Raw genomic sequence first — 115343 nt, forward strand, 5'->3', positions numbered from 1 at the left:
GTGCGATGCAACAACGATGCAATCGACGCCGTTATGTTTGGCGAAATCGACAATGGCATGACCCGCATGGCCGGACACAACCTTGATTTCAATGTTGGCTTCTCCAGCCAGCGCTTCTTTCATGCGTGCCGCCAGTTCCTTTACATTGTCTTCCAACTGCCCTTCCGGCAGGTACTGGGCGACATAGGCGGGCACCTCTTCCATCACATGGAGTGCGGTGATTTTCGCACCTTTTGCTGAAAGCGCCTTGGCAATTTCCAAAGCTTCATTGGTATCCCGATCATGATCCAGAGCGATTGGCACGAGGACATTCTTGTACATCTTGGTGCTCCTTTGTTTATGTGTTCAGTTTCTCCTTAACATTATGAGTCGCTGGCGAGTCGCTCTATGACACAGGTCAAACGGCTAGGGCTGCGCCAAATCGGCCGGCGTTCCTTGACAATAAAGGACAAGCGGGCTAATTCCGCCCCAACTCCGGGAGTCGAATAGCTTCCGGTCCCATGGCTTATGCCGGGATCGCCCTCTGTCAGCGCGTTGCGCCCACAGGGGCGCTTTTGGTTTGAAGTTTGGAATTGCGCAGCCCGCCCCTTATCTATGGGGCAAATGAAACGGCAAAGGAGCCGAGATATGTTCGAGAGCCTGTCAGATCGCCTATCCGGTGTCTTTGACCGCCTGACGAAACAGGGTGCGCTGTCCGAGGATGACGTAAAAACCGCGCTGCGCGAAGTGCGTGTGGCTTTGCTTGAGGCGGACGTCTCGCTGGCCGTTGCGCGTGATTTCGTCAAGAAAGTTCAGGAACAGGCCACCGGTCAGGCCGTCACCAAGTCAGTAACGCCCGGCCAGCAGGTCGTGAAAATCGTACATGACGCGCTGGTCGAGGTTCTGACCGGTGAAGGCGAGCCCGGCGCGCTGAAAATCGACACCCCCCCTGCCCCGATCCTGATGGTCGGCCTGCAGGGCGGCGGTAAGACGACCACGACCGCCAAACTGGCCAAACGTCTGCAAGAAAAAGACGGCAAGCGCGTGCTTATGGCGTCACTTGACGTTTATCGGCCCGCCGCCATGGATCAGTTGGCGATCCTCGGCACGCAAATCGGTGTCGATACATTGCCGATCGTTCCGGGCCAAAAACCCGTCGACATTGCGAAACGCGCCAAACAGCAAGCGACCATGGGTGGCTATGACGTCTATATGCTCGATACAGCTGGCCGTTTGCATATCGACGAAGTCCTGATGGACGAGGTCGAGCAGGTCTCGAAAGTTGTCACCCCGCGCGAAACCCTTCTGGTCGTTGACGGCCTGACCGGGCAGGTCGCCGTCGAGGTCGCGCAAGAGTTTGATGACAAGGTCGGCATCTCTGGCGTGGTTCTGACCCGTATGGATGGTGATGGTCGCGGTGGTGCGGCGCTGTCCATGCGTGCTGTCACCGGCAAGCCGATCAAGTATGTCGGCCTTGGCGAAAAGATGGACGCGCTGGAAACCTTCGAACCTGAGCGGATCGCCGGTCGTATCCTTGGCATGGGCGACATCGTTTCGCTGGTCGAAAAAGCCCAGGAAACCATCGAGGCCGAACAGGCCGAGCGCATGATGAAGCGCTTCCAGAAAGGTCAGTTCAACATGAACGACCTGAAGATGCAGCTGGAACAGATGATCAAGATGGGTGGCATGCAGGGTGTCATGGGGATGATGCCGGGCATGGGCAAGATGGCCAAACAGGCCGAGGCCGCCGGCATGGATGACAAGGTTCTGAAACGCCAGATCGCCCTGATCCAGTCCATGACCAAACGCGAACGCGCCAACCCCCAGCTTCTGCAGGCCAGCCGCAAGAAACGGATCGCCAAAGGGGCTGGGCTGGAAGTGTCCGAGCTGAACAAGCTTCTGAAAATGCAGCGCCAGATGGGCGACATGATGAAGAAGATGGGCAAGATGGGCAAAGGCAAGATGCTGAAACAAGCCATGTCTGGCATGTTCGGCAAAGGCGGCGGAATGCCCCCCGGCATGGACCCGTCGTCGATGGACCCGAAAGCGCTTGAGCAAGCGGCCAAAGCCATGGGCGGCAAGTTGCCCGGACTTGGTGGCGCGGGACTGCCCTCCGGCCTGTCTGGTTTCGGGAAGAAAAAGTAACATGATATCGCCCGTCACCCTTCCCTGCCCCGGCGCCCATATCGCCGAAGCTGCCCGCAAGGCACTTCCCGTTCTGCGCACAGAGCGGCTGGTGCTACGCGCGCCGGTGCTGGACGATTTCGCGGTGTTCCAACGGCTGTTCTCGCTGCCCTCAGCGAAGTTCATGGGACAGACACCGGGTGACGAGGATATCTGGGCACAGTTCACCAACTATGCCGCCGGATGGGTCCTGCGTGGTGACGGCATGTTTACCGTGTGTCACGACGACACCATCGTGGGCTTTGTCTTCGCCGGTGTCGAACCCGGCGACCAAGCGATTGAGCTTGGCTTTTTCATCGCGCCCGAAGCCCAACGTCAGGGCTTTGCATTCGAAGCTGCCAATGCCGCCTTGGCGCATCTGCGCAGCATCGGGCCAGATATGATCGTCAGCTATGTCGATCCCGCCAACACCGCCAGTCAGGCACTGGTCGCGAAGCTTGGTGGTCAACAGACCGGTACATTGGATGGGTCGCTGGTCTTCTCTTATGCGCTGGACGGCGATGGCAGCCCGGAGGCGTATTCATGACGCTTTCGCTCAACATTCCTGTTCTGACAACAGATCGCTTGGTTATGCGCGCGCCTTGTGAAGCCGACTTCACCGCCGAGGCGGATTTCTATACATCAGACGCGTCCAAGTTCGTTGGCGGACCGATGCCAGCCCACCGCACTTGGCGGTTGCTGGCAACCATTCTGGGCCATTGGGTGATGCGCGGATACGGTTTTTGGGCGCTCGACGACAAGGCGACAGGCACGTATCAGGGCCGCGTCGGCTTGTGGTTCCCGCATGGTTGGTCCGAGCGAGAGATCGGGTGGACCCTGATGCCAAATGCGATTGGCAAGGGCTACGCGACCGAGGCTGCAGCTGCAGCCCGGGCACATGCTTACGGCGCGCTTGGCTGGGACACGGCAATCTCGCAGATCGATCCGGAAAACGAAGCCTCGAAAGCCGTCGCGCGCCGTTTGGATGCACGTTTCGAGGCCATGTATGAAGACCCGGAATACGGTCCGACTGAAATCTGGCGACACCCAGCCCCGGAGGATTGCCAATGACCGACGCCGTCACCCTCGCCGATGAACTTTTGAAAGAACATCGCCAGTCGATAGACCGGCTGGATGCGATCCTGGTCTATACGCTGGGCGAACGCTTCAAGCACACGCAGGCGGTCGGCAAGCTGAAGGCCGAACATGACCTGCCGCCCTCTGACCCGGCGCGCGAGGCCAAACAAATCGAACGTCTGGAAGACCTGGCACGCCTTGCCGATCTGGACCCCGAATTCGCCAAAGAATTCCTGAACTTCATCATTGATGAGGTGATCAGGCATCACAAGAAACACCAAGAATGATTGGGGCCAGGCCCCGCTCAAATAGCTAGTAAAAAGGAAAACTCTCATGGCTATGAAAATTCGTCTCGCCCGTGGCGGCTCGAAAAAACGTCCCTTCTACCGCGTTGTCGCAACAGACTCGCGCATGCCGCGCGATGGTCGCTTCATCGAAAAGCTGGGCACCTATAACCCGCTGCTGCCGAAAGATTCGGAAGAGCGTGTAAAGCTGGACATGGAACGCGTTCAGTACTGGCTGGACCAAGGCGCGCAGCCGTCTGACCGTGTGTCGCGCTTCCTTGAAGCTGCTGGCGTTCTGGAGAAGAAAGAGCGCGCGAACCTGAAAAAAGGTGCGCCCGGCAAGAAAGCCCAAGACCGCGTACAGGAAAAGGCTGACAAAGCCGCTGCCGCTGCTGAAGCTGCTGCTGCCCCTGCCGAAGCCCCAGCTGAAGAGGCACCCGCCGAAGAAGCAACTGCTGAATAATTATTTCCAAGCAGGAGCGGATCTGACATGCACACCTTTTCCAAGGCGTTTCAGTCGGATCTTGAAGATCTGATGCGTTGGCGGCGCGATGTGCGCCGCTTTCGCCCAGACCCAGTGGACGAGGCGCTCCTGCAGGAGTGCCTCGACGCGTTTTTGCTGGCCCCTTCTGTGGGGTTGTCAGAACCGTGGCGGGTGATCCGCGTGGACAGCGCGCAGGCGCGCGCTGCGGCGTTGGCCAATTTCAGCACTGCCAACAATGAAGCGTTGCGCGGGTATTCCGGTGACAAGGCCCAGCTTTATGCCGGGTTGAAGCTGTCCGGGATGCAAGATGCCCCGATCCAATTGGCCGTATTCAGCGACGAAGCGACAGACAAAGGCGCCCAGCTGGGCGCAGGCACCATGCCCGAGATGCGACGCTATTCGGTCGTGTCGGCCATCATGTTGTTCTGGCTGGCGGCGCGCGCACGCGGACTTGGCTTGGGTTGGGTGTCGATCCTTGACCCGGACCAGCTTTGTCGCGACCTTGACGTACCGAAAGATTGGCAGCTGGTTGGGTATTTCTGTTTGGGGTGGCCAGAAACGGTCGATGACAGCCCCGAACTGGAACAATCCGGGTGGGAAGCCCGGCGCGGCGCACTTCTGGTCGAACGCCGCTGAGGATAAGCTAGGAAAGGTGTGTCATGGGTTTGCTTTTTCGTCCCTTTCGGTTGATCCTGATTGTTGGCGCTGGCTTTCTTGCCGGGTTGCTGTTTGAACGAAACTCGATGATCGACCGCTGCCTTGATCGTGGCGGTGCTGTGGATCAGGGCATTTGCGTAGGTGGGAAATGAGCGACGATCGAATTTGCGTGGGCGCAATTGCAGGTGCCTTTGGCGTTAAAGGCGAGTTGCGGGTCAAAAGCTTTTGCGCCGACCCCGAAGCGATCGGCACCTATGGCCCGCTATGGTCTGAAGATGGCAGCCGCCAGTTTACGCTGATCCTTGATCGCGCGATCAAAAACGGGTTCGCCGCCACCATCGACGGGGTTAGGACGAAAGAGGACGCCGACGCTTTGAAAGGCGTGCGCCTGTTTGCCGACCGTGACGCCTTGCCCAGCCTACCCGATGACGAGTATTATCACGCCGACCTTATCGGGCTTGAAGTGCTCGACACTGGTGGCCGCGTATTAGGCCGGGTGTCTGCGGTGCACAATCACGGCGCGGGCGATGTGCTTGAAGTGCAGGGGCCGGGTTTGAAAACCAACGCATTGCTGCCCTTCACCCTCGAGGCTGTGCCGACCGTCGATCTGGGCGCTGGTCGCGTTGTTGCGGACCCGCCCGAAGGGATTTTTCCCGAATGACGCATGTCATTGTCCATGCCGGCTTTCACAAGACCGGCACGACCAGCATGCAGAATTTCTTGAGCCAGAACCGTGCAGCCCTGTCGCCCTATTTCGACTATTACGGCCAACAGGATTTCCTGAACGCAGGCGCGGCAGCGCGGCTTTATGCCCAACGCCCGTTTCCCCACCGCCTGCACAGGTTTCGCAAGGCTTTTCGCAGGTTTCTTTCGTCGATCCCCGACCACAAGTTGATCGTGTTGTCGCGGGAGAGTTTTTCGGGCGGGATGCCGGGGCACCGAAAGCTGGGCGGCAGGATGATCACCTCGTATCATCAGGCTGCTTTGAAACTGGCCCGCGTTATTATCGCTGAGCTGCGCCGCCGGTTCGGGCGTGAGGTCGAGATCACGTTTTTCTATACCACGCGCAACCGCGAGGACTGGATCAAATCGGTGCATGGACACCTGCTGCGCTCGATCGACCTGACAGATGACCTTGACGCGTTTGCGGCGCGCTTCCCAGCCTTGATCGGACCGATACAAGAAGCCCAACGCATGTCGGGCGCTTTGTCCCCGGTCCCAGTCGTGACCGCCGCGTTGGAGGATTTCGCCAGCACCGCGCACGGGACCGCCGAGGCGATCTTGGATATGGCGGGCGTTCCAGGGCAAGTGCGTGACAAGCTGGACCCGGCCCCACATTCCAACCAAGGGCAGCCCGACCATCTGCGCGACGCGTTTCTGGGCTTGAACCGGATGACCCTGTCCAAGCCCGAGCGAAAAGCCCGAAAAATCCAGCTTCTAAGCCCGCGCCAAACGCATCGCTGACTTTTCAGCCCTGCTGAAACCCGCTAAGTGAGGCCGCATGAGTGACAAATCCGACCCCAATGCGCCCAGCGATGCAGCTGCGCCGGCATCTCGTGCGATGAAGTCGCATGGGAAGCTTTCCGTTTCGGCATCTCTGAAACCGCGCCAACTGATGACCAATACACCGCGCTATGCCGGAGCTTGGACAGCGAAGGTCATCACATTGTTTCCCGCCGCCTTTCCCGGCGTGCTGGGCGAAAGCCTGACCGGCCGGGCGCTGAAGGACGGGTTGTGGGCGCTCGATCCGATTGACCTGCGCCCTTTTGGCGAAGGCAAACACCGCAACGTGGACGACACACCGGCAGGGGGCGGCGCAGGTATGGTCCTGCGCGCCGATATTCTGTCACGTGCAATCGACACCGCGCAATCTGACGCGCCGAAGGATCGGGCAAAATGGCCGATCATCTATATGTCGCCGCGCGGCAAGCCGCTCACCCAGTCCATGGCCCACCGATTTGCAGCCTGCGACGGTATAACCATCCTGTGCGGTCGCTTTGAGGGCGTCGATGAACGCGTGCTGGAAGAATACGAGATTGAAGAGGTCAGCCTTGGCGATTTCGTCCTGACCGGCGGCGAGATCGCCGCGCAGGCTATGCTCGACGCGACTGTGCGTCTTTTGCCCGGTGTATTGGGCAACGAGGCGTCGATAGAAGACGAGAGTTTCTCGGCCGGATTGCTGGAACATCCGCAATATACACGCCCCGCCGTTTGGCGTGGGCGGGCGATCCCTGACGTTCTGACATCGGGCCATCACGGCAAAGTCGCGACGTGGCGACGCGAGATGAGCGAGCAAATCACCCGGCAACGCCGCCCTGATTTGTGGGAATCAGTTCAGAAAAAACGCTCTGAACACGGCGCTGACTGACGTTTTTCGACAAGGCTGAATTGGGGCAATATTGTGGCTTTGTTTCGAAAAGTGCAACTTTCCGAAAACTAGTCGGTAACTGTTTCCTGTTTTCTTGAAAACTGACCACTTACACCCTTCTGGCCTCGCTATTTCTGGGGAACCGAGAAAGGTGAATTTGTGTCAATTCTGCGGCGTGCAACCTTTACTTAACGATTTAACGAACACCCATTTACGTGAGATACCGCAGACTAACCGCGCCCATCTTACTTTGTCTCTTTTCGCGATAACCAGTTTTGAATTCTGCAAACGCAACACGGCAAAAAAAGGTGAATGACATGGAACTTCTGATGACCGCTAAACAAAACCGCATCAACGCACTGAACGCCTTGGCACTTAAGAAACGCGCAGTGACCACCCCACGCCCGTCGACTGGCCTCAAGCGACGCATCCCTATGTTCCGTTCTGCCCGCAACGAAATTTCGGCACCCCTCGTCCTCGTCTAACGGACGCCACTCACGAACGCCGAAAAAAGGAAACTGCGCCATTTAAAGGCGCAGTTTCCGTCCGTTCAGAGACCCCCTCTGAAATCACCCAAACCCCTTGATCCGCAGACCCATTGGGCCTATACACCGCCCGTCTGCCACTCATCCGAGTCGCGCGGGCGTTTTTCTTTTGGGCGAGTGCGTTCTTCTGCACATCAGACCCCACCAGAAAATACACAAAGAAACGACGGACGACCTCCTGCGGGCGCAAATGCGAACCCGATGAAGACAAGGAGCTCTTGGACGGCACCAAACTTTGCGGAAAAACCGCAAGCAAATAAGGAGCGTTTCAGATGAACCTGATCGCAGAGCTTGAGGCGGAACAAGTTGCCGCCCTGGGAAATAAAATTCCCGATTTCAAAGCCGGTGACACGATCCGTGTCGGCTTCAAGGTGACCGAGGGTTCGCGCACCCGTGTGCAGAACTACGAAGGTGTGTGCATCAGCCGTAAAAACGGCACAGGCATTGCCGGGTCGTTCACCGTTCGCAAGATTTCTTTCGGTGAAGGCGTGGAGCGTGTGTTCCCCCTGCATTCGACCAATATCGACAGCATCGAAGTGGTCCGTCGCGGCCGCGTGCGTCGTGCCAAACTGTATTACCTGCGTTCGCGTCGCGGGAAATCGGCCCGTATCGCTGAAGACAGCACATATAAGCCCAAGAAAGCCTGAGGAGCGTCATTATGAAAAAGGAAATCCATCCCGATTACCATATGATCGACGTCAAAATGACCGACGGCACGATCTTCCAGATGAAATCGACCTGGGGCAAAGAAGGCGACACCATGTCGCTGGACATCGATCCCACCGTGCACCCCGCATGGAATGGCGGCAGCTCGCGTCTTCTGGACACTGGCGGTCGTGTGTCGAAGTTCAAATCGAAATACGAAGGCTTCGGCTTCTAAGACACGCCTCTTTCCAAACAGGAAAACGCCGTCCCGCTGGGGCGGCGTTTTTCGTTGTGCCATCCGATCCCCATACCCTAGTCTCAAGGCCGCGCATTGCAATTGAGGCACGATATGCTGACCAAATTTGGCCCAGGCATCTGGCTGGCCGACGGTCCTGCTGTTACTGCAGCGGCCGGGTTTCATTATCCCACCCGAATGGCAGTCATGAAACTGTCCGGCGGTGATTTGTTCATCTGGTCACCTGTGGCACTGACCGGTCAGCTCAGGCAGGATATTCACGCGCTGGGACCAGGCCGTCATCTGGTCGCGCCCAATTGCCTGCACCACGTCTTTCTTGAGGAGTGGAGCCGCGCCTTTCCCAACGCAAAAATCTACGCACCGCCTGGATTGCGAGAAAAGCGACCGGACATAAACTTTCACAGTGATTTGGCTGATGCCCCGGATCGGGCATGGGCCGAGGATATTGATCAGGTGATGATGAAAGGGAATGCAATCACGACCGAGATTGTGTTCTTCCATCGCCCAAGTGGGACGGTTTTGTTCACAGACCTTTTGCAGCACCTGCCAAAGGGCTGGTATTCCGGTTGGCGCGCACTTGTTGCCCGTCTGGATTTGATGCTGGAAGCAGAACCGGCGGTCCCACGAAAATTCCGCCTCGCATGCCGGGACAAAGCTGCTGCGCGACGGTCGATTGCACGGGTTCAGGCTTGGCCTGCAGGGGCCGTGGTGATGGCGCACGGTGCGCCCGTGATCGAAAACGCAGCGGATTTCCTGCACAGGGCCTTTCATTGGCTCACCAAGCACAAAGCCTAGCCGCTGCAAGCCATCTACGCGCGGCCTCTTCGACCGGCTCGTCGGTGCTCAAAAACCACCACAAAATCGGTCTTTACTTCAATTCGCGCGACCTCTTCCCCCCAGCACCCTTCGTATTTATAGTCGCCGCATAGAAGAAGCTGCACAACAGTCGGGGATACAGGCGTGGCGCATATTATCGTGGTCGGAAACGAAAAGGGCGGGGCTGGGAAATCCACCGTGTCGATGCATGTGGCAACAGCGCTGTCGCGGCTGGGTCATAAGGTCGGCGTGCTGGACCTTGACCTGCGTCAGAAGACATTTGGGCGCTTTATTGAAAACCGCAAAGCCACCATGGCACGCGCGGGGGTCGAGCTTGCGACGCCTGAATACCATGACCTGCCCGAAGTTGACCCTGCCAGCCTGCGACCCGGTGAAAACCCCTATGACAGACGTTTGTCGATGGCTGTGGCCGCTCTTGAAGCAGACCGCGATTTCATCATCATCGACTGCCCCGGTTCGCACACCCGGCTGAGCCAGGTTGCGCATTCGCTGGCCGACACTTTGATCACCCCGCTGAATGACAGCTTCGTCGATTTCGATTTGCTGGCGCATATCGACCCGGAATCCAGCAAGGTCAAAGGCCCGTCGGTTTACTCCGAGATGGTGTGGAATGCGCGCCAGCTGCGTGCCAAAGCAGGGTTGAAGCCGATTGACTGGGTCGTCGTGCGCAATCGCTTGGGTGCTCAGATGATGCACAACAAGAAGAAAATGGGCGACGCGGTCGATGATCTGTCCAAACGGATCGGTTTTCGCGTGGCGCCGGGCTTCAACGAGCGGGTTATTTTCCGTGAGCTCTTCCCGCGCGGCCTGACCCTTCTTGATCTGCGCGATATTGGCGTTGTCGGACAGATGAATATCTCGAACGTCGCGGCTCGTCAGGAATTGCGCGAGTTAATGAAGGCGCTGAACCTGCCCGGCGTCGAGGTGAAAATCTAACACCGCCCACAGCGCTTTCCCTCTTCCCGCCAGCCCAGCCGGCGTCTAACCTCGCGACCATGTTGCGTTTTGTCCTGACCCGCGCTGTGTCGCTTGGCCTGAGCCTCGTTGTCGCCTCACTGGTGATCTTCGCGATGATCGAGGTGATCCCAGGCGATCCGGCCTCGTTCATGCTGGGGCTGAACGCGCAACCTGAAACCGTGGCTGCCCTGCGCCATGAACTGGGGTTGGACGGGTCGCTACCCGCGCGATACCTCGGCTGGATCGGCGGTTTGATCACCGGCGATTTCGGTATCTCCTACACCTATCGCGTGCCGGTAAGCGAACTTGTATTGGAACGGCTTCAGGTGTCGCTGCCACTGGCGCTTTTGGCCCTGTGCCTGTCGACGATAATTGCAATCCCCATTGGTATGTTCGCGGCCACCCGTCGCGGTGATCCTTCCGATTATGCCATCATGGGGGCCACGCAATTGGGGATCGCGGTGCCTAATTTCTGGTTCGCGATGATTTTGGTCATGATATTCGCGGTTCAATTGCGCTGGTTCTCGGCAGGTGGATTTCCAGGATGGGACGCTGGCATCGGCCCAGCCCTGAAAGCTCTGATCCTGCCCGCAGTTGCACTGGCCCTGCCACAAGCGTCCATCTTGGCACGTGTGATGCGGTCATCGCTGCTGGACGTACTGCATCAGGACTATATGCGCACGGCGCGCGCCAAGGGGCTCACCGCCGCGCAGGCCACACGGCGCCATGCTTTGCGCAACGCGCTTATCCCGGTTCTGACGATCATCGGCCTTCAGTTCAGCTTCCTGTTGGCCGGCGCGATCATTATCGAGAACGTCTTCTTCCTGCCCGGCCTTGGCCGGTTGATTTTTCAGGCGATCACCCAGCGTGATCTCGTCGTCGTGGAAAGCGTCGTGATGCTTTTGGTCTTTGCCGTGATCCTTGTCACCTTCCTGGTCGACATTGCATATGCACTGGTCGATCCACGGCTGAGGCGACGCGCATGACCCGCTTGCCTGCCCAGCTTTGGATCGGCGCTCTTCTGAGCCTCACCCTGCTTGCCACGGCGTTGTTGTCCTTCCTATGGACGCCGCATGATGTGTCCACATTGAGCATCGCCACGAAGCTGCGCCCGCCGTCAGTGGACTACCTTCTGGGCACCGATCATTTCGGCCGCGACCTTCTTTCGATGCTGATGGAAGGGGGTCGCATTTCCATTGCCGTGGCGGTGCTGGCGGTGGGGATCGGCATGATTGCCGGCGTGCCGCTGGGCCTTCTGGCCGCCGCCAATCGGGGCGGCTGGCTGGACGAGGTGATCATGCGCGGCAACGACCTGATCTTCGCCTTCCCATCGCTGGTCATTGCAATTCTGATCACCGCGACCTTCGGCCCGTCCGCCACCAACGCGATCATCGCAATCGGCATTTTCAATATCCCGGTCTTCGCCCGCGTCGCCCGAGGCGGCGCGCTGACCGTCTGGACGCAGGAATACATCATGGCCGCGCGCGTTGCTGGTAAGGGAAAGACCCGCATCAGTGTTGAACACATCCTGCCCAACGTCGCCAACCTGCTGATCGTTCAGGGCACCATCCAGTTTTCGCTGGGTATTCTGGCAGAAGCCGGGCTGAGCTATGTGGGCCTTGGCGCGCAACCCCCGACCGCAAGTTGGGGGCGGATGCTGGCGGACGCGCAGACCATGATCTATTCCCACCCGCGCCTTGCCATCGCGCCCGGGCTGGCGATTGTCATGATGGTTTTGGGCCTGAACCTGATGGGCGACGGGCTGCGCGACTTGCTTGATCCCCGCATCAGAAGGGCGCGCGCATGATCCGCATCGAAAACCTGGCCCTGACCATCCATGGCGCCCCGATCTTGCAGGATGTTGATCTGACGATTGCGCCCGGTCAGGTGGTCGGGCTGGTGGGCGAAAGCGGGTCGGGCAAGTCTATGACGGCGCTGGCCTTGATGGGGCTGCTGCCGCGCGGCGCTGATGCGACAGGTCAGATCTGGCTGGATGACACCGACCTAACGACACTGTCCGAAGCGGCGTTGTGCGACATTCGCGGGCGCCGCATATCGATGATCTTTCAGGAACCGATGACGGCGCTGAATCCGGTCAAGACGATCGGCGATCAGGTGGCCGAAACCCTGCTGATCCATGGCTGCGCCAACCGAGACGACGCCCAGCGCATGGCTGCCGAAAAACTGGCGCGCGTCGGTTTACCTCAGGACCGGTTTCCTTTGGATCGGTATCCGCATGAATTGTCCGGGGGGCAGCGGCAAAGGGTTTGTATCGCCATGGCCATCGCTCTGCATCCCGATCTGTTGATCGCCGATGAGCCAACCACTGCATTGGATGTGACCACACAGGCGCAAATCCTTGACCTCCTGAAAGAGCTGGTCGCTGAAGAAGATATGGGGCTACTTTTGATCACCCATGATCTGGCGGTGGTGGCGGGTATGGCAGACCACGTGGCCGTCATGCGCAAGGGCGTGATTGTCGAACAGGGTCCGACTGAAACCCTGTTTCGTACGATGTCGCACCCTTACACCCGTCAGTTGTTGGAGGCGTCTGGGCATATACCTGCGGATCAGTCGACGCCAACAGATGCCCCCTTGCTTGAAGTGCGAGGGGCGGTGCGAGACTATCCACTGCCCCGCACGCAACTCTTTGGCCCTGCCCCGCTTTTTCGCGCCGTCGATGGGGTCAGCTTCACGCTCAGGAACGGTGAAAGCCTTGGGTTGGTGGGCGAAAGTGGCTGCGGAAAATCCACGTTGTCACGGGCCATCTTGGGGTTGGAGCCGTTGCAGGGCGGTGAAATCCTGCTCAATGGCACGCCCATCGCACCGGATATGCCGCCTTCCCGGCGCGCCGGGTTGCAGGTGGTGTTTCAAGACCCCTATGGCAGTTTCAACCCCCGCTGGATGGTAGAGCGCTTGGTGGCAGAGCCGTTTCATCTTCTGGGTGGGCGGCCCGACAACTGGCGCGACCGTGTCCGGGACGCGCTGGCCGAGGTGGGGTTGGAGGCCAACACCATGACCCGCTATCCGCACGAGTTTTCCGGCGGACAGCGCCAGCGTATCGCGATCGCACGTGCCCTGATCCTGCGCCCAGAGTTGATCATACTGGACGAAGCGGTATCCGCGCTGGACGTATCAATCCGCGCCGATATTCTGGACTTGCTGACGGAATTGAAGGCACGGCACGGTCTGGCGTATCTCTTTATCAGTCACGACCTGGGCGTTGTGCGGTCCATCACGGATCGGGTGCTGGTGATGCAGGCCGGACAGATCGTTGAAGAAGGTGCGACAGACGATGTTTTTGCTGCCCCTCACCACGCTTATACACAAACGCTGATCAACGCGGCGCCGGTCATACCGCCCGCGTGGAAGGACGCATAAGATGAAAGAACTATGGTTCGATCCGACCGAAATCCTGATCGGCGGGGGATGGCAGAAAACAGATGCCACATTGCCCGTCGAAGATCCCTCTACGGGTCAGGCCTTTGCTCATATCGCACGCGGCGGTGCCTCAGAAATTGATGGGGCCGTCTGTGCTGCGCAAGGGGCGCTGGACAGCGACTGGGGACGCCTGACCGCCACCGAGCGCGGACGCATCCTGACCCGGATTGGGCAGTTGGTGGAAACCCGCATCGACGATCTGGCAGCGCTCGAGGCGCGCGACGTCGGCAAACCCCTTACACAGGCGCGCAATGACGCTGTGGCGCTGGCGCGATACATGGAGTTTTATGGAGGCGCCGCCGACAAGGTGATGGGTGAGACGATTCCATATCTGGATGGCTACACGGTCTATACGCTGCGCGAACCGCATGGCGTGACGGGCCATATCGTGCCGTGGAACTATCCGATGCAAATCATCGGACGGTCGGTCGGCGCGGCGCTCGCGATGGGCAATGCCTGCGTCCTTAAACCGGCGGAAGAGGCTTGCCTGACCGCCCTCGCCTTTGCGCGACTGGCCGAAGAGGCCGGGTTGCCGAAGGGGGCACTGAACGTGGTCACCGGGCTGGGTGAAGAAGCGGGTGCGGCCCTGTCCGCCCACCCCGGTGTCCAACATATCAGCTTCACCGGATCGGTGCCGGTCGGCGGGTTGGTGCAATCAGCCGCAGCGCGGAATGTGGTGCCGGTGACGCTGGAACTTGGTGGAAAGTCCCCTCAACTGGTGTTTGATGACGCCGATCTGGACGCCGCCCTGCCATTTCTTGTCGGCGCATGTATTCAGAATGCCGGTCAAACCTGCTCGGCCAGTTCGCGGGTGCTCGTGCAGCGCGGCGTCTATGACGAGGTGGTCGCGCGGATGGGCGCAGCTTACGACGCCTTGAAGGTCGGTCCTGCAACAGCCGATCTTAATGTCGGCCCGCTGATCTCGGCCCGTCAGAAACAAATCGTCGAAGGGTTCCTGTCCAAAGGGGGCGACCTGCGCGTCGCCGGGCGTGGGCAGGTCACAGACGCGCCTAAGGGCGGGCATTACGTCGCGCCGACTCTTTTCGCCGATGTGCCCCCGGATCATCCGCTGGCACGCGACGAGGTGTTTGGCCCGGTGCAGGTCATTATTCCATTTGACGACGAGGGTGACGCCACCAAGATCGCAAACTCCACCGACTACGGGCTGGTCGCCAGCATCTGGACCGCTGATGGCGCCCGCCAAATGCGGCTGGCCAAACGGCTACGCGCGGGGCAAGTGTTCATCAATAATTACGGCGCGGGTGGCGGTGTGGAACTGCCCTTCGGCGGAGTCGGAAAATCCGGTCACGGACGCGAAAAAGGGTTCGAGGCGCTGTACGGCTTCTCGCAACTGAAAACCATTGCCGCAAAGCACGGCTAAGGCATGGGTGCGCGGCTGAAAATACCTAACCGGCAAGCCCGCCATTTATGGCTGTGGACCAACGCCTTGGCCGACACACCTACGGGTGCATTGGATCTTCAGGCGATCATCTGGCGGCTCGGGTTTGTGCAGATCGACACGATCCGCAATGTGACGCGCGCCCATAATCACATCTTGTGGAGCCGCAATCAGAACGTCCGCGAAGGGATGATCTGGAAGCAGCTCGCACAGCGCGAAGTCTTTGAACATTTCACCCATGACGCCAGTCTGATCGACAAGCGCGTCCTACCCTATTGGCGGCGGCAATTTGATCGGCTTGGCGAACAGGTTGGGCGATTTGAATGGTATCAGTCCGGGCTCGCAAAGGCCCAAATTGCGGACATACGCAAGCGTATTGAAACTGAAGGTGCGCTGTCGACGCACGCCTTTGACACAAAGGCCGAAAGTCGCGAAATGTGGGCCCGCCCGCCGCACAAAAAAGCGCTCGATCAGATGTGGTACGCGGGCGAACTGGCCACCTGCCACCGCGAAAATTTCGTGAAGTATTATGATCTGGGCGAACGGGTTTTCCCGGTGCATGACCCAGCCGAGGATGCACATGCGTTGAACTGGCTCTGTGATCAAGCCATCGACAGGCTGTCCTTTGGCTCAACCGGAGAAATTGGCCGCTTTTGGGACGCGATGAGCGCTGCCGAGGCGAAGGATTGGTGCGGCTCTGCCCAGCTGGTCCCGGTCGAGATTGAGGCCGCCGACAAAGGCGTCTATCCGGCACTGGCCCACCCGGATATCGAAGCACGACTAGCCGCCCTGCCAACCCCAACCACGCGGTTGCGCATCCTGAATCCGTTCGATCCGTCGATCCGCGACCGCGCCCGGCTTGAACGCCTGTTCGGCTTCGACTACCGCAACGAAATGTTCGTGCCCAAGTCCAAGCGGCGTTGGGGCTATTATGTCTACCCGCTGCTGGAAGGGGATCGGTTTGTTGGACGGATCGAACTCAAGGCGGATCGCAAGGCGGGAACGCTGAGCGTGATCGGCTTCTGGCCCGAGCCCGGTCTGCGATGGGGCGCGGCACGACACACCAAACTGGACGCCGAGCTGCAACGCTTTGCGCGGTTCGCGGCACTTGATCAGGTGCGCTGGCAAGCCGCACGGGGCTGACTTGCGCCGCTGTCCAAATCGGCGCAAGCTCGTGGCAACAACCTAGGGGGGATTTATGCGGCTTCAGGGTAAAACAGCCCTCGTGACCGGCGGGGCGTCAGGCTTCGGGGCAGGCATCGCTCGCAAATTCGCGATCGAGGGCGCGCGCGTGATGGTCGCCGACCTGAACGATGATCTTGCCCGCGATGTGGCCGCAGAGGTGAACGGCACGGCGCATCATGTGGATGTTTCCAGCGGCGACAGCGTGGCCCAGATGGCGCGCGCAGCGCATGAGCTTTGGGGCCATGTGGACATCATCGTGAACAACGCAGGCATCACCCATCTTCCCAAACCGATGGAGGAGGTGGACGAGGGCGAATTCGACCGCGTCTTCGCGGTGAATGCCAAATCGGTTTACCTGATGGCACGTTATTTTGTGCCGTCCATGAAAGCGGCGCACACAGGCGCGATCCTGAATGTTGCGTCGACAGCCGGGCTGAGCCCGCGCCCGAACCTGAACTGGTACAACGCCTCGAAAGGCTGGATGATCACAGCCACCAAGGCGATGGCGGTCGAGCTTGCGCCACATGGCGTCCGCGTTAACGCCATTTGCCCCGTGGCGGGCGAAACGCCACTTCTTTCCAGTTTCATGGGTGAAGATACGCCAGAGATACGCGCCAAGTTCCTGTCCACGATCCCACTGGGTCGGTTCTCAACCCCCGAGGACATGGGGAATGCCGCCTGCTTCCTGTGCTCGGACGAGGCGTCGATGGTGACAGGTGTCGCGATGGAAGTCGACGGCGGGCGGTGTATCTGATGCGCCCCGGACCCAAAAACCTGATCACCGATGTGGCCGGCCTGCGGGTCGGGAACGCGCAGGATGATGTGATCAAAACCGGCGCAACCGTGCTGGTCGGGGATGCACCGTTCACGGCGGGCGTTCACATCATGGGCGGTGCGCCGGGAACGCGCGAAACCGCCCTGCTGGCGCCGGACAAGCTGGTTCAGCAAGTCGATGCGCTGGTTCTGTCGGGCGGATCTGCCTTCGGGCTGGACGCCGCGTCTGGCGTGGCAGATGCCTTGCGCACGCAGGGGCGCGGGTTTCAGGTGGGCGACCAGCGGGTGCCGATTGTGCCGGGCGCGATCCTGTTTGACCTGCTGAATGGCGGTGACAAGGGGTGGGCCGAAAACCCCTACAAGGCACTTGGCCGGGTAGCGCTAGATGCCGCCAGTGAAGATTTCGATCTTGGTTCGTTTGGCGCAGGCACCGGAGCCACCGTTGACGGGTTGAAGGGTGGTCTCGGGTCAGCCTCGCTGGTGCTGGACAATGGGATCACGATCGGGGCTTTGGTCGCGGTAAACGCGCTGGGGGCGGTCACGATAGGGGACGGCCCTTCGTTCTGGGCGGCCCCCTGGGAGATGGGAGGCGAATTCGGCGATCGTGGCATGGGCAAACATGACCCCTGCGCCGAACCGCGCCCCGAAGCCCGGTTGGGCGAAAACACCACCATCGCCATCATCGCGACCGACGCCAACCTGACACAAGCGCAGGCCACCCGACTGGCCAATGCTGCTCATGACGGCATGGCGCGCGCGATCCATCCCAGCCACACCCCTTTCGATGGTGATCTGGTGTTTGCAGCGGCCACCGGCGTCAAATCCCTACCCGATCCGGGGTTTGATGCGCTCAGGCTAGGCCACGCGGCAGCCACCTGTCTGGCCCGTGCCATCGCCCGTGGGGTCTACGCCGCCACGTCCGCAGAACAGGACACCCTGCCCACATGGGCCGAGAAATTTTCTTGAGGAGGATCTTATGAAACTCATGTTCAAAACCATCGCCGCTGTCGCGCTTCTAGCGCCAACTCTGGCCCACGCCGATGAGGTGACCGAGACACTGCAAAGCGCGCTCAAAGCCTATGAAGAAGGCGACATCACTTACACGTTGGAAGAACTGGAATACGCCAAGCAATTGCTGAAGGCGATGAAAACCGCCGATCTGGCCAAATTCCTGCCCGAAGCCCCCGAGGGCTGGACACGCGAAGTCTCGACCGAGATGAGCGCAGGTCTTTCCATGATGGGCGGCGGCGCGGGGGCCGAGGCGACCTATGCCGATGGATCCGAGGAGTTCTCGATCACCATCATGGCCAACAACCCGATGGTGGGCGCGCTTGCGGGGATGCTGTCCAACGCTGGCTTGATGGGCATGAAGCTTGAGCGGGTTGGGCGGATGAAATACCTCAATCAAGACGGCGAGCTTTCAGGCATCGTTGATGGCCGCATTCTGATTCAGGCCGAAGGGGCCGACATCGCAGTGATGATCCCGGTGCTCGAAACCATCGACCATCGTGCGCTTGAAGATTTCGGACGCTAAAGGTCAATCTAAAAGGGTCGCCACCATATCGCTTTCCGGGTCAGCCAGTGGCTCGATCACGTCGAAATGGTGGCGGTCTGGCGCAATGATCAAATCAGCCTCGGGCCATGCCAGCACCAGATCGCGAGCCTGACCCAGAAATGCGGGGCGTTCATCGGCCCCAACCCAGACGGTGGTCGGAATGCCCGCCCGCGCGTCGGTCAGCACCGGGCTTTCAGCCAGCGCCTCGGCTTCATCAATCTTGAGCGTGTCGTTCATCGCCGTTTGCATCAGCGGGCGAAGATCACCAAGTGGCGATATTGGCATGATCCGGGCGATCCGGTCACGGCAGGCCAGCGGCACATCAAGGCAGTTCATCCGTGCCACCAGATGCCCGCCAGCCGAATGACCCGCCAAATAAACCGGTCCGTCTACCTGATCCGCAGCAGTGTCGATGGCCTTCGCTACCAAGCGTGTGATCTCGGATATCCGCGCGCCCGGTGCCAACGGATACGACGGCAACGCCACCGCAAATCCCTGCGCGACCGCGCCTGCTGCCAGATGGGTCCAGTCGCGACGTCCAAAGGCCTTCCAATAGCCCCCATGGACGAACACAGCGAGTCCCCTCGGTGCCCCCTCTGGCAGCACCAAATCCAACGCATTCGAAGCATCTTCTCCATATAGCACATCCAATCGAAGATTCTTGTGCGCTGATCGAAAGTCGCTCGCCATTTTTTCCCATTTGGCCGGAAATTCGTAACCATTCGGGATGAAATCCGCATTCGCATAGGCTATGTCGAAATTCATATTGGATATCCTGTGTGAGGTTCGGGCCGTGCCCGCAAAATACAGAAGCTATGGGAGATTAAAATGTCCGCAAACGCAACCGAGCTGAAGAGCTTGCTAAAAGACCCGTCCTTGGTCGAAACCCGCGCTTATGTGAACGGTGAATGGGTCGATGCAAAAGACGGCGCGACCTTCAACGTGTCCAACCCGGCGCGCGGTGACGTGATTGCGAAAGTGGCCGATCTGTCGCGGGCCGAAGTCGCACACGCCATTGAATGCGCCGACAAAGCTGGCCGCGAATGGGCCAAACGCACCGCGAAGGACCGCGCCAACATCATGCGCAAATGGTTCAACCTGATGATGGAAAACCAGGGCGACCTGGCGACCATCCTGACAGCTGAAATGGGCAAGCCGCTGGCCGAATCCATGGGCGAGATTGCCTATGGGGCCAGCTTCATTGAATGGTTCGGTGAAGAAGCGAAACGTATCTATGGCGAAACCATCCCCGGTCACCAGCCTGACAAGCGCCTGATGGTGATCCGCCAGCCGATTGGGGTTGTCGCCTCGATCACACCGTGGAACTTCCCCAACGCGATGATCACCCGCAAATGCGGCCCGGCTGTGGCCGCTGGCTGTGGCTTCGTGGGTCGCCCGGCTGCTGAAACGCCGCTTTCTGCCACGGCGCTGGCCGTTCTTGCCCATCGTGCTGGCGTGCCCGCCGGTGTGTTCAACATCGTGCCCAGCTCGCGTAGCTCGGACATTGGCAAAGAGTTCTGCGAAAACCCCTTGGTGCGCAAACTGACTTTCACAGGCTCGACCAATGTTGGCCGCATTCTGCTGCGTCAGGCCGCGGATCAGGTGCTGAAATGCTCGATGGAGCTGGGCGGCAACGCACCGTTCATCGTGTTTGACGACGCCGATCTGGATGCCGCCGTGGAAGGCGCCATCGCCTGCAAATTCCGCAACAACGGCCAGACCTGCGTCTGTGCGAACCGCATCTATGTGCAGGAAGGCGTCTATGACGATTTCGCCGCACGTTTTGCCAAAGCTGTGTCCGCCCTGCCCGTCGGCGATGGCCTGAACGAAGGCATCGCCCTTGGTCCGTTGATCTCTGACGCCGCAGTTCAAAAAGTGCGCGAACATGTGGCGGACGCAACATCGAAAGGTGGCGAAGTGATCCTTGGCGGTAAGGAGCATGAAAAGGGCGGGCTGTTCTTCGAACCCACCATCATCAAGAACGCCACACGTGACATGGAAGTCGCCACCGACGAGACTTTCGGCCCGATGGCGCCGCTGTTCATGTTCAAAGATGAAGACGACGTGATTGCACAGGCCAATGACACGATCTTTGGTCTGGCATCCTATTTCTATGCCAACAACCTGAGCCGCGTCTACAAAGTGGCGGAGGCACTGGAATACGGCATCGTCGGCGTGAACACCGGCATCATCTCGACCGAAACCGCCCCGTTTGGCGGCGTGAAACAGTCGGGCCTTGGCCGCGAAGGCTCCCGCCACGGGATCGAGGATTTTCTTGAGATGAAGTATATCTGCATGTCGGTCTAACCGCGCAAGATACCTTAAGTCTAAAGGCGGCAGGGCAACCTGCCGCTTTTTTTGTTTTCCACACCAAGGATTGACCTTCGGGCTGCGTCTTACTCTATGTGAAGATGATGATGGAACAAGACGAAGAACTGGCCCAAGCGGCGGCGACCGGGGACAGGGCTGCCTTTGCGGCCCTCTTGTCGCGCCACTATGATCGGCTGTTTGCCTTCACGTTTCGTCTGACGGGCCACCGGGCCGAGGCCGAGGATCTGACGCAGGACATCTGCGCCGCTCTGCCTGCGAAACTTGCGAGTTTCAAAGGCGAAGCGCGGTTCACAACGTGGCTTTACCGGGTCGCTGTAAACGCCACCCATGACCACCGCCGACGCGCCGTAACCCGTGCGAAGGCTGCCGACGGCTGGGGCGACTGGGAAGTGAACAGGCGCGCGGCAATCCGTGAGGAAGCCGAGGCGCAGGATTGGTTAGGCCAAGCCATGACCGCCTTGCCCGATGAATTGCGCGATACCGTCGCGCTGGTTTTGGGTGAAGAATTGACACAGGCGCAAGCGGGCGAGGTTTTGGGCCTGTCAGAAGGCACAATCGCCTGGCGCATGTCCGAAGTGAAAAAACGCCTGCGTGCGATGCGGGCAGAGGAGGACGCGATATGAGCGACGATCTTGACGATCTGAAGGCCGCCTTGCGCGCGACCCCGCCTGCGCCAGAACCCTCGAGGAAAGAGGCCGATCTGGCGCTTGCCATGAAAAATTTCGATGACCTCCAAGGATCGCGGTCTGACGCGCGTCCTACCTCTGACACTCCAAAGTTTGGGGTGATTGGAAAAGGAGTTTCGAAAATGTTGAATGCTTTGAATACGCGCGGCGGATTGGCCGCGACAACGGCAATGGTCGCCGTTGGGTTTGCAGTGCTGGTGGTGATGCCGAACGTGGACGAGGTCGCGTTGCCAGACGTGACAATGATGCCAACGCCAACAGTCGATGACGTAGTGCGCGAGGAAGAAATCGCTGCAGCGCCAGCCCCTGCGACGTTGGGCAAAACCGCCCCACAATCGGTGCGTCCTCGGTCGGACATGACTGCGGAGCTGCGCGCACAATCCGGGCAGACCGCACCGGCCGTCGTTGCAGAGCCATTGATGGAGGCCGACGCGTCAACCTTTGCCGACGGTGAAAGCTACGTCATCCGAGGCGAAATGCCCGCCGTTCTGCCGACGCCAACAGAGGTTAACGGCGAAGAATATGCCAACGAAGCCGCCTCGCCCCTGAAAATCACCTCTGAGGAACCAGTGTCGACCTTCTCGATCGACGTGGATACGGCAAGCTATGCCGTTGTGCGGCGTGATCTGAAGTCAGGCTATCTGCCGAACCCGGACGCGGTGCGGATCGAGGAGATGGTGAATTACTTCCCCTACACCTACCCCGCCCCCGATGGCCCGCACCCGTTCGCCCCGACCGTCACGACGATGCAAACCCCGTGGAATGCGGGCACGCAACTGGTGCAGATCGGCATTCAGGGCGAAATGGTCGACGACCGCCCGCCCCTGAATCTCGTCTTTCTAGTCGACACGTCCGGGTCGATGTCAGACCCCGACAAGCTTCCGCTTCTGAAGCAAAGCTTGCGGCTGATGCTGTCCGAACTGCGCCCGGAAGATGAAGTTGCGATCGTCGCTTATGCGGGCAGCGCGGGAGAGGTGCTGGAACCCACCAAGGCTGCGGATCGCGCCACCATTCTGGCCGCTTTGGATCGATTGGATGCAGGCGGGTCAACCGCCGGGGCCGAAGGCATCGAACTTGCCTATCAAGTCGCCGAACGGATGTTTGACGACGGCGAAGTGGGTCGGGTTCTATTGGCCACAGATGGGGATTTCAATGTCGGCATTCACGACCCAGATCAGCTGAAAGATTACATTGCCAAGAAGCGCGACACCGGCACCTATCTGTCGATCTTGGGCTTTGGGCGCGGCAATCTGGATGACGTAACCATGCAGGCGCTGGCGCAGAATGGTAACGGGCAAGCCGCTTATATCGACACACTGGGCGAGGCACGAAAAGTGCTGGTCGACCAGCTGTCCGGTGCGCTCTATCCCCTTGCCGATGATGTAAAAATCCAAGTTGAGTTCAATCCGGCCCAGATCGCGGAATACCGATTGATCGGTTATGAAACCCGCGCCCTGAAACGCGAGGATTTCAACAACGACAAAGTCGACGCCGGTGAGATTGGTGCTGGTCACCAAGTCACCGCGATCTATGAGGTCACGCCGGTTGGGTCGGACGCCGTCTTGACCGACGCGCTGCGCTATGCGCCCGCGCCGGAGGTAGACGGTTCAGGCGAGCTTGGCTTCCTGAAGCTGCGTTATAAGCGTCCGGGCGAAGACATCAGTACCCTGATCGAAACCCCAATCATCGCGGGTGCTGTTGACGCAGGCCCAGAGCAACGGTTTGCCGCCGCCATTGCAGGTTTCGGGCAACTTTTGCGCCAAGACAAATACCTTGGTGACTGGACATACTCCGACGCCATTGCTTTGGCCAATCAAACGAAAGGTGACGACCCTTACGGCTATCGCGCCGAAGCGGTCACGCTGATGCGTCTGGCCGAAAGCCTGTCCAACTAACACGGGTTGACCACCCTTTCCCCCATCCCTATCTTCCCTGTCGCTGCCCCTGCCGGGGTGGCGACATTCTCAGGGCGGGGCGAAATTCCCCACCGGCGGTAAAGGGGCGTAATGCCTCAAGCCCGCGAGCGCTTTGTGTTTCTAATGAAACACTTGGGTCAGCAGATCCGGTGAAACTCCGGAGCCGACGGTTAAAGTCCGGATGGAAGAGGATGGTCAAAGGCGCTCGGGGTTCCCGCGCGCCTTGTCCTTCTGCCTTGGGTCAACGCGTAAGGAAGAAAGGACACTACGCAATGGCTCATCAATCGACACTGACCACGCCTGTAAAGGCGGCGGGTCTTATGGTTCTGGCAGGCGCAAGTTTCGCTGTCGTGAACACGGCCCTTCAAGGGGCCACAATGAAAATTGGGGCCTCCGCGCCCTCGGTCACCTTCTGGCAATACCTGATCGCACTGGGCTTCTATTTGCCGTGGGTGTTTCGACATCGTACTGCGGTGATGAAAACCGGGCAGGTCTGGCTGCATATCCTGCGCGTCGTTTTGGCAGCCGGAGGCGTACAACTTTGGACACTGGGGTTGGCACATGTGCCGATCTGGCAAGCCATCGCGCTGATCCTGTTGTCACCCTTCTTCGTGACACTCGGCGCCGGGCTGATCCTGCGCGAAACCGTGTCAATCCACCGCTGGGGCGCAGTTATTTTGGGGATCCTTGGTGGCGCGATTATTCTGGAGCCGTGGTCAGACCGGTTCGAGCTTGTCGCCCTGCTGCCTGTCGGTGCCGCTGCCTTGTGGGCAGCCAGTTCGGTGGTGACGAAATTCCTGACCCGCGCTGACGGTCCGGAAACCGTCACGATCTATCTGTTGGTTCTGCTAAGCCCGATCAACGCGGCTTTGGCGTTGGGATCCGGCTTTGCCATACCAACTGGCGCAATCTGGTTGGTCGTTGCGGCTGGTCTTTTGACTGCCTTGGCCCAGCACGTTCTAGTGCGCGCCTATTCGCTGGCAGACGCGGCCTTCCTGCAACCCTTTGACCACCTGAAACTGGTGTTCAACGTGGTGCTGGGCTTCGTTGTATTCGGCTTCTTGCCGACCGGGTCGATGTGGTTGGGAACGGCGATCATCCTTGCCGCCAGCTTCTTTCTGTTGGAGCAGGAGCGTCGCCAGACGGCATAAATACAAAAGCGCGGAGGTTGCCCTCCGCGCCCATTTCATAAGGGGATCAAGCCAAGGTTAGGCTTCGATCGCCTTGTGTTCCACGTCTTTGGACTGAGCAATCTCGATCCGACGGGGTTTCAGCGCTTCGGGCACCTCGCGCACAAGGTCGATATGCAACATGCCGTGCTCATGAGCTGCGCCGGTTACGCGAACATGATCAGCCAGATGGAAGCGACGCTCGAACGCGCGGGTGGCGATGCCACGGTGCAGATAGGTCCGCTCTTCTTCATCAGCCTTCTTGGCGGTGATGAAAAGCGCATTCTCGCGAACTTCTACTGACAAGTCGCTTTCGGCAAACCCTGCCACAGCGACGGATATCCGCCAGCCGTCATCGGCGATCTTTTCAATGTTATAGGGTGGATAGCTTTCGCGGCTCACGTCATTGGTCAAAACCCGATCCATCAGGTCGGCGATCTGGTCAAATCCGACAGTGGCACGGTAAAGGGGTGAAAGGTCAAAATTACGCATGGTGTCCTCCTAGAAGCGACTATTGTTGGGCCTTCCCAAACGGGGACAGGCGAGTTCCGGGCCCGCCCATGCGGCACCCGTGTCACAAATTTATGGTGGATTTTTCACCCTTCAAGGGGTCAGGGGCGCAGAAATCTAGCGCCTGTGTCGTTTTCCTGATCGACGCCAATGCGTCGTGATCCAAAGTTGGTGTCCCCTATAACACCAGTGCCGGCCCGCAAAGCGCGCTTCACTTCGGCAACACGCTCGTACAATTCAGCGCCATAAGCGATCTTGTTGCGCTGGCCGCGCGTTCCAGCAGACACCAGCGAGACGATGCGCACACGACGCGCGCTGTCATCAAACACCGGTGCGCCGGACGACCCGAAGGTGACGTTGCAATCAAATGCCAGCAATCCAGCTTGTCGCCCCAACACGTCGCAAACCGCTTGTCGGGACAAGGCTGCATCGCGCCCTTGGCCGTAACTGACCACCGACACCTGTCGTTTTGCCTGCGGCAGACGTGACACAACAAACGGCGCCGCGACTGCGGCGGGGATCGGGGTGTCAAGTTTCACCAATCCAACATCATTGCGAATATTCACCGCGGTCATTCGTTGGTCCGGGTCATAACCGGGATGCATGACAGCTTGAGTAATAGTGCGCGATGCAATCGCGCGCCCATCCCGCAAGCCAGCACGAAACTGAAGCCCTTTGACATTGCCTGCGCGGGCGACACCGCGAAGGCAATGGGCGGCGGTCAGGACAAGATCCGTGGCAATCAGCACGCCCGTGCAATAGCCCTGCTCTCCGAAATCCAATCGCCCGACGGCTTCATATCCGAACAGGTCTTCACGTTGCGTTAGCCGCCGCAGGCCAGTGGAGTCTTCGGCCGTCGCGGTCGGAAGAGTGACCAACATCATCGCGGTGCATGTGATGACGCAACGCAGGAGGTGTTTCAGGGACGCAGGAATTTCGCGCCTCCTGGTCCCGCCGCGCCGGACCCAAATGTGCTGACCGGCGGCCGTGATACCGGCTCGACCCGTGTGAACACGCCGTCACCGTTGGCAAGCATCTGCATCAGGTCTGCGAGAGGTTTCTCAAGATTTGTACCAAGCGACACGGGAATGTCGCGCACCATCGCCTTGGCGGAAATCACCGAAACGATGGCGGGTTTGCCGTCCTGCACAACAAATACCGGCGCGCCGGACGATCCAAAATCGACGGAACAACTCATCACCAAAGCGCCGCTTTGGCGGGCCAGCACCTGACACATCTCCTGCAGGGCCGGGCTTTCTGAACGATCATGGGCATACGAGACGACACCCACCTCGGCCCCCTTCTTCGGTCGCGAATAGACCGCAAAGGGTTTGACTGAGCTCTTGCGTATCGGTTGGTCCAACTCCAGCACAGCCAGATCATTGACCACCCGCGCCGCCCTGTCATCGGCAGTAAATGTATAATCCGGATGCACCACCACGCGCCGCACTCCGCGATATGCCGACGCGCGGCCATTACGCCATCCAGCCAGAAACTGAATGTCTTCGGGGTGGGCCCGCTCTCCGGTCGCCTTGCTAAACAAACAATGAGCTGCGGTCAGCACCAGATTGTCAGCGATCATCGCACCTGTGCACAATCCACCCGGGCCAATATTCAAACGCCCCACGCCTTCCCATCCACGACTGTCATCGCCCGTCATCAAGGTGCGAAGGGGTGACGGGTCGGATGCGACCAGTGGACTGGCGAGCCAAAGGCCCACCGCCATCATAGCAATTAATTTCTTCATTTTCCTGCCTCTGGTGGGGCGGTTCCTCCACCCTCTAACCATATGTTTAGGGCGAAATTGTGGGGAGGAAAAAGGAAAAATGCCGCCATCAGGTCAATTTACGCGGCTGTGGCCCTCCGGTTGCCCAATCCAGCAATTCGACGGTGTGAACGACCGGCACTGATGTGCCGGACCCGATCTGCATCATGCAGCCGATATTTCCAGCCGCGATGATCTGAGGCGTTTTGGCTTCCAGATTGGCAACCTTGCGACGTTTGAGCTCTTGCGAAATCTCGGGTTGCATCAGGTTATATGTTCCGGCAGAGCCGCAACACAGATGGGCGTCGACCGGCTCGACGACTTCGAACCCTGCCCGTTTCAACAGGGTTTTGGGGTGCGTCTTGACCTGTTGCCCATGTTGCAGGCTGCAGGCCGAATGATAGGCGACACGCTTGTTCATCTGCGCCTCGGGCAGGTCCAGCGTCATCAAAAGCTCGCTGACATCCATCGCCAGCCCCGACACTGTCGCAGCATCTTCGGCCAACGCGTCATTGCGGAACATGTGCCCGTAATCTTTAACGGTTGTCCCACAACCCGAGGTGTTGATCACGATGGCGTCCAGCCCGTCGCGGTTTTTCTCGCGCATCCATGCGTTGATATTGGCACCAGCCTGGGCGTGGCTTTCATGCTCTTTGCCCATGTGATGAGTCAACGCGCCGCAACACCCCATGCCCTTGGCCACAACAACCTCGCACCCCAACCGGGTCAGCAGACGGATGGTTGCATCATTGATGTCCGTGTCCAACGCCTTCTGTGCGCAACCGGTCAACAAGGCCACCCGCTTCTTGCGCACGCCCTTGGCTGGGAAGGTCTGAGGTTTGTCATTCTGACTTGGCTTGGGCAGTTTCGGCGGCGCCATTTCCAGCATCGCTTCAAGCCGCGGGTCAGGCATGAATTTGCGCAGCGGACGGCCCAGACGTGCCGCCTGCATCGCCAGCCGGAACCGCCCCGGATAAGGAATGATCTGCGCCAACGTCCAGCGCAACATCCGGTCAAACAATGGCCGCTTATAGGTCTTTTCGATATGGGCGCGGGCATGGTCGATCAGATGCATGTAATGCACGCCTGACGGACAGGTCGACATGCAAGCAAGGCAAGACAGGCACTTGTCCACATGCTCGACCGTTTTCTTGTCGGCGGCGCGTCCAGCCTCAAGCATGTCCTTGATCAGATAGATGCGACCCCGTGGGCTGTCCAGTTCATCGCCCAACACCTGATAGCTGGGACAGGTCGCCGTGCAAAATCCGCAGTGAACACACGAGCGCAAAATCTCGTTTGCGCGCTTGATCGCGGGGTCTTTCAACTGCTCGTCGGTGAAATGCGTTTGCATGTCAGGCTCCCATCAGGCCGGGGTTCAGAATGCCGCGCGGGTCAAATCTCGCGCGCAGGCCTTGGGTCAGGTTCGCGATGGGCGCCGGTTCCGGGTGGAACACTGGCACGGACGCGCGGGTTGCGGCACTGGCCCGCACCAAAGTGGCATGGCCTCCAATATGGCTCAGGTCCTCGCGGATCATCTGTGCGCCTGCGTCGCCTTCGTCCGCCACGCGCAACCAAACCAAGCCGCCGCCCCAGTCAAATATCGCGTCGGGCGACAAGGCACCCAGTTCCCGGACAAGGGCCGGACCGTCTGATGGTTTCACGGAAATACGCCAGACCGCTCCGTCTTTCCCCGCAAAGGGCTTAACGTCGCGCAGATCGGACCAAAGGGCCGCAGATGCAGCACCTTCGACCACATCGAACCCCTTCAAAACACTGTCTTGCAGCGCTTTGGCCCGATAGGCGACAGATTGTTCCAAACCCTCTAACCGGATCATTGTCTGCCCGTTCATCTGGGCCGCGCCGGTCACGTCAAAGGGAGATCCAAGGGCTGCGGCCATAGAAGCCACGGCGGTTGCGGCTGATTGGCCTTCACAGACCAGCGTCGCTTCTGTTTCCGGAATGGCGAGGACCTTCAGGCTTACCTCGGTCAGGATGCCCAGCATGCCCCAGCTTCCGGTCATCAGCTTCACCAGATCATAGCCGGTCACGTTCTTCATCACGCGCCCGCCATTTTTCAAAACGTGCCCTTGCCCATCCACGAAGCGGACGCCAAGACAGAAATCGCGGGCCGCGCCAACCTGAATGCGGCGCGGGCCAGAGGCATTCGTGGCGATCACGCCGCCAATAGTCGACGCACCATTTGTGCCTAACAGCGCGCGCATGTCGCCGGGCTCAAACGCCAGCCGCTGACCTTCGGACGCCAAAAGGGTTTCGATCTCGGCCAAAGACGTGCCAGCGCGGGCAACCATCGTCAGCGCCCCGGGCTCGTAAAGGGACACGCCGTTCAGACCGGTCGTCGATACGTCAGCCCCGTCAACCGGGGCGCCGATGTCGCGGGTGCCGCCACCACGCACCCGCAGGGGGCCGTTCGCCGCGGCAATGAATTCGGCAAGCTCTGCTTCTGTAGCCGGGGTCATGACGCGCGCCTTGTTTCCGTAGTGGACAAAGGAAAGACTTTCGCCGGGTTCAAAAGCCAGTTCGGATCGAACACGTCTTTCACCGCCAACTGGATCTCCAGATCACTTTGGTTGTATTGTGAAATCATTAGGTCTCTTTTTTCCACCCCAACGCCATGTTCACCGGTCAGACAGCCGCCCACCTCAACGCACAGCTTCAGAATATCCGCGCCGAACGCTTCGCATTTCTCAAGGTCGCCGGGTTTGTTGGCATCAAACAGGATCAGTGGGTGCATGTTTCCGTCACCCGCGTGAAAGACGTTGCCCACGTCCAGCCCATAGTCTTTCGACATCTCGCCGATGCGCCGCAGCACCAAGGGCAGCTCAGACACCGGGATCGTGCCGTCCAGACACATGTAATCGTTGATCTGCCCCATTGCACCGAAGGCCGACTTTCGTCCCAGCCAGATTTTCGCGCTTTCCTCGGCCGAAGTACTTTCGCGTATCTCAACCGGATTGTGGGCCCGCGCAATCTTGACGATGCGCGACAATTGATCGTCGATCTCGGCGTCCGAGCCTTCGACCTCGATGATCAACAGCGCCTCGCAATCAGGGTATCCCGCACCTGCAAACGCTTCAGTCGCGCGGATGCAAGGGCGATCCATGAACTCGATCGCAACGGGCAGGATGCCGGATTTGATGATGTCAGAAACACACGCGCCTGCGACTTCGTTTGAATCAAAACCCACAAGCACGGGGCGCGCGCCTTCGGGTTTGGCAAGAATGCGCAAGGTCGCTTCGGTCACGACGCCCAACTGACCTTCCGAGCCGCAGATCAGACCCAAAAGGTCCAACCCGCCCGCATCCAGATGGCTGCCGCCGATCTCGACCACCTCGCCGTCAGCCATGACCATGGTCACGCCCATCAGGTTGTTGGTGGTAACGCCGTATTTCAGGCAATGCGCCCCGCCCGAATTCATCGCGATGTTGCCAGCAATCGCACAGGCCAGTTGCGAGGATGGGTCGGGCGCATAAAAGAACCCCTCTTCCTCGACCGCGCCGGTGACCGATAAATTAGTGCGGCCCGACTGCACGCGAATGATCCGGTTGGCGTAGTCGGTTTCGATTACATCATTAAGACGGGCCACCCCAAGGATCACGCTGTCGGCGGTCGGAAGCGCGCCGCCTGCCAGCGATGTGCCTGCCCCGCGCGGCACAACTGGCACGCCTTCTTCGTGACAGACACGCATGACGGCCGAGACTTCCGCCGTGGTCGCAGGCAATACCGCGCAAAGTGGCGGGCATTTGTAGGCCGTCAGCGCGTCGCATTCATAAACGCGCGTCTCGAACGGGTCGTGCACCACCGCACCCTTTGGCAACACCGATTGCAGGCGTTTTACGATCTGGTCCTTGCGTGCAAGGATCGCGGCATCGGGGGTTGGCATTTGCATCGGAATCCCTCCAGATTCTACAATTGGTAAAAAGATATTACCAATTTTCCCGTTTGGCAACCGAAAGGAATACGCATAGCGTGCGCCCATGTCCCTGACTGAACGCCTTTCCTTATTTTCGCTGTTGGACGGCGTGGCCGTGTGCTTGATCATTCTGGGCTGGGCCATGATTGGCTGGTTGATCGAGAACGCGTCATCCGCAAAGCCCGCTGTCTCTGGCATCGTCGCGCAATACAGGCGCGACTGGATGGAACAGTTTGTCACGCGAGAGCCCAGAATTTTTGACAGCGCCATTTTGTCGACACTGCGACAGGGGGCCAGCTTTTTTGCATCAGCTTCGATGATCGCGATTGGCGGCGGCATGGCGTTGCTGGGCAACACGGAACGTCTGCGGGGTGTCGCGCAAGACCTGACGCTCAGCAGCGCGCCCGAACTGGTGTGGGAGGTCAAGATCCTGCTGGTCGTGCTGTTTCTGGCCAATGCTTTTCTGAAATTTGTCTGGTCACACCGGCTGTTTGGCTATTGCGCGGTTGTCATGGCCTCTGTGCCCAATGATCCCAGCGATCCAACGGCCCTGCCCCGCGCACGCAAGGCGGGCGAGATCAACATCACCGCCGCCCGCAGCTTCAACAGAGGCCTGCGTTCGGTCTATTTTGCATTGGGTTCGCTTGCGTGGTTGCTGGGGCCGGTCAGCCTGATCGTCGCGACCTTCTTGACGGTATCAGTGTTGTGGCGGCGCGAATTTGCGTCTCATTCGCGAACGGTGTTGTTGCGCAGCGACAGCGATTAATTCCGCACCTAAGGCGCCTTTGACGCGCGGACACCTCCGCGTCCCTCAACCAGCCATGCCGCGATCAAAGTCAGCGCGGCAAGCGCCAGCATTAGCCATGGCGGGGCTAGGGGGATGACCCGGATCGCTTGGGTCACATAGGCCTCACGCGGCGTATAACCAATCCACCCGCGCCCATGTGCAATTTGACCCGCCCGCACCGGACGCAAACCTGGCACGCCGCCTTCAATGCGCGTCACGGTGCCCCGCGTGGCAGCCCCCAACGGCATCAGCATTTTTGCATCCGCAATCGGCTGTTCGAACTCTCGCAGGGCAGCAAGCCCGCGCACGACAACGGTTGTCAGGTCATCCTGCGTCACACGATAAAGCCCCTGGTCCGAGGCCTCCAATTCGCCATCAAACACGCCCGGCGCCTTTTCAACCAGTGTCAAAACCGTCTCGGTCCCATCGGGGCTGGTCACGGTCACGTCAGCCACGCTGTCACTCATGGTGCGGCGCTCAATTCCGAGGCCGGTTTCGGTGGCGGTGGCCAACAGCGCCTCTTCCTCAAGTTCAGGTTCGCGCATCAGCCAATGGGCCAGGCGGCGTAACAATTCAAGCTGCGGCCCACCCCCCTCGTAACCCCGCGCCCAAAGCCATGCGTGGTCCGAACCCAACAGCGCCACGCGCCCGTCGTCCACGCGATCGACAGTCAAAAGCGCGCTGTCTTCGGGACCATTCAGGATTGTGTGCCCGCCAGTTGGTTCAAGCTCGACCCGGTGCAGCCAAGACCCCCACCCACCTTCGGGCGCAAACGCCTCCAGATCGCGGGTTACAGGGTGGCGCGCGCCCGCGTCGCTCACCAGCGGTCGAAAGGCTTCTTCGACCAAGCGACCCGTCGGATAAGCGGGCAGGATGCCCGACAGGCCGGACCGCGCGATGCTTTCAGCCCCTGCCAACGCTGGCCCAGCCGCAATCAAAACGGCCCCGCCCCGTTGAACATAGGCCCGCACGCTTTCCAAGTAACCGCCGGGCAAAATTCCCCTCAGCTGATAACGGTCAAAAATGATCAGGTCGAATTCGTCGATCTTGTCCACGAACAGCTCCTGCGTCGGAAAGGCGATCAGGCTGAGCTCGTTCACCGGCACACCGTCCTGTTTCTCCGGCGGGCGCAGGATGGTGAAATGCACAAGGTCCACCGCACTGTCAGATTTGAGCAGGTTGCGCCACGTCCGAGTGCCGGGATGCGGCGTGCCGGACACAAGCAGCACGCGCAAACGGTCGCGCACGCCGTTCACTTCGATCACGGCGGCGTTGTTGCGGTCGGTCAGTTCCCCTTCTGTCGTGGGCAAGGTCACGTGGATCAGATTGCGCCCCGCATGGGTCAGGGTAAAGCGCAGGTCCACCTCAGACCCAACTTCGGCGATCAGGGGGACGGGCGTCCCGCCATCGCGCGACACGGACAGCTCGACCAGATCGGTGACCGGTGCGGACGCGCCCAGCGCATCAACCCGAAGGCGGATCTCGGTCTCCTCGCCCAGAATTGCAAATGCTGGGGCTTGTGTGACGGACAGCCGCAAGTCCCAATCTGCCGCCCAGCCGGTCAGCAAGGTCTGGAATGGCGCGGGCAGGTCAGGTGTAAATTCCGGGTCGTGAACCACGCCGTCGGTGATCGCGACCACGCCTGCAACCCTATCGCGCGGCAGGTCGGCAAGCGACGCTGCCATAGCACGCATCAAATACGTGCCGTCGGGTGCCGCCGGATCCGTAAACTCAGACAATCGGCGCACCGACAGTTCAAGCCCTGCGCGGGCGTCGACCTGTGCGGTCAACGCGGCAAGCGCCGCTTCGTTCTGATCTGCGCGATCTGACAGGCTTTGAGAAGCACTGTCATCCAGTACAACCAGTAAAATATCGGAAAGCGGGTCGCGTTCCTCTTGCTGAAGCGAGGGGCCAGCCAACGCAATCACAATCGCCAGCGCGGCCAAGGCCCGCAGCGCCCAACCTGCAAGGCCGCGCCAAAGCGCCACCAGCAGTGCGCTGGTTGCCAAAGCAGCGAGACCGCCGATCACCGGCCACGCAAGGCCGGGGGTGAATATCAGGTCAGCCGCATTCATTCGCCCAGCCTTTCCAAAAGCGCGGGCACATGCACCTGATCGGATTTGTAGTTGCCGGTCAGCACATGCATCACAAGGTTGATACCGAACCGCACCGCCATCTCGCGCTGCCGCTCACCGGCCTGACCCCGTCCCACCGGAAACATCGCCGCGCCATCAGAACGGACCGCCCACGCGCCGGACCAATCGTTGCCACCGATGATCACCGGGCTGACACCGTCATTCAGGTTGCGAAATGGCATCCCTTCGGCCCGCTCAGCATTAGGGGGAGCGGCTTCAACCCACGCAGGGCCACGAGCGCGACCCGGAAACTCCTCTAACAGATAAAAGGCGCGGGTTAAGACATGATCAAGGGGAACAGGCTCTAAGGGTGGCAACCCCAGCGGCAGCGCAATTGCGCGCAACCGCTGAGCCGCAGCACTTTCGCCGCCAAAACCCGCGTCGCGTGTGTCGAAAAGGATGAAACCGCCCGCCGCAAGATAGCCTTTCAGCCGTGCATATGCCGCGGGGCTGGGTTGGCGGGCCGTTTCCGTAATAGGCCAGTACAGAAAGGGATAGACCGACAAGTCGTCGTTTTCGATATCAAGTCCAACTGGCGGCGCTGGCTCGACCGATGTGCGGGTGAAAAGCTGGTCTGACAGCCCCATCAACCCGGCATTTGCCACCTCATCCGTCGCCCGATCTCCGGTCAGGACATGCGCCAGCGTCACCGTGCTGGCCGCTGCTATGATGTCATCTGGTGTGGCCGCGTCCTGCGCCGCGCCGTCAAGTGGCGCACACAGCATCGCGAGCGCAATCACAGCGCCAACTTGGCCAACGCGCTTGACGGATCGCCCACCCCAAAGCCTGCCAGAAATCAGGAGGCTTGCCAGAATATCCAGTAAGCCTAGCAGCAATGCCCCGGCCAACAGATAGGGTGCAAGAGACCGGGTCGCACTGCGATCCTGCCATCTTGGCACGATACGGGCGGGCCAGATCGCAGGCGACATCTGCGCGTCAGCGGCCAGCGTGTTGACGGCCAACACCCGATCCCCATCCACGTACAAACCCGGCGGCACCTCAGCGCGCGCGCCGTTCAGCAAAGCAGGTCCCTCAACGCCAGCCCGCGCGCCAGCAGAGGCTAGCCGACCGAACGGATCCAGCAGGTGTTCGGCCACCCATTGCGTCCCCTCAAGGGTCTCGGCTTTCACCTGCCCCGGGCGCGTCGACACCGCGAGCCGTTCCAACATTTGGACAAACAGGCCTGACAGGGCCAGCGAAGACCATTCCGCATTGGCCGAGATATGGAACAAGACCACCTGGCCATCGCCCAGCGTTTTTCGTGTGACCAGCGGCGTGCCATCCGCCAGCGACGCCATGGTGCGTTGGGCCAGATCGGGTCCGGGTTCGGCCAGAATTTGCGCGCGCACTAGCACATCTTCGGGCACGCGCAGCCCAAAGAAAGGCGAGGTTTCAGGGAATGGTGCCAACGCGCGCGGGGCACCCCAGCTCATCGCGCCGCCAACCACCCGTCCGCCCGATCGCAGGCGCACGGGAAGCAGGATATCTTCCACCCCGCGCCCGGTGTCGGCAGCTGCCAGTCGCGGTCCGGCGAACCGCAAAAGAAGCCCGCCCTTTGCCACCCAAGCGGCCAGTGCTTTCTGATCGGGCTCGGCAATACTTGGCACGTCGGGCAGGATCAAAACCTCTGGTCCAGCTTCGACCAGTGTCGTGATCGCCTCGCTTTCGATCACTTCGGCGGACGGCACCAATGCTTCGCGCAGGTAATGCAGCGGTGACAGCAGCTCCAGTCCTTCACGCGATTGCGTGCCGGTCAAAAGCGCCACACGCCGACGGCGCAAACTGTCATCAGCCAGCGTCACCGACCCGGCGGCGCGCTGATCTGCCAGCTGAAACCGTGTGATACGGTTGCGCAGTTCAGGCGGCAACGCCATTTGCGCTTCGGCGCGCGCGGATCCTGCCGCAAATGTCAGGGGGGATGTGACAAGCACCCGCTCGACCCCGGTCGGATCGGGACCGACACCCTGCACCACAAGCTCGGACGCTGATGCCGCCCCGCTGCGCAGCGCTTGCAACACCAGTGCGCCATCCTTGGCTTCGGCAGGTAACAGGCCAAAACGAGGGGCCGAGGGCTGCAAAACATCCACTGTGCCCTTTGCCTCAAACGCAGCCAGAAGATCGCTGCGCCCTTTGCGGGCCAATCCATCGGAAAGCCAAACCGTGTCGGTCGATTGCAGGTTTGCAACCCATGCGGATGCCGCTGCATACGGCCCGTCCCATGGCACTGGCGAGAGGCTCGGCAAGCGCGCACGCCAATCCCCGGCACTGAGCCATTGTGGCGCAAGGCTAGCGGCCTCGGTCACTTCATGCGACAGGGTGATTGCAACTGTGCGACCTGCCTGTGCGGCATCATCAAGCTGATCTGCGATGGCCGCGATCCGCTGCGGCCAGTCAGACGCCGCTGCCCAGTGCGCGTCAACAAACACAAGCAAAGGACCGCGCCCGGCCTGACGGTCATCCGGGTTCAAAACCGGTCCCGCAAATCCGAGGATCAGCGTCGCAACCGCCAATAAGCGCAACACCAGCAGCCACCACGGTGTGCGATCACTTTCCGCATCACGATCCTCAAGCCCCAAAAGCAGCGTGACCGCGGGAAAACGTCGGCGAATTGGCGCGGGCGGCACGGCGCGAAGCAGCCACCACAGAACCGGCAGGGCCGCAAGGGCTGCCAGCAGCCAAGGGGTCGTGAACGCGATGGGAAGACCCAATATCATCTGTGCCCCTCGATCGCGTGGTAAAGCCACAGAAGGGCTGCGCTATCAGCTTCGCCGCTGTGGTGAGTGTGGAACTGCCAGCCGGTGCGCCGCGCCAGATCGGATAATTCGGCCTTGCGAGTTTTCAGTCGGTCCAGATACCTGTCACGTAAATCATGCGCCTCGCGGGTGTCATGTTCCAGCCGGCCGCTCATGTCTTCGAAAATCATCCGACCGTGGAACGGAAACCCTTCTTCCACCGGATCTAGCATCTGAAACAGAACACCCGTGACGCCGCGGTCGGCTGCTTGTGTTACCGCGCGTGCGACCGCGGCCGTATCGCCCAAAAAGTCGGACAGGAAGACCGCGCGGGACCGACCGGGCAGATCCGAAAAGCCTGTGGTTTGCGGCTCCATTAACTCTGACGCCATGCGCGATAAAGCCAGCTCGCCCCGTCCGGCTGGGGCCGCACTGTTGGCAAGGCCGACCCGTTCCCCGCCACGCACCAGCAGCGTCGCCAGCGCCATCGCGATCAAGCGCGCCAATGCGCCCTTCTCGGGCACATCTGACGAGGACGAAAACTCCATCGACGGCGACGGGTCAACCCAAAACAGAACGCTTTGCGCCGCCTGCCATTCCTTTTCCTGCACATAGTGGTGATCCGACCGGGCAGACCGGCGCCAATCGATACGGTGTGCGGGATCACCGGGTTGGGCCGGGCGAAACTGCCAAAACGCATCCCCCTGCCCCGGCCTGCGGCGCCCATGCTCCCCCAACTCGACGCTTGCCGCCAAATGGCGCGCTTGCGCCAGAAGCGGCGGCAGTCGCTCGGCCAGAGCTTCCGCACGGGTGCGCAATGTTGGGTTGGGGGTCACGCCGCAGCCGCAGGTCTTGTGGTCTGCTCCACCACAACATCAATGACATCGGCCAGATTGTGACCCGCAGCCCGCGCCCCATAACTCAGCGCCATACGATGGCTAAGCACCGGACGCGCCAGGGCCCGCACGTCGTCGATACCGGGTGCCAGCCGACCGTCGATCAGCGCACGCGCCCGCGTCAACAGCATCAAGGCTTGCGCGGCCCGCGGTCCCGGCCCCCAACTGACCGTGTCGCGCACGATCTGCGGGGCGGTATCATCGTCAGGACGGCTGGCCCGAACAAGATCAAGTATCGCATTGACCACACCATCCCCCACCGGCATCCGCCGCAAAAGCTTCTGTGCCGCGATCAAGTCTGCGCCGGTAAAAACCGGCTCGGCTTGCGCGTCTTCGGTGCCCGTCGTGGCCAGCAGGATGTCTCGCTCCGCGTCCCGGTCAGGGTATTCCACATCAATTTGCAGCAAAAACCGGTCCAGCTGTGCCTCGGGCAACGGATAGGTGCCTTCCTGCTCCAATGGGTTTTGCGTGGCCAATACGTGAAACGGCGCTCCCAGATCATGGGTTTGCCCGGCGACTGACACCTGATGTTCTTGCATGGCTTGCAAAAGCGCGGATTGGGTGCGGGGGCTGGCACGGTTAATTTCATCTGCCAACAGCAATTGGCAAAAGATCGGACCTTTCAGGAACCGGAATGACCGCGCGCCATCCGCGCTTTCTTCCAACACCTCTGCCCCCAGAATATCCGATGGCATCAGGTCCGGCGTGAACTGAATGCGCCCTTCGCGCAGCCCCATCACGGTGGACAGGGTTTCCACAAGCCGAGTCTTTCCCAAGCCCGGCAGGCCGATCAACAGCGCATGCCCGCCCGCCAGCAGTGCCGACAGGGTCAGGTCAACCACTTGATCTTGGCCGATGATCCGGCGTGCAATTACCTCTTTTGCGCGGGCGAGCGTGCCCCCAAGGGCTTCAATCTCATCCAAAAGGGCTTCGTTGGTCATGGATATTCCTCCGCTCCGCTATTACATTTCATTAAAGGCCAAACGCGTCGGGGGAACAAATGACAAAAGCGCCAAGTGACGGGAAATCGCCGGAAAAAGCTGTTGTCGGCGGAAACATGACCGAGGCATTGGCCGCAGCTGCACGTAAAGCAGGCAAGAAAGGCCCGCCACCCGTGCATCTGTGGAACCCACCGTTCTGCGGGGATCTGGACATGCGGATCGCACGGGACGGGACTTGGTTTTACCTTGGAACCCCAATAGGGCGACACGAGTTGGTGAAGCTGTTTTCGTCGATCATTCGCAAGGACGGCGACGATTATTTCCTTGTCACCCCGGTCGAGAAGGTCGGGATCACGGTTGATGACGCGCCCTTCGTCGCGATCGATTTTGAGGCCACTGGTGTTGGCCGCGATCAGGTGCTGACCTTTGTGACCCATGTGGGTGATGAAACTATCGCTGGCCCAGCGGCCCCGATCCGTGTGGTGCGCGACCCCGAAACCGGAGAGCCGTCCCCCTATGTGCTGGTGCGCACAAACCTTGAAGCGCTGATTGACCGCAAGAGCTTCTATCGCCTGATAGAGCTTGGCGCCCATGAAGATCAGGATGGCGAAAGCTGGTTCGGTCTGTGGTCGGGCGGCACGTTTTTCCCGATCATCCCGTCCGTTGAACTGGATGTTTAGCAGACGATCAGGATGCGCCCCACGTATCCTTGAGCTTGTATCCCTCGGGCCACGGATCTGACGGGTCCAACATGTGTTGGTGCGTGCCAGTGATCCAGCCGCGCCCAGATACGGAAGGAACGATGGCGGGCTTGGCGCCGACCTTGGCGCAGCGCACAACTTTTCCCGTGAACTCAGATCCAATAATGGATGTGGCCACAAGGCTGTCACCCAGCGCCATTTCCCCGCGCGCCACCAACACCGCCATACGCGCGGACAGCGCCGTGCCTGTGGGGGATCGGTCGACCTTGCCCGGTTGAATAGCCACAGCAGCCCGCGCCCTGAGCGCACCGTTCTTTCGCGCAAGTGGCCCTGCGAAAAGGCAAAACGAGATGTGATCCCAATCGGCATTCTCTGGGTGGGTAAATCCCAGCTGTTCATTCGCGGCATTGGTGATTTTAACGCCCAGGCGCGCAATATCCGCGGCTTCGTCTTCGCGGATTTCAAAGCCCAGTTTCTGCGCGTCCACGATAACAAAGCTATCGCCGCCATAGGCCGTGTCGACGACAAGCGAGCCCACCCCGTCAATGTGCAGTTTCACGTCCAGTTCGTCCGCGAAGCTGGCGACGTTCTCGACTGTAATGCGTTCAGCTTTTCCGTCTTTGCAGTCGGCACGCACCCGCACCAGCCCACCCGGTGCCTCAAGCACCATCTCGGTCACAGGCTCTGTCATCGGGATGATCCCGCTGTCCAGCAGCACGGTCGCCACACAGATGGAGTTTGACCCGGACATCGGCGGCGTGTCCTCGGGCTCCATGATGATGAAGGCTGCATCGGCCTCTGGATGCTTGGGCGGGACCAGCAAATTCACGTGCCGAAAGACGCCACCGCGCGGTTCGTTCAGCACGAAATTTCGCAAGGTCTGGTCCCTGGCGATGAAGCGGCTTTGTTCCCAGATCGTGTCCCCGGGTGGTGGGGTAACGCCACCAACAATCACATCGCCGACCTCGCCTTCCGCGTGGCAGGATACGACGTGTATGGTTTTTGTGCTGCGCATCTTGGACCCTTTCCCAGGCATTGATCCCACCACTGTTCTTGCTGTTCTGTCATCACACAAGCAGAATTCACCTCGCCGTGCCGGATGCGATGGGCTATGGGAGGCCATGACCAGCACTGACTCATTCGAAATCTTCCTTGTCGCCCCGCCGGGTCTGGAACCCGTCTTGGCCGAAGAAGCCCGCGCCGCAGGGTTTTCGACACCAACGGCCAGCCCCGGCGGCGTCACGACGCGCGGCGGCTGGGACGAGGTTTGGCGGGCCAACCTGACCCTGCGCGGGGCCACCCGTGTGTTGGTGCGCTTGGGCAGTTTTCGGGCGTTTCATCTGGCACAGCTGGACAAACGCGCCCGCAAGTTTCCATGGGGGGACTTCCTGCGCAAAGATATGCCTGTGCGGGTCGAAGCCGTGTGCAAACGGTCGAAGATTTATCACCACAAAGCCGCCGCCGAGCGGGTCGAAAAGGCCATCGCACTGGAACTTGGTGCGACCATCTCGAAAGAGGCCGCCCTGGTTTTGAAAGTGCGGATCGACGACAATCTTGTGACGATCAGTCTGGATACGTCGGGCGAAAGCCTGCACAAGCGCGGCTACAAGACGGCCACGGGTAAGGCGCCGATGCGCGAAACGCTCGCGGCACTTTTTCTGAAGGCGGCAGGCTATGACGGTCAAGACCCCGTGCTGGACCCGATGTGTGGATCGGGCACATTCGTGATCGAAGCCGCTGAAATGGCCGTAGGGCTTCTGCCCGGACGTGCGCGCCGCTTTGCGTTTGAGAGTTTGGCGAGCTTTGACCCCGACGCTTTCGCAGCGATGAAAGCAACAACGGGTGTAGAGGTTCCGTCAGACCGACCCCGGTTCTTTGGATCTGACCGAAACGCAGGCGCAATCGCCAACAGCCAGCAAAACGCCGAAGCGGCTGGCATTGCGTCGCTGACCCAATTCACTGAAGGGTCGATCAGCGACCTTCAACGCCCAGATGCGCCCGCTGGTCTGGTCATCGTGAACCCGCCTTATGGGGGACGGATTGGCAACAAGAAGCTGCTGTTCGCGCTATATGGAACGCTGGGCAAGGTGTTGTTGGAGCGGTTCTCGGGGTGGCGCGTCGGGATCATCACCAGCGACGGTGGATTGGCTAAGGCGACAGGCCTGCCCTTCTTGCCGCCGGGGCCGCCGATCGATCATGGCGGCACCAAAGTGAAGCTTTATCAGACCGCTAAACTGCCATAACGCAAAAGAAAAAGGCCGGACGCTTCGCCCGGCCTTTGTTGACCATGTGGGTAGGATCAAAGACCCCATTTGGCGGCGGTTTCCGTAAAGAACCCTTGTTCTTTCTTCACCTTCACCCAGCTGTTTACATAATTGATCCAAACCTGATCGGCTTGCGGCAACAACATCGCAATCGGGGTCGGCGCGCGCGGAGCATCCACCGAGACAGCAGTCACTTGCGGGAATTTCTCGGTCAGTGTCGCGCCTTCGATATTCGACGTTATGAACACATCGGCACGTCCTGCCAGCACTTCCTGATAGCCGCGTGCGGGCGCTTCGACCACTTTGATATCGGCATCCGGGAACCAGTCGCGGACCATCTTCTCAAACGATGTTCCAAGGGTCGTTGCGACTTTCACGTCGGGTTTATTGATCGCATCCCAGCCATCATAGTTCGCAACCTTGTCTGAGGTCGTAAAGGGCAGGATCTGAACCGAGATATACGGCTCTGAATACCCCGCCACTTTCATTCGCGACGGCGAGATGGAGGCAGAGCCCGTCATGTGATACTTGCCAGCCACAATCCCGTTCACCAGCGTTTTCCAGTCGGTCGGGACGAACTCAAGCTCGACTTCGAGGTCTTTGGCCAATTCGGTCATAATGTCGATATCAAAGCCACGATAGCCGTCGGTCGCCGGGTCCTTCATCGACATCGGGTTCCAGTCGCCCGTCGTGCCCACTTTCAGGACGCCACCCGAAAGAATATCATTCAGGGCCGATTGGGCCTGCGCCCCGCCTGCCAGCATCGTCATCGCCAGCAGCCCGGCCCCCAGAGTTCTCAGAAAGTTCATCGCGCGGTGTCCTTTTGGTGGTTATAAATTTCTCAGTTTATCCATATACCATACGTTTAGCGGCGGCACTTGGACTTGCCGCTCACAATCAGTTGAACAGATCGCGGGCGAAAGAACAAGTGAAGAACATTGATCAGACCAAGCCCGCGATCACGATGGACGCCGTCAGCAAGTGGTATGATGATTTTCAGGTGTTGCGGGATATCTCGCTGACCGTTGACCATGGTGAGAAGCTTGTGATCTGTGGACCATCCGGGTCTGGAAAATCCACGGTTGTCCGCCTGCTAGCGGGACTGGAGACACACCAAAAAGGCTCTATCCGTGTCTATAATCAGCCCGTCGATGCCCAAGGGCGGGGCGATATTGGAATGGTTTTTCAACAGTTTAATCTATTCCCGCACCTTAGCGTTCTGGACAATCTGACGCTTGGCCCGATGCGCGCCCTCGGTCTTTCGCGAAGCGACGCCCGCGACCGTGCCATGGGGTATTTGGAACGGGTGCGTATCCCCGAACAGGCGGATAAGCGACCCGGTCAACTGTCGGGCGGGCAACAACAGCGCGTCGCCATCGCCCGGTCGCTGTGCATGGAACCCAAACTGATGCTGTTTGACGAACCGACATCGGCGCTGGACCCGGAAATGATCGCCGAGGTGCTGGACGTGATGGAGGATCTGGCTCGCGACGGCATGACGATGATCTGCGTGACCCATGAAATGGGCTTTGCCCGTCGCGTGGCGGACCGCATCGCCTTTATGGACGCTGGCGAGGTTGTCGAGATTGGCACGCCAGAGGCTGTGTTTACGGCCCCGAAGTCGACCCGTTTTGCCCAGTTCCTTGACAAAATTCTGAAGCATTAAAGGGTGTGACGATGACCAATTTCCGCCTCTCCCTTGCGCTCTTTTCCCTGTGTGCACTGGCAGCCTGTTCGGCCCCGCCAGGCACGTGGGGCTGGTATGTGATTGACCCGTCCACACAGGCCGGTTGGACCAATGTGAAATTCCTGTTGCGTGGGTTTTCATCAACCATCCAAATCTCGGTGTTGGCGGCAATTGCGTCGATCATCATCGGTCTGCTTGTCGCCCTGCCCGCTTTTGCCAAAAGCCGCTGGTTGCGCCTGCCCAACCGTATCTATGTCGAATTCATCCGCGCGATTCCCCTGCTGCCAATGCTGTTTTGGGTGTTCTATGGCTTGCCGGTCGTCTTGCGTTCGATGGGTATCAGTTTGAACATCGACCCGTTCTGGGGCGCGGTGATCACTCTGGCGCTGTCCGACAGCGCCTTCACTGCCGAGATTTTCCGGTCAGGTATTCAAGCTGTCCCGCGTGGGCAGGCCGAGGCCGCCCAGACCATCGGTCTGACCCGCGCGCAGGCGATGCGCTATGTCATCCTGCCACAAGCGGTGCGGCGCATCTTGCCGCCACTGGCCAACCAATTCATCTATATTGTGAAAATGTCCGCCTTCGCGTCCGTGATCGGGATGGAGGAATTGACCCGTCGCGCCAACGAACTGGTCGTCACCGAATACAGGCCGCTGGAAATCTATACGCTGCTGATCCTTGAGTATCTGGTGCTGGTCCTGATCATCTCAGCCGGGGTGCGGTGGCTGGAACGCAAGATGAATGCGGATGAAAGCCGATAAGCGACCAACGGGTCGCTAGTTCAGGTCTTCCAACAGGCGCTTGTGTTTCTTGGCTTCGGCAATCGCGCCAGCCAACGTTTCAACCCCGCGCGAATGCAGCATAGCTAGCATTTTGCACAGAACTTCGGCTGTGGCGTGCGCGTCCCCCAAGGCGGTGTGCCGCAGTTCTGGCGGGATGGTCACGCCCAACCGGTCACATAACGCATCCAGCGTGTGAACCTCGGTGGTGCCAAACAACACCGCCGACAGCAGCACCGTATCTAGGATGGGATTGGTCCAATCAACGCCACAGGCTTCGGCATGGCGGCGCAGAAACGCCATGTCGAACGGTGCGTTATGCGCCACCAGTACCGAACCGCGTGCGAAATTATGCAGGTGTTTTCCAGCCACCTTGATTGTCGGTTGACCGGTCACCATGGCATCGCTGACGCCATGCACTTTGGTAGACGCAGGCGGGATTTTCATCTCCGGGTCAACCAGTTGATTGATCGTCTCGCCGGGAACAATTTTTTCTTTCACCACCCGCACTGCGCCAATCTGTACCACCTCGTCCTTATGCGGCAAAAGACCGGTCGTCTCGGTGTCGAACACGACGTATGTCAGGTCTTTCAGGCGCATATCCATGAGGTTTTCGGTGGCCTGCCCCTCCATCAAATCGAAATCGAAGACCACAGGTCGGCTTTGGTCGGGGGCAATGTTGGCGTGCGCCTCGTCGATGATCACAAGATAGCCTTCACCAGGACCGAGCGGTTTCAGGCGGGCGTCAAACTCCAACCCGTTTGCAGCGGCGAGATCGGTGAAGCTCTGCTCAAGCCCCGACGAGACCATCTTTTCATAGGCCGCAAGGAACGGGCCTTTTTGAAAATAGTCAAAGATTGAGGCATTCAAACGCGCCGGGCAGACCTGCGACAGCACCCCTGCCGCCTGCGTATCATAAAGCACGATCTGGTGGGCCGGGTTGACCAACACCATCGCGACCGGGATCTCGGATAATAGCGCCGTCAGCCGGGCCTTGTCTGCGGTTAACCGCGCCGTCTCAGAGGCCACGATGCTGGCCTGATCCATGGTCGATCTCATCAACTGTTCCGAGACCGCTTCCGCCGCCGGGGCAAGATCGCCAAGATAACGCGCGGCGTGTTTATCAACGCCGCCCGTGCCGGCATGGGCCCGGGTCCTTAGCCCGCTGGCCAACCGTTCGATCGGGCGGGCTACATTTTCATCAAACAAGAACCAGACCCCAGCACAAAGCGCCATTAGTCCGAAACCAGACAGAACGGCTGCAAACACAAAACCGGACTCGATGCCCGCGCTGCTGGCGCGCGCATAGCCGATCAACAATGCCGCCATCACCAAACCCACCCCGGAAACAGCCAACAGCACGAAAAACAGAAAAATTCGCAGGCGTAACGACAGGGTGGTCAGGATTTTCATGATGTCACCTCAAGTTTGCAGATCGCAGAAAGGATGGGGTCATCGGCGGGCACCTTTACCCAGTCGATGCCCGAGATCTCGCCCGAGGTGTCAAGCTCTACCGCGTCGATCAGGGGCGCGCGCTTGCCCGCGGCACAATCGCCAAGAACAACCATCTTCTCTGGCGCGGACCAACGCCCCATGAACAGCAGTTCGACCATGCGCAGATCGGGCTGAGCCTGATGGGTGCGCAAGGACTGCTCATCAAGGGCGGCGAAACGCTCCACAAATGGCACGGCATAGGTCCAGGGGCGATACATCGAGTTGTTCTCGACCTCCATCACTACGGTCATGCCTTCGGGCAAAATATTCTTCGTTCGGTCATACCAAGCATATTCATTGGCAACGGTCGTGCTAACCATCGCAAGTGCCGCACCAACCGGCATCGCCCATTTAGGTAGCCTTCCACCGGATATCTTGTTCAAAATCAGAACAATACCAGCCCCGGCAAAGGCTGAAACCAAAGTGGCGACCATCTCGTAAAACATTCAGTTTCCTTCCCTTGCGCGCGCGGGCCATTAGCCCAGCATGCCACGCCCGTGCCCAATGGCACTTTGCATTGACTTCACCACAACAAACGCGTCGCGCAGGTGGCTTCGTTCGAATTCAGACAGATCGGACGGCGGCAGATAATTGTCAGGTGCCAGACCAGCTTTCACTTGCTCGGCCTGATGTTCAAGACGCGTTTCCGCAATAAGGTCATAGGCGTCCAGCAGGTCTTGCCCGCCAGACCGGCTCAGCCCGCCAGCATGAATCGCGGCAACAAGCCGCGCCCGCGTATTCACTTCGCTGAGTTTCCCCTGCAACGCATAGACGCGGCCCATATCAACGATTGGCACGACGCCGTTGTGTTTCATATCCAGATGGTTCTTGTGCTCGCCTGACCTGATGGTCGCAAAGCCCCGCAGCAGCCCCAGCGGCGGCGTGTGCTTCAGGCCGTTTGACACCATATGTGCCACGAAAATTGAGTTCTTGGCGGCCAGCGCAAGCGTGTCGGTCTGCAGGTTTCCAAACAACCGCGCATCCCCCGCGATGGCGCGCAGGTCGAACATGACCGAAGCCAGCATCTGCGCTTCAGGCACGGGCTTGGCGATCCAGCCGTCGAAATATTTGCGCCACACCGAAACCGGCTGGCACCAGCGCGGGTTCGTGGCCATCATATCGCCGGGGCAATAGACATAGCCGCACACATCCAGACCGTCGCAGACGAATTTGGCCAGCTTGGCAAAGTATCCTTCCCGGTCTTCGTCCGTTACGTCGTCGGACAGGATCAGGCAATTATCCTGATCTGACACGCCGGTCTGTTCCTGCCGACCCTGACTGCCACAGGCGAGCCAGAGATAGGGCACCGGGGCTGGTCCGAGCTTCTCTTCTGCCAGCGCGACAAGTCGACGGGTCGCTGTATCTGCGATGTCGGTGATCAAACGGGTCACCACCTGATGCGGGCTGCCACCCGCCACAAGTTGCACCAGAAGTTGCGGGATGCGCGCAGTCACCGCACGCATTTCCTGCGCGTCAGCAGCTTGCGCAATCTCGCGCACCAGTTCTGCCGAGCTGACGGCCTGAAACCGGGTCAGGTCCGTCTGACTGACGATGCCGACCAACCTGTCGCCTTCGACGATGGGCACATGGCCAATGCGTTTTTCCATCATCACATGCAACACGTCCGACCCGATGGCAGACGGCGCAAGCGTGATGGGGTTGGGGGTCATCACCTCCGCGACCGGTGTGTCGACCGACAATGCAGCGGCCAGAACTTTACCCGACATATCACGCGTGGTCAGAATGCCGACCAGTGTGTCGCCTTCCGTCATGCACAGCGAAGACACTCGATGATCACGCATCAGGATCGCGGCGTCGCGTACTGTAGTGTCCGGCGCACAGGTGATCGGCTTGCGCGCCATAAAGGTATCAACCTGCGTCGTCGCAAGGCTTTGCTGCTTCTGTTTGCTGGGCTTGTCTGCGCGCGAGCGGTCAAAGAACCGGCGCACCGGGTCATGCTCGGCGACCAAGGCGCGGAAGGCCTTGGCGGGCAGGATCAACAGCATGGCATCCGTCGTTGCGCGGGCCGATGTGACGGCATTGCCGCTCCGCAACAGCCCGCGCTCTCCGAATGAATTGCGAACGCCCAATTGGCTGACGGTGACCTCGTTTTCGTCTGTGACCTCGACCTCGCCTGCGTGAATGATGAAGATACCAGGCAGTTTGGTGCCCAGCGCATAAATGACGTCGCCCGCTGAGACAGCGCGCGGTTCGATCTGCGCCGAAAGCGCAGCAAGCGTATCTTGCCCCAACACGTCATAAGGGTGGACGGATTGCAGAAAGCGGAGGATTTGATCCTGGGTCAACGGCATTCAATTGCGCCTTTGCTGAAAAGAAATGTCCCGCCCGGTTTGCACCGGACGGGACAGAATTGGAAGGGGGCGGGGCGTCGCACGGACCACCCGCCCAAGCCTTTTACTTGCTCTGTGCCGCACCGGCGCCGCGAGGAACGCGAACCGATTCAACCAGCTCCTGAATATGCGCAGGCGTTGGCTTGGTCATACCCGACACAACATAGGCAACTGCGAAGTTGATCGCAGCACCGATCGCGCCGAACGAAGTCGACTTGACCGTGCCCAGCAGCGGATCAGCATCCGTGAAGCTGTTGGTGTCAGGGATGAAGAACCAACCCTTGTGCAGGAAGATGTAGATCAGCGTAACGGTCAGACCCGCCAGCATACCCGCGACCGCACCGGTGTTGTTCACCTTGGTCGAGAAGATCCCCATCATCAGTGCCGGGAAGATCGACGCAGCAGCCAGACCGAAGGCCAAGGCCACCGTTTGCGCCGCAAAGCCTGGAGGATTTAGACCCAGATAGGTAGCCACTGCGATCGCCACGGCCATTGCGACACGTGCCGACATCAGCTCGCCTTTTTCCGAGATCTGCGGGTTAAGGGCACCTTTGATCAAGTCGTGGGATACAGCCGACGAGATCGCCAAAAGCAGACCAGCAGCGGTAGACAGCGCGGCGGCAAGACCACCAGCAGCGACCAGACCGATCACCCAACCAGGCAGGTTGGCAATCTCGGGGTTGGCAAGAACCAGGATGTCACGGTTGAAGTTGGTCAGCTCGTTTCCGGCCCAACCTTTTTCTGCCGCGATGGCCTGAAGATCGGCGTTGCCATCGTTATAGTACTGGATCGCACCGTCGCCGTTCTTGTCTTCCCAGCCCAGAAGGCCAGTTTTCTGCCATGTGGCCATCCAGTCGTAACGCTCGTCGTTTTCGATCTGTTCGACCGTCACAGCGCCACCGTCGATGCCGCCATTGGGCCACATCATTTCCGAGATGTTCAAACGTGCCATGGCACCAACAGCAGGAGCTGTAAGATACAGCAGCGCGATGAACACCAGCGCCCAGCCAGCAGACCAACGTGCGTCAGACACTTTGGGAACGGTGAAGAAGCGCATGATCACGTGCGGCAGACCAGCCGTACCGATCATCAGCGACAGGGTGAACAGCACCATGTTGAACGTGTCTGCATGGTGTGCTGTATACTCGTTGAAGCCCAGCTCGCGCACAATCGCGTCCAGTTTGGCCAATAGAGGCTCACCAGAAGCAGCGTGATCACCGAACAAGCCAAGGGCCGGGATCGGGTTGCCAGTCAGCTGCAGCGAGATGAAGATGGCCGGAATCGTATAGGCCATGATCAACACGACATACTGAGCCACCTGTGTATAGGTCACGCCCTTCATGCCGCCGAAAACGGCGTATGCAAACACAACCGCCGCACCAATCAGAAGGCCGGTGGTGTTGTCCACTTCAAGGAAGCGACCAAACGCAACGCCAACACCGGTCATCTGACCGATAACATAAGTGGTCGAGGCAACGATCAGACAGACAACGGCCACGATACGGGCAGTTTGGCTGTAGAAGCGATCACCGATGAATTCCGACACGGTGTATTTACCGAACTTACGCAGATAAGGCGCAAGCAGCAGGGCCAGCAAAACATAGCCGCCGGTCCAACCCATCAGGAAGGTCGAATTGTCGTAGCCGGTGAAGGCGATAAGGCCCGCCATCGAAATGAACGAAGCCGCTGACATCCAGTCAGCTGCCGTCGCCATACCGTTGGTGACCGGGTGAACACCACGCCCAGCGGCGTAGAATTCTGATGTCGAGCCCGCACGGGCCCAAATAGCAATGCCGATGTACAGCGCGAAGCTCGCGCCAACAAACAGCAGGTTGATCGTAAACTGATCCATGTGTCTCTCCCTTACTCTTCGTCGACGCCGTGTTCACGGTCGAGCTTGTTCATGCGCCAGGCATAGTTGAAAATCAGAATCAGGAAGACGATGATCGACCCCTGCTGAGCAAACCAGAAGCCCAGATCCGTTCCGCCTACGGCAATGCCTGACAGCATTGGGCGCAGCAGGATGCCGAACCCGAATGATACGAGAGCCCAGATAACCAGGCTGATCAAAATGATGCGCACATTGGCTGACCAATATGCTGAGTTGGATGAGTTTTCGGCCATGAAGCCACCTCCCTAACGTTCCACTGACAGGGCGCTCATGCGACCCCGCCTGTCCCTTTCTTATGCAATCGCGTCCTCAACGAGTGCATTAAGATTGCCTGCGATCTCGTCGATGCCCAGCATCGCGTCGACCGTTTTCAGGCTGCCCTTGCCTTTGTAGTAAGCAATGAGCGGTGCCGTTTGTTCGTGATAAGCCACAAGGCGGCTTCCCACGGTTTCGGCGTTATCGTCGGCCCGGCGTTTCATGTCCGTGCCGCCGCATTTGTCGCAAACCCCTGATTGCAGGGGCTGCTTAAACTCGTCGTGATATCCTTCACCGCAACTGCCGCAGGTATAGCGACCCGATATCCGGGTCACCATGGCGGCGTCGTCAACCTCAAGGCTGATTGCGGCGTTGATCTTCTGTCCGCTTTCGGCCAGCAACGCGTCCAAGGCCTCTGCCTGCACGGTTGTGCGCGGGAACCCGTCAAGGATCACCCCCTTAGCACAGTCCGCATCCGCCAAACGATCGCGTAAAATGGCGATGACGATCTCGTCCGAGACAAGATCGCCGGCTTCCATCACCGCCTTCGCGGCTTTCCCGGCTTCGGTGCCGGCAGCCACGGCTGCGCGCAGCAAGTCACCAGTTGACAGCTGCACAAGGCCGAACTTCTCTTCCAGCATCCGCGCCTGAGTGCCCTTCCCAGCCCCCGGGGGGCCAAGCAGGATCAGGACAGGCGCGCCGGTTTTTGTTGCAGCGTCCATCATGCTTTGTCCTTGGTCATCCGGTTGTCGATCAGATCGTCAACCACCGACGGATCCGCCAATGTCGAGGTGTCGCCCAGCGCGCCGAAATCGTCTTCGGCAATCTTGCGCAGGATGCGACGCATGATTTTACCCGACCGCGTTTTTGGCAGGCCTGGGGCCCACTGGATGTAATCCGGGCTGGCAATCGGGCCGATCTCCTGACGGACCCAGTTGCGCAATTCCGTTTTCAACTCGTCGGTGTATTCCTCGCCGTCCATCAGGGTGACGTAGCAATAGATGCCCTGCCCTTTGATGTCATGCGGGAAACCAACAACGGCCGCCTCGGATACCTTGGCGTGGGCGACCAGCGCGCTTTCCACCTCGGCGGTGCCCATGCGGTGACCCGATACGTTGATCACGTCGTCTACACGACCGGTGATCCAGTAATAGCCATCCGCATCACGGCGACAACCGTCACCTGTGAAATAGTAGCCTTTATAGTCGGCGAAATAAGTCGCCACAAAACGCTCATGATCGCCATAAACCGTGCGCATCTGGCCGGGCCAGCTGTCTTTCATGCACAGCACGCCTTCGGCTTCGGTCTCGTGGATTTCTTCGCCCGTGGTGGGTTCAAGAATTACTGGCTGCACGCCAAAGAAGGGCGTGGTGGCCGATCCGGGCTTGGTTGCTGTCGCACCCGGCAGCGGGGTCAACAGGTGACCGCCGGTTTCGGTCTGCCACCACGTGTCGACGATGGGGCATTTGCCGCCGCCGATCACATTGTTGTACCAATTCCAAGCTTCCGGATTGATCGGTTCGCCTACTGTGCCCAAGACCTTGAGATCCGACAAATCGTACCCGGTGACAAAATCGTCGCCACGGGCCATCAAGGCGCGCAGTGCCGTAGGCGCAGTATAGAACTGGTTCACTTTGTGTTTTTCGCACACTGCCCAGAAACGGCCAGCGTCCGGATAAGTCGGCACACCTTCAAACATCAGAGTGGTCGCGCCATTGGCCAGTGGACCATAAACGATATAGCTGTGGCCGGTGACCCAACCCACGTCGGCAGTACACCAGTAAATGTCGCCCTCGTGATAATCAAAAACGTATTCGTGGGTCATCGCTGCCCACAGCAGGTAGCCACCTGAACAGTGTTGAACCCCTTTGGGTTGGCCGGTGGATCCCGATGTATAAAGAATAAACAGCGGATCTTCGGAATTCATCTTCTCGGCGGGGCAATCAGCTGACGCATCAGCCATCAGCGCTGCATAGGAGTGGTCACGACCTGCAACCATCGGCACATCGCCACCGGTGCGCTCGACCACCAGAACCGGGGTGTCGCCCAGATCGCCGTGATCCAAAGCGGCATCCACGTTGGTTTTCAGTGGCGTGTTGCGGCCACCACGAGGGGCTTCGTCGGCGGTGATGACCAGCGACGCTTTACACCCTTCAACACGCGCGGCCAGCGCTTCGGGCGAAAACCCGGCGAATACGATGGAGTGAATTGCGCCGATCCGCGCACAGGCCAACATCGAATAGGCAGCCTCGGGGATCATTGGAAGATAAAGAACAACGCGGTCGCCTTTCTTGACGCCCATGCCTTTCATGACATTTGCAAGCTTCGACACGTTTTCGTGGAGCTCGCGATAGGTAATTTTCTTATCCAGCGTCGGGTCGTCAGATTCCCAGATGATAGCAACCTGATCGCCGCGCGTGGCCAGATGCCGGTCGATGCAGTTTTCGGAAACGTTCAGTTCGCCATCTTCAAACCATTTGATCGACACGTCCGGGTGCTTGAAGGTCGTGTTCTTGATTTTGGTGGGCGTCTTGGACCAGGTAAGGCGTGTCATCTGATCGGACCAGAACGCTTCCGGGTCGTTCACCGAAGCGGCATACATCTCTTGGTATTTCGCAGCATCAATATGAGCGTTCGCGACAAACTCAGCTGACGGAGCATAAGTTTTATCGGCCGTGTTTTCCGACGACATGCAAGGTCCTCCCAATAATTCCTCCGGTCCGCGCTCTCTGCGCGCCCCCATGGGATCTGAACTTATTAACAGTCCCGCTCCCATTGCGTGTGAAAATAGAGTGACAACCCTGCGCCAAACAACAATTTTTCTGTAAAATTGTTTAACTGAGTCCGTGCATATTTGTAAACTTTTTACAGAAATCGGGAATTTTCTATAGAAATGCTGGTATTTGCCTGTGAATGTCCCGCCGCATGATTTGTAAAGCTGACCTAGGTTTTTCGCTAACATTCTTTCGCGCAGGGTCATTGAACCCGCCAATGCGGTGCAACTCTGAAGGTTTTAAGAGAATCTGTGCAGATGCACCAAACTTCCCTAACGGCAATAACGACCGATTCCGCCCAGCTTTTTCCCTGCGCCAGCAGTGCATGGACCCCGCGGCAGGGATCATTTACCAAGGGCGGACGATAACCGCTGGTGACTGATGACCCTCTCTTTTGAAAGCCTGTTGAAATCGCGCCGTTCGACCCGCGCGTTCGAGGCGACCCCTGTTCCACGTGCCACGATCGAACGCATGTGCCGCGCCGCCCGCCGGGCCCCAAGCGGAGCAAATCTGCAGCCCGGTCAGTTTCATGTGCTGACCGGCGCGCCGCTCGATCGGCTGATCGGTGCGTTGCGGGATGCGCAGGAGCTCGATACGCCTGCAGCAGCCGAGTATTCCTATTTCCCGACCCCCATGCCATCCGAGCTGAAGGCCCGCCAAACAGCAGCAGGTTTTGCACTTTACAACGCATTGGGTATCGGGCGGCGCGACGTGGAGGCACGACGCGCACAATTTGCCCGCAACTATGCGTTCTTTGGCGCTCCTGTTGGCGTGGTGGTCACGATCCGACGGGACATGGGCAAAGGGTGTTTCATGGATTTGGGCATGTCGCTGATGTCGTTCCTGCTTTCCGCCGAAGACCAGGGCTATGGCGCAACAGGCATCGGCGCTTTGGCCAATTATGGCCCCGTCGTGCACCGCCATCTGAACCTGCCAGAGGATGAGCTTGTGGTCTGTGGTATCGCGGTGGGCGTGGCTGACAAGTCCGCACCGGTAAACCAGTTCCGCGCGGACCGCGCGGCATTGGAAGACTATACAAGCTTCGACGGGTTCGACTGAACCCCGCGCCGCTTACCGCGCGCGCAGCACCAAGGCCGTGCCAAGGCCACCAGCGGCGGCAATTGCGCCGAGGCCGACCCCACCCCGTGCTTGCAATTCATGAAACATCCGCACCGCAAGGATCGCACCGGACGCCCCAACAGGGTGGCCACGCGCCAATCCACCGCCGCCCAGATTGACGATGTCCTTGGCGATCCCTGCCCTTGTCTGGCACGCGATGGCCTGAACGGCGAACGCCTCCATGATTTCGGTAAGTGTCAGGTCTGAAGGTTTCAGGCGTGCGCTGCCAAGCGCGTCTTTGATGGCATCGACCGGTGCCAAACCGGGCAAGGCAGGGTCGCCGGCGCGGGTGGCACCAGACAGGATGTCCACGGATGGACCCGAAAGGCGTTTTGCGACGCGGTCTGAGACGACAAGACAAAACGCAGCCCCATCCGCCGCGACGGCCATATTGGCCGCGGTGACGTCACCAGACACCACCGGGGCGCGTGCGCAGATCGACGGCGTCAGGGATCGGGCAAAGCCATCTCGCACGTTACCCAGTATCGGAACGATTTCAGATGGCGTCGCGCCTGCGTGCCATTTGACTGCTTTCGCGTGACTGTCGATCGCCCAGTCATCTTGGGCGCGCCTGGAAATCCCCAAGTGCCTGCCCAATGCGTCTGCGGCGGACGCCATGTCGGGATCCCTGTCCGCCCACGGCGTAAAGGGGGCCTGATCATAGGGTTCTGGCGGGCGGCCATCCGCAAAGGTGCGTGACCTTAGGGGGCGGCGCGAATAGCTTTCCGCCCCACCGGCAATGACCACATCGTGCTGGCCGGACAAAACCATCGCCTGCGCTAACAAGATCGCATCCAACCCGCCGCAACACTGGCGATCAATGCTCAGCCCGGCGACGCTCTGCGGCAATCCAGCAGCCAGCGCCGCGCGCCGGGCCGGGTTACCGCCTGCACCCAATGCGTTGGACAAGATCAGCTCGCCGACATCTTGCTGGGCAAGTCCGGCGTCCTTTAGGATGGCAAGGATGACCGGCGCAGCCAGATCGTGAATGTCGCAGGTCGCAAACGCCCCGTCACGTGGCATGACAGGTGTGCGTCGCGCGGCAATAAGGGCGGCGTGGGTCATGCGAGCTGCTCCAACATGTTTTCCAGTCCGATCAGGTCCGGTTTACCCGCGCTTAGCATGGGCAGGTCATCAACAAACAGGATGCGGCGCGGTGTGGCGTAGGGTCCGAGCGCGGCGCGACAGGCGTTCACGATGCCCTGCGCCAGTTCCGTGTTCTGCGGACCTTCCACTATTCCGATAATCACGTGCCCTTTTGTGGCGTCCCGAACCGGGATTGCGGCACATTTTCCAACATTCGGCAGAGTTCTCATCTGTGCCTCGATCACCTCTGGAAAAACATTGTGATCTGCCACAGTGACCATCCGATTTTTGCGCCCCAAGACCCTCAAATACCCCCCATCGTCCAATTGCCCCATCTCGCCGATGGAAAGATAGCCGTTTTGCCAGCGTGTCTCAGGGCTGGACCCATTCACATAGCTGTCAAACAGGTACGGGCTCTTAACCCAGATCTCACCCACCACTTTCGTGTCGACCCCGTGCCGATCCAACACGCGCAAGTCCACACCTGGGTAGGCGCGGCCAACAGTTCCGATGGGCGTCTCTGTATCGCTGATCGTCATAAAGCTCGTCTCGGACGCGCCGAAAAATTCGTGCAGCGCGGCATTTGGGAACAGGTCGCGCAGTTGCGCGCTGGTCAGCGCGTCAAGCTTGCCGCCTCCGCAGAAAACCCAGCGGACGGACCCTACGGGCTTGGTGCCTGCATCAACCAACAGTCGCAGTTGGGTCGGCGTCGCATAGACAACCTGAACCCCAACGTCCCGCATCGCGCTTATTTGCGCACGTGGCCGCAATCCGGTCAGAACCGCCAGATCGCTGCCCATATGTAGTGCTTCCATTGCCCCATAGAGCGTCAGCGAATGTTCAACTGCGCCGAGCACAGCATAGGACGCGGTCGCAGAAACACCGAAATGATCGCGTGTGACCTCGAAACTGGTGATCCATGAGTTGGGGCGGCGGCGAATGGTCTTGGGTGTACCGGTCGAACCTGCGCTTTGAACCATCAGCCATTGCCCGCGCGCCTCGATAGGAACGGGCGTTGTCGCTGAAGCCGTTACCGTCAAACCGTCTTTGTTGCGAAGCGCATGCACAACCGACGCCATCGCCTGCGCCGCGGACGTGCCTGCAGCAGACACGCCGTCGCCGGGGATCGTAACGGTGCTTGCGATGTCCTGCCTGAAGTAATCGGGGATCACATCGGGGTCCTTCGTGCAGTTTGCGTGCCGCACTATGCGACGGACCGCCGCCCCTCACCAGTCCCAATGCGCAGACAAAACGGCGCCTTAGTGCGGTTGGTGGGGGCAGCATCAATGCTGATGACCGCCCCCACAAACCCACTGGAGCCTTTTGCGATTAGTTCAGACGGTGGCCGCTATCCGGTGCGAAATATGACACTTTGCTCATGTCGAACGACAGGTCGAGCATCTTACCCGGTGTCGCGACCGTTTCCGCATGCAGGCGCGCGGTGACCTGCTTTCCACCAAGCTCTGAAACCACATAAGTGTCTGCGCCCGCAGGCTCGACCATATCCACAAGGCAGGACGCTTCCTGCACCGCGTCTCCGGCCCGGAACCCTGCCTCGGCAATGTCTTCAGGGCGCAGGCCAAGGATCACATCCTCGGGAAGGGTTGGTGCATGTTCATCAACCAAAACAAGGGGTTCACCGTTGCCGCGTGCAATCTCGATATGCGCACCTTTTCCATTTGCGCGGGCTTTTGCCGGGATCAGGTTCATCGCGGGCGAGCCCATGAAGTCAGCGACAAACAGGTTGGCAGGCCTGTTGTAAATCTCGGACGGCGATCCGATCTGCTGAATGATCCCGCCTTTCAGAACCACGATCTTGGTGGCCAGCGTCATTGCTTCGATCTGGTCATGGGTCACATAGACCATAGTCGCGCCAAGGGTATGGTGCAGCTTCTTGATCTCGGACCGCATTTCGACCCGTAGCTTGGCATCAAGGTTGGAAAGAGGTTCGTCAAACAGAAACAGCTTGGGATCGCGGACCAGCGCGCGGCCCATGGCCACCCGTTGGCGCTGCCCCCCCGACAATTGGCCGGGACGGCGATGCAGAAGCTGCTCAATCTGCAACTGCGTGGCCACTTCATCCAACTTGCGCGCTTGGGTTTCTGCGTCAACGCCACGCACTTTCATCCCAAAGGTGATGTTCTTGGCGACAGTCATAGTCGGATAGAGCGCGTAAGATTGGAACACCATCGCGATGTCACGATCCTTGGGACTGACATCGGTCATGTTTTTCCCGCCGATCATCAAATCTCCGCTGGTGATCGGCTCCAGCCCCGCGATGCAGTTCAGAAGCGTAGATTTGCCGCAGCCGGAGGGTCCAACCAGCACAAGGAAGTCGCCCGGTTCGATGGCGATGTTGATGTCCTTCAGGATCTCAACCGAACCATAGTTCTTATAGAGGTTTTGGATTTCAAGAATGGGTGCCATGGGTCTTATCCCTTTACAGAGCCCGCGGTCAGTCCGCGGATGAAGTATTTGCCAGCGACGACATAGACAAGCAGTGTCGGGGCGGCGGCGATGATCGCGGCGGCCATATCGACATTGTATTCCTTAACGCCAGTGGTCGAATTAACGATGTTGTTCAGCGCGACGGTCACAGGTTGCGTACCGGCCTGGCTGAATGACACCCCGAACAGGAAGTCGTTCCAGATCTGTGTGAACTGCCAGATGACGGTCACAACGATGATCGGCAGACTAAGCGGCAGGAAGATCGACCAGAAGATGCGGAAGAACCCTGCCCCGTCCACCTTGGCCGCTTTGGTCAACTCGGACGGAATGGAAACGTAATAGTTGCGGAAAAACAGCGTCGTGAAACCGATCCCATAGATGACATGCACGAAGATCAGTCCCGGAATGGTTCCGGCAATGCCCATCATGCCCAGCAGACGCGCCATCGGCAGAAGGACCACCTGAAACGGGATGAAGCAGCCAAACAGCATCAGCGAGAAGATGATATTTGCGCCTGGAAAGCGCCACTGCGCCACCACATAGCCGTTCAATGCACCGATAAAAGTCGAGATTGCGACTGCGGGCACCGCCAGCATCACTGAGTTCCAGAAATAAGGGCGAAGACCCTCGCATTGGATGCCGGTGCAAGCGCCGGACCATGCGGTTTTCCACGCGTCAAATGTGACTTCTCGGGGCAAGGCGACAAGGCTGCCTGTGCGGATTTCTTCCAGGCTTTTCAGCGAGGTGGTGACCATCACGAACAGCGGCATCAGATAGTAGAGCGCGAACAGGCCAAGTAGAATGTAAAGCACCCAACGCAGGGCGATCTTTCCGAACGCGCTGCTTTTCTTTGCGGATGGATATGCAAGATCAGTCATTTTTGGCTCGCAGTTCCGAATAGAGGTACGGCACGACAATCGTGAACACGACAAGCATCATGATCATGGCAGAGCTGGCTGCCTGACCGATGTCACCGCGCGAAAACGCCATGGCATACATGTAAGTTGCAGGCAGATCGGTCGCGTAACCCGGTCCACCGCCTGTCAAGGCAATGACAAGGTCAAAGCTCTTGATCGCGAGATGCGCCAGAACGATGAACGCGGACATGAAGATCGGCCCCATCGACGGGATGATGATCGCGGAATAAATGCGCCATGTCGGGATGCCATCGACCTGTGCGGCCTTGATGATCTCCTCATCAACCGAACGAAGCCCGGCCAGAAACAGTGCCATCACAAAGCCAGAGCTTTGCCAGACGGCCGCAATAACAATGGTGTAGATCGCGAAATCTGGGTTCACCAGCCAGTCGAACGAGAAGCTTTCAAACCCCCAGCTGCGCACAGTCGCCTGAATGCCCAAACCGGGGTTCAGTATCCATTTCCACGCTGTCCCGGTCACGATCATCGACAGTGCCATTGGGTACAGATAAATCGTACGGATTACGCCCTCGGTCCGGATTTTCTGGTCCAGAAGGATCGCAAGAAGAAGCCCCAGCACCATCGCAATGATGATGAACAATGCGCCGAAAATGAAAAGGTTGTTTATTGCTGTGTCCCAACGGGGTGAAGCAAACAAGCGTTCATATTGAATGGTGCCCTCGATCTCGTATTTAGGCAGCAGACGAGAGCGGGTCAAAGAGACCCAGGCCGTCCAAGCGATAAACCCATATACGAAAACGAGAACAGCGATGAATGAGGGTGCCAGCACCATCTTGGGCAGGTGCGTTTCCAGCCATTTTGTCATCAGATCAGTCCCCGGATGGCTTCGCCCCCAGCCCGGTATTGGGCGGGGGCGAAGTGGTCGGTTTTACATGCTATTGGCGACAGCGTCGGCCAGCATCTGGACAGCGTCAGCCGACGACATATCCGAGTTGAAATGCGCGGTCACAACATCGGTGATCGCACCGGCCTGCGCACCGCGCAGCGCCATACCATGCGCATAGCTTGGCAGCAGAGAGCCACCGTCAGCGCTGGCATTCATGTCAGCCGAAGACGTAAGCGCGCAGCTGTCGAACTCGTCCAAAGCGACGTCAACACGTGCAGGGATCGACCCCTTGTTCAGGTTGAACACTTTCTGGAAGTTCTTGCCGACGATCAGCTCTGCCAGAAGATCCTGACCGGCTTTCTTGTCGTCACCGTCCACATTGAACATGGCAAAACTGTCAACATTGTACAGGAAGCCTTCACCCGGTGTCGATTGGCACAGGAAGTCTTCGCCCGGCACTTTGCCAGCCGCAAGGAATTCACCCTTGGCCCAGTCACCCATGATTTGGAATGCAGCCTCGCCGTTCATGACCATGGCAGTCGCCAGGTTCCAGTCACGACCCGAGAAGTTGTCATCCACATAGCCGCGCATTTTGCGCATCTGATCGAAAACAGCGACCATGCCATCCGACGTCAAAGTGTCCTTGTCCAGGTCCACAAACGCTTTCTTGAACCCATCCGGGCCAAGAATGCCCAGCGCGACGGCTTCAAAAACGGTAGCGTCCTGCCAAGCCTGACCACCATGGGCCAGCGGGATGACGCCAGCGGCCAACAGCTTGTCAGCGGCAGCGTTGAACTCGTCCCAAGTTGTCGGCATCGTGATGCCATTGGCTTCCAACACGCCCGCATTGGCCCAGATCCAGTCGATCCGGTGCACGTTCACGGGTGCCGCACACCATGTGCCTTCGCATTTCATGTGGTTTGCAATCGAGTCAGGCAAAACATCTGCCCAGCCGTTTGCATCGGCAACAGCCGAGATATCAGCCAGAACGCCTTCTTCATACCATTCCTGAATGGCGGGGCCTTTCAACTGAACGGCTGTCGGAGCATTGCCTGACAAAACACGTGCGCGCAGGGCGGTCATAGCGGCATCGCCACCACCACCAGCAACTGGCATATCGGTCCAGGTGCCACCTTTTGAGGCGAATTCTTCCTGCAGGACGGCCACGGATTTGGCTTCGCCACCCGAGGTCCACCAGTGCAACACTTCAGCTTGCGGTTCGGCCACTGCAACGCTGCTTGCCATGACAGCAAACGCGGATACGGCCGCAAAAGCGGTTCTTTTCATATTAGAGTCCTCCCATAATCTGCCACCCTCCACGGCGGCGATAGCGTTATCATGCCGTGCAGTGCCGAGTCGGAACAACGGTCAACTTCAGCTTATGGCGCCCGCCGATGCAGATTTCTTGTCAATCTGTTACAGCTTGTTACCTAGACCTTGATTCTGTTGCTTGTTGTTACAATGCAGACCATGAGGATCCGGGTTTTCACCGGGAGGGGACCCTGAGAGTGACAATTCCAAGACTACTTGTTGTTGATGACGACGCAGACATGCGGTCAATGATGACGCAGTTTCTGCAAAAGCAGGGGTTTATCGCGCTGCCAGCCGCGACAGAACACCAAATCCGCCATCACCTAGAGGCCGGACGCATCGACCTTATCTTGCTGGACGTGATGCTTGGTGATGAAAACGGGGTCGAAATCTGTGGCCGTCTTCGCGCCAAACAAGAGGTTCCGATCATCCTTGTCTCGGCCTTGTCTGCCGACCACCAACGCATGGCCGGATACGAGGTCGGTGCAGACGACTATATCGCCAAACCGTTCAATCCGGAGCTTTTGCTGGCCCGCGTGCGGGCGGTGCTGCTCCGCGCGCAGCGCACGCCGTCACTGTCCTATCGCCGCCGCGTCTCTGTGTTTCAGTTCGGTGGTTGGGTGTATGACGGCAAGCGCGACGAAGTGCTGTCGCCCGAAGGGTTTCAGGTTGCCCTATCACAGCGCGAAACAGCACTTCTGAAGGTTTTGTTGGCCAATCCTCATATTCCGCTGACACGCGAAGAAATTGCGGGCGCGCTGGATGTTACGGGTGATACGGACCAGCCTGAAGTCACCAGCCGCGCAATTGACGTTTTGGTCGGGCGGCTTCGCTCGAAAATCGAGAAGAACCCCAAAGATCCGCAGATGCTGCGAACCGAACGTGGCACCGGGTATATCTTTGCCGTCGACGTTAAGGTCGAAGACACCTGATGGCCCAACGACCATCCCTGCGCCTGATCGGCGGTGCGTGGGTCGCACTGGCCTTCGTGGCTGGCGTCACAGCGGCAGGACTGTGGTTGGGGTCGTCGCGGGCGTGGGATCAACATCTGTCGCGCGCCTATGCCGCCGGTTTCACCGTTTATGAAACGCTGCGCCTTGGGGTGCATCCCGACGATCAGATATCAATCAACCAATTGTCGATCGACAATGCCGCGCTTGCCGAGGCGGGCGACTTCGATCGGCTTCCAGATGTTCCCCGCCCTGCTTATGTCACCAATGTCTCGATCCTGATCAACACGACGTCGCCAACGGACCGTGCGGTGTTGACCCTAGGCATCGTCTCCGATCAGCTTGTCTATCCCGTGTCTGACATCGTTTCGACCAACGACCTGATCCCAGCTGAGAAATTGGGTAAAGTGACGCGATTGCTGGCGACCTATTGCAGCGAACCCATCCTATTTGCACGGTATGCTGGCAAGCCTTGGCAACGCGTCGATGGCACCAATATCTGGGGGTGCGATCAAGCCCCGTCTGACATGCGCGTGCCGGTCGCCATCGTGGCTATGATCGCATTGGCAGCCTTGCTGACCCATGTCGGGAATACGGCCGCGAGTTTTGAAACCTTCGCCTTGGCGCTGCGATCCCGGCGCCGCTTTGGCGGCCCCGAAAGTTATGACACCGAGGGACCGACCGAACTGCGCAACATCGTGGCGGCAGTAAACTCTTACCTTGAGGCCGAACGCGACCAACTTGCCCAGCGCGCCATGGTCCTGTCCGGTGTGAGCCACGATTTGGGCACCCCGGCCACTCGGCTCAGACTGCGAGCGGCGCTTATCGAAGACGAGAAGCTGCGCGGGAAGCTGGAAGCAGACATCGACCAGATGACCGGTATGATCGAAAGCGTGCTGACCTATACTCAGTCCGAAATCAACGCCGAAGAACCAAAGCAGCTTTCGCTGACCTCGCTGATTGATGCGCTGGTTGCGGACTATCAGGACACTGGCAGCCCGGTCTCGGTGCGTGAGCATGAGCCGGTGATCGTCGAAAGCGCAGGTTCAGTTTTCATGTCACGCAAGGGCTACAGCACTTTACCGGACGAACGCCGGGTGTTGGTGACAGCGCGCCCGATCTCGCTTCAGCGCGCGATTACCAATCTGATCGACAATGCCCTGAAATACGGACGCCGTGCGATGGTCGATTTGGAAACCGACGCAAACACGGCAACCATTATCGTCGAGGACGAAGGCTCTGACTATTCCGTTGCGGATGTCGAGCGCATGATGGCGCCGTTTGAACGCGGCGAAAACACGATGAATACCAGTGGGTTCGGTCTGGGACTGACCATCGTCTCTACCGTCGCCAACCAACATGGTGGCTCGTTGCGATTTGAAGCGGGGGCAAAGGGGTTAAGGGCGCGACTTACGATCCAACGAAACTGACCAATTCGCGGGTAGTGTCCGCCCGACACAAGCTGCGCCGGACGGACAGATTTCACGTCCTAATGGCGCACCACATAAACCGAACAGGCCGAGTGGCGCACCACGCGGGCTGCGTTCGGTCCAAGCAGATAGTCCTTAAAGTCCGGGCTATGTGCGCCGATGACTATCAAGTCCGAACTGCCAAGCTTTGCAGCGCGAAGCACTTCTTCATAGACAGTGCCCATCGCAACAACATGCCGGATATCGGCATTCTGTTGGTCACCCAAGGCAACCGTCGTCAGGTCTTTCAGAAGTTCGCCAGCTTTCGCTTTGGCCCCTTCCACTTCATGGTCCTGAAAATAGGCCCCGACGACCGAATTGCCATAGTCCGGCACAACAGTGATCACGTCCAGCTGAGCGCCGTCCATCTTGGCCAGCTTGGCTGCGGTGATCAGCACCTCTTTCTCCTCTTCAGGTCGATTGATGTCGACGGCACAAAGGATTGATTTGCTCATGCCGGTTCTCCTTGTGGTGTTTCATCTTCTGCGCGACGCGATTGCAGGAAGGCGACGAGCGCCAACAGCAACAAAGCCGGGATGAAGATGAGTTCTTTGGGCAGTTGATTGGACGGTGCCTGCACCGCTGCAATCTGTACGGGTTCGTCGCCATAGAAATCGAAGGTCGACAGCTTCTCAGACAGGAAGGTGCCAAACATCGGTTCATCCAACTTCATCGTCTCGCCCTCTGGCACAATCATGACACCAAGGCTGTCCATACGGGCTTGCGCATCTGCACCCTCGGGGATGTCGAACACAACCGTCAGGTCTTTGCTTTCAAGCGTGTCAAAGTCAGGGCCTCTGATCACAGTCCGAAGCTGATCACCTGGCGAAGCTTCCTCAAGCGCGGTTGCAAACTGCGCGGGCGGAATTTCCGCAAATGGCGGTTGGATCTGGTTCATGAAGAACCCAGGACGGAACAGCGCGAAAGCAATGAGCAGAAGCGCGACGGTTTCCCAAATGCGCGACTTGGTCAGGAACCAGCCCATCGTCCCCGCCGTAAAGACAAGGATTCCGATTGTCGAGACAATGAAGACAATGATGCCTTGGGTCACAGTCACGTCGATCAGCAGCAAGTCGGTGTTGAAGATGAACACAAACGGCAGCGCCACGGTCCGAAGGCTGTAGAAGAACGCCGTGAAACCAGTTCGGATCGCATCACCACCAGATACGGCGGCGGCCGCGAAACTCGCCAGCCCCACAGGGGGCGTCACATCCGCCATGATCCCGAAGTAGAACACGAACAGGTGCACCGCGATCAACGGCACGACCAGACCAGACTGCGCGCCCAGCTCGACCACAACCGAAACCATCAGTGATGACACAACGATATAGTTCGCGGTCGTTGGCAGACCCATCCCGAGGATCAATGACAGGATCGCTACAAAGACCAGCATCAGGATCAGATTGCCGCCGGACAGGAACTCGACGAAATCCGCCATGACCTGACCGATCCCGGTCAATGACACAGTGCCCACAATAATACCGGCAGTGGCTGTTGCCAGGCCGATACCGATCATGTTGCGAGCGCCGTCGATCATCCCTTCAATCAGGTCCGTAACACCGTCGCGAAGCTGTGCGATCGGGTTGCTCTCTCCGCGGAAAAAGGCCTTGAGGGATTTCTGCGTCAGCAAGATGCCAAACAGCAGGAACGTTGCCCAGAATGCGGACAGTCCCGGTGATTTGCGTTCGATCATCAAGAAATAGACCAAAACGATGATCGGCAGCATGTAGTAAAGACCTGACTTGTAGATCTTCGCCACATCCGGCAGTTCAACCACTTCAGCGTTCGGGTCATCCTGTTCAAGGTCTGGCACTTTCGCTGCCAGATAGATCAGTGCAACATAGATCGCAGCCAACAGGAAGGTCAGCACCCAGCCGGACCCAGATGGGAACAGCGAAACGATCCAGCCGACAGGGTATTGCGTTGCATAGCAAAGAAGGGCGAAGCCCGCGAAGAAGGCGAACATGCCACCGATCGTTTTACCCATGGATACGACTTTGTTGCCAATAGTCGGCATACGGGTTTTCACCGCCTCAAGGTGCACGATGTAAACCAGCGCGATGTAGGAAATGATCGCTGGCAGGAAGGCGTGGGTGATAACCTCGACATACGAGATGCCGACATATTCCACCATCAGGAAGGCCGCAGCCCCCATCACCGGTGGCATGATCTGACCATTCACGGACGAGGCAACCTCGACCGCGCCAGCTTTCTCAGCCGAGAAACCAACCCGCTTCATCAGGGGGATGGTGAACGTGCCGGTGGTCACAACGTTGGCAATCGAAGAGCCAGAGATCAGACCGGTTGCAGCCGATCCGACAACGGCAGCTTTGGCAGGACCACCGCGCAGGTGACCCAGCGCGCCAAACGCCATCTTAATGAAATAGTTGCCAGCCCCTGCCTTATCGAGCAGCGCGCCAAACAGCACGAACAGGAAGACGAACTTTGTCGACACGCCTAGTGCGATGCCAAACACCCCTTCCGAGGTGATCCACATATGGCTCATGGCTTTACGAAGCGACGCACCAGCCCATCGGATCTGGTCGGGCACCACTTCGGACGATCCGAAGAATACGTAGAACAGGAAGACGACGGCCAAAGCGACCATCACCGGACCTAGCGTGCGGTAGGCCGCGAGGAACAAAAAGCCCAGCGCAACCAGAGAAATCATTGCGTCGGTATCGTCCGCAAGACCACCATTGGCAACGATCTTCTCATAGAAGAAATAGCCATACATGGCGAGGAATGCGCCCCCGACACCGAGAATCCAGTCATACCACGGGATGTAATCACGCGGGCTGGACTTGAACAGCGGATAGGCCATAGCGGCCAGAAACACTGCGAATGCCAAATGGATTTGGCGAGAGTTGTTGATTAGATCGCCGGGCAATACATATGGCGCCACGGGCGAGGCCAGCAGCACCTGAAAGATTGACCAAACCAGCGCAATCCCGGCAATCGCCAGTCCGACGGTCCCATGGGGTTTCCGGGCACCGGTATCACTGGCGGCGACAAGTTCCTGAAGTTCTTCTTCGCTTAACGCGCGTTCTTCCTTTGTGGACATCTGTCCCTCCCTTTGCTGCACAGGGCAGCCCACACTGGTTCCGTTCTAAGTGACATGCCCGATCTTGGCGCCGGGTCAGTATGCTTGGGGGCAGAAACCCGCCCCCAAACCATTTGCAATCCGAGACGAGATTACTCGATCAGACCTTTTTCTTTGTAATACTTCGCAGCACCATCGTGCAGCGGAGCGGACAGACCAGCCGACGCCATTTCTTTCGGGTCAAGGTTAGCGAAAGCGGGGTGCAGGCCCTTGAAATCTTCGAAGTTTTCAAAGACCGATGATACAACCGCATACACAGCGTCCTCAGACACTTGATCCGAGCTAACGAAGGTCGCGCCGACACCGAAGGTCATGGTGTCTTCGTCATTGCCGCGATACATGCCGCCCGGAATGGTAGCCGTCCGGTAGAACGAGTTGTCTTCGACAAGTTTGTTCACAACGTCACCAGAAACTTCCACCAGAACCGAGTCACAGGCGGTGGTTGCTTCTTGGATCGAACCCGACGGGTGGCCAACGGTGTAAACCATGGCGTCGATCTGGTTGTCACACAGGGCAGCCGACTGTTCAGACGCCTTGAGCTCGGTTGCCAGAGCAAAGTCACCAGTGGTCCAGCCAAGCGCTTCAATCAGCACTTCCATTGTGCCGCGCTGACCGGAACCGGGGTTGCCGATGTTGACGCGTTTGCCTTTCAGATCCTCGAACGTCTTGATGCCGGCGTCAGCACGAGCAACGACGGTGAAGGGCTCCGGGTGAACCGAGAATACGGCGCGCAGACCTTCGAAGGGACCAGCCTCTTCGAATTTCGAGGTGCCGTTATACGCGTGGTACTGCCAGTCGGATTGGGCCACACCAAATTCCAGCTCGCCTTCGCGAATGGTGTTGATGTTGTAGACCGATCCGCCAGTCGACTCGACCGAGCAACGCACGCCGTGGTCCTTGCGACCCTTGTTCACCAGACGGCAGATCGCGCCACCTGTTGGGTAATACACGCCGGTCACGCCACCGGTGCCGATTGTGATGAACTCTTCAGCCATCGCGGCAGGCGCTAGAACCGCCGTCGCGGCGACCCCTACAAATGCCATTTTGAACTTATTCAACATCATTAAACTCCCTTGTATTGATGTTCTTTTGTTATTCGGACCACACTTCGGCCAATTGGCGATTGCGCAGTTCGACCTCTGCAATACGCTCTTGTGCATCTGCACCAGAGCGTCCGACAACCATTCCGATGATCGTTTCGATCAGGAACAAGGTTGTCACATAGGATGAATAAAAATTGGCGCTGTCCGCCGCTACAACGAAGCTGACGGACGCATATTCCAGCGCCGGACAGGCGTGGGTATCGGTGATGACAATCACGAAGACGCCCAGTTGATGGGCCAGCTTGGCGGCCTTTATCACGTTCGAGGCAAAGGGCGGTTTGGTTACGATCAGAAGCGCATCATGTTCGCCCATTCCGGACAGGGACCCGCCAAGGGATGCCCCCATGCGATTCGCAAGAAGCCATCGATCTGAGCAGAAATTGGCCATGTAGGACATGTATTCCACGATACCCGTCGACCCCAACGCTCCAAGTAACAAAACCTTACGTGCATTGACCAACACCTCGACGCAGGTTTCAAGGTCTTTTTCGTCTACCGATGCCAGTGCGTGGCTGAGATTCGACTGACAAGCCGCGAAATGAGTTTCAATAAACCGGCTTTCGCCATCATCATGTTGCTTCTGAAGTTGTTCGGCTCGTTGCGCGAAATTGTTGACCCGGCGGTCGATCTTGTCGCGCATTTCTTCGCGAAGTTCTTCGAAATCTTCATAGTCCAGAGCTTTGGCAAGACGCGAGAAGGCCGCTGGTGACACACCGCTATTGCGCGACACCGTGCGCAATGGCCGCGTCACCGCATCAAGTGGATTGGCCACGAGAAAATCCGCAGCGCTGCGCAAGGCTTCACTGAGATCGACATAAGCCAACGCGAGCCTCTTTTCGAAGCGTTTTTCCAAATTGCCCCCCTAGTCGGACAAAGGCAGTGTTCTCTTTGTTTCATGGATTGTCAAATACCGATTTTTTTGTTTCAATAGCATCGAAATTCAAGGGGGCCGCCATGTCACACGTCTTTCCACGTCATACCAAAGTCACACCACCCATCGCCGCAAAGGGAGATGGGATTTATATTATTGATAATGAAGGTAAAAAATACCTTGATGGATCGGGGGGCGCGGCAGTCTCTTGCCTTGGCCATTCAGACCCTGACGTTGCGGAAGCCATAAAGACTCAGGTCGACCAACTGGCCTTTGCCCATACCGGTTTCCTGTCATCGGCCCCCGCAGAATCACTGGCGGACCGCTTGATCGCGCATGCACCCGAAGGACTTGAGCGGGTCTATTTCGTGTCCGGCGGATCAGAAGCCGTCGAAAGCGCGCTGAAGCTGGCGCGCCAATATATGATCGAGACCGGCCAACCGCAGCGCACCAAGTTCATCTCGCGCCGGCAGAGCTATCACGGCAATACGCTGGGCGCGCTTGGCACCGGAGGTAACGAATGGCGACGTGCGCCCTTCGATCCGGTGATGGTGTCCGCCTCGCATATCTCGCCGTGCTATGAGTATCGTTTGCGGCATGAAGGTGAAAGTCAGGAAGACTACGGCCTTCGCGCGGCAAATGAGCTTGAGGCCGAGCTGCTGCGCCAAGGTCCCGAAAACGTCATTGGCTTCCTTGCAGAACCGGTCGTCGGGGCAACCGCTGGGGCGGTGCCCGCCGTGCCGGGCTATTTCAAACGCATTCGCGAGATCTGTGATCAATACGGCATTCTTTTGATCCTAGACGAAGTGATGTGCGGCATGGGTCGCACCGGCACCCTGTTCGCCTGCGAACACGACGGCGTATCCCCTGACCTGATCACCATCGCCAAGGGTTTGGGCGCAGGGTACCAGCCAATTGGCGCAATGTTGTGTTCCGGAAAAATTTACGATGCCGTAAGAGACGGCAGCGGCTTTTTTCAACACGGTCATACCTATATCGGCCACCCGGTGGCGTGTGCGGCGGCGGATGCGGTTGTGCGTAAACTAACCGATGGAGGCATGGCGGCCCGCTCGGCGCAGATGGGCGAAAAACTGATGGCCGCCCTGACCGCCGAATTCGGTCAGCACCCACATGTTGGTGACATTCGCGGACGTGGTATGTTCCGTGGTGTTGAGATCGTCGAAGACCGCGAGACCAAAGCGCCCTTCGACCCGCAGAAAGGCATCGCCGCCAAGCTTAAGAAGCAGGCCTTTGCCAATGGGCTGATCTGTTACCCGATGGGCGGCACCATCGACGGGCGTCAAGGCGACCATGTGCTGATCGCACCCCCGTTTATCATCACGGATGAGCAGATTGACGAGCTGGTCGGCAAACTGTCAAAAACCTTTGCCGAGGTGATATGACCGCGCTTCCTGCCTTGATGGTTGCGCCCAACGGCGCGCGGTTGACCAAAGCAGATCACCCTGCTTTGCCAATGACCTTGCCCGAAATTGTGACCTGCGCGCGGGCCTGCCATGCGGCCGGGGCGGATGGCCTGCATCTTCACCTGCGCGACAGCACGGGCGCCCATCTGTTGGATGCCGGGGCCTATCGCGAAGCCGTGCAGGAAATATCCGGGCAATTGCCGGCAATGGCCGTGCAGATCACGACCGAGGCGGTCGGGAAATATGAGCCCCCACACCAGCGCGAGGTTGCTCTGAACTCAGGCGCAGCTCTGGTGTCTGCCTCAATCCGCGAGCTGTGCCGCGACCCTGCGGATGTAACCCGAGCTTTTTATGAAGATTGCGCAGCCCAAGGCATCGCGATCCAGCATATTCTGTATGACCGTGCCGACGGCGAGTTGCTGGCGAAAACGCTTCCGGCTGAGTTGCTTGCCACGTCCGACCTGCAACTACTTTTCGTATTGGGGCGTTATGCGACGGATCAGAACTCGAACCCGCACGATCTGGATGATTTTCTGGATTGGATGGGGGCACACGACCTGTCCCCGGACTGGGCAGTTTGCGCCTTTGGTCAGAATGAAACAGCGTCACTGGCTTATGCAGCTCAAAAGGGCGGGAAGTGCCGCGTGGGATTTGAAAACTCCCGCGTTCACGCGGATGGAACCATGGCCAAGGACAATGCGGAACGGGTCAAGGCCGTCCGCACGGCCATAGGAGCCTCGCCAGCCTAAGCCCACCCGCGCGATTGCCCGTGCGCATTCCCCGATAGCCAAGCCCGCCGATTTGTCGCATGGTAGCGCCACAAATCTGCATGCATCTGGGAGGTATATCATGCGCCAACTACTAAGCCGCACCGCTTTTGCCGCTGTTTCGCTGGCTTTCGCCACGGAAGCCATGGCGACCGAATGGAACGTTTCTGTTTGGGGCAAGCGACGTGCATTTACCGAGCACGTTGAAAAACTGGCCGAGCTTGTCAGCGAAAAAACCGGCGGCGAGTTCACGCTGAACCTCAGCTATGGCGGTCTTTCGAAAAATACAGAGAACCTCGACGGCATCGCCATTGGCGCGTTCGAGATGGCGCAGTTCTGCGCGGGCTATCACCGTGACAAGAACCCCTCGATCACGGTTCTGGAGCTGCCATTCCTAGGCGTCACCACGCTTGAACAGGAAATCGCGCTGTCCCAGGCTGTGTACCAACACCCGGCAACGCAAGAAGATCTGGCGCGCTGGGACGCAACCCTGCTTATGCCGTCACCCCTGCCCCAATACAACCTTGTCGGCGTGGGTGATGCGCCGGCCACATTGGCAGATTTTGCCGGGCTGAGCGTGCGTGCGACAGGTGGTATCGGTCAGGCCATGGAAACGGTCGGCGCGGTGCCGACGTCGATGTCGGCCACCGAGGTGCGACAGGCGATGGACAGCGGCGTCGTGAAAGCCGTGTCCTTTGCGCCCCACGCGCATATGTCGTTCGGCACGATCGAAAACGGAAAATGGTGGACGACCAACCTGAACCCCGGCACGGTTAACTGCCCTGTCGTCGTCAACACACCCGCGCTGGAAAGCCTGTCTGATGAACACCGCGACGCGCTGCTTGGTTCGGTGGACGAGGCGCTGGCGCATTACGTTGAATTCTACAACAACCAAACCATGGCCGCATGGGGTCCAGCGCTGGAAGAACGTGACATCGAACAAGTCACCTTCTCGGACGAAGAACTTGCTGCGTTCAAAACGGCTGCCGCTGCGCCCGCTGCCACCGCTTGGATCGAGGAAAACGCCGCCCGTGGTCTGCCCGCACAAGAACTCTACGATCTTGTGACTGGCATGATTGCGCAGGCGAAGTAAGCCAATCCACCCTGCGCCCCGGACCAAAGGGCGCAGGGTAATCGCTGTCCCCCAGCGCCCTTAGCTTATGAGGTTTTCATGGCTGGTTCGTCCCTTGTGCTGTCTGACGACAGCCGCCTTAGCAAACTTGACCAAGGCCTGTACCGGCTTGAAACCGCGCTTGCGTTGATCAGCGGGCTTGCCGTGTTTTCCCTGATGATCCTGGCCGTCGTCTCCGTCGGCGGGCGCAATTTTTTCCAGCAGCCCCTGCCCGGCTATATCGACTGGATTGAACAGGCTATGCCATTAATCGCCTTCATGGGTATTGCCTATACACAGCGCGATGGGGGTCACATTCGGATGGATATGCTGGTCGGCAAACTGCGTGGCCGTCCGCTGTATCTGGTCGAGATGTTCACCACGCTCGCAATTCTGATTTTCATGGTGCTGATCGTCTGGGGCAGCTGGGCGCATTTCGCCCGCAGCTTTGATTTCGGCGCCCCACTGTGGAGCCGCGACAGCTCGATGGACATTGCCTTGCCACTGTGGCCAGCCAAGTTGCTGGCACCCGTCGCCTTCAGCGTGATTTGCCTGCGGCTGGCCCTGCAAATCTATGCCTTTGGTCGGGCGTTTGTGCGCAACGACACCTCACCGATCGCGGTACCGCTGGTGGCCGATGCGGCCACGCAGGCCGCGATGGAAGCCGAACATGTATCTGGCCATGACATGGGGGGCTCCTAACCATGGAACCCATCGATATTGGGCTGATCGTTTCTGGTGGTATGCTGGTTCTGGTTGTCGTCGGGATGCGGGTCGCCTTTGCGGCCGGGCTTGCAGGGCTGATCGGACTGATCTGGATCTTCTGGGCAAAATTCGGATATGACCCGTCGCGTTTTGGAAAGGCACTTACGGTCGCTGTGAAAACCGCAGGCCAAGTGCCGCATTCCAAGGTGTCTTCTCAGGCGCTCAGCCTGATCCCCACCTTCATTCTGATCGGCTATCTGGCCTATTACGCGGGGCTGACAAAAGCGCTGTTTGAGGCCGCCAAACGCTGGCTTGCCTGGGTGCCGGGCGGGCTCGCCGTCTCTACCGTGTTTGCAACGGCAGGGTTTGCGGCGGTGTCTGGCGCTTCGGTCGCAACGTCTGCCGTCTTCGCCCGCATCGCCATCCCCGAGATGCTGGCTATCGGCTATGACAAGCGGTTCGCGGCTGGCGTGGTCGCCGCAGGCGGCACGCTGGCGTCTTTGATCCCACCTTCGGCAATCCTTGTGATCTATGCCATCATTGTGGAACAGGACGTGGGCAAACTGCTTCTGGCCGGCTTCATCCCAGGCGCGTTTTCAGCGATCATTTATGGCCTATTGATCATCGGTATGGCGATGAGCATCAAAGGCTTCGGCCCACCCGTCACCGGCTTTACATGGAAACAGCGCTTTGCCTCGCTTCCGCCCGCCCTTCCGATCGTCTTCGTGGTCGTGACCATCATTTTCTTCGTCTATAATCCGTTCGGCGGAGACGCCTGGGGCACGCCGACCGAAGGCGGCGCAATCGGCGCGTTCGTGGTCTTTGTCATGGCGCTTTATCAAGGCATGCGCTGGACCGAATTGAAGGATGCCCTTCTGGAGACGGCAAAGCTTACCGTGATGATCTTCACCATTATCTGGGGCGTTCTGATCTATGTCCGGTTTTTGGGGTTCGCCGAGCTTCCCACAGCCTTTTCGGACTGGATCACATCCCTGACCGTGTCGCCTATGCTGATCCTGATTTGCATTCTGCTGGCTTATGCCGTCCTCGGCATGTTCATGGATGCCATCGGAATGCTGCTGCTGACCCTGCCTGTGGTTTATCCTGCGGTCATGGCGCTGAATGGCGGCGAGGCTGTATCCGCCGCCGACAGCACCTTTGGCATGTCGGGCCCGATGTGTGCGATCTGGTTCGGGATACTCGTTGTGAAAATGGCCGAGTTCTGCCTGATCACGCCACCCATCGGCCTGAACTGTTTCGTGGTGGCCGGGGTGCGCGATGATCTGAGCGTTCAGGACGTCTTCAAGGGTGTCACGCCGTTCTTCATCGCGGATGCGATCACGATCGCCCTTCTTGTGGCCTTCCCGATGATTGTTCTGTGGCTGCCAAGCCAAGTGTAACGGCCGGTGCCCTATTTTAAGCGGCCGTCAAATCATGGTTACATCGATCTGCTTTGACCCCGCTTTCAAAGCAGATCGGCGCGGGGCACATAGGCAAAGGACAAAAAACTTGCAGAGATCGGCAAGATTTCTAAATTTTCGGCAATAGCGTCTGGAAATTCACCCAATGTGAACCTAGTTAACTTTCTAATACTGGCGCAGGTCGATCCTTGCGTGCAATTCTTTTGAAGGACGGTCCGATGCCGAAAGACGAGCTGCCAGATTTGAATGGGCAATTGAAATTCGACGATGACGAGGGATCGGGGCAGTCAAAGTGGCTTGCCGCGATGTTTGCGGTGGTGCTGATCGGCTGGATGGGCAGCGGCTTCATTTTACCGTCGCAGCCTGATGAAGAAACCACCGAAGAACCTGCTGCGCGCGCTGTCGCGGTGGCCGTCATGACCTCGGCCGCGCAGGATATTGAGCTGGTATTGATCTCGGAAGGGCAATCCATCCCGGACCGTGCCACCAGCATAACCGCCAAGACCGGAGGCGAGGTCGTATCGGTCGCCGTCGGACGTGGCGATTTGGTCGCCGTTGGCCAAGAGATTGCGCGCCTTGACGCGGAGACCATCGAGGCACAACTCGTCCAGGCCCAAACCCAGTTGGAACAGGCGACCAGCGATCTGGAAAAATCCACGTCGCTTCAAAGAAGCGGCATCACCACCGAAGATCGTGTTTTGCAAGCCCGTGCGGCCAAAGCCTCGGCCGAGGCGGCGGTAACGGCGGCGCAGGAACAGCTTGAAAACACCGTGATTCGCGCTCCCTTCGCCGGACGTCTAAACGACATGACGCTGGACGAAGGAGAATTTGTGAACAGCGGCGATGTGGTTGCCGAACTTCTGGACAACAACCCCCTGACAATCGTCGTCCAAGTGCCGCAACAGGCCTTGTCACGGCTCGAGAAAGGGCAAGCCGCACAAGTGTCCTTCATAACCGGGGAAGTGCGCCCCGGGACCGTGGCGTTCATCGGGGCCAATGCTGACAGCCAAACACGCACCTTTCGCGTCGAAGTCACCGTCGACAACCCCGACAGCGAAATGCCCGCTGGCCTAAGTGCGCGCATCGCCATCCCAACCGGCAAGGCGCGCGGCCACTTCATCTCGCCCGCTATCCTGTCGCTTGGGGCAGACGGCGAGTTGGGGATTAAGACCGTAAATGACGACAACACAGTCGCCTTCGCACCTGTGTCGATCGTGCGGGCCCAAACAGACGGCATCTGGGTCACCGGGCTGCCTGAAAGTGCTGACATCATCACGGTTGGCCAAGGCTTTGTGAATGCAGGCGACACTGTCGATCCGCGCCCCGAAAATGTGCCGACCGCGACTGAGGACCCCCAATGAAGATGCTGATCTCAGCTGCCTTCAATCGCAGCAAAGTCGTGCTGCTGATGCTGGTTTTCCTGCTGACCATCGGCTCGTTCGCCTATTACGCAATCCCAAAGGAAAGCAATCCAGAGATCCCGATCCCGATCGTTTATGTCTCGACCGGGCTGGACGGCATTTCGCCGGAAGATGCCGAGGATGTGCTGATCGGCCCGATGGAGACCGAGTTTGCGTCGCTCACCGGATTGAAATCCATGACCGCGACCGCCAGCGAAGGCCATGCCAGCGTTCAGCTGGAATTCGAGCCCGGCTTTGATGCCGACGACGCTCTGCAAAAGGTTCGTGAAGCCGCTGACAAGGCAGAAAACGACCTGCCACAGGACGCGCGCTTAACAGTGACCGAGATCAACACCGCCTTGTTCCCCATCCTGACCGTGATCCTGTCGGGGCCGGTGCCGGAACGAACGTTGAATGATCTGGCGGATGATTTGAAGAACGACATTGAAGCGCTGGGAGGTGTACTCGAGGTCGATATTGGCGGCAAGCGCGAGCAACTTCTTGAGGTGCTGATCGATCCCACGGTTTTCGAGACCTACAATATCACATTCGAGGAATTGATCGGATCCATCAATCGCAACAACCAGTTGATCGCCGCCGGCGCCATCGAAAGTGAAGCCGGGCGTTTGGTTTTGAAAGTGCCGGGTCTGATCGAAGAGATATCCGACGTCATGGAGCTGCCTGTTCTGGTGCGTGGTCAGACAGTTGTGCCGTTTTCCGATGTTGCCACCATCCGGCGGACGTTCAAAGACCCCGACGGCTTCGCCCGGATCGACGGGCAGCCAGCGCTGGCTCTTGAGATCAAGAAACGTGTCGGCGCAAATATTATCGAAACGGTCGCCGAAGTGCGCGATGTGATCAACACAGCGCAGGCCGGTTGGCCTGACAGCGTACATATTGCCTATACGCTTGATGAAAGCGAACAGGTTAAATCCATGCTCTCGGATCTGGAAGCGAACGTGATTGCTGCGATTATTCTTGTGATGATCGTGGTGGTCTATGCGCTTGGGTTGCGCTCGTCTTTGCTGGTGGGGCTTGCAATCCCCGGCGCGTTTTTGACGGGTGTCGCGGGACTTTACTTCATGGGTTACACGATGAACATCGTGGTCCTGTTCTCGCTGATTTTGGTGGTCGGGATGCTGGTCGATGGTGCGATCGTGACGGTCGAACTGGCGGACCGTTACCTTCATGAAGGCCAGTCTTCAAAGCAGGCCTATGCCGAAGCAGCGAAGCGGATGGCATGGCCGATCATCGCCTCGACCGCCACGACGCTCTGCGTATTCTTTCCGCTTCTGTTTTGGTCGGGCACGGTTGGAGAGTTCATGAAGTTCCTGCCAATCACGGTGATCTTCACCTTGGCCGCGTCGTTGTTCATGGCGCTCATCTTCATTCCGGTTGTTGGCGGCCTGATTGGCAAGCAACAGCGCCAGTCGGCCAAATCGAAGGCGCTGCATTATGCCGCCGAACGCGGTGATCCACGCACGATGACCGGCTTTATGGGGGCCTATGTGCGCTTGCTGAATTGGTCGATCCGACGCCCCGGCATCACGTTAAGCTTCGCGGTGATGGCGCTGGTTGCGTCTTTCCTTGCCTACGGATCATTGGGAAACGGTCTGACATTCTTCCCCGAGGTCGAACCGGATTACGCGCAGGTCGAAGTGCGCGCCAAAGACAACTTCTCGGTCTACGAACAAGATGCGCTGGTGCGGCAGGTCGAAGCCAAGTTGACGAACTACACTGAAATCGCGAGCGTTTATGCCCGTTCAGGCGGCGGGCGTGATGGCAGCGACGTCATCGGATCGTTACAGCTGGAGCTGGCAGATTGGGATACCCGCAGACCCGTCTCAGACATCGCCGAGGATATCCGCACCGACGTTGCAACAATACCCGGGATCGACGTGCAGGTGCAAACCGCCGACGCCGGTCCCGGTGGTGGCAAACCCGTGAATTTGGACGTTGTGTCCAGCAATCCGGCGGAACAGGTTGCCGGGGTCGAACTGCTCATCAAAACGATGGAGCGCCTTGGAGGGTTCATCGATGTGGTCGAAACCCGGCCGTCGCCCGGCGTGGAATGGCAAATCACCATCGACCGCTCCGAGGCCGCGCGCAGTGGCGCGGATGTCGCTATTCTTGGTCAGGCTGTGCAGCTTTTGACGCAAGGCATCACCGTCGCCAACTATCGCCCGACGGACAGCGACGGCGAGGTCGACATCGTCGTTCGCTTCCCTGCCATTGACCGCACTTTGGCCGAACTTCAGAACCTGAGAGTGCCGACCAGTGCAGGGTTGGTTCCAATTTCGAATTTCGTGTCCTTTGAGCCGGCCCCCCGCAGCGGGGTCATCACGCGCATCGATCAAGAGCGCGTCGTGACGATCTCGGCGGATGTGGCGCCAGGCGTGTTGGTCAACGACCAGATCCTTGCGCTGCAAGCCGAGTTGGAGAAGATCGAGCTACCCCAAAGTGTCGGCGTAAAATTCGGCGGCGAGGCGGAAGAACAGGCCGAGGCGATGACCTTCCTGATCGGGGCTTTCCTGTCAGCCATCGGGTTGATGTTCCTCATCCTCCTGACCCAGTTCAACAGCTTCTGGCAAGCCTTTGTGGTGATGTCAGCGATCATCTTTTCCATCGCGGGCGTGTTGTTGGGCCTGATGATCACCGGGCGCCCTTTTGGGGTCGTTATGGGTGGCATTGGTGTGATCGCCTTGGCCGGGATCGTGGTGAACAACAATATCGTGCTGATCGACACCTATAACCAGCTGAAGGCTGACGGTGCGTCGCCGCTCGAGGCTGCTCTGCGCACCGGCGCTCAGCGCCTGCGCCCGGTCGTGCTGACCTCGGTGACGACGGCGCTTGGCCTGATGCCGATGGTGATCGGACTGAACATCAATTTCTTCACCCGAGAGATTGTTTACGGCGCGCCGTCGACCCAGTGGTGGACCGAACTGTCCAGCGCCATTGCGGGCGGGTTGGTCTTTGCAACTGTGCTGACGCTCATTGTTACGCCATCCATGCTGGTGCTCGGCGAAAAGCGGGCAAGTCGCACGGTGGCAGGTAAGGCAGCACTTCCAGCCGAGTGACGATTGTAACCCTGCAGGACTTCTTCGAAAAGATTGGAACGCGGGTAAGACCCGCTGGTGGAGTGGTTTTTCCCATGAGTCTCGCTACGCGCAAACGGGTGAAACAAACCTGAGCCTGATCACCAACAGAAATCCGCCAATAAATTGAAAATATTCAATTTTTTTCTATTCAGCACGCAGAATTTTGATTTTGACCATTTTCTGATAGAATGGCGTAACATTATTTCTTTGTTTAGTTGATTTTAAATACCTAACTTTTTGATTGGCGGTTTTTCGATGGCCAGTTTTGCGCGATCCTTGATCAAGGATACCGGCGTGCGTGCCGATTGGGTAGACCTGCGCGATCAGGACTATTACCCAAATCTGACGGTGCTGCGCGACACAGTATCCCTGAATCCGAACCTTCTGACCCCTGATCCCGAAACCGGGTTGCAGGTGCCGATATTTGGCGCGCGCAATCAGGGGGCCAGTGGCCGCTGTGTCGGTTTCGCGCTGGCAAATCTGATCGACATTCAACGCCATTTACAACATTTGCGCCGCGCGCCCAGTGCAAACGGGCAGGCTATGCCTGATCTGACCAAAGTGATGGAAGATATCGTCAGCGCGGACATGTTGTATCGCATGGCGTCATTCCATGACCGCTATCCCGAACTTGAAAACGGCGAGGTAACCACCGAGGAAGGGATTCTGACGCTTAGGTCCGCGATCAAAGGGTTCTATCACCACGGTGTATGTCGTGATTGGCCCTTTGCTGAACCGGCCACCGATGAAGGCCGCTGGCAAAGCGAGAGTTATTTTGCGGACGGGCTGGACAAGGGGCGCAAATTCACCACCGTTGGGCAGGCTAAGAAAGCGCGCGAGATCGGGTTGGGGGCCTATTTCCGACTGGCCTCGATCCTGAACCATTTCCATGCGGCTCTGAATGATGCCGAGGCGATCCTGACCACCGCAAATGTGCATGACGGATGGCTGGCGGCCACGCCAGACAATGGCGGGCTGATCACGTGGCCCCCCGTCCACGGCAAAACCGGAACCCATGCCTTTGTTGTCACCGGTTATGATGAAAAGGGCTTTCATGTCCTGAACTCTTGGGGCCCCAAATGGGGCGGCTACCAGGGACAGGCGGGGATTGCACTGTGGTCCTATGCAGATTGGGCACAGAATGTGGTCGACAGTTGGGTCCTGCGGCTTGGGGTTTTCGCGCCCTCAGCGTTTGGCGCGTCGGTCGGGGAAAAGGGTACCAAAGGCGACACCGATCCGATCCAATCCGGCTCGACCCCCTGTTTCGAACTTGTTGGCCATTACATGCATCTGGATGACGGATATCACGTGGCAACGGGGTCTTATCCATCGTTCAAGAATGGCTGGACGCGCACCCGCACATACTTATCAGAACGGCTTGACCCAAATGCCGACCCAGCCAACAAGGACAACCAATATCGCGGCGTCCTAGTGTGGATCCCCGGCAGCCTTGAAGGGATCAAACCCGCCTTTGCTGATGCCGTAGGTCGTAAGACCCTGATCAAGGATCTGGGGCTCTATCCTTACACGGTTTTCTGGTGCAACAGCTTCGTGGAAAAGTCGCTTGAGGTGCTGCAAAGCCTGTTTGACAGTTGCGAGGAACAAGCAGGCGAAAACGCCGCCCATCTGGACGAGCTGATCGAAAACCGGGTGCGCGGTGTGGGCCGGGCTTTCTGGCGCGACATCGAGCTGGGTGCACGGCGTGCGCTGCGGGGCACCGAAGAACTGCCTTATGAAGATTTCGAAAATGAAGACCAGGACAAGATCAAGACCGGCTTTGTCGGCGATCTGTTGTTTGACCTTCTAGAGCTGAAAAAGAACACGGGATGCGAACTGCATATCGTCGCGGAAGGCGCCGGTGCGTTGGTGGTGCACGAGATGCTGTCGCTGCTGGAACACAAGACGCGCTGGTTTGATCCCGCGTCGCTGACTCCCGGCGGATCGGATCGGTTCGACACCCTGCACCTGATACATCCTGCAATCGGCATGCCGCGGGCGCAGAAACGCCTGATCCCGCTGATCAACGTGATGAACGACGCCGCAGATGGCAAAAAGAAGCGTAAATCATCGTCCCGCAAGCCCGTCGTGCAAGAATATCTGGAATTCACAACGCCACCACGTGCGCGCATCTACGTTCCGACGCCCGATTTGGAAGAGCGCGTGAATTTCGGCGCCTATGGCAAATCCATCCTGCACCTAGTGTCGCGCGCGTTCGAAGACCGATACCCTCTGCCCCAGAACGCCGACGACACATCCGCGCCCTATCTTCTGCGGCCCCGCCCGTTTCTGGGCATGTCAGGCGTGGCCGACGACAACGCATCGCCAGTCCGAAACGCCGTTTTCCGGCTGAACCGGATTGCCGCACAGAAACACGATCTGGACCGCATCCCCCAGAGCGTTTTGAACGACGACCCCACCATCACCAAAAGCATTTTCGAATGCATTAAAGGATTTCAGGAAAAGGGACACTGAACGCCGCGAAGGAGACAGCAATGACCAAGATCACAGTCGAACAACTGATGTCGAAAATGGCGGAATTGGACGCCGATGATACCGATTTCTCAGAGTATTTCATACTCGACGAGGAGCGGTCAGGCCCTTTCGATCCGCATTTCAAGCTGAACCCGGCGACAGTGCAGATACCGCGTGGTCCGAACGCCGCACAGCGGTCGGCTGCGCTGATGAACTCGGCCAACTGGTTTGCGCGAATGAGCCGCAGAAACGTGTTTCAACAAAAGCTCGCGCGGGGGTATGATGGCCCGATCATCGTGTCCGAAGGGGACAGTTGGTTTCAGTATCCGATCCGCCTGCGCGACACGATCGACCACCTGATGCACCGCTATGCGATATATTCGCTGGGCGCAGCGGGCGATCTTCTGAAACGCATGGCAGACAAGCAGGAATACACACGCGCGCTGGAAGAAACTGGCGCTGGTATTTTGCTTCTGTCCGGCGGTGGTAACGATCTGGTGGCGGGTGGTGCTCTTGCCGCACATCTGGAAGCGTTCGACCCAGACCTCGCTCCAGCAGACTATCTGCTACCATCGTTTCAGGCGCTATTGGACGATGCGCTGACTCATTACGGGCGGATGTTCCGGGACGTGCACCAGAAATTCCCACATGTCAGCATCCTGTGCCACGGCTACGACTATCCCGTGCCAAACAAGGACAAGTGGCTGGGAAAACCCATGGAATCGCGCGGCATTCGCAACAAGTCGCTGCAAATGGCCATCGCCGCCGAGATGATGGACCAGTTCAACCGGCGCCTGCGTCGCCTTGCCCGTTCCATGCCCCATGTGACCTATATCGACTGCCGGGGGGTGGTGGGCAATCACCGCTGGTTTGACGGGCTGCACCCGACCGGCGAAGGTTATGGCGACGTCGCCCAGAAATTCCGCCGCGAGATTGACCGCATTGCCAATGCGCGCAGCGGTCCTCCGGTTGTGATCAGCGGTCCGTTCGGGTCGGCGACGGAGCTGTCGCGCGCCCTGCAAGCCCCCCCGCTCATCGCGGGCGGCGCGGCGAAGGGAATGTCTCTGCATGTGGGCGTCAACACCGTTGACCCCGCCCACTACGATGGCTGGGACGGGCAACTGACCGCTTGCGAATCCGACGCGCTGGCAATGCAGAGCCTCGCGGAGTCCGAGGGCTTTAAGCCCGAGCTTCTGCTGACCCGTGATGCCACCCGTCAGAACGTGGTCGAGCAGATCGAACGCGCCGCGAAAGATCTGTCCCCTGGCGATATGTTCCTGCTCTCGGTCTCGGGCCATGGCGGGCGGGTGCCGGACTTTAATCAGGACGAAGACCACGACGATGACAGCCAGCGGATGGATGAAACGCTGTGCCTTTACGACTTCCAAATCGCAGACGACGAACTTTACATGCTTTGGACGCAGTTCAAGGACGGCGTGCGTGTGCTGGTTGTGCCGGACACCTGCCATTCAGGCTCGATGGCGCGGTTCGGGCCGACCGCCCCGACCGAGCTGTTCGGTCGCGCCATGCCCCATGACCCGCGGATCCGCGCGATGCCCTTGCATATCGAAGACCGTGTCTGGCGGGCCAACGAGGCGGCCTATCGCACCGCCTCAAAATCTTACAGCGCGATGAAAGAAAGCGTCATGACCGCACCGCTAAGCAGTCCCATTCAGGCCTCTGTCCTGAACCTTGGAGCCTGCAAAGACACGCAATATGCGATGGACGGACCGCAAAACGGGGCCTTTACCGGCGCTCTGTTGCAGGTGTGGGACAGCGGGCGTTTTCATGGCGATTATCGCGCATTCCGTGCCGCCATCGATGAGGAGATTGGCAGCGACAGCCAAACCCCTCAACTGTTCGAGCGGTTGCTGAAACAGCCGAATTTCGTTCTGGATCGCCCGTTTACGCTGCAACCTGTCGGCACGGCGTCCAGCACCTGTAGCGACGCAACAAAATCGCGTGCGGCACCAACCGCCCCCGCCATGGATGACGAGGATGAAGGCGATGAACGCGACCTTCTACCCGACGCCGAGGTTGACGCGATCCTGGCAGCCAAATCACGTGGCGCAGGGTTTCGAAGTGCTACAGCTGCGTTAGAGTGGTCTGACTATGCCGACTTTGACGGGTTCATCCGGTCGCTCCGATTGAAGAATTTCAGCACGGACGAGTTTCTGATCCTTGGGGGCGGCCATTCGACCCCCGGCGGGAAATGTCAGGGCAAGAACGCCTATCCGCCACGCAACCTCTGGACCAACATCGCCAAAACCGCACAGGCGCTGGACCATTTCCGCGACCGGATCGGCAAACCGATCGCCATCACCAACGCCTATCGCGGTCCGGCTTATAACGCGTGCATTGGCGGGGCGAAGCAAAGCCAACATATGAAGTTTTGCGCTTTGGACTTCAAAGTCTCCGGGATGAAAGCCCCCGAGGTCGCCAAGGCGCTGCGGTGGCTGCGCGACAAAGAAGGGTTCTTCAAAGGCGGGATCGGCAGGTATAACAGCTTTACCCATATCGACACGCGCGGCACGAACCCCACATGGCCACCTGCATTCCGCGATGCCAAGCTGTCTGGTTCCTCGCCCTTGAACAAACGCGAACCGCGCGATCTGGCGGAACGGATCGCGATCCTGATCGCGACCATGCTTGCCAAACCCAGATCAGCACCCGGTGCGAAATCCCGTGGTTCGGCCTTTGCGGACCCGGTCAGCCGGTCCGGCGACGATTTCGATCCAACGTCGCAGAACGCAGCACACCAACAATCACTGCAAGCCGCGGTCAGCGCGTCCAGCGTGATTTCCTTCGTTGAAAATCTGACCCCCAGCCAGAAAGAGGATGTGCTGCTGTCCACGCTATTCGCCCAACGGGCCGCCGATGCCAAAGCCGATCCGGTGAAGGATCGCGAGGCTTGGCACGCAACCTATATGGAGATGCTCAGCTTGATGGGTTGGACCCGCGAGGCCGCGCCGTTCGAGGCCAGCCAGAAGATGAAAGGCAATGGCAGCTTCGACAAGGTGATCCTGGCCACGCTGGCACAAGTGGCCACCGGCAATCAGTTCAAGATCGTTGAAAGCGCGATGGAGGCCTTGCGCGGGCTGGCGGCGGATGACGGCAAGATCAAGCTGTTTGATTTCGAGACTTCAACCTCGACCGGCGGAAATTTCCAGATCGGCAGTGCCGAGGCGTCAGGCGACGTCGTCAGCATGGCGTTGGGTGCGTTCAACTTCAATTACAAGGACAAGAAACAGAACGTCCTGTTCGTGTCTTGGGGCAAGAACGAGCTGGAGTACTGGTTGTCCGCGCAGAAGGTTTCGCTCAGCCCGACGATCTATGCCGATATACGTGAAATCATTCGCGACAAGCTGGCAGACACGCGTAAAACCCTGATTGCGGATATCGACATCGGATGACCCAGCCTGTTGATCCCCCTGCCCCTGAGCAATCGCACGCCAAGGGGCGTTCGGCGCTGAAAGTCGGGAAGCTGCAGATCGCGCCCAAGCACCTGTTGATTATGCTTTTGCCAATCGTGGTGCTGACGGCGTCCGAATACTTGCTTGGCACGTTTGGCGACACCTCGTTGGTGGTGCCGGACGTGACGCTGAACGAGCTTTCGCCGTTGGTCGAGTTGAACGCGCGGTACAAATTTCTGGCCGCGCTGTTCTTCTTCGTTGCGGTGACCGTCACCCTGACGGCTGTGTTCACAGCAGAGCTTTACGCCCGGCATACGCTGCGGTCGATCTGTTACACGCTGGTCGGGATCGTAGTGGTGATCATTGTGTCGCTCAGCTTTTCCACGTTTGAGCCTGACTGGATGCCCGCCAGCTTTGAAAGCCACTATCTTCTGGGCAACGAGCTGTTTCGCGCAACACTTGGCACTGGGAACTTGCCCGGCTGTGCCCCCGGCGGGGCACTGGCCGATGCCTGCGCCGGTCAAGGTGCATTCTTTGCAATGAAATACCTGCTGAACCATGTGAACATCCTGACCTCACTGTCCGCTGCCGCGATCATTGCCGGCATGGTCCTGTCGTTGGCACGCCCACGTCAGGTCGACCTGACGACAGATGATGGGCTGATCATCGAGGCACAGGCGCTGCAAGTCTCGCAAGAGACCTCGCAGCGGTATCTGTACTGTTCGGGTGTTTTGCTAACCACCGGCATGGTGCTCGTGCTGTCCTGGATGTCATGGCCAAACGCTATGATCACGGATGAAAAGCTGCGCGCAGCACATCACGGGGTCATCAACTCCTTGTCGATGTTTCGCGGCGTGACCTACACCGTTCTGATCTTGTCCTACTATATGCCGGTCAGCCTGATCCTGCGCGTGCGGATTGAGCGCTTCAAACGCGCCGCAAGTGAGGTTGGTCAAGACGAATTGGGGGCAAAATTGGAAGGTTTCAACATCAACCGCATTGCCAGTTTGGATGCTTTCAAGGCAATCCTTGCAATCGTATCCCCGATCCTGGTCAGTGCGATTGGCTCGTTTGTCGAGCTTTCGATGTTTGAATAGACAGTCAAGACGGAGTCGATGCCCACGGTCGATAACTCAGTTGCGAGCGCCGCATTGGGGCAGTCGCAACAGTCGGATCGAGGTTTCAGGGCCGGCCCAGAATATAGTCCGGGATGATACCTGACGTTGAAATCGGCGTGTGTAAGTCATGGCCATCAAAAAAGCCGAAGCCAGCAATCAATGCGGACTTGATACCCGCAACCTGCCCACCCAAAATGTCTGTGTGCAGGCTGTCGCCAACCATAACCGTGCGCGCGGGATCAACGGGACCAAGCTGCGCAAACGCCAGTTCAAAAATATTCTTGAAAGGCTTGCCAAAAAACCGCGGTTCAATGCCCGTCTGGTCTGCAAGCCGATGGGCATAGTGACCCGGCTCTGTCGAAAACCCGTATTCTCGGGGTGCGACGATGTCAGGATTGCCGACAAATACGGGACGCGGGTTGCGGGCAAGCGAGGCTTCCAAAAGCGTTTGCCGGTCGTCAGTCCAGTTGGAACTGCCGAGCATCAAGAAACCCTCAACGTCGTCATAATCCGCCGCATGATCCCCAAGAAAAGCCATATCGAGATGATCCAGCCCTTCAAGACCAAAGCTTTTTTGAGCCACAACCCCCCAGCGTCTTTTGGGTTCGGATGACAAAGCGTGCAGCACCGTCTTTCGGCTCGTGATGACGTCCTCTGGCGCGAAGTCATAGCCGAGCCGTTTGTATTTCTCCATCAAGGTCGAGTGAGGATATCCGGCCGCATTCGAAACCACGATCACGCGTTTTCCTGCTTTTTGCAGGCCAGCCACACGTTCGGGAACGCCCGCTATTGCCGTCTCGCCGATGTTCAGCACGCCAAAAGCATCCAGCAGAAACGTGTCGATGCTGTCGGCTAACCCTCCTAGGTCAGGCAGCCTTTGGACTGAACCGGCACGTTGCACCGCTGGCAAGCGATGCCGCACGGCCTCGTAAGCCGCAAAAGCTTCTGGCATGTTCAAATGATCGCGCCCCGGACTTTTGCTGACACCCATTCAGAGATCACAACGGCAAGAAGAATGACCAATAGAATCAGCGACACTTGCGGCCACGCCAGCACGTTCAGCGAGGACGACAATTGCAGTCCGATACCTCCCGCGCCGACAAGCCCCAATACAGTGCTTTCACGAATATTGATGTCCCAACGAAAAACCGCAATTCCCGCAAAAGCTGGCAAAATCTGCGGCACGATGCCATATGCCATGACTTGCCAACGGGTGGCCCCGGTTGCGGTGACCGCCTCGACCTGTGTTTCGTCGATCTCTTCAATCGCTTCATAAAGCAACTTGGCACAAAAGCCGATCGACCGGATCGCGATGGCAACCACACCCGCAAAGACGCCGGGGCCAATGATCGCGATCAGCAGCAACGCCCAGATGAGCGAATTGATCGAACGCGTCGAGACAATGATCAACAAGGCAACCGGCCTGATGAGAAGCTTCGACGGCGTGGTGTTCCGGGCGGCCGCAAATGCCACGGGCACAGCAAGGATCAGGGCAATGATTGTGCCAAGAGTTGCAATGTTCAGCGTGTCCCAGATGGGTTTGCCAAGTTGCGAAATGTATGACCATTTCGGCGGCGTTGCGCGCGTCCATATATCGTTGGCAATCCGAGGAGCGTCCCAAACAAAAAACCATGTGGTTGATGCGGAAATCTGTTGCCAGCAATAGGCAAAAATCGCCACACCCGTTAGCCAGAGCACCCAGTGAAACAGACTTTCGCGGCCTGTGCGGCGCTGCCATAGTTTCAGTTCATTCTGTTCAAGAACTGGCATTACTGCACCCTCGCCCGGATGACGCCCGACATGTATTCCAACGCCATAACAATGATGATGATCATCAACAGAATGGCCGCAGCGGTATCATACTCATACCGATCAAAGGCAGTGTTAAGTGTCGCGCCAATGCCACCGGCACCGACCAGCCCCAAAATAGCACTTTCACGGAAATTGATGTCGAGGCGATACATCGAAAGCCCGATGAGGCGGGGCATGACCTGCGGCTGCACGCCGTAGTTGATCCACTGCATCCATTTAGCGCCTGACGCCTTGATGGCCTCGGCCTGGACGCGGTCCATACTCTCGATGTCTTCAGCCAGCAGTTTCGACAGGAACCCAATCGTTGCGAAGCTGAGCGTCAGGAAGCCCGCAAGCGGCCCAAATCCAAAAATCGCGACCAGAAGGATGGCCACGATGATTTCCTGCAAGGCACGGGACACAGCGATGATGCCGCGGCAGATAAAATAAATTGGCAATGGGGCGACGTTACGCGCGGCTCCCAGCGCAATGGGGATGGAAATCGCGATACCGACGACGGAAGATGCGACGGTCATGATAATGCTTTCAATCATCCCGTCCCAGATGTCGCCAGAACGTGATGTAAAATCGGGGCTGGTGAACGCCAGCACGAACTGTTTGCCCCGTTCCAGACCTTCGTAAACGCGTGACCAATTCACCTCGATTGTCATGACTGCGGCCACCATGTAGGCCAAGAACCCGACAAGCAAAAGCCAACGCAGCCACGGACGCTTTACAAAAGGTTGTTTCTTCCAGGGCTTTCCCAGTATGGCCTCGAGTTCCGTATTCATTCTACGGTCTCTTCTTCGTCATCGACTTTTTCGATCGTGGCTTCCCAATCTTCTTCGCCATAAATCGTGGTCAGTACATCGGGGGTCAACCCTTCTGGCGGCCCGTCAAATTCAACGGCCCCGAAGCGCAATCCGATAACGCGCTGCACGAACATCTGTGCTAGCGCGACATCATGGATGTTGATAATCGCCGCGAGCCCACGTTCTTTGCAAAGCTCACAGATCAGTCGCATGATTTGGCGCGAGGTTTTGGGGTCCAACGAAGCGGTGGGTTCGTCGACCAACAAAAGAGCCGGGTTCTGGATCAGTGCGCGGCAGATACCGACCCGTTGACGTTGGCCGCCTGACAACTCATCGGCGCGCTTGTCGGCCATATGCGCAAGCCCGACCCGGTCAAGAAGACGGAACGCCTCATCCACATCAGATTGCGGGAACTTGCGTAAAAAGCTGCGCCAGAACCCGACATAGCCCAACCGGCCAGACAGCACATTTTCCATCACCGTCAGGCGTTCAACCAGAGCGTATTCCTGGAAAATCATTCCCATGCGCCGCCGCTCTTTTCTAAGCGAACCTGACGACAAACCGGTCAGTTCCGTACCGGCAAGATAGACTTTACCGGAGGTTGGTTCGACCAACCTGTTAATGCAACGGATAAGCGTCGATTTCCCAGCGCCTGATGGGCCAATCAGGGCCAGAACCTGACCTTCTGGGATTTCCAGATCGACTGCCTTCAGCGCCTGATCCCCGGTTTTATACGTCTTCACGAGCTTCTCAAGCCGCAGCATGAAAGCCTCCCCGCCCCAGTTATTGTTATTGGGTGGGGCGAACCGATTGATCCGCCCCAACAAACTTTATTCGCAGGCGTAGCTTACGTCATTCGCGGCGTCGATCTTGCGGATCACATCCCAGAATTCCTTGTAAGTCATCTCTAGGAATTGGCCTTCGTTCGACTTCTCAAACTCGGCCTGCAGCTTCGTCCCTTCCCAATCAAAATTAAAGAAGGCATTGCGGATCTTTTCCTTCAACTCTGGCTTCAGGTTGTAAACTGTTCCAAATCCGGTGGTTGGAAACGTCTGGGACTTATAGATCACTTTGACGTCGTCTTCTTTGATGACATCGCGGCTGATCATGCGCGCCTTGACCGAGTTTGCAATGGAGGCCGCCACATAGTCTTTGTTGGCCACCCCAAGGATGGAGTTGTCGTGCTTGCCAGAATAGACCGGTTCGAAATCACGGTCGGGCAACATATCAAAGTCACCCTTCAAGATTGCTGACGGTGCTTTAAAGCCGGAATTCGACGTGGGCGACGTAAAGGCCAGTTGCTTTCCTTTGATATCCTCGACCTTTTCAATTCCAGAGCCTGGATAGGTGATGATTTCCATCTCATATCCAAAATTCCCGTCAAGTGACGCCATAATGGTGAATGGATTAAAGCCAGCACAGTTCACAGCCAATGGGTTTGACCCGGTGTTGAAGCCGGCGATGTGAAGGCGACCCGAGCGCATTGCTTCGATCTGCGCCGCGTTGCTTTGCACAGGGAAGAACTGTACGGACTTGCCAGTCTCTGCTTCCATATGCGTCAGGAATTCAGACCAGACTTCTTTGTAAACCGCAGGATCTTCAACGGGTGTATAGGCGAAGATCAGTGTGTCGGGGTCCAGTTGTTCGGCCGGATCAGTGGGTGTATCCGCCAGAAGATCTCCGTCGACATCGCAAAATCTTTCATCCAATGTGCCACGCGGACAGTCTTGCGCAGCTGCGGGTCCTGCCACCGCAAGGCTAAAGGCCAAGGCCGCGCCAGACAGAAGTGTTGTCGTTACTTTCATGAAATTATCCTCCCTAGGCGACGAGGCTAGAGCGGAATAGCGCTAACAAGCAAGAAATAATTCAACTGCTGTTATTGCATGAGGAAGTCGGTTTTTGCCCAATCACTAAAACGGTCGGTTGGCGCGACATCCTCGCATTTGCCGTTATGATAGCCATTGGTAAAGAGCCGGAACGGCACGGCAGCATTTCGTGCCGTTTGGAAATCAACGGCACTGTCCCCGACATAAAGCGACCTGTTCAGGGTGGCACCAAGTTCAGCAATACAACCACGCAATGGGGCAGGGTCAGGTTTCTTTGCCAGGTTTGGCTCGGCCCCGACGATCACCCCAAAAAAACGAGCCAGACCAAGCTCCTCGCATATTCTTATGGCAGGACCTGTCGGCTTGTTTGTGCACACACCCAGCGCAACGCCGGCTGCATGCAACCGTTCAAGGTTGCCAACCACCCCCGGGTAGGGTCGCGTCAAAGTCGTCATGTTCTGTTCATAGTAGCGCAGAAAAAGCTCTAAAGCGTCTGCATGCAAACTTTCGTTAAACTGACCAGTAGCCTTCAAGCTCCGTTCGACCAATTTCTCTACACCATTCCCGATGAATGAAATCGTGGTCTCCAGATCTAGTGGTGGGCGTCCAAGCGCCGCCAAAGCTACATTCGCTGCGGCCTGCAAGTCGGGCGCTGAATGAATGAGGGTGCCGTCCAGATCAAAAACGATTGCTTCAGGTGCTGTCATATTGGTTTCTTAGCGCGTTCCGGCTTGCTGCACCACAGAGACGACACGAGTGAAAGCTGTCGACGACCACAAAGGTCGTAAGGGAGCACGTTGAAACAGGTTGAGAAAATGGTGGAGCCTAGCGGGGTCGAACCGCTGACCTCTTGCATGCCATGCAAGCGCTCTACCAACTGAGCTAAGGCCCCATTCGATGGCGTTCTCGCCGTCAATGCGCGGTATTTATGCAAAGGCGACTATGGGTTCAAGCCCAAAAAAACGCCTTTGCAATAAATTCAATACCGACTTAGTCGTCGTCGTCTGCTGCGACATCCGCGATGTCGTCAAGCGAGACGTCATCTTCATCGTCGTCCTCTAGAATGTCATCGCCCAGATCGACATCGACATCATCATCGTCGTCTTCAAGAACAGCATCTGCGTCTTCGACCAGATCGTCCTTCATCGCGGCTTTGTCTTCCTTGTCGGCAACCATAGTGCGCGATGCCTTGCCGGTTTCGAGGTTCACAACCTCACCCGTATATGGGCTTACCACCGGATTGGCGTTCAGGTCATAAAAACGTTTACCTGTGGTTGGGCAGACGCGTTTAACGCCCCATTCTTCCTTGGGCATGTAAAACCCTTTCCGTTCTGTCTAAGTCGTGCGAGATTTGCCGCAACTGCCACATGTGTGCAGAGGTGTCAAAGGCTTTTCCCTTTATGGGCGGATACCGTGGCATTTGTAAGGAAAAAGGGACCAAATGTTCTGGTCAAAGAAGGCAGACAGATTGATCGAGGCTGAGCAGGTGCATTTGGCAGGCACGCCCGCCGTATCGGTACAATTGCGGCCATCGTCGCGCGCGCGTCGGCTGTCGCTCAGGGTGTCGAAACTGGACGGCCGCGTCACGTTGACGGTGCCGCAGGGCGCATCACGACGCGAGGCCGTCCACTTTGCACAGGAACGCGCAAATTGGATACGCGAGCATTTGGCGGACACGGTGCCAGAACTGCGCCCGGTCACCGGGGACTCCGTGCCGTTTTTGGGACACCCCCATCAGATCATAGAGGCCCCCTTGCGGGCCGCACGTGTGGCGGACGGGCAGATTCTGTTGCCACCCGGTGATGATCGTCAGACAGCCGCGCGGCTTGAAGCATTGTTGAAGCGCGAAGCACGGGATCGTCTGGCACATGCAAGCGACCATTATGCGCAATTGGTCGGTCGCAAGTTTGGCCGTCTGACCCTGCGCGACACGCGTTCCCGGTGGGGGTCATGCAGCTCCGAAGGCAATCTGATGTATTCCTGGCGGCTGGTGATGGCGCCTGAAACTGTGTTGGCCTACGTTGCCGCACATGAGGTCGCGCATCTGGTTCATATGGATCATTCCTCTGCATTCTGGGCGCAGGTCAGCGCGATTTTCCCAGATTATCAGGTCCCACGATCATGGCTTCGCGACAACGGGCCACACTTGCACCGATATCGGTTTCGCGATTGACCTCTTGGGCTTATTGACCTCGCGCAGATTTGTGATCACAATTACATTATGCAAGCTCAACCCCGCCAACAATCCGACACCGCCAGCGCACATGAGCGCGTCTACCGCAGCCTGCGGTCACGCATCATGCATGGCGAGCTGGATCCCGGCCAAAGCCTGACGATCCGCGGCATCGGCAAGGAATACGATGTTTCGATGACCCCAGCCCGCGAAGCGGTGCGGCGGCTGGCGGCAGAAGGCGCATTGACCCTTTCCAGTTCAGGGCGCGTTTCGGCGCCGGACCTGACGGCCGAGCGGATTGAGGAACTCGCGGCTTTGCGGTCGCTTCTGGAGCCTGAGCTGGCCGCACGCGCCCTGCCTCGCGCCCATATGGCACTGATCGACCGGTTGCGCGCCATCAACGCGCGGGTATCTGAATGTGTCGCCAAACAGGATGCAGTCGGGTATTTGCGCACCAATCTGGAATTCCACCGAACGCTTTATCTCCGCGCGCAAGCGCCGGCGATACTGGCGGTGGCCGAAACCGTCTGGCTGCAGCTTGGCCCGACGATGCGCGCCCTTTATGCACGTCGCCAACGCACGGACCTTCAAAGGCACCACCGGATGATTCTGTCAGCGCTTGCTGCCGGTGACGAACCTGCGCTGCGACTGGCGGTGCGCACGGATGTGACGCAAGGGTTAAGGATGCTGGTCACTGACTGACCGGCCCAGCCCTGCGTCATTCCAAATGAAATCCCCGGAACTCTTTTACCGTCGACAGGCTGAGCAGCGTTTTCATCTGCGCAAATGACGGAATGGACGACAGTCTTTCACGATAAAGTTTTTCGTAATCTTCAGTGTTTTTCGCCGCAACCCTAAGAAGATAGTCGAACTCCCCCGAAATCAGATGACATTCTAACACTTCTGGCATCTCAAGGATGGCATCTTCGAAGGCTTGTATGTCTTCACGGCGCTGGCTGACCAGTTTGGCTTCGATAAACACCTGAATTTCCAGACCGATCGCCTTGCGGTTCAAACGCGCGGCATAATTGGTAATCGACCCATCCGCTTCCAACAATTTGACGCGTCGATGGCAGGCCGAAATGGACAATCCCACCTTGTCTGACAACTTGGACATCGAAATCGCCCCATCCAACTGCAGAATGGAAAGAATACGAGTGTCTAGCTTATCCATTGTAAATTTTCCTGTTTTTTTTCACAGGATAGTAGTTTTTACGTAAAAATTCCCTTCAAGCAAGAAAATAAGGAACCTTTCCAAGTCAACCATTGCTAGTCTAGACTTACTTAACACGTGACACGTTCACCCAAGGGAGGAAGAAAATGTCCAATAAGATCGTCGTCGGATACGATGGCAGTGACAGTTCGAAAGCGACGCTGGATTTCGCGATCGGACTGGCTAAAGCAAAGGGCGCGTCCATCGTGATCGCGCATGTGCTTGAATGGTCGCCTTACTCATTCCTGACACCAAACGAGCTGGAAGAGCGGCACAAACGTCGCGGCGAAGAACTGGCCCGCGCGGAATCAGCTGTGCTGGCGCCCGTTGTAAAAGAGCTGGCAAACAGCGGGGTCGAGATCTCGACAGCACTGAAATATGGCGGAATCGCCGACACGCTGTGCGACATCATCAAGGCAGAAGGTGCTACGCAAGTCGTGGTTGGCAGAACCGGCAGTTCCGGCCTGTCGTCGCGCATCTTCGGGTCTGTTGCAGGCACGCTGGCACAGATTTCGCCAGTGCCCGTGACAATCGTTCCATAAAAAATAACGAACAGGGATAGTTATGAATAGAACATTCAAGGCAGCGGCCTTAACCGCGCCGGTCATGTTGGCAGCGACTGCGCCTGCAATGGCCCAATCCATGGACCAGAAAATCAACGATATGTTTGCCAGTTCGACAGGCTGGTTCGTCAACTTCATCTTCAGCCCCTTCCCCGGCACGTCCTTTCCTTGGATCGTGGCATGGTTGGTGATTGCTGCTACAATCTTCACGATTTACTTCGGCTTGATCCAGTTCCGGGCGTTCCCGCACTCGATCTCACTGGTCAAGGGTGACTATTCGGACCCCAATGACGCAGGTGAGGTCAGCCACTTCCAAGCGCTTGCGACTGCGCTGTCCGGCACCGTCGGGCTTGGTAATATCGCTGGCGTAGCCGTAGCCGTCGGCATTGGTGGACCGGGTGCTACGTTCTGGATGATCCTAGCGGGTCTGATGGGCATGGCCTCGAAATTCACCGAATGTACGCTGGGTGTGAAATACAGAAATGAATACGAAGACGGCACCGTTTCCGGTGGCCCGATGTATTACATGACCAAAGGCTTTGCCGAACGTGGTCTGCCAGCTGGCAAGTTCATGGCGGTTCTGTTCTCGGTCTTCTGTATTCTGGGTGCGCTTGGCGGTGGGAACATGTTCCAAGCCAACCAGGCACACGCGCAAATCGCCAATGTTGTTGGTGACTTCCCAGGCTGGATCACCGGCATCGTGTTCGCTGTCATCGTGTTTGCGGTGATCGTGGGCGGTCTGAAATCCATCGCCAGCGTGACAGAAAAAGTCGTCCCATTCATGGGTGTGCTTTACGTCCTGACCGCTTTGGTCATCCTGTTGATGAATGCCAACATGATTGGCTGGGCTTTCGGTCAAATCTTCGCTGGTGCCTTCACCGGTCTTGGTGTTGCTGGCGGTATGGTTGGTGCGCTGATCCAAGGGTTCAAACGGGCGGCGTTCTCGAACGAAGCTGGTGTTGGTTCGGCTGCGATTGCCCACTCGGCAGTGCGGACGAAAGAGCCGATCACCGAGGGCTTCGTGTCCTTGCTGGAACCGTTCATCGATACGGTTGTGATCTGCACCATGACAGCGCTTGTGATCATCATCACAGGTCAACTGGTCAGCGATCCTGCAACCGGCCTGTATCTGCTGGACGAAGGCGGCGCGACCATCCAGACCATTGACGGCAACAAGGGTGTAGCCCTGACATCGGCGGCGTTCTCGGCGTCCTTTGGTTGGTTCAAATACGTCCTTGCCATCGCGGTGATCCTGTTCGCCTTCTCGACGATGATCAGCTGGTCCTATTATGGCCTGAAAGCCTGGACCTTCCTGTTTGGTGAAGGCCACACGAAAGAGCTGGTTTTCAAAATCATCTTCTGCATCTTCGTTGTGATCGGCGCCTCGGCCAATCTTGGTCCGGTCATCGACTTCTCGGATGCAGCGATCTTCGCCATGGCGGTCGTCAACATCGTGGCACTTTACTGCCTGATGCCGATCGTGAAGCGCGAGTTGGACAGCTATCTGTCACGCCTGAAATCAGGTGAGATCAAGAAGTTCGTCTGATCTGAAACGCGACACAGCGATGTGCCAAAAAAACGAAAGCCACCGGAGTGATCCGGTGGCTTTTTTTAATGTAGGCCTGAACGCCCTTACGCGTGGATTGCGCCATCCCCACAAGCCAGTGCCGCTTCGCGGACCGCTTCCGAGAAGGTTGGGTGGGCATGGCATGTGCGGGCGAGGTCCTCGGCAGAGCCGCCGAACTCCATCAGCACGCAAGCTTCGTGGATCAGATCGCCGGCTGCGGGGCCCATGATGTGCACGCCCAGCACGCGGTCGGTATCCTTATCGGCAAGGATTTTCACAAAGCCCTCGCCCTGGAACACAGCCTTCGCGCGGCCGTTGCCCATGAAGCTGAACTTGCCGACCTTATAGGCACGACCTTCTTCCTTCAGCTGCTCTTCGGTCTTGCCGACGCTGGCAACTTCGGGCGCGGTATACACGACGCCGGGAATGACATCATAGTTCACGTGCCCAGCCTGTCCGGCGATGGCTTCGGCGGCGGCCATGCCTTCGTCTTCCGCCTTGTGGGCCAGCATCGGGCCTTCGGTCACGTCACCAATAGCCCAGATACCCGGAACTGATGTTTTCCAATGGTCCGTCGCGATCTGGCCGCGTTCTGTCATCTTGACCCCCGTGGCTTCCAGCCCCAGCCCATCCACGAAGGGACGGCGCCCGGTGGCAACCAACACGACATCTGCATCCAGCATTTCTTCCGCGTCGGTCTTGCGAAGTTTGTAGTGCACTTTGGCCTTGGTCTTGGTGGCTTCAACTTTCTGAACCGCCGCGCCCATGATAAATTTCAGGCCCTGCTTTTTCAAAGCACGCTGGAAGGTTTTCGCCAGATCACCGTCCATACCCGGCGTGATCATGTCGAGGAATTCGACCACCGTCACCTCTGACCCCAAACGCGCATAGACCGAACCCATTTCCAGCCCGATCACGCCCGCGCCGATGACAACCATCTTCTTGGGAACCTTCGGCAACTCAAGCGCGCCGGTTGAGGTTACGACGACTTTTTCGTCCACTTCAACACCCGGCAAGCTCGACGGCTCAGAGCCTGACGCAATCACAATGTTCTTGGCGTTGTGCACCTCGTCACCGACCTTGACCTGACCGGCGGCCGGGATCGACCCCCAGCCTTTTAGCCAGTCGACCTTGTTTTTCTTGAACAGGAACTCGATGCCCTTTGTGTTCTGACCAATCACGTCGTCCTTGTAAGCCAACATCTGCTTCCAATCGACCGAGGGACTTTTGCCCTTCAAACCCATCTTGGCAAAGTTGTGCTCGGCCTCGTGCAGGCTGTGGCTCGCGTGCAGCAGTGCCTTCGAGGGGATACAGCCGACGTTCAGGCAGGTGCCGCCCAACGTCTCGCGCCCTTCGACACACGCGGTTTTCAAGCCCAGTTGAGCACAACGGATCGCGCAGACATAGCCGCCCGGGCCGCCGCCGATGATGATTACGTCATAGTCTGCCATGTGTCTTGTCCTTTCGTTTGGGGTCCGGACGTGGCTGCAACCAGCCGACCACTCGCGCACCCCGGAGCATGTTTTTACCTAGTGATATTCATATGAGCGCCGAGATCAACATCACCGCCGTCGCGATCAGCCCCACGGCCCAGATCAGCGACCGCCACGGGGTCCAGCCGAACAGGTAAGCGGGAAGATAGACGATCCGCGCAGCAAGATAGAGATAAGCGCAGGTCTGGGTGGTTGCGGTGGACTGGCCCGACAGCGTCACCACCGCCACGGCAGCGGTGAACAGGATCAGCCCCTCGAAATGGTTGTTCAACGCCCGCTGCGCCCGCCCCGCCTTGCCCTTCAGCTCACGCGGGGTATCGCGCGAGGACGCCGCATATTTCGTGCCCACCTGCATCTGCGCCAGAACGGAGTAGATGCAGAACTGGACCACTTGCAGCAGGCCCGCGAGGGCGAGGATGCTGAGTTCGGGGGTCAATTGCTAACCTGCCGTACGATTTCAGAAATCGGTTTTGTTGGATTCTTAAGGCACTCCTCCGCCAGAAGCCTCAAGGCACGGATAAAACGATCATCATTGTCTGGATATCGAGTATCGCCTACTGCGATAACATAGCTATGCCAAAACATAACTTTCTCGAACTCCAAGGTGTTTGAATTCGAGAAGTTGTCCTGCAAGACCATTAAGTCAAAACACGGCTCACTACCAAACATGTCTAGTTGGGTCGTCATCATCTCACCAAGTGACATTTCAGCGACAACGGGTTGCGCAGCGAAAGCCGCAACGCAAAATGTCGCTGAAATCAAACGGCCTATACACATGTTCTCGGTCATCAAAGATCCATCAACAACCGACGTGGATCCTCCAGCGCCTCTTTCACGCGCACCAGGAACGTCACGGCGCCTTTGCCGTCCACGATCCGGTGGTCATAGGACAGCGCCAGATACATCATCGGGCGGATCACGACCTCGCCGTTGATCGCCATCGGGCGGTCCTGGATCTTGTGCATGCCAAGGATGCCCGATTGCGGCGGGTTCAGGATCGGCGAGGACATGAGCGAGCCATAGACACCCCCGTTCGAGATGGTGAAGGTGCCGCCCTGCATTTCGTCCATCGACAGTTTGCCGTCACGGGCTTTGCGGCCCTTTTCGGCAATCGCCTTCTCGATCGTCGCAAAGGACATCGCGTCAGCATCGTTGATCACGGGCACCACAAGGCCAGTTGGCGTACCAGCAGCGACACCCATGTTTACGTAGTTTTTGTAAACGATGTCGGTGCCGTCGATCTCGGCGTTCACCTCAGGCACTTCTTTCAGCGCGTGACAGCAAGCCTTGGTGAAGAACGACATGAAGCCCAGACGCACGCCGTGTTTCTTCTCAAACTCGGCTTTGTATTCGTTGCGCAGCGCCATCACCTCGGTCATGTCCACCTCGTTATAGGTGGTCAGCATGGCGGCGGTGTTCTGGCTGTCTTTCAGACGGCGCGCAATGGTCTGGCGCAGGCGGGTCATTTTCACCCGCTCTTCGCGCGCGACGTCCCCGGCGGGGCGTGGCGCTGCCGGAGCAGGTGCCGGCGAGGGCGCTGCTTTCGGCGCAGCTAGCGCAGCAGCAACGTCATGTTTCATCACACGGCCATCACGGCCCGTGCCTTGAACGTCACCCGATTTCAAACCGGCTTCGGCCATCGCCTTCTTGGCGGACGGCGCGTCCTCGACGTCCTTGCCTGTCGTCGCGGCGGACGACGCGGCAGCAGGGGCGCTGGCGGCAGGGGCCGCGGTTGCCGCAGCGCCGCCTGCCGAAAGAATGGCAAGTTTGGCCGAGGCATCGACGGTCGCGCCTTCGGCGGCCAGAATTTCAGTCAGAACACCAGCGGCGGGCGCCGGCACCTCGACCGAGACCTTGTCGGTTTCAAGTTCGCACAGCATCTCGTCTTGCGCGACGCTATCACCAACTTGCTTGAACCAGCTGGACACCGTCGCCTCGGTGACGCTTTCGCCAAGGCTGGGAACCATCACGTCAACGGCCTGACCTTCGCCACCTGACGCAGGCGGCGCGGCTTCTGTCTTTGGCTTTGCAGCGGGAGCGGGGACCGCCCCTTCGCCTTCGCCAATGGTGGCCAGCAGCGCATTCACGCCCACGGTTTCCCCTTCGGCGGCAACAATCTCGCCCATCGTGCCCGCAGCGGGCGACGGCACTTCGACGGTCACTTTGTCAGTCTCAAGCTCGCAGAGCATTTCATCAACCGCCACCGCATCGCCCGGTTTCTTGAACCAAGTGGCAACCGTGGCTTCGGTGACGCTTTCGCCCAGTGTTGGGACCCTTACTTCGATGCTCATGGCTTATTTCCCTTCCAGGTTCAGCGCCGCGTCAACGAGCGCCTCTTGTTGTGCTTTGTGTTGAGATGCCAGACCGGTGGCCGGCGATGCCGATGCCGGACGACCTGCGTAAACGGGCCGCAAATGCTTGGCCCCGATACGGGTCAGCACCCATTCGATATTCGGTTCGACAAAGAACCAGGCACCCTGGTTCTTCGGTTCTTCCTGACACCAGACGATTTCTGCCTGCTTGAACCGTTCCAGTTCCTTAACCAGCGACATAGCCGGGAAGGGATAGAACTGCTCGAGGCGCAAAAGGTAGACGTCGGTGATGCCACGGCGGTCACGTTCTTCCAGCAGGTCATAGTAGACCTTGCCGGAACACATCACGACGCGCTTGATCTTCTTGTCAGTGACCAGCTTGGCCTCGGACCGACCGGTGCCATTATCCCGGTCGCCATCATCCCACAACACGCGGTGGAAACTGGACCCTTCGGTGAAGTCCTTGGCATCCGACACAGCCAGCTTGTGACGCAAAAGCGATTTTGGCGTCATCATGATCAGTGGCTTACGATAACCGCGATGCAGCTGACGGCGCAGAATGTGGAAATAGTTGGCGGGTGTGGTGCAGTTGGCAACGATCCAGTTGTCTCCGCCACACATCTGCAGGAAGCGTTCAAGCCGGGCCGAGCTGTGTTCCGGTCCCTGCCCTTCGAAGCCATGCGGCAGAAGGACGGTCAGCCCGGACATCCGCAGCCATTTTGACTCGCCCGAAGAAATGAACTGGTCGAACATGATCTGCGCGCCATTGGCAAAGTCACCAAACTGCGCTTCCCACATCACCAGCGCGTTGGGTTCGGCCAGCGAGTAACCGTATTCAAACCCAAGCACCGCGTATTCAGACAGCATCGAGTCGATGACTTCGTAACGCGCCTGACCTTTGCGAATGTTGTTCAGCGGATAATAGCGCTCTTCGGTGTCTTGATTGACAAACCCAGAATGGCGCTGACTGAACGTGCCACGTGTGGCGTCCTGCCCGGACAGACGAACCGGGAAACCCTCAGTCACCAGCGACCCAAAAGCAATCGCTTCGCCGGTGGCCCAGTCAAATCCGGTGCCACTGTCAAACATCGCCTTCTTGGCATCCAGCAGCCGTCCCACGGTTTTATGCAGCGGGAACCCTTCCGGTGCTGTGCTGAGGGCCTTTCCAATCTCGGCCAGATTTTCGGACGAGATTTCAGTCTTACCGCGCTGATACTCGTCGCTTTCACGATCAAGATGTGACCAGCGCCCATCAAGCCAATCCGCTTTATTCGGCTTATAGTCGCGGCCTGCTTCAAATTCGTCATTCATGCGGGCTTGGAACGCTGCTTTCAAATCTTCGATCTCGCCAGCAGGGATCAGCCCGTCCTTCACAAGTCGGTCAGTGTAGATCTGAAGCGTCGTGGCATGTTTCTTGATCCGCTTATACATCAGCGGGTTGGTGAACATCGGCTCGTCGCCTTCGTTGTGTCCGAAGCGACGATAGCAGAAGATGTCCAGCACCACGTCTTTGTGGAACTTCTGGCGGAACTCGATGGCAACCCGGGCCGCGTGCACCACAGCTTCCGGATCATCCCCGTTCACGTGGAAAATCGGCGCTTCCACCATCAAGGCAATGTCCGTCGGATAGGGCGACGAGCGCGAGAAGTGGGGCGCCGTCGTAAAGCCGATCTGGTTGTTCACCACGATATGCATCGTGCCGCCGGTCTTATGGCCGACAAGGCCGGACAGACCAAAACCTTCGGCCACAACACCCTGACCGGCAAATGCCGCATCGCCGTGAAGCAGGATCGGCAGAACCTGATCGCGGTTTTTGTCGTTAATTTGCTCTTGCTTGGCGCGCACTTTGCCCAACACGACGGGATTGACCGCCTCAAGGTGTGAGGGGTTCGCGGTCAGGCTCAGGTGTACGATATTGCCGTCAAACTCGCGGTCGGAACTGGCGCCAAGGTGATATTTCACATCGCCCGAACCGTCGACATCCTCGGGCTTAAAGCTGCCGCCCTGAAACTCGTTGAAGATCGCGCGATAGGGTTTTTGCAGCACATTGGCCAGAACTGACAAACGACCACGGTGCGGCATGCCCATCACGATGTCTTTCAGCCCAAGCTGACCACCACGCTTGATGATCTGCTCCATCGCCGGGATCAGCGCTTCACCACCGTCCAAGCCAAACCGTTTGGTGCCCATGTATTTCACATGTAGGAACTTCTCGAAGCCTTCAGCCTCGACCAGCTTGTTCAGGATCGCCTTTCGGCCTTCCTGTGTGAAGCGGATTTCCTTGTCAAAGCCTTCGATCCGCTCTTTCAGCCAGCCCGCTTCTTCAGGGTTCGAGATGTGCATATATTGCAGCGCGAAAGTGCCACAATAAGTGCGCTTCACGATGTCGAGGATCTGCCGGATCGAGGCCACTTCCAGACCCAGAACATTGTCGATAAAGATCGGGCGATCCATGTCTGCTTCTGTGAATCCGTATGATGCCGGATCAAGCTCGGGGTGAGACGATTTCTCTTGCATACCCAGCGGGTCCAGATCGGCTGCCAGATGGCCCCGGATCCGATAGGCCCGGATGATCATCAAGGCACGAATGCTGTCCAGCACGGCACGTTTGACCTGATCGTCGGACAGTTTCACACCTTTTTCTGCGGCTTTCGCTTCGATCTTCTTACCCGCTGCTTTCGCTTCGATCTGAGGCTCTTCTGGCCACTGCCCATCCAGCCCGTGCACACGGTCACCGGTCGGCATCGGAGGCCAGTCGCCCCGCGCCCAGGACGGCCCGGCCGCCTCGGCGGTCACATCGCCGCCGTCATCCCCAAGTTCGGCAAAAAACGCCTGCCACGCGGCATCCACCGCGTTGGGGTCGCGCGCATATTGGGCATAGAGCTGTTCCAGATACTCGGCATTATGGCCTTGCATGAAGCTTGACGCATGGAAAAGGTCGTTGGGGCTCTGATCCGTCATGGGGGTCACCTAAAAATTGGTAAACGCGCGCCCCGGGAAAGGGGCACGCGTAGGGGATTTTTATTTACCGATCGCTTCCAGCACGGCCTCGCCCAGTGTGGCGGGGCTGTCGGCGACAATGATGCCAGCGGCGCGCATGGCCTCGATCTTGTCTTCGGCACCGCCTTTGCCACCGGCAACAATTGCGCCAGCGTGGCCCATGCGGCGGCCCGGAGGTGCCGTGCGGCCAGCGATGAACCCGGCAACTGGCTTCCAGCGGCCTTTCTTCTTCTGTTCGGCCAGGAATTCAGCAGCTTCTTCTTCTGCCGAGCCACCGATTTCACCGATCATGATGATCGAGTGTGTTTCGTCGTCGTCCAGGAACATGTCCAAGACGTCGATATGCTCGGTGCCTTTGATGGGGTCACCGCCGATGCCGACAGCCGTCGATTGGCCCAGACCAATATCCGAGGTCTGCTTCACAGCCTCATAGGTCAGCGTGCCAGAGCGCGACACAACACCGACCGAGCCGCGTTTGTGGATGTGGCCGGGCATGATGCCGATCTTGCAGGCGTCGGGCGTGATGACACCGGGGCAGTTCGGGCCGATCAGGCGCGATTTCGACCCTTCGATGGCGCGCTGAACGCGCATCATGTCCAGCACCGGAATGCCTTCGGTGATGCAAACGATCAGTTCCATCTCAGCGTCGATCGCTTCAAGGATCGAATCCGCTGCGAAGGGCGGCGGCACATAGATCACGGAAGCATTGGCTTCGGTGACGTGCTTAGCCTCGTGCACCGAGTTGAAGACCGGAAGGTCCAGATGCGTCTGGCCACCTTTGCCCGGCGTCACACCGCCGACCATTTTGGTGCCATAGGCAATCGCCTGTTCCGAGTGAAAGGTGCCCTGCGAGCCAGTGAAGCCCTGACAGATGACCTTGGTGTTTTCGTCGATAAGGACTGCCATATTAGTCTGTTCCTTTATGTCGAAGCAGAAATTCTGCTCTACGTTTTTCATCTTCCATTTCGTGTTCCTCGCGCAATTCATGCAATTTGGAAGGAACGTGATCTAAGAAGACGGTTGTAAAATCCAAAAACTCTACTCTTTGCGACGTCTTCACATCTGTTCTAATTGTTGCACCGACAATGAGAGTGTCTCGCTCACCTGATCCAATCGTTTTCTCTGGATTTCGGTAGTCGGGTACAAAATTGATTGCATGTACAATCAAATTCAATGCATCCCACATGGTCAGGTTTGCCGAAGACTTGCCTAGCGATGAGTTTCGTAGCCCACTGTCATCAACCAACTCAATGTATCTCCGACAATGAACCGCAAAATCCATCACAATCTCGAAGACACGTTCTAATCGGTCATCTCTATCCCAACTATGGAAAGGAGTGGCGACGAGTCCTTCTAACAAGAAAGCAAAGTTTTTAGCTTTTTCGTATGCGTTGGCGGCTACACCAATGTCCAATCGGTCTAAATCTCGACCCAGTAGTACGGCTTGAGGCTCAGATTCGCTGTCGTAATCACTCAAGATCAAGCTGAATGTACTGTTGTTGGACAATATGCGCGGCCGATCTCTCACCCCTTTACCGCCTTAACAATCTTCTCTGCGCCGTCCGACAGGTTGTCGGCGGCGATGACGTTCAAGCCGGAGCCGTTGATGATTGCTTTGCCCTCATCCACGTTGGTGCCTTCCAGACGCACGACCAGCGGAACTTGCAGGCCCACCTCTTTCACCGCGGCGACAACGCCTTCGGCGATGACGTCACAGCGCATGATGCCACCGAAGATGTTGACCAAGATACCTTTGACCTGCGGGTCTGAAGTAATGATCTTGAACGCCTCTGTGACTTTCTCTTTGGTCGCGCCGCCACCAACATCAAGGAAGTTGGCAGGTTCAGCACCGTACAGCTTGATGATGTCCATGGTGGCCATCGCCAGACCAGCACCGTTCACCATGCAGCCGATCTCTCCGTCCAGAGCAATGTAGTTCAGGTCGTATTTCGACGCTTCCAGCTCTTTGGGGTCTTCTTCGGTGGTGTCGCGCAACTCGGCGATATCCGGGTGGCGGTAGACGGCGTTTCCGTCAAAACCAACCTTGGCATCGAGCACTTTCAGGTCACCACTGTCAGACACGATCAACGGGTTGATTTCCAGCATCTCCATGTCTTTCTCGGTGAAGGCTTGGTAAAGCTGGCCCATCAGTTTGACGCATTGCTTGACTTGCGCGCCTTCCAGGCCCAGCGCAAACGCAATGCGACGGCCGTGGAAACCTTGGTAGCCCGTTGCCGGATCAACCGAGAAGCTCAGGATTTTTTCGGGCGTCGCGGCGGCGACTTCCTCGATGTCCATCCCACCCTCGGTCGAGCAGACGAACGAAATGCGCGAGGTTTGGCGATCAACCAGCAGAGCGAGGTAAAGCTCACGTTCAATGCCTGAACCAGCCTCGATATAGATGCGGTTGACTTGCTTGCCCGCCGGGCCGGTCTGGTGGGTCACAAGCGTGCGGCCCAGCATCTTCTTGGCTTCTTCCGCGGCTTCCTGCACCGATTTGGTCAGACGCACACCGCCCTTTTCGCCAGCACCCGCTTCTTTGAACGAGCCCTTGCCGCGGCCGCCTGCGTGGATTTGCGCTTTGACCACCCAAAGGGGGCCGTCGAGTTCACCTGCGGCGGTCTTGGCTTCTTCTGCTCTTAACACAGGGCGCCCGTCGGAAACGGGGGCGCCGTATGATTTCAGAAGGGCCTTCGCCTGGTATTCATGAATGTTCATGAAGTCATCCTATCCAGTTGGTCCAATTGCTCTGGGACACCATGCACAACTGTCTGGCTGGCCGAAAACCTTTTTTGCGGAAATGGGGGATTTTTGCGCTAAACCTGCTTTTTTGTGATCACACCCCAAAAAACTGTGATCACAAAATAACTTTACCAGTGCAATTTCGCCCGAACATCGTGATTCTTAAGGCGCTTGGGCAGAACGAAAAAGGGCGCCCAACTTTCTGGGCGCCCTCTTTAAATCAGGTCGAAGGATCAGGCCAACGAATTGTCGATACCTTTACAGGCCTCAACCAGGCCTTTGACGGCGTCGACAGATTTGTCGAACATGGCCTGCTCATCTTTGCTCAACTGAATGTCGATAACCTTCTCGATGCCATTCGCACCGATAACGGTTGGAACACCAACATAGAAGCCGTCCAGACCGTAAGCACCGTCAACATATGCGGCACATGGCAGCACGCGTTTCTGGTCATTCAGGTAAGCCTGAGCCATTTCAATCGCCGACGCAGCCGGGGCATAGTAAGCTGAACCGGTTTTCAGCAGGCCAACGATTTCTGCGCCGCCATCACGGGTGCGCTGAACAATCGCGTCCAGTTTTTCCTGACTGGTCCAACCCATTTCCACCAAGTCCGGCAGCGGGATGCCACCAACGGTCGAATAGCGGGTCAGTGGCACCATCGTGTCGCCGTGGCCACCAAGAACGAAGGCTGAGACGTCGCGCATAGACACGTCAAACTCAACCGACAGGAAATGACGGAAGCGCGCCGAGTCCAGCACGCCAGCCATACCGACGACTTTCTGATGCGGTAGGCCCGAAAACTCGCGCAGCGCCCAAACCATGGCGTCCAGCGGGTTGGTGATACAGATCACGAACGCATTCGGCGCGTGCTCTTTGATGCCCTCGCCAACCGATTTCATAACTTTCAGGTTGATGCCCAGCAGATCATCGCGGCTCATGCCCGGCTTGCGCGGAACACCAGCGGTCACGATGCAGACGTCTGCGCCCGCAATACCTTCGTAGCTTGTGGTGCCCGACAGCGATGCGTCAAACCCTTCTACGGGGCCGGATTCAGCGATATCCAACGCCTTACCCTGCGGGATGCCATCAGCAATATCAAAGAGGACGACGTCGCCCATTTCTTTCAGTGCAGCAAGGTGAGCAAGGGTGCCACCGATCATACCGCTACCGATAAGCGCTATCTTAGGTCTGGCCATGAGTGTGATCTCCGATCAGTTGTTTTCGGGCGCATGCGTAGTCCGAATATGGCGTTCGCGCAAGAGCGCTGCACTGCGGCGTGACGCGGTCCTTGCCTCTGAACCGCGTTCACGATAGCGCTAAAACACACATTTTCCAGCGGTTTGAGGCGCATTACATGCCCGAGGCACTAGACATCACATTCTTTGCCTTTGCGATCCCTGCGGTGATCTTTGCGGGTATTTCCAAGGGCGGGTTCGGGTCAGGCGCGGCCTTTGCCGCGACGCCTTTGCTTGCGCTGATTCTGGAACCGGGGGCGGCCATCGGGCTGATGTTACCCCTTCTGATGCTGATGGATGTGACAGCGCTGAAGCCGTATTGGCGCAAGTGGGATATGCCGTCAGCCAGGGCATTGGTGCTGGGCGCGGTGCCGGGGGTCGCGGTCGGCGCGCTCTTGTACTCCATCGCTGACCCCGACATCTTCCGCCTGTTGATCGGCCTGGTCGCTGTGGGGTTCGTCATGTTTCAAGCCGCCCGCGTGCGCGGTCTGATCCGGCCAGCCGCGCAGCCGATGTCGGCGGGTCTGGGTGGGTTCTGGGGTCTGATTGCCGGGTTCACCAGCTTCATCAGTCACGCTGGCGGACCACCCGCTGCGGTCTTCCTTTTGTCGCGTCGGCTGAACAAGACCACGTTTCAGGCCACAACAGTGATCAGCTTCTGGGCGATCAACATCATGAAGTTCGTTCCCTATTTCTTGCTCGGGATTTTTTCATGGCAGACGGCAAAAGCGGACCTGTTCCTGATCCCATTTGCCATTCTTGGCGTCTGGATCGGCGTTCACATGCACCACCGCCTGTCCGAGCGGAGCTTCTTTGCCTTCACCTATATCTTCCTGATCATCACCGGCACAAAGCTGATCTGGGAGGGGCTGACCTGATCAGCGCCAATCGCGGACAGAGATAAATTTCTGCGTTGCGGCAATTCTAGCCTTGCGAAATGGTGCGCAAATGTGATCCCTTGCGCAACAATATTACGGAGGTCCAGAATCATGTCCACTCGCCCCTATCGTTCCGTTCTCTACATTCCGGGCTCGAAAGAGCGTGCGCTGGACAAAGCACGTGGCTTGCCCGCTGATGCGATCATCTTCGATCTGGAAGATGCCGTCGCCCCCGACGCCAAGGTCGAGGCACGCGCAACCCTGAAGGCCGAACTGGACAAGGGCGGCTATGGGAACCGGGCCAAGATCGTCCGTATCAACGGGTTCGACACGGCGTGGGGCAAAGACGATGTGGCAGCCTTTGTCGGGGCGGATATCGACGCGATCCTGATGCCCAAGGTGGATAATGCCGCACAGTTGGACGAATTGGCGGCACTGATCCCGAAGGTTGATCTGTGGGCGATGATGGAAACGCCGCTTGGCATGCTTAACGCCGCCGAGATTGCCGCCCATCCCCGTCTGAAAGGTTTCGTGATGGGCACCAATGACCTTGCCAAAGAGCTCAACACCCGTTTCCGCGCCGATCGGCTGCCGATGATGGGCGGGCTTCATTTGTGCATTCTGGCGGCGAAGGCGCATGGCGTGGTGATCATCGATGGCGTCTATAACGCCTTCAAAGACGACGACGGTCTGAAAGCCGAATGCGATCAGGGGCGTGACATGGGTATGGACGGGAAAACCCTGATCCATCCGGCGCAACTGGACATTGCCAACACCGCGTTTGCTCCGTCCGAGGATGAAATCGATCTGGCCCAACGCCAGATCGCCGCCTTCGAAGACGCCGAGGCATCGGGCCAGGGGGTCGCGGTTGTGGATGGTAAAATCGTCGAAAACCTGCATGTTGTGACAGCAAAGGGCATTCTGGCCAAGGCAGAAGCCATCGCCAAAATGGCCGACTAACGCGGAGAACACACATGACCATCCTGATCATCGGCATCGCCTTGTGGTACGGCGGGCACTTTTGGAAACGCGCCTTACCCGCGCGCCACGCAGCAATGGGCGACAAGGCGAAAGGAGTTTCGGCGCTAATCCTTCTTGCCGGCATTATCCTGATGGTGATCGGCTACCGCAGTGTCGAAAGCTACGATTTGGTCGCTTATCCACCTTTCCTGAAACACATCAACAATCTGGCCATCGTGTTCGCGATCTATTTCATGAGCCCCGGACCATCGAAAGGCGCGCTGTTTTACAAGATGCGCCACCCGATGCTGACGGGCTTCATCATCTGGGCCGTGGCGCATATCTTGGTGAACCCCGATCTGGCGTCCATGGTATTGTTCGGCGCGCTGACGATCTGGGCGGTCGCCGAGATCGTCGTGATCAATCGGGCTGAACCAGAGTGGACACCAAACCCGAAAGGCCTCATCGCCAAGGATGGCATGTTCCTTGGTGCCTCGGTGGTTCTGACCCTGATCATTGGATTTATTCACGGGCTCATTGGCCCGTCGCCGTTCGGGATGTGAGCCATGAAACTGTATCGCCTGCTGACCGAAGACGACACGTCTGCCTTTTGCCATAAAGTGACCGCGGCCTTGAACAAAGGGTGGGAGTTGCACGGCGACGCCGCCTATGCCGCTGATCCGACCACCGGAAAAATGCGCTGCGCGCAAGCGGTCGTAAAAGTCGTTCCGGGCGACTACACGCCCGACACCAAACTCGGAGATCACTGATGGCGAAAACCAATCCCGGCCGCTTTTTCGAAGATTACAAGCTGGGCGATGTGATCGACCACGCCGTGCCGCGCACCGTCGCCGAAGGGGAACGCGCGCTGTATCACGCGCTCTATCCCGCACGCCACGCGCTGTATTCCTCGGATGAATTTGCAGGCAGTTGCGGGTTAGAAGGGTCGCCCATCGACGACCTGATCGCCTTCCACGTCGTGTTTGGAAAGACCGTTCCCGACATCTCGCTGAATGCGGTGGCCAATCTTGGCTATGCCGAAGGCCGCTGGTTGAAGCCGGTCTATCCCGGTGACACGCTGCGATCGTCGTCCGAGGTGATCGGGCTGAAACAGAATTCAAACGGCAAGTCGGGCGTAGTTTGGGTGCGCACGCGTGGTGTAAACCAAGTGGGCGAGCCGGTGTTGGAATATGTGCGCTGGGTCATGGTGCGCAAAAACGATCTGGACGCGCCAGCACCCGAAACCGTTATCCCGGACTTGAAAGGCACATTGAACGCCAGCGATCTGGTGATCCCAGAGGGGCTGTCATTCGAGGACTATGATTTCACCTTGGCCGGAGAGCCGCACCGCTGGGGCGACTATGAAGTGGGCGAGAAAATCGACCACGTGGATGGCGTTACCGTTGAGGAAGCCGAGCATATGATCGCCACGCGACTGTGGCAAAACACCGCCAAAGTGCATTTCGACGCGACGTTCCGCCCGGATGGTCAGCGCTTGATCTATGGCGGTCACGTGATTTCGATGGCGCGGGCCTTGTCGTTCAATGGGCTTGCGAACGCCCAGATGATCGTCGGCCTGAACGGCGGTGCGCATGCCAACCCCTGTTTCGCAGGCGACACGATCCGCGCATGGTCCGAGGTCTTGGACAAAGCCGACACCGACGCCCCCGGCGTAGGCGCTGTGCGCTTGCGCTTGGTCGCGGTGAAGCACGGGGCAACCGAGTTCGCCTTGAAGGGCGACGACGGCAAGTATTTGCCCGAGGTGATGCTGGATCTGGATTACTGGGCGTTGTTGCCCAAGTAATTTTGCCGTAACCGAACAGAAGGGCAAGCCCACGCTGCCACGCAGCATTTCGCGCACCGTGTTTGATTTGATTTTTCGCGCAAATGCCGCCCATCCCTGTGATCACAAGATTTATTTATGTGATCACAAGGGTAGTTTTTCACTCTTGTTAGCGCAATTTCCCTGTTTTTCGCCGTCCATAACGCGTGACTCTGGCTGGCAAAAAGCGCTATTCCTGTCACAACAGTCGCAACAGACAGAAGGAGGCCGCCATGGCCGACGTGAATAGGGGCAACCGCCCTCTATCCCCGCATCTGCAGATTTACCGCCCGCAGCTGACCTCCATTACCTCGATCTTCGCCCGGATTACCGGCGTTGCCCTTTTGGGGGCCGCGATCTTGGTCGTATGGTGGTTCATCGCAGCCGCAATGGGTCCGGGATACTACGATTTTGTTAATGGGCTGATGACGTCGTTCATCGGCGATGTGATCATGTTCCTGGCGCTTTGGGCATTGTGCTACCACGCGCTGTCCGGCCTCCGGCACCTGATCTGGGACATCGGCATTGGCCTTGATGTTGAAACAGCCGAGAAGATGGGCATTGGCGTCATCATCGGCTCAGTCGTTTTGGCGATCCTTGTCGCCATCATTGTGTAAGGGGGCAGGCATGCATTATCTGACCGACCGAAAACGCGCAGTGGGCAAAGGGGCTTCTGGCTCTGGTACCGAAAATTTCTGGGGACAGGCTATTTCGGCTGTTGGCCTTCTGATCCTGATGCCTCTGTTCGCGCTGACCTTTGGCTGCGCCCTTGGCTTGCCATATGAAGAGGCCGTGGCCTATTACCAACGCCCCTTCCCGGCCATCATCGCTGCCATGACGCTCGTGACAGCGATGGTTCATTTTCGCCACGGCATCCAAGTGGTGATCGAAGATTATTCGCGCGGCGTGACCAAGAAGTTCCTCGTGATCACCTGCACCGCATTGGCTTATACAATTCTGGCAGTTGGCCTTTATGGTCTTGCCCGCATCGCCTTTTAAGACCGGAGAGCAACCCAAATGGCAGCTTACGAATACGAAACACACGAATATGACGTGGTCGTGGTCGGTGCCGGTGGCGCCGGTCTGCGGGCCACGCTTGGCATGGCCGAACAAGGTTTGCGCACCGCTTGTGTGACCAAAGTTTTCCCGACCCGCTCGCACACTGTGGCCGCCCAAGGCGGCATCGCCGCGTCCCTGTCCAACATGGGCCCGGACAACTGGCAGTGGCACATGTATGACACCGTGAAAGGCTCGGACTGGCTGGGCGACACGGACGCGATGGAATATCTCGCCCGCGAAGCGCCCAAGGCGGTTTACGAGCTGGAACACTACGGCGTGCCCTTCTCGCGCACCGAGGAAGGCAAGATTTACCAGCGTCCCTTCGGCGGCCACACCACCGAATTTGGTGACGGTCCACCTGTTCAACGGACTTGTGCCGCAGCTGACCGGACCGGTCACGCGATCCTGCACACGCTTTACGGCCAGTCGCTGAAGAACAACGCGGAATTCTACGTTGAATACTTCGCCATCGACCTGATCATGTCGGATGACGGCGAATGTCAGGGTGTTGTCTGCTGGAAGCTCGACGATGGCACGATGCACGTCTTCAACGCCAAGATGGTCGTTCTGGCCACCGGCGGTTACGGACGCGCCTTCTTCTCGGCCACCTCGGCCCACACCTGCACCGGCGACGGTGGCGGCATGGTGGCGCGCGCAGGACTGGCCTTGCAAGATATGGAGTTCGTTCAGTTCCACCCGACCGGCATCTACGGCTCGGGTTGTCTGATTACCGAAGGTGCGCGCGGCGAAGGCGGCTATCTGGTGAACAGCGAAGGCGAACGGTTCATGGAGCGATACGCGCCCCAGTATAAAGACCTTGCCCCGCGCGATTACGTATCCCGCTCGATGACCATGGAAATTCGCGAAGGCCGCGGCGTCGGCGCGGAAGGTGATCACATCTTCCTGCACCTCGATCACTTGCCTTCCGAGGCTTTGGCCGAACGCCTGCCCGGCATTTCGGAAAGCGCCAAGATTTTCGCGGGCGTCGATGTGACCAAGGAACCGATCCCGGTTCTGCCGACGGTTCACTACAATATGGGCGGCATTCCAACGAACTATTGGGGCGAAGTGCTGAACCCGACCGCCAAAGACCCGACCGCTGTAGTACCCGGTCTGATGGCTGTGGGCGAAGCGGGTTGTGCCTCGGTGCATGGCGCGAACCGCCTTGGCTCGAATTCGCTGATTGACCTTGTGGTCTTTGGCCGCGCCGCCGCGATCCGCGCCGGTAAGATTGTCGACGCTGACAGCGCCAATCCGGTTCTGAACCAAGGCTCGGTCGACAAGGCGTTTGACCGTTTCGACGGGTTGCGCAATGCCAACGGTTCCGTTCCAACCGCCGAGCTGCGTCTTGAAATGCAGAAGACCATGCAGGCAGATGCCGCCGTCTTCCGCACTGCCAAGACCATGAAGGAAGGCGTCGAGAAGATGACAGCCGTGGCCGCCAAGATGGACGATCTGTCCGTCACCGACCGCTCGCTTGTTTGGAACTCGGACCTGATGGAGACGCTTGAGCTGGCAAACCTCATGCCGAACGCACTGGCGACCATTCACGGCGCGGAAGCGCGCGAGGAAAGCCGCGGGGCGCACGCCCACGAGGACTTCCCCAAGCGTGACGACAAGAAGTGGCGTGTCCACACCGTCAGCCGCGTCGATGGCAACAAGGTTGATCTGAGCTATCGCCCCGTCATCACCGATCCGCTGACCACCGAAACCGAGGGTGGCATCAGCCTCAAGAAAATCGCGCCCAAAGCGCGGACGTTCTAAGGAGGACACGACATGGTACAGTTTAAGCTTCCGAAGAATTCAACAGTCCGCACCGGCAAAACCTGGCCCAAGCCAGATGGCGCGACCAACGTGCGCAAGTTCCAGATTTACCGCTGGACGCCGGACGATGGCGAAAACCCTCGCGTCGACACCTATTTCGTCGACATGGATAAATGCGGCCCGATGGTTCTGGACGCGCTGATCAAGATCAAGAACGAGATTGATCCTACACTCACCTTCCGCCGGTCGTGTCGCGAAGGCATCTGCGGATCCTGCGCGATGAACATCGACGGCATCAACACGCTGGCCTGTATCTATGGCATGGACGAGATCAAGGGCGACGTGAAAATCTACCCCTTGCCGCACACACCTGTCGTGCGCGACCTGATCCCGGACCTTACGCATTTCTATGCACAGCATGCCTCGATCATGCCGTGGCTGGAAACCAAGACCAATCGCCCGGCGAAAGAGTGGAAGCAGTCGATCGAAGACCGCAAGAAACTTGATGGCCTGTATGAATGCGTCATGTGTGCCAGTTGCTCGACATCCTGCCCGAGCTATTGGTGGAATGGCGACCGCTACCTTGGACCAGCCGCGCTGCTCCATGCGTATCGCTGGATCATCGACAGCCGTGACGAAGCAACCGGTGAGCGTCTGGACGAGTTGGAAGACCCCTTCAAGCTGTATCGCTGCCACACAATCATGAACTGCGCCAAGACCTGCCCGAAAGGTCTGAACCCGGCCAAGGCAATTGCCTCGATCAAGAAGATGATGGTCGAACGCACGCTTTGATTGAGCGCCAGATATGTGCGAAAAGGGCGGTCTGTTGACCGCCCTTTTTTATGCGAGGTTCAATGTCTGGCTATTCAGGTGCACCGCTCGAAAAGAAACTTGGCCTGAAAGACGGGCAGCGCGTGGCGTGGATCAATCGCCCCGATACCCATGAAGGCTTGACCACCAGTCGTGCGTTCATCTTGGTGGACGACACCACGCCCAAGACGCTGGGTGGCCCTTATGATGTTATCCACTACTTCACCGACAGCAGGGCAGAGCTGGAAACCGCGCTGCCTCAACTTCTGGCCAACCTCGACAAAGACGGGATGATTTGGGTGAGCTGGCCCAAGAAGGCCTCAAAGGTGCCGACGGATATGAACGAAGACGTCATCCGAAACCTCGCGCTTGAGGGCGTGCTTGTCGACGTGAAAGTCTGTGCTGTGGACGAGATCTGGTCGGGTCTGAAACTTGTGATCCGCAAAGAACACCGCGCGCAGCACGGCTAAGGGTTACTCCCGCGCGCGAAGCACCCGCGCAGGGCGGGCAGACAGCGGACGCCAGGCATAGAACAGCCCCGCCAGCACCGTGGCGACGACACCACCTGAAACAATCGCGACCGCGTTCAAGGCATCAAAGACAAACCGTTCTTCCATGATGTAATGGGTCACCGCCCAGCCAGCCAAACCACCGGCAAGCACTGCAACCGCCCCGGCTGCCGCGCCCAGCACCGCGGATCGGATCGCAAAATTGGCCAGAATCTTCGCGCGTGTGGCCCCCAGTGTTTTCAACACCGCGGCCTCGTATGTCCGCGCCCGTTCGCCAGCCGCAGCCGCCCCCATCAACACCACGAACCCGGTCAGCAACGTTGCCAACGCACCATAGGTAATCGCGGCTGCCACCTGCCCCATGATCCCGGTCACCTGCGTAATCGCATCGCGCACCGAGATCAGGGTGATGTTCGGATAGGTTCGGCCAAGGTCGCGCAGAATTGCGGCCTCGCCGGCCTCGTCGGAATAGATCGTCGCGATGTAGCTGTGCGGCGCCCCCGCCACCGCAGAAGGATTTAAGGTCATCACAAAGCCCATCCCGGCCTGACTAAAATCGACCTCGCGCAGGCTGGTGATTTCCCCGGTGATGTCGCGGCCCAGAATATTGACGGTCAGGCTGTCGCCGATGCCGATCCCCATCTCTTCGGCCTCTTCCGCCGCAAAGCTGATCTGGGGCGGGCCTTGATAGTCTTCGGGCCACCACGCCCCTTCGACCACCGTGGTTCGTGTGGGTTTGTCTGAATAAGTCAGACCGCGATCACCGCGCACAACCCAATGACCGCCTGCAACCTCGCGGGCTGGCCGGTCGTTAATCTTGGTGATCATCCCGCGCAACATGGGGGCCGTGTCGATCCGGCTGACCAGCGGGTCACCGGTCAGACGCGCCGTGACGCCGTCAATCTGGTCGGGCTGGATGTCCACAACAAAGAAGCTGGGCGCCACTTCAGGCAAGTCCCGCGCAATCGCACCGCGCAGGTTGTTGTCAATCTGACCAACGGCCGCCAGCACGGCCAGACCCAACCCAAGCGACAGCACGACCGCACCCGCTTCCCCACCCGGACCGCCCACCGCACCCAAAGCCATGCGCAATGTGGGCCAGCCGCGCAGGGCTTTTCGGTGTCCGACCCAGCGGGCCGCCCAGCGCACCGCCAGCCCGGTCATGACCAATGCGGCAAAAGCACCACCCAAGCCAAGGAAACTCCACATCGCTAGACGCGGCATTCCGGACAGTTGTGCCGCCGACCAGATCAACACAGCTAGAATGGCCAGACACAGGCCGATGAACAGCGGTCGCGGCAGGCGCGTGCTGCCAAGGGCGGCGTCGCGAAACAAGGCCGCGGCTTTGACTTCTTCAGTCCGCGACAGGGGCCATAACGTGAAAAGCAGCGCGGCGAGCACACCGTAAAGGGCCGCCTCGGCCAACGGTTTGGCATAGATCGTGATCTCGGCGGTGATGGGAAGCGCTTGTGCGATCAATGGGGCCAGTGCGACGGGCACGACTGCGCCCAAAAGCAGACCAAGCGAAAGGCCGATGACCGTCAGCAACCCAATTTGCAGGAAATATGTCAGAAAGATTACCCGGCGCTCGGCGCCAAGGGCTCGTAAGATCGCAATTGTCCCCGTCTTGCCATCCAGATAGGCCCGCACCGCGGCCGATATTCCGACCCCGCCCACCGCCAAACCTGCCAGCCCGACCAGCACAAGAAATGCGCCCAGACGGTCCACCAGCCGCCGCATACCCGGCGCACCATTGCGGGCGTCCTGCCACCGCGCACCATTGGCTTCAAGCGTTGGCATCAAAGCCGCATAGGCCGCGTCCATGCTGACCCCGACCGGCAAACGCATCTTATAATGGCTGTTGAACAATGTGCCCTCAGCCAGCAGCCCCGACCCATCCAGGGCCGCGCGCGCCACGATCGTGCGCGGACCAAGGCTGAACCCTGAGGACGCGTTATCAGGTTCTTTGACCAGTTCGGCCATCAAGACAAACTCTGCCCCGCCCAGACGAAACTGTTCGCCTTGGGTCAGACCCAGCCGGTCAATCAACAGGTCATCCA

At 58.5% G+C, this 115343-nt stretch carries 108 protein-coding genes, 1 tRNA gene and 1 riboswitch (2 of these 110 cut by a window edge); of the genes, 59 read left to right on the plus strand and 50 right to left on the minus strand.

Going from position 1 to position 115343, the window contains the following annotated elements:
• A protein-coding gene (locus tag K3556_RS11725; protein WP_260516963.1) for a universal stress protein crosses the window boundary here: on the minus strand, positions 1 to 321 show its 5' portion. The gene continues 87 nt to the left of window position 1, outside the view; only the first 321 of its 408 coding nucleotides appear in the window; it begins with the start codon at positions 319 to 321; its stop codon lies beyond the left edge, outside the window.
• Positions 322 to 627: 306 nt separating this feature from the next.
• Here K3556_RS11725 and ffh point away from each other — a divergent pair, with 306 nt between their 5' ends.
• The 23 genes from ffh to K3556_RS11840 all read left to right on the plus strand — a co-directional run bounded on the left by ffh (position 628) and on the right by K3556_RS11840 (position 18585).
• Positions 628 to 2124: a signal recognition particle protein gene (gene ffh, locus K3556_RS11730; RefSeq protein WP_260516964.1), complete on the plus strand. Its 1497-nt coding sequence runs from the start codon at positions 628 to 630 to the stop codon at positions 2122 to 2124.
• A 1-nt stretch (position 2125) separates the two neighbouring features.
• A complete protein-coding gene (locus K3556_RS11735) occupies positions 2126 to 2689 on the plus strand; it encodes a GNAT family N-acetyltransferase (RefSeq protein ID WP_260516965.1) in 564 nt (187 codons plus the stop codon).
• Positions 2686 to 3213, plus strand: coding sequence for a GNAT family N-acetyltransferase (locus K3556_RS11740; RefSeq protein ID WP_260516966.1), 528 nt, complete (start codon positions 2686 to 2688; stop codon positions 3211 to 3213). Before K3556_RS11735 ends, K3556_RS11740 begins: the two co-directional genes overlap by 4 nt.
• A complete protein-coding gene (locus K3556_RS11745) occupies positions 3210 to 3506 on the plus strand; it encodes a chorismate mutase (RefSeq protein WP_260516967.1) in 297 nt (98 codons plus the stop codon). The genes K3556_RS11740 and K3556_RS11745 overlap by 4 nt, the downstream gene beginning before the upstream one ends.
• Positions 3507 to 3552: 46 nt before the next feature.
• Complete coding sequence (gene rpsP, locus K3556_RS11750) at positions 3553 to 3966, plus strand: 30S ribosomal protein S16 (RefSeq protein WP_260516968.1); 414 nt, start codon at positions 3553 to 3555, stop codon at positions 3964 to 3966.
• A 27-nt stretch (positions 3967 to 3993) separates the two neighbouring features.
• Positions 3994 to 4623 carry a 5,6-dimethylbenzimidazole synthase gene (gene bluB, locus K3556_RS11755; RefSeq protein WP_260516969.1) on the plus strand — a complete coding sequence of 210 codons (630 nt, stop codon included), beginning with the start codon at positions 3994 to 3996 and terminating at the stop codon, positions 4621 to 4623.
• A gap of 23 nt (positions 4624 to 4646) precedes the next feature.
• Entirely contained in the window at positions 4647 to 4796 is a 150-nt protein-coding gene (locus tag K3556_RS11760; RefSeq protein ID WP_260516970.1) for a hypothetical protein, read from the plus strand.
• Entirely contained in the window at positions 4793 to 5305 is a 513-nt protein-coding gene (gene rimM / locus K3556_RS11765; protein WP_260516971.1) for a ribosome maturation factor RimM, read from the plus strand. Before K3556_RS11760 ends, rimM begins: the two co-directional genes overlap by 4 nt.
• On the plus strand, positions 5302 to 6108 hold the full coding sequence (locus K3556_RS11770) for a hypothetical protein (protein WP_260516972.1): 807 nt from the start codon (positions 5302 to 5304) through the stop codon (positions 6106 to 6108). Before rimM ends, K3556_RS11770 begins: the two co-directional genes overlap by 4 nt.
• Positions 6109 to 6145: 37 nt before the next feature.
• The gene (gene trmD / locus K3556_RS11775; RefSeq protein ID WP_409557750.1) at positions 6146 to 7012 is read left to right on the plus strand and encodes a tRNA (guanosine(37)-N1)-methyltransferase TrmD; all 867 of its coding nucleotides are present in this window, start codon (positions 6146 to 6148) and stop codon (positions 7010 to 7012) included.
• 317 nt (positions 7013 to 7329) lie between these two features.
• On the plus strand, positions 7330 to 7497 hold the full coding sequence (locus K3556_RS11780) for a hypothetical protein (protein WP_260516973.1): 168 nt from the start codon (positions 7330 to 7332) through the stop codon (positions 7495 to 7497).
• A gap of 332 nt (positions 7498 to 7829) precedes the next feature.
• Positions 7830 to 8204 (plus strand): 50S ribosomal protein L19, encoded by a 375-nt coding sequence (gene rplS / locus K3556_RS11785; RefSeq protein ID WP_260516974.1) that lies wholly within the window; start codon positions 7830 to 7832, stop codon positions 8202 to 8204.
• 11 nt (positions 8205 to 8215) lie between these two features.
• On the plus strand, positions 8216 to 8437 hold the full coding sequence (gene rpmE, locus K3556_RS11790; RefSeq protein ID WP_260516975.1) for a 50S ribosomal protein L31: 222 nt from the start codon (positions 8216 to 8218) through the stop codon (positions 8435 to 8437).
• A 114-nt stretch (positions 8438 to 8551) separates the two neighbouring features.
• On the plus strand, positions 8552 to 9253 hold the full coding sequence (locus K3556_RS11795) for a DUF4336 domain-containing protein (protein ID WP_260516976.1): 702 nt from the start codon (positions 8552 to 8554) through the stop codon (positions 9251 to 9253).
• Positions 9254 to 9418: 165 nt separating this feature from the next.
• Entirely contained in the window at positions 9419 to 10231 is an 813-nt protein-coding gene (locus tag K3556_RS11800) for a division plane positioning ATPase MipZ (protein WP_260516977.1), read from the plus strand.
• A 59-nt stretch (positions 10232 to 10290) separates the two neighbouring features.
• Positions 10291 to 11238 carry an ABC transporter permease gene (locus tag K3556_RS11805; RefSeq protein WP_260516978.1) on the plus strand — a complete coding sequence of 316 codons (948 nt, stop codon included), beginning with the start codon at positions 10291 to 10293 and terminating at the stop codon, positions 11236 to 11238.
• Positions 11235 to 12059: an ABC transporter permease gene (locus K3556_RS11810; protein ID WP_409557751.1), complete on the plus strand. Its 825-nt coding sequence runs from the start codon at positions 11235 to 11237 to the stop codon at positions 12057 to 12059. Before K3556_RS11805 ends, K3556_RS11810 begins: the two co-directional genes overlap by 4 nt.
• Positions 12056 to 13633, plus strand: a complete 1578-nt coding sequence (locus tag K3556_RS11815) for an ABC transporter ATP-binding protein (RefSeq protein ID WP_260516979.1) — start codon at positions 12056 to 12058, stop codon at positions 13631 to 13633. The genes K3556_RS11810 and K3556_RS11815 overlap by 4 nt, the downstream gene beginning before the upstream one ends.
• Position 13634: 1 nt before the next feature.
• Entirely contained in the window at positions 13635 to 15074 is a 1440-nt protein-coding gene (locus tag K3556_RS11820) for an aldehyde dehydrogenase family protein (protein ID WP_260516980.1), read from the plus strand.
• Between the two features lie 3 nt (positions 15075 to 15077).
• Positions 15078 to 16235: a winged helix-turn-helix domain-containing protein gene (locus K3556_RS11825; protein ID WP_260516981.1), complete on the plus strand. Its 1158-nt coding sequence runs from the start codon at positions 15078 to 15080 to the stop codon at positions 16233 to 16235.
• A gap of 55 nt (positions 16236 to 16290) precedes the next feature.
• Positions 16291 to 17031, plus strand: a complete 741-nt coding sequence (locus K3556_RS11830) for an SDR family oxidoreductase (RefSeq protein ID WP_260516982.1) — start codon at positions 16291 to 16293, stop codon at positions 17029 to 17031.
• Positions 17031 to 18017 carry a P1 family peptidase gene (locus tag K3556_RS11835; RefSeq protein WP_260516983.1) on the plus strand — a complete coding sequence of 329 codons (987 nt, stop codon included), beginning with the start codon at positions 17031 to 17033 and terminating at the stop codon, positions 18015 to 18017. Before K3556_RS11830 ends, K3556_RS11835 begins: the two co-directional genes overlap by 1 nt.
• Before the next feature lie 10 nt (positions 18018 to 18027).
• Positions 18028 to 18585, plus strand: a complete 558-nt coding sequence (locus tag K3556_RS11840) for a hypothetical protein (RefSeq protein ID WP_260516984.1) — start codon at positions 18028 to 18030, stop codon at positions 18583 to 18585.
• 3 nt (positions 18586 to 18588) lie between these two features.
• On the opposite strand, the gene K3556_RS11845 is transcribed toward K3556_RS11840, so the two are convergent.
• Positions 18589 to 19371, minus strand: a complete 783-nt coding sequence (locus tag K3556_RS11845; RefSeq protein ID WP_260516985.1) for an alpha/beta hydrolase — start codon at positions 19369 to 19371, stop codon at positions 18589 to 18591.
• Between the two features lie 63 nt (positions 19372 to 19434).
• Here K3556_RS11845 and K3556_RS11850 point away from each other — a divergent pair, with 63 nt between their 5' ends.
• The 4 genes from K3556_RS11850 to K3556_RS11865 all read left to right on the plus strand — a co-directional run bounded on the left by K3556_RS11850 (position 19435) and on the right by K3556_RS11865 (position 24690).
• Positions 19435 to 20913 carry an NAD-dependent succinate-semialdehyde dehydrogenase gene (locus K3556_RS11850; RefSeq protein ID WP_260516986.1) on the plus strand — a complete coding sequence of 493 codons (1479 nt, stop codon included), beginning with the start codon at positions 19435 to 19437 and terminating at the stop codon, positions 20911 to 20913.
• A 107-nt stretch (positions 20914 to 21020) separates the two neighbouring features.
• A complete protein-coding gene (locus K3556_RS11855; protein ID WP_260519246.1) occupies positions 21021 to 21560 on the plus strand; it encodes an RNA polymerase sigma factor in 540 nt (179 codons plus the stop codon).
• Positions 21557 to 23518: a vWA domain-containing protein gene (locus K3556_RS11860; RefSeq protein WP_260516987.1), complete on the plus strand. Its 1962-nt coding sequence runs from the start codon at positions 21557 to 21559 to the stop codon at positions 23516 to 23518. Before K3556_RS11855 ends, K3556_RS11860 begins: the two co-directional genes overlap by 4 nt.
• 61 nt (positions 23519 to 23579) lie before the next feature.
• Positions 23580 to 23736: riboswitch (FMN riboswitch) on the plus strand.
• 75 nt (positions 23737 to 23811) lie between these two features.
• Complete coding sequence (locus tag K3556_RS11865) at positions 23812 to 24690, plus strand: DMT family transporter (protein ID WP_260516988.1); 879 nt, start codon at positions 23812 to 23814, stop codon at positions 24688 to 24690.
• A gap of 57 nt (positions 24691 to 24747) precedes the next feature.
• On the opposite strand, the gene K3556_RS11870 is transcribed toward K3556_RS11865, so the two are convergent.
• From K3556_RS11870 to K3556_RS11895, 6 genes are all read right to left on the minus strand, one after another.
• Positions 24748 to 25200 (minus strand): Hsp20 family protein, encoded by a 453-nt coding sequence (locus K3556_RS11870; protein WP_260516989.1) that lies wholly within the window; start codon positions 25198 to 25200, stop codon positions 24748 to 24750.
• Between the two features lie 119 nt (positions 25201 to 25319).
• Complete coding sequence (locus tag K3556_RS11875; protein ID WP_260516990.1) at positions 25320 to 26099, minus strand: trypsin-like serine peptidase; 780 nt, start codon at positions 26097 to 26099, stop codon at positions 25320 to 25322.
• A 38-nt stretch (positions 26100 to 26137) separates the two neighbouring features.
• Positions 26138 to 26965 (minus strand): trypsin-like serine peptidase, encoded by an 828-nt coding sequence (locus K3556_RS11880; protein ID WP_260516991.1) that lies wholly within the window; start codon positions 26963 to 26965, stop codon positions 26138 to 26140.
• Between the two features lie 88 nt (positions 26966 to 27053).
• Positions 27054 to 28334, minus strand: coding sequence for a glycolate oxidase subunit GlcF (glcF, locus tag K3556_RS11885; protein ID WP_260516992.1), 1281 nt, complete (start codon positions 28332 to 28334; stop codon positions 27054 to 27056).
• Between the two features lies 1 nt (position 28335).
• Positions 28336 to 29460, minus strand: coding sequence for a glycolate oxidase subunit GlcE (gene glcE / locus K3556_RS11890; protein ID WP_260516993.1), 1125 nt, complete (start codon positions 29458 to 29460; stop codon positions 28336 to 28338).
• Positions 29457 to 30890 carry an FAD-linked oxidase C-terminal domain-containing protein gene (locus tag K3556_RS11895; protein ID WP_260516994.1) on the minus strand — a complete coding sequence of 478 codons (1434 nt, stop codon included), beginning with the start codon at positions 30888 to 30890 and terminating at the stop codon, positions 29457 to 29459. The genes glcE and K3556_RS11895 overlap by 4 nt, the downstream gene beginning before the upstream one ends.
• A gap of 88 nt (positions 30891 to 30978) precedes the next feature.
• On the opposite strand from K3556_RS11895, the gene K3556_RS11900 reads away from it, so the two are divergent.
• Positions 30979 to 31680 (plus strand): DUF599 domain-containing protein, encoded by a 702-nt coding sequence (locus K3556_RS11900; RefSeq protein WP_260516995.1) that lies wholly within the window; start codon positions 30979 to 30981, stop codon positions 31678 to 31680.
• Between the two features lie 8 nt (positions 31681 to 31688).
• Here K3556_RS11900 and K3556_RS11905 read toward each other — a convergent pair whose 3' ends face one another.
• Genes K3556_RS11905 through K3556_RS11920 form a run of 4 tightly spaced genes read right to left on the minus strand, consistent with a single transcriptional unit; the run spans position 31689 to position 38405 of the window.
• Entirely contained in the window at positions 31689 to 33776 is a 2088-nt protein-coding gene (locus K3556_RS11905; protein ID WP_260516996.1) for a hypothetical protein, read from the minus strand.
• Complete coding sequence (locus tag K3556_RS11910; protein ID WP_260516997.1) at positions 33773 to 36550, minus strand: DUF4159 domain-containing protein; 2778 nt, start codon at positions 36548 to 36550, stop codon at positions 33773 to 33775. The genes K3556_RS11905 and K3556_RS11910 overlap by 4 nt, the downstream gene beginning before the upstream one ends.
• On the minus strand, positions 36547 to 37404 hold the full coding sequence (locus K3556_RS11915; RefSeq protein ID WP_260516998.1) for a DUF58 domain-containing protein: 858 nt from the start codon (positions 37402 to 37404) through the stop codon (positions 36547 to 36549). Before K3556_RS11915 ends, K3556_RS11910 begins: the two co-directional genes overlap by 4 nt.
• Positions 37401 to 38405, minus strand: a complete 1005-nt coding sequence (locus K3556_RS11920; RefSeq protein ID WP_260516999.1) for an AAA family ATPase — start codon at positions 38403 to 38405, stop codon at positions 37401 to 37403. Before K3556_RS11920 ends, K3556_RS11915 begins: the two co-directional genes overlap by 4 nt.
• Positions 38406 to 38521: 116 nt before the next feature.
• On the opposite strand from K3556_RS11920, the gene K3556_RS11925 reads away from it, so the two are divergent.
• Entirely contained in the window at positions 38522 to 39085 is a 564-nt protein-coding gene (locus K3556_RS11925) for a DUF1285 domain-containing protein (RefSeq protein ID WP_260519247.1), read from the plus strand.
• Between the two features lie 7 nt (positions 39086 to 39092).
• Here K3556_RS11925 and K3556_RS11930 read toward each other — a convergent pair whose 3' ends face one another.
• Positions 39093 to 40121 carry a trans-3-hydroxy-L-proline dehydratase gene (locus K3556_RS11930; protein WP_260517000.1) on the minus strand — a complete coding sequence of 343 codons (1029 nt, stop codon included), beginning with the start codon at positions 40119 to 40121 and terminating at the stop codon, positions 39093 to 39095.
• A 106-nt stretch (positions 40122 to 40227) separates the two neighbouring features.
• On the opposite strand from K3556_RS11930, the gene K3556_RS11935 reads away from it, so the two are divergent.
• A complete protein-coding gene (locus tag K3556_RS11935; protein WP_260517001.1) occupies positions 40228 to 41349 on the plus strand; it encodes a class I SAM-dependent RNA methyltransferase in 1122 nt (373 codons plus the stop codon).
• Positions 41350 to 41405: 56 nt separating this feature from the next.
• On the opposite strand, the gene K3556_RS11940 is transcribed toward K3556_RS11935, so the two are convergent.
• Positions 41406 to 42179 (minus strand): transporter substrate-binding domain-containing protein, encoded by a 774-nt coding sequence (locus tag K3556_RS11940; RefSeq protein ID WP_260517002.1) that lies wholly within the window; start codon positions 42177 to 42179, stop codon positions 41406 to 41408.
• A gap of 155 nt (positions 42180 to 42334) precedes the next feature.
• On the opposite strand from K3556_RS11940, the gene K3556_RS11945 reads away from it, so the two are divergent.
• Positions 42335 to 43036, plus strand: a complete 702-nt coding sequence (locus tag K3556_RS11945) for an amino acid ABC transporter ATP-binding protein (protein WP_260519248.1) — start codon at positions 42335 to 42337, stop codon at positions 43034 to 43036.
• An 11-nt stretch (positions 43037 to 43047) separates the two neighbouring features.
• Complete coding sequence (locus K3556_RS11950) at positions 43048 to 43818, plus strand: amino acid ABC transporter permease (protein WP_260517003.1); 771 nt, start codon at positions 43048 to 43050, stop codon at positions 43816 to 43818.
• 15 nt (positions 43819 to 43833) lie between these two features.
• Here K3556_RS11950 and K3556_RS11955 read toward each other — a convergent pair whose 3' ends face one another.
• The 7 genes from K3556_RS11955 to acs form a co-directional block, all read right to left on the minus strand.
• Complete coding sequence (locus K3556_RS11955) at positions 43834 to 45249, minus strand: 3'-5' exonuclease (protein ID WP_312847261.1); 1416 nt, start codon at positions 45247 to 45249, stop codon at positions 43834 to 43836.
• Entirely contained in the window at positions 45246 to 45776 is a 531-nt protein-coding gene (locus K3556_RS11960; protein WP_260517004.1) for a hypothetical protein, read from the minus strand. The genes K3556_RS11955 and K3556_RS11960 overlap by 4 nt, the downstream gene beginning before the upstream one ends.
• Before the next feature lie 30 nt (positions 45777 to 45806).
• Positions 45807 to 47642, minus strand: coding sequence for a DUF294 nucleotidyltransferase-like domain-containing protein (locus K3556_RS11965; protein WP_260517005.1), 1836 nt, complete (start codon positions 47640 to 47642; stop codon positions 45807 to 45809).
• Positions 47643 to 47745: 103 nt separating this feature from the next.
• On the minus strand, positions 47746 to 49533 hold the full coding sequence (locus K3556_RS11970) for a sodium:solute symporter family protein (protein WP_260517006.1): 1788 nt from the start codon (positions 49531 to 49533) through the stop codon (positions 47746 to 47748).
• 11 nt (positions 49534 to 49544) lie between these two features.
• Positions 49545 to 49805 carry a DUF4212 domain-containing protein gene (locus K3556_RS11975; protein ID WP_091428788.1) on the minus strand — a complete coding sequence of 87 codons (261 nt, stop codon included), beginning with the start codon at positions 49803 to 49805 and terminating at the stop codon, positions 49545 to 49547.
• Positions 49806 to 49865: 60 nt separating this feature from the next.
• Entirely contained in the window at positions 49866 to 50549 is a 684-nt protein-coding gene (locus tag K3556_RS11980; protein WP_260517007.1) for an adenylate kinase, read from the minus strand.
• Positions 50549 to 52519 carry an acetate--CoA ligase gene (acs, locus tag K3556_RS11985; RefSeq protein WP_260517008.1) on the minus strand — a complete coding sequence of 657 codons (1971 nt, stop codon included), beginning with the start codon at positions 52517 to 52519 and terminating at the stop codon, positions 50549 to 50551. Before acs ends, K3556_RS11980 begins: the two co-directional genes overlap by 1 nt.
• Before the next feature lie 463 nt (positions 52520 to 52982).
• Here acs and K3556_RS11990 point away from each other — a divergent pair, with 463 nt between their 5' ends.
• Entirely contained in the window at positions 52983 to 53660 is a 678-nt protein-coding gene (locus K3556_RS11990; protein ID WP_260517009.1) for a nitroreductase, read from the plus strand.
• 12 nt (positions 53661 to 53672) lie between these two features.
• Here the strand turns inward: K3556_RS11990 and K3556_RS11995 are convergent, their stop codons facing one another.
• The 6 genes from K3556_RS11995 to K3556_RS12020 all read right to left on the minus strand — a co-directional run bounded on the left by K3556_RS11995 (position 53673) and on the right by K3556_RS12020 (position 60305).
• The gene (locus tag K3556_RS11995; protein WP_260517010.1) at positions 53673 to 54785 is read right to left on the minus strand and encodes a thiolase family protein; all 1113 of its coding nucleotides are present in this window, start codon (positions 54783 to 54785) and stop codon (positions 53673 to 53675) included.
• Positions 54782 to 55978 (minus strand): AMP-binding protein, encoded by a 1197-nt coding sequence (locus K3556_RS12000; protein WP_260517011.1) that lies wholly within the window; start codon positions 55976 to 55978, stop codon positions 54782 to 54784. The genes K3556_RS11995 and K3556_RS12000 overlap by 4 nt, the downstream gene beginning before the upstream one ends.
• Before the next feature lie 157 nt (positions 55979 to 56135).
• Complete coding sequence (locus K3556_RS12005) at positions 56136 to 57233, minus strand: ABC transporter ATP-binding protein (protein WP_260517012.1); 1098 nt, start codon at positions 57231 to 57233, stop codon at positions 56136 to 56138.
• Positions 57234 to 57238: 5 nt separating this feature from the next.
• Positions 57239 to 58132 (minus strand): carbohydrate ABC transporter permease, encoded by an 894-nt coding sequence (locus K3556_RS12010; RefSeq protein ID WP_260517013.1) that lies wholly within the window; start codon positions 58130 to 58132, stop codon positions 57239 to 57241.
• Positions 58125 to 58997, minus strand: coding sequence for a carbohydrate ABC transporter permease (locus K3556_RS12015; protein WP_260517014.1), 873 nt, complete (start codon positions 58995 to 58997; stop codon positions 58125 to 58127). Before K3556_RS12015 ends, K3556_RS12010 begins: the two co-directional genes overlap by 8 nt.
• Before the next feature lie 63 nt (positions 58998 to 59060).
• Entirely contained in the window at positions 59061 to 60305 is a 1245-nt protein-coding gene (locus tag K3556_RS12020) for an ABC transporter substrate-binding protein (RefSeq protein ID WP_260517015.1), read from the minus strand.
• Between the two features lie 221 nt (positions 60306 to 60526).
• Between K3556_RS12020 and K3556_RS12025 the strand changes: the two genes are divergently transcribed.
• Both K3556_RS12025 and K3556_RS12030 read left to right on the plus strand, forming a co-directional pair.
• Positions 60527 to 61261, plus strand: coding sequence for a response regulator transcription factor (locus K3556_RS12025; protein WP_260517016.1), 735 nt, complete (start codon positions 60527 to 60529; stop codon positions 61259 to 61261).
• Positions 61261 to 62709, plus strand: a complete 1449-nt coding sequence (locus K3556_RS12030; protein WP_260517017.1) for an ATP-binding protein — start codon at positions 61261 to 61263, stop codon at positions 62707 to 62709. Before K3556_RS12025 ends, K3556_RS12030 begins: the two co-directional genes overlap by 1 nt.
• Before the next feature lie 59 nt (positions 62710 to 62768).
• Here K3556_RS12030 and K3556_RS12035 read toward each other — a convergent pair whose 3' ends face one another.
• The 4 genes from K3556_RS12035 to K3556_RS12050 form a co-directional block, all read right to left on the minus strand.
• Positions 62769 to 63203 (minus strand): universal stress protein, encoded by a 435-nt coding sequence (locus K3556_RS12035; RefSeq protein ID WP_260517018.1) that lies wholly within the window; start codon positions 63201 to 63203, stop codon positions 62769 to 62771.
• The gene (locus K3556_RS12040) at positions 63200 to 65812 is read right to left on the minus strand and encodes a TRAP transporter permease (protein ID WP_260517019.1); all 2613 of its coding nucleotides are present in this window, start codon (positions 65810 to 65812) and stop codon (positions 63200 to 63202) included. The genes K3556_RS12035 and K3556_RS12040 overlap by 4 nt, the downstream gene beginning before the upstream one ends.
• A 131-nt stretch (positions 65813 to 65943) precedes the next feature.
• On the minus strand, positions 65944 to 66912 hold the full coding sequence (locus K3556_RS12045) for a TAXI family TRAP transporter solute-binding subunit (protein WP_260517020.1): 969 nt from the start codon (positions 66910 to 66912) through the stop codon (positions 65944 to 65946).
• Positions 66913 to 66943: 31 nt separating this feature from the next.
• Entirely contained in the window at positions 66944 to 67807 is an 864-nt protein-coding gene (locus K3556_RS12050; RefSeq protein ID WP_260517021.1) for a MurR/RpiR family transcriptional regulator, read from the minus strand.
• Positions 67808 to 67908: 101 nt separating this feature from the next.
• On the opposite strand from K3556_RS12050, the gene K3556_RS12055 reads away from it, so the two are divergent.
• From K3556_RS12055 to K3556_RS12100, 10 genes are all read left to right on the plus strand, one after another.
• Positions 67909 to 69228 (plus strand): aspartate aminotransferase family protein, encoded by a 1320-nt coding sequence (locus K3556_RS12055; RefSeq protein WP_260517022.1) that lies wholly within the window; start codon positions 67909 to 67911, stop codon positions 69226 to 69228.
• Complete coding sequence (locus K3556_RS12060) at positions 69225 to 69998, plus strand: 3-keto-5-aminohexanoate cleavage protein (protein ID WP_260517023.1); 774 nt, start codon at positions 69225 to 69227, stop codon at positions 69996 to 69998. Before K3556_RS12055 ends, K3556_RS12060 begins: the two co-directional genes overlap by 4 nt.
• Before the next feature lie 100 nt (positions 69999 to 70098).
• Positions 70099 to 71109, plus strand: a complete 1011-nt coding sequence (gene dctP / locus K3556_RS12065) for a TRAP transporter substrate-binding protein DctP (protein WP_260517024.1) — start codon at positions 70099 to 70101, stop codon at positions 71107 to 71109.
• A 78-nt stretch (positions 71110 to 71187) separates the two neighbouring features.
• Positions 71188 to 71829 (plus strand): TRAP transporter small permease subunit, encoded by a 642-nt coding sequence (locus K3556_RS12070; protein WP_260517025.1) that lies wholly within the window; start codon positions 71188 to 71190, stop codon positions 71827 to 71829.
• A gap of 2 nt (positions 71830 to 71831) precedes the next feature.
• Positions 71832 to 73232, plus strand: a complete 1401-nt coding sequence (locus tag K3556_RS12075) for a TRAP transporter large permease (RefSeq protein WP_260517026.1) — start codon at positions 71832 to 71834, stop codon at positions 73230 to 73232.
• A 239-nt stretch (positions 73233 to 73471) separates the two neighbouring features.
• Positions 73472 to 74614 (plus strand): efflux RND transporter periplasmic adaptor subunit, encoded by a 1143-nt coding sequence (locus K3556_RS12080; RefSeq protein WP_260517027.1) that lies wholly within the window; start codon positions 73472 to 73474, stop codon positions 74612 to 74614.
• A complete protein-coding gene (locus tag K3556_RS12085; RefSeq protein WP_260517028.1) occupies positions 74611 to 77730 on the plus strand; it encodes an efflux RND transporter permease subunit in 3120 nt (1039 codons plus the stop codon). The genes K3556_RS12080 and K3556_RS12085 overlap by 4 nt, the downstream gene beginning before the upstream one ends.
• A 276-nt stretch (positions 77731 to 78006) precedes the next feature.
• The gene (locus K3556_RS12090; RefSeq protein WP_260517029.1) at positions 78007 to 80223 is read left to right on the plus strand and encodes a hypothetical protein; all 2217 of its coding nucleotides are present in this window, start codon (positions 78007 to 78009) and stop codon (positions 80221 to 80223) included.
• 20 nt (positions 80224 to 80243) lie between these two features.
• On the plus strand, positions 80244 to 83636 hold the full coding sequence (locus K3556_RS12095) for a D-Ala-D-Ala carboxypeptidase family metallohydrolase (protein ID WP_260517030.1): 3393 nt from the start codon (positions 80244 to 80246) through the stop codon (positions 83634 to 83636).
• The gene (locus tag K3556_RS12100) at positions 83633 to 84733 is read left to right on the plus strand and encodes a hypothetical protein (protein WP_260517031.1); all 1101 of its coding nucleotides are present in this window, start codon (positions 83633 to 83635) and stop codon (positions 84731 to 84733) included. Before K3556_RS12095 ends, K3556_RS12100 begins: the two co-directional genes overlap by 4 nt.
• Positions 84734 to 84818: 85 nt before the next feature.
• Here K3556_RS12100 and K3556_RS12105 read toward each other — a convergent pair whose 3' ends face one another.
• The 8 genes from K3556_RS12105 to K3556_RS12140 form a co-directional block, all read right to left on the minus strand.
• Positions 84819 to 85745 carry an HAD-IIA family hydrolase gene (locus K3556_RS12105; RefSeq protein ID WP_260517032.1) on the minus strand — a complete coding sequence of 309 codons (927 nt, stop codon included), beginning with the start codon at positions 85743 to 85745 and terminating at the stop codon, positions 84819 to 84821.
• Positions 85709 to 86524: a phosphonate ABC transporter, permease protein PhnE gene (gene phnE / locus K3556_RS12110; protein ID WP_260517033.1), complete on the minus strand. Its 816-nt coding sequence runs from the start codon at positions 86522 to 86524 to the stop codon at positions 85709 to 85711. The genes K3556_RS12105 and phnE (K3556_RS12110) overlap by 37 nt, the downstream gene beginning before the upstream one ends.
• Positions 86524 to 87336, minus strand: coding sequence for a phosphonate ABC transporter, permease protein PhnE (gene phnE, locus K3556_RS12115; protein ID WP_260517034.1), 813 nt, complete (start codon positions 87334 to 87336; stop codon positions 86524 to 86526). The genes phnE (K3556_RS12110) and phnE (K3556_RS12115) overlap by 1 nt, the downstream gene beginning before the upstream one ends.
• A complete protein-coding gene (gene phnC / locus K3556_RS12120; RefSeq protein WP_260517035.1) occupies positions 87333 to 88121 on the minus strand; it encodes a phosphonate ABC transporter ATP-binding protein in 789 nt (262 codons plus the stop codon). The genes phnE (K3556_RS12115) and phnC overlap by 4 nt, the downstream gene beginning before the upstream one ends.
• 66 nt (positions 88122 to 88187) lie before the next feature.
• A complete protein-coding gene (gene phnD, locus K3556_RS12125; protein ID WP_260517036.1) occupies positions 88188 to 89162 on the minus strand; it encodes a phosphate/phosphite/phosphonate ABC transporter substrate-binding protein in 975 nt (324 codons plus the stop codon).
• A 71-nt stretch (positions 89163 to 89233) separates the two neighbouring features.
• Positions 89234 to 89890: a phosphoglycolate phosphatase gene (gph, locus tag K3556_RS12130; protein ID WP_260517037.1), complete on the minus strand. Its 657-nt coding sequence runs from the start codon at positions 89888 to 89890 to the stop codon at positions 89234 to 89236.
• Positions 89891 to 89999: 109 nt separating this feature from the next.
• Positions 90000 to 90075 (minus strand) — tRNA-Ala (locus K3556_RS12135).
• 98 nt (positions 90076 to 90173) lie between these two features.
• Positions 90174 to 90497 carry a TIGR02300 family protein gene (locus K3556_RS12140; RefSeq protein WP_260517038.1) on the minus strand — a complete coding sequence of 108 codons (324 nt, stop codon included), beginning with the start codon at positions 90495 to 90497 and terminating at the stop codon, positions 90174 to 90176.
• 127 nt (positions 90498 to 90624) lie between these two features.
• Here K3556_RS12140 and K3556_RS12145 point away from each other — a divergent pair, with 127 nt between their 5' ends.
• Both K3556_RS12145 and K3556_RS12150 read left to right on the plus strand, forming a co-directional pair.
• Positions 90625 to 91356, plus strand: a complete 732-nt coding sequence (locus K3556_RS12145) for a M48 family metallopeptidase (RefSeq protein ID WP_260517039.1) — start codon at positions 90625 to 90627, stop codon at positions 91354 to 91356.
• Positions 91357 to 91404: 48 nt separating this feature from the next.
• The gene (locus K3556_RS12150; protein WP_260517040.1) at positions 91405 to 92058 is read left to right on the plus strand and encodes a GntR family transcriptional regulator; all 654 of its coding nucleotides are present in this window, start codon (positions 91405 to 91407) and stop codon (positions 92056 to 92058) included.
• Between the two features lie 16 nt (positions 92059 to 92074).
• On the opposite strand, the gene K3556_RS12155 is transcribed toward K3556_RS12150, so the two are convergent.
• A complete protein-coding gene (locus K3556_RS12155; RefSeq protein ID WP_260517041.1) occupies positions 92075 to 92530 on the minus strand; it encodes an Lrp/AsnC family transcriptional regulator in 456 nt (151 codons plus the stop codon).
• Positions 92531 to 92676: 146 nt separating this feature from the next.
• Here K3556_RS12155 and K3556_RS12160 point away from each other — a divergent pair, with 146 nt between their 5' ends.
• Positions 92677 to 93111: a universal stress protein gene (locus K3556_RS12160; RefSeq protein WP_260517042.1), complete on the plus strand. Its 435-nt coding sequence runs from the start codon at positions 92677 to 92679 to the stop codon at positions 93109 to 93111.
• Between the two features lie 22 nt (positions 93112 to 93133).
• Complete coding sequence (locus tag K3556_RS12165) at positions 93134 to 94678, plus strand: sodium:alanine symporter family protein (RefSeq protein WP_260517043.1); 1545 nt, start codon at positions 93134 to 93136, stop codon at positions 94676 to 94678.
• An 86-nt stretch (positions 94679 to 94764) separates the two neighbouring features.
• Here K3556_RS12165 and lpdA read toward each other — a convergent pair whose 3' ends face one another.
• From lpdA to mdh, 9 genes are all read right to left on the minus strand, one after another.
• Entirely contained in the window at positions 94765 to 96150 is a 1386-nt protein-coding gene (lpdA, locus tag K3556_RS12170) for a dihydrolipoyl dehydrogenase (RefSeq protein WP_260517044.1), read from the minus strand.
• 88 nt (positions 96151 to 96238) lie between these two features.
• Complete coding sequence (locus K3556_RS12175; protein WP_260517045.1) at positions 96239 to 96628, minus strand: MAPEG family protein; 390 nt, start codon at positions 96626 to 96628, stop codon at positions 96239 to 96241.
• The gene (locus K3556_RS12180; protein ID WP_260517046.1) at positions 96625 to 96981 is read right to left on the minus strand and encodes a hypothetical protein; all 357 of its coding nucleotides are present in this window, start codon (positions 96979 to 96981) and stop codon (positions 96625 to 96627) included. Before K3556_RS12180 ends, K3556_RS12175 begins: the two co-directional genes overlap by 4 nt.
• A complete protein-coding gene (gene odhB / locus K3556_RS12185) occupies positions 96981 to 98483 on the minus strand; it encodes a 2-oxoglutarate dehydrogenase complex dihydrolipoyllysine-residue succinyltransferase (RefSeq protein ID WP_260517047.1) in 1503 nt (500 codons plus the stop codon). Before odhB ends, K3556_RS12180 begins: the two co-directional genes overlap by 1 nt.
• 3 nt (positions 98484 to 98486) lie before the next feature.
• Positions 98487 to 101465: a 2-oxoglutarate dehydrogenase E1 component gene (locus K3556_RS12190; protein ID WP_260517048.1), complete on the minus strand. Its 2979-nt coding sequence runs from the start codon at positions 101463 to 101465 to the stop codon at positions 98487 to 98489.
• A gap of 60 nt (positions 101466 to 101525) precedes the next feature.
• Entirely contained in the window at positions 101526 to 102410 is an 885-nt protein-coding gene (sucD, locus tag K3556_RS12195; protein WP_260517049.1) for a succinate--CoA ligase subunit alpha, read from the minus strand.
• 1 nt (position 102411) lies between these two features.
• A complete protein-coding gene (locus tag K3556_RS12200; protein WP_260517050.1) occupies positions 102412 to 102981 on the minus strand; it encodes a hypothetical protein in 570 nt (189 codons plus the stop codon).
• A gap of 47 nt (positions 102982 to 103028) precedes the next feature.
• A complete protein-coding gene (gene sucC, locus K3556_RS12205; protein ID WP_260517051.1) occupies positions 103029 to 104222 on the minus strand; it encodes an ADP-forming succinate--CoA ligase subunit beta in 1194 nt (397 codons plus the stop codon).
• A gap of 257 nt (positions 104223 to 104479) precedes the next feature.
• Positions 104480 to 105442 carry a malate dehydrogenase gene (mdh, locus tag K3556_RS12210; RefSeq protein ID WP_260517052.1) on the minus strand — a complete coding sequence of 321 codons (963 nt, stop codon included), beginning with the start codon at positions 105440 to 105442 and terminating at the stop codon, positions 104480 to 104482.
• 158 nt (positions 105443 to 105600) lie between these two features.
• Between mdh and K3556_RS12215 the strand changes: the two genes are divergently transcribed.
• From K3556_RS12215 to K3556_RS12260, 10 genes are all read left to right on the plus strand, one after another.
• A complete protein-coding gene (locus K3556_RS12215) occupies positions 105601 to 106359 on the plus strand; it encodes a sulfite exporter TauE/SafE family protein (RefSeq protein ID WP_260517053.1) in 759 nt (252 codons plus the stop codon).
• A 111-nt stretch (positions 106360 to 106470) separates the two neighbouring features.
• Positions 106471 to 107319, plus strand: coding sequence for a CoA ester lyase (locus K3556_RS12220; protein ID WP_260517054.1), 849 nt, complete (start codon positions 106471 to 106473; stop codon positions 107317 to 107319).
• A 14-nt stretch (positions 107320 to 107333) separates the two neighbouring features.
• Entirely contained in the window at positions 107334 to 107882 is a 549-nt protein-coding gene (locus K3556_RS12225; protein WP_260517055.1) for an NnrU family protein, read from the plus strand.
• Between the two features lie 3 nt (positions 107883 to 107885).
• Entirely contained in the window at positions 107886 to 108089 is a 204-nt protein-coding gene (locus K3556_RS12230) for a DUF1737 domain-containing protein (RefSeq protein WP_260517056.1), read from the plus strand.
• A complete protein-coding gene (locus K3556_RS12235) occupies positions 108089 to 109123 on the plus strand; it encodes a MaoC family dehydratase (RefSeq protein WP_260517057.1) in 1035 nt (344 codons plus the stop codon). Before K3556_RS12230 ends, K3556_RS12235 begins: the two co-directional genes overlap by 1 nt.
• Before the next feature lie 251 nt (positions 109124 to 109374).
• A complete protein-coding gene (sdhC, locus tag K3556_RS12240; protein WP_260517058.1) occupies positions 109375 to 109758 on the plus strand; it encodes a succinate dehydrogenase, cytochrome b556 subunit in 384 nt (127 codons plus the stop codon).
• A 10-nt stretch (positions 109759 to 109768) separates the two neighbouring features.
• On the plus strand, positions 109769 to 110140 hold the full coding sequence (sdhD, locus tag K3556_RS12245) for a succinate dehydrogenase, hydrophobic membrane anchor protein (RefSeq protein WP_260517059.1): 372 nt from the start codon (positions 109769 to 109771) through the stop codon (positions 110138 to 110140).
• An 18-nt stretch (positions 110141 to 110158) separates the two neighbouring features.
• Positions 110159 to 111964, plus strand: a complete 1806-nt coding sequence (gene sdhA / locus K3556_RS12250; protein WP_260517060.1) for a succinate dehydrogenase flavoprotein subunit — start codon at positions 110159 to 110161, stop codon at positions 111962 to 111964.
• 12 nt (positions 111965 to 111976) lie between these two features.
• A complete protein-coding gene (locus tag K3556_RS12255; RefSeq protein WP_260517061.1) occupies positions 111977 to 112756 on the plus strand; it encodes a succinate dehydrogenase iron-sulfur subunit in 780 nt (259 codons plus the stop codon).
• A gap of 62 nt (positions 112757 to 112818) precedes the next feature.
• A complete protein-coding gene (locus K3556_RS12260; RefSeq protein WP_260517062.1) occupies positions 112819 to 113244 on the plus strand; it encodes a hypothetical protein in 426 nt (141 codons plus the stop codon).
• A 3-nt stretch (positions 113245 to 113247) separates the two neighbouring features.
• Here K3556_RS12260 and K3556_RS12265 read toward each other — a convergent pair whose 3' ends face one another.
• Positions 113248 to 115343 carry the 3' portion of an ABC transporter permease gene (locus K3556_RS12265; RefSeq protein ID WP_260517063.1) on the minus strand. 427 nt of this gene lie beyond the right edge of the window, so only the last 2096 of its 2523 coding nucleotides appear in the window; its start codon lies off the right edge, out of view — the gene reads right to left on this strand; its stop codon occupies positions 113248 to 113250.

This window comes from Aliiroseovarius sp. M344, from assembly GCF_025140835.1.
Lineage (GTDB): Bacteria > Pseudomonadota > Alphaproteobacteria > Rhodobacterales > Rhodobacteraceae > Aliiroseovarius.

Bases quoted from the DNA above. Each gene is read 5' to 3' on its own strand.
- ffh (WP_260516964.1), top strand. From the start codon at position 628: ATGTTCGAGAGCCTGTCAGATCGCCTATCCGGTGTCTTTGACCGCCTG.
- K3556_RS11735 (WP_260516965.1), top strand. From the start codon at position 2,126: ATGATATCGCCCGTCACCCTTCCCTGCCCCGGCGCCCATATCGCCGAA.
- K3556_RS11740 (WP_260516966.1), top strand. From the start codon at position 2,686: ATGACGCTTTCGCTCAACATTCCTGTTCTGACAACAGATCGCTTGGTT.
- K3556_RS11745 (WP_260516967.1), top strand. From the start codon at position 3,210: ATGACCGACGCCGTCACCCTCGCCGATGAACTTTTGAAAGAACATCGC.
- rpsP (WP_260516968.1), top strand. From the start codon at position 3,553: ATGGCTATGAAAATTCGTCTCGCCCGTGGCGGCTCGAAAAAACGTCCC.
- bluB (WP_260516969.1), top strand. From the start codon at position 3,994: ATGCACACCTTTTCCAAGGCGTTTCAGTCGGATCTTGAAGATCTGATG.
- K3556_RS11760 (WP_260516970.1), top strand. From the start codon at position 4,647: ATGGGTTTGCTTTTTCGTCCCTTTCGGTTGATCCTGATTGTTGGCGCT.
- rimM (WP_260516971.1), top strand. From the start codon at position 4,793: ATGAGCGACGATCGAATTTGCGTGGGCGCAATTGCAGGTGCCTTTGGC.
- K3556_RS11770 (WP_260516972.1), top strand. From the start codon at position 5,302: ATGACGCATGTCATTGTCCATGCCGGCTTTCACAAGACCGGCACGACC.
- trmD (WP_409557750.1), top strand. From the start codon at position 6,146: ATGAGTGACAAATCCGACCCCAATGCGCCCAGCGATGCAGCTGCGCCG.
- K3556_RS11780 (WP_260516973.1), top strand. From the start codon at position 7,330: ATGGAACTTCTGATGACCGCTAAACAAAACCGCATCAACGCACTGAAC.
- rplS (WP_260516974.1), top strand. From the start codon at position 7,830: ATGAACCTGATCGCAGAGCTTGAGGCGGAACAAGTTGCCGCCCTGGGA.
- rpmE (WP_260516975.1), top strand. From the start codon at position 8,216: ATGAAAAAGGAAATCCATCCCGATTACCATATGATCGACGTCAAAATG.
- K3556_RS11795 (WP_260516976.1), top strand. From the start codon at position 8,552: ATGCTGACCAAATTTGGCCCAGGCATCTGGCTGGCCGACGGTCCTGCT.
- K3556_RS11805 (WP_260516978.1), top strand. From the start codon at position 10,291: ATGTTGCGTTTTGTCCTGACCCGCGCTGTGTCGCTTGGCCTGAGCCTC.
- K3556_RS11810 (WP_409557751.1), top strand. From the start codon at position 11,235: ATGACCCGCTTGCCTGCCCAGCTTTGGATCGGCGCTCTTCTGAGCCTC.
- K3556_RS11815 (WP_260516979.1), top strand. From the start codon at position 12,056: ATGATCCGCATCGAAAACCTGGCCCTGACCATCCATGGCGCCCCGATC.
- K3556_RS11820 (WP_260516980.1), top strand. From the start codon at position 13,635: ATGAAAGAACTATGGTTCGATCCGACCGAAATCCTGATCGGCGGGGGA.
- K3556_RS11825 (WP_260516981.1), top strand. From the start codon at position 15,078: ATGGGTGCGCGGCTGAAAATACCTAACCGGCAAGCCCGCCATTTATGG.
- K3556_RS11830 (WP_260516982.1), top strand. From the start codon at position 16,291: ATGCGGCTTCAGGGTAAAACAGCCCTCGTGACCGGCGGGGCGTCAGGC.
- K3556_RS11835 (WP_260516983.1), top strand. From the start codon at position 17,031: ATGCGCCCCGGACCCAAAAACCTGATCACCGATGTGGCCGGCCTGCGG.
- K3556_RS11840 (WP_260516984.1), top strand. From the start codon at position 18,028: ATGAAACTCATGTTCAAAACCATCGCCGCTGTCGCGCTTCTAGCGCCA.
- K3556_RS11845 (WP_260516985.1), bottom strand. From the start codon at position 19,371: ATGAATTTCGACATAGCCTATGCGAATGCGGATTTCATCCCGAATGGT.
- K3556_RS11850 (WP_260516986.1), top strand. From the start codon at position 19,435: ATGTCCGCAAACGCAACCGAGCTGAAGAGCTTGCTAAAAGACCCGTCC.
- K3556_RS11855 (WP_260519246.1), top strand. From the start codon at position 21,021: ATGATGGAACAAGACGAAGAACTGGCCCAAGCGGCGGCGACCGGGGAC.
- K3556_RS11860 (WP_260516987.1), top strand. From the start codon at position 21,557: ATGAGCGACGATCTTGACGATCTGAAGGCCGCCTTGCGCGCGACCCCG.
- K3556_RS11865 (WP_260516988.1), top strand. From the start codon at position 23,812: ATGGCTCATCAATCGACACTGACCACGCCTGTAAAGGCGGCGGGTCTT.
- K3556_RS11870 (WP_260516989.1), bottom strand. From the start codon at position 25,200: ATGCGTAATTTTGACCTTTCACCCCTTTACCGTGCCACTGTCGGATTT.
- K3556_RS11875 (WP_260516990.1), bottom strand. From the start codon at position 26,099: ATGTTGGTCACTCTTCCGACCGCGACGGCCGAAGACTCCACTGGCCTG.
- K3556_RS11880 (WP_260516991.1), bottom strand. From the start codon at position 26,965: ATGAAGAAATTAATTGCTATGATGGCGGTGGGCCTTTGGCTCGCCAGT.
- glcF (WP_260516992.1), bottom strand. From the start codon at position 28,334: ATGCAAACGCATTTCACCGACGAGCAGTTGAAAGACCCCGCGATCAAG.
- glcE (WP_260516993.1), bottom strand. From the start codon at position 29,460: ATGACCCCGGCTACAGAAGCAGAGCTTGCCGAATTCATTGCCGCGGCG.
- K3556_RS11895 (WP_260516994.1), bottom strand. From the start codon at position 30,890: ATGCAAATGCCAACCCCCGATGCCGCGATCCTTGCACGCAAGGACCAG.
- K3556_RS11900 (WP_260516995.1), top strand. From the start codon at position 30,979: ATGTCCCTGACTGAACGCCTTTCCTTATTTTCGCTGTTGGACGGCGTG.
- K3556_RS11905 (WP_260516996.1), bottom strand. From the start codon at position 33,776: ATGAATGCGGCTGACCTGATATTCACCCCCGGCCTTGCGTGGCCGGTG.
- K3556_RS11910 (WP_260516997.1), bottom strand. From the start codon at position 36,550: ATGATATTGGGTCTTCCCATCGCGTTCACGACCCCTTGGCTGCTGGCA.
- K3556_RS11920 (WP_260516999.1), bottom strand. From the start codon at position 38,405: ATGACCAACGAAGCCCTTTTGGATGAGATTGAAGCCCTTGGGGGCACG.
- K3556_RS11925 (WP_260519247.1), top strand. From the start codon at position 38,522: ATGACCGAGGCATTGGCCGCAGCTGCACGTAAAGCAGGCAAGAAAGGC.
- K3556_RS11930 (WP_260517000.1), bottom strand. From the start codon at position 40,121: ATGCGCAGCACAAAAACCATACACGTCGTATCCTGCCACGCGGAAGGC.
- K3556_RS11935 (WP_260517001.1), top strand. From the start codon at position 40,228: ATGACCAGCACTGACTCATTCGAAATCTTCCTTGTCGCCCCGCCGGGT.
- K3556_RS11940 (WP_260517002.1), bottom strand. From the start codon at position 42,179: ATGAACTTTCTGAGAACTCTGGGGGCCGGGCTGCTGGCGATGACGATG.
- K3556_RS11945 (WP_260519248.1), top strand. From the start codon at position 42,335: ATGGACGCCGTCAGCAAGTGGTATGATGATTTTCAGGTGTTGCGGGAT.
- K3556_RS11950 (WP_260517003.1), top strand. From the start codon at position 43,048: ATGACCAATTTCCGCCTCTCCCTTGCGCTCTTTTCCCTGTGTGCACTG.
- K3556_RS11955 (WP_312847261.1), bottom strand. From the start codon at position 45,249: ATGAAAATCCTGACCACCCTGTCGTTACGCCTGCGAATTTTTCTGTTT.
- K3556_RS11960 (WP_260517004.1), bottom strand. From the start codon at position 45,776: ATGTTTTACGAGATGGTCGCCACTTTGGTTTCAGCCTTTGCCGGGGCT.
- K3556_RS11965 (WP_260517005.1), bottom strand. From the start codon at position 47,642: ATGCCGTTGACCCAGGATCAAATCCTCCGCTTTCTGCAATCCGTCCAC.
- K3556_RS11970 (WP_260517006.1), bottom strand. From the start codon at position 49,533: ATGGATCAGTTTACGATCAACCTGCTGTTTGTTGGCGCGAGCTTCGCG.
- K3556_RS11975 (WP_091428788.1), bottom strand. From the start codon at position 49,805: ATGGCCGAAAACTCATCCAACTCAGCATATTGGTCAGCCAATGTGCGC.
- K3556_RS11980 (WP_260517007.1), bottom strand. From the start codon at position 50,549: ATGGACGCTGCAACAAAAACCGGCGCGCCTGTCCTGATCCTGCTTGGC.
- acs (WP_260517008.1), bottom strand. From the start codon at position 52,519: ATGTCGTCGGAAAACACGGCCGATAAAACTTATGCTCCGTCAGCTGAG.
- K3556_RS11990 (WP_260517009.1), top strand. From the start codon at position 52,983: ATGACCCTCTCTTTTGAAAGCCTGTTGAAATCGCGCCGTTCGACCCGC.
- K3556_RS11995 (WP_260517010.1), bottom strand. From the start codon at position 54,785: ATGACCCACGCCGCCCTTATTGCCGCGCGACGCACACCTGTCATGCCA.
- K3556_RS12005 (WP_260517012.1), bottom strand. From the start codon at position 57,233: ATGGCACCCATTCTTGAAATCCAAAACCTCTATAAGAACTATGGTTCG.
- K3556_RS12010 (WP_260517013.1), bottom strand. From the start codon at position 58,132: ATGACTGATCTTGCATATCCATCCGCAAAGAAAAGCAGCGCGTTCGGA.
- K3556_RS12015 (WP_260517014.1), bottom strand. From the start codon at position 58,997: ATGACAAAATGGCTGGAAACGCACCTGCCCAAGATGGTGCTGGCACCC.
- K3556_RS12020 (WP_260517015.1), bottom strand. From the start codon at position 60,305: ATGAAAAGAACCGCTTTTGCGGCCGTATCCGCGTTTGCTGTCATGGCA.
- K3556_RS12030 (WP_260517017.1), top strand. From the start codon at position 61,261: ATGGCCCAACGACCATCCCTGCGCCTGATCGGCGGTGCGTGGGTCGCA.
- K3556_RS12035 (WP_260517018.1), bottom strand. From the start codon at position 63,203: ATGAGCAAATCAATCCTTTGTGCCGTCGACATCAATCGACCTGAAGAG.
- K3556_RS12040 (WP_260517019.1), bottom strand. From the start codon at position 65,812: ATGTCCACAAAGGAAGAACGCGCGTTAAGCGAAGAAGAACTTCAGGAA.
- K3556_RS12045 (WP_260517020.1), bottom strand. From the start codon at position 66,912: ATGTTGAATAAGTTCAAAATGGCATTTGTAGGGGTCGCCGCGACGGCG.
- K3556_RS12055 (WP_260517022.1), top strand. From the start codon at position 67,909: ATGTCACACGTCTTTCCACGTCATACCAAAGTCACACCACCCATCGCC.
- K3556_RS12060 (WP_260517023.1), top strand. From the start codon at position 69,225: ATGACCGCGCTTCCTGCCTTGATGGTTGCGCCCAACGGCGCGCGGTTG.
- dctP (WP_260517024.1), top strand. From the start codon at position 70,099: ATGCGCCAACTACTAAGCCGCACCGCTTTTGCCGCTGTTTCGCTGGCT.
- K3556_RS12070 (WP_260517025.1), top strand. From the start codon at position 71,188: ATGGCTGGTTCGTCCCTTGTGCTGTCTGACGACAGCCGCCTTAGCAAA.
- K3556_RS12075 (WP_260517026.1), top strand. From the start codon at position 71,832: ATGGAACCCATCGATATTGGGCTGATCGTTTCTGGTGGTATGCTGGTT.
- K3556_RS12080 (WP_260517027.1), top strand. From the start codon at position 73,472: ATGCCGAAAGACGAGCTGCCAGATTTGAATGGGCAATTGAAATTCGAC.
- K3556_RS12085 (WP_260517028.1), top strand. From the start codon at position 74,611: ATGAAGATGCTGATCTCAGCTGCCTTCAATCGCAGCAAAGTCGTGCTG.
- K3556_RS12090 (WP_260517029.1), top strand. From the start codon at position 78,007: ATGGCCAGTTTTGCGCGATCCTTGATCAAGGATACCGGCGTGCGTGCC.
- K3556_RS12095 (WP_260517030.1), top strand. From the start codon at position 80,244: ATGACCAAGATCACAGTCGAACAACTGATGTCGAAAATGGCGGAATTG.
- K3556_RS12100 (WP_260517031.1), top strand. From the start codon at position 83,633: ATGACCCAGCCTGTTGATCCCCCTGCCCCTGAGCAATCGCACGCCAAG.
- K3556_RS12105 (WP_260517032.1), bottom strand. From the start codon at position 85,745: ATGGGTGTCAGCAAAAGTCCGGGGCGCGATCATTTGAACATGCCAGAA.
- phnE (WP_260517033.1), bottom strand. From the start codon at position 86,524: ATGCCAGTTCTTGAACAGAATGAACTGAAACTATGGCAGCGCCGCACA.
- phnE (WP_260517034.1), bottom strand. From the start codon at position 87,336: ATGAATACGGAACTCGAGGCCATACTGGGAAAGCCCTGGAAGAAACAA.
- phnC (WP_260517035.1), bottom strand. From the start codon at position 88,121: ATGCTGCGGCTTGAGAAGCTCGTGAAGACGTATAAAACCGGGGATCAG.
- phnD (WP_260517036.1), bottom strand. From the start codon at position 89,162: ATGAAAGTAACGACAACACTTCTGTCTGGCGCGGCCTTGGCCTTTAGC.
- gph (WP_260517037.1), bottom strand. From the start codon at position 89,890: ATGACAGCACCTGAAGCAATCGTTTTTGATCTGGACGGCACCCTCATT.
- K3556_RS12140 (WP_260517038.1), bottom strand. From the start codon at position 90,497: ATGCCCAAGGAAGAATGGGGCGTTAAACGCGTCTGCCCAACCACAGGT.
- K3556_RS12145 (WP_260517039.1), top strand. From the start codon at position 90,625: ATGTTCTGGTCAAAGAAGGCAGACAGATTGATCGAGGCTGAGCAGGTG.
- K3556_RS12150 (WP_260517040.1), top strand. From the start codon at position 91,405: ATGCAAGCTCAACCCCGCCAACAATCCGACACCGCCAGCGCACATGAG.
- K3556_RS12155 (WP_260517041.1), bottom strand. From the start codon at position 92,530: ATGGATAAGCTAGACACTCGTATTCTTTCCATTCTGCAGTTGGATGGG.
- K3556_RS12160 (WP_260517042.1), top strand. From the start codon at position 92,677: ATGTCCAATAAGATCGTCGTCGGATACGATGGCAGTGACAGTTCGAAA.
- K3556_RS12165 (WP_260517043.1), top strand. From the start codon at position 93,134: ATGAATAGAACATTCAAGGCAGCGGCCTTAACCGCGCCGGTCATGTTG.
- lpdA (WP_260517044.1), bottom strand. From the start codon at position 96,150: ATGGCAGACTATGACGTAATCATCATCGGCGGCGGCCCGGGCGGCTAT.
- K3556_RS12180 (WP_260517046.1), bottom strand. From the start codon at position 96,981: ATGACCGAGAACATGTGTATAGGCCGTTTGATTTCAGCGACATTTTGC.
- odhB (WP_260517047.1), bottom strand. From the start codon at position 98,483: ATGAGCATCGAAGTAAGGGTCCCAACACTGGGCGAAAGCGTCACCGAA.
- K3556_RS12190 (WP_260517048.1), bottom strand. From the start codon at position 101,465: ATGACGGATCAGAGCCCCAACGACCTTTTCCATGCGTCAAGCTTCATG.
- sucD (WP_260517049.1), bottom strand. From the start codon at position 102,410: ATGGCAGTCCTTATCGACGAAAACACCAAGGTCATCTGTCAGGGCTTC.
- sucC (WP_260517051.1), bottom strand. From the start codon at position 104,222: ATGAACATTCATGAATACCAGGCGAAGGCCCTTCTGAAATCATACGGC.
- mdh (WP_260517052.1), bottom strand. From the start codon at position 105,442: ATGGCCAGACCTAAGATAGCGCTTATCGGTAGCGGTATGATCGGTGGC.
- K3556_RS12215 (WP_260517053.1), top strand. From the start codon at position 105,601: ATGCCCGAGGCACTAGACATCACATTCTTTGCCTTTGCGATCCCTGCG.
- K3556_RS12220 (WP_260517054.1), top strand. From the start codon at position 106,471: ATGTCCACTCGCCCCTATCGTTCCGTTCTCTACATTCCGGGCTCGAAA.
- K3556_RS12225 (WP_260517055.1), top strand. From the start codon at position 107,334: ATGACCATCCTGATCATCGGCATCGCCTTGTGGTACGGCGGGCACTTT.
- K3556_RS12230 (WP_260517056.1), top strand. From the start codon at position 107,886: ATGAAACTGTATCGCCTGCTGACCGAAGACGACACGTCTGCCTTTTGC.
- K3556_RS12235 (WP_260517057.1), top strand. From the start codon at position 108,089: ATGGCGAAAACCAATCCCGGCCGCTTTTTCGAAGATTACAAGCTGGGC.
- sdhC (WP_260517058.1), top strand. From the start codon at position 109,375: ATGGCCGACGTGAATAGGGGCAACCGCCCTCTATCCCCGCATCTGCAG.
- sdhD (WP_260517059.1), top strand. From the start codon at position 109,769: ATGCATTATCTGACCGACCGAAAACGCGCAGTGGGCAAAGGGGCTTCT.
- sdhA (WP_260517060.1), top strand. From the start codon at position 110,159: ATGGCAGCTTACGAATACGAAACACACGAATATGACGTGGTCGTGGTC.
- K3556_RS12255 (WP_260517061.1), top strand. From the start codon at position 111,977: ATGGTACAGTTTAAGCTTCCGAAGAATTCAACAGTCCGCACCGGCAAA.
- K3556_RS12260 (WP_260517062.1), top strand. From the start codon at position 112,819: ATGTCTGGCTATTCAGGTGCACCGCTCGAAAAGAAACTTGGCCTGAAA.